Origin of the sequence: Methylobacterium sp. GXF4 (assembly GCF_000272495.1) — a bacterium.
GTDB classification, from domain to species: Bacteria; Pseudomonadota; Alphaproteobacteria; order Rhizobiales; family Beijerinckiaceae; genus Methylobacterium; species Methylobacterium brachiatum.
Window position 1 is genome coordinate 1 of the sequence record NZ_AKFK01000066.1, and the last position, 111,352, is coordinate 111,352.

Sequence of the window (111,352 nt, forward strand, 5' to 3'; positions counted from 1 at the left end):
TGCGGCGGCTGCCGTAGCCGTTCGAGACCAGGGTCCCTGCGATGCCGCGCAACAGGGCGGGATCGCGGATCAGGGTGTTCTGCCGGGCGAGGATCCCGGAGACGACCCCGCGCAGGGCCTCGCAGGCGGCGATCTCCAGCCCGTCGCCGGCCTGCAGCGCCCGGCCTTGCCAGGCCTCGAGGTGGTTCAGCGCCCGGGTCGCGGGATCCTGCCGGGGCGGCGGGCTCGGCGGTGGCGGGCGACGCCCGAGCAGCCGGTCGAGCCAGCCAGGCTCCGGGGCTGCCGGGGGCGGCGGGTCGTCGAGGATCGCGGCGATCTCGCGCTGGAGCACGGCGTCGGCCTCAGCGCGGAGCGCCGCCAGGGCCGCCTCGACCTCACCGAGCCGGGGCTCGATGCCCTCACGCAGGATGGCGGCGACGATCGACCGGAAATTGACGCCGAGATCCGCGTAGACCGCGCCCACCGGCACCGACAGGTCGGACATGAGCCGGATCAGCACCTCGTGGACGACCAAGCGCCAGGGCCGGATCCGGGTGAGCTGGCGGGCCGGCAGGCCGCACAGGTCGCTCATCTCGAGGGCGTCGCGCAGCGGCGTCTCGACGTGCTCGGGGCGATAGACGGTGATCAGCGGGGCGAAGGCGGCCGGCAGGTCGGACTGGACGCCGGGATTCCACGGCCCGGCGGCCGGCTCGACCGGGGGAACGGCGGCCGGTCCGCTCACGGATGCGCCCGGGCGGGGCGCACGAGCCTCGGGCATCGTCCTGAAGATCGGATCCAGGACGATGCCCTCAGGTTTTGATGGGGCATCGTCTGTTTTCGGGTGCCGGACAGTGTCTGTCCGGACGATGCCCTAAAAGACCTTCTGGAACCAGCCGTGCGAGTCCTGGGTCGTGCCGCGCTGGATATCGACCAGCATGCCGCGCAGCCGGCGGGCCACCGGGCCGGCGACCGCGTCGCTGATGGTGAAGTTGTCCTCGCGGCCCTTCACGGTGCCGATCGGCGTGATCACCGCGGCGGTGCCGCAGGCGAAGGCCTCGGTGAGCCGGCCGGCGCGGACGTCGGCCCGCCAGGCGTCGACCGTGTAGGGCTCCTCCTTGACGGTGAGCCCCGCCTCGCGGGCCAGGGTGATCACTGAGTCGCGAGTGATGCCGGGCAGGATGCTGTCGGAGAGCGGCGGCGTCTGGAGCGTGCCGTCGGCGAACACGAAGAACACGTTCATGCCGCCGAGCTCCTCGATGTAGCGGCGCTCGGCCGCGTCGAGGAACACCACCTGCTCGCAGCCCTGGCGCGCGGCCTCGGCCTGCGCGGCGAGGCTCGCGGCGTAGTTGCCGCCGCACTTGGCCGCCCCGGTGCCGCCCGGCGCGGCGCGGGTGAAATGCTCCGAGATCCAGACCGTGACCGTTCCGGTCGGGTCCTTGAAGTAGGAGCCCACCGCCGAGGCGATGGTGACGAACAGGTATTCCGAGGCCGGCTTCACCCCCAGGAACGCCTCGTTGGCGATCATGAACGGCCGCAGGTACAGGCTGCCGTCGGGCGTGTCGGGGATCCAGTCGCGGTCGATCTGCACCAGCTTGTGCATCGCCTCGACGAACGCATCCTCCGGGAACGGCGCCATCGCCATGCGCTCGGCCGATTGGCGGAAGCGGCGGGCATTGGCGTCGGCGCGGAACAGGGCGGCCCCGCCATCGGCGGTGCGGTAGGCCTTCAGCCCCTCGAAGATCTCCTGCGCGTAGTGCAGCACCGCGGCGGCCGGATCGAGCGGGATCGCCTCGCGCGCCTGGATCCGCGCATCGTGCCAGCCGCGACCGGCCGAGTACCGGGCTACGACCATGTGGTCGGTGAACACCTTGCCGAAGCCCGGATTCTCCATCAGGGCAGCCCGCTCGGCGCTGGTCCGGCGGGCGGGATGGGCGTGGGTCTCGAACGTCAGGTCGCTCACGGGTGGGGTCCTCATAGACTCAAGCCCTTATGCCGCGCTCCGGCGGACGAATCTACGGAGCGCGCGCATGACTCATGCGCCAGATTTGCCGTGCCGACGGCTCGATAGCAGGTCGGCTCAGGCAGCCGGCGCCGGCTCCGACAATTGCATCCGGTGCAGGCGGGCATAGGCGCCGCCGGCCGCGATCAGGTCGTCGTGACGGCCGGTCTCGATGACGCGGCCGGCTTCCATCACGGCGATCCGGTCGGCCTCCCGCACCGTCGAGAGGCGGTGGGCGATCACCAGGGTGGTACGGCCGCGCATCAGACGGGTCAGCGCCTCCTGGACCAGGCGCTCGGATTCCGAATCGAGCGCCGAGGTCGCCTCGTCGAGGAGCAGGATCGGCGCGTCCTTCAGGAAGGCCCGGGCCAGGGCGACACGTTGGCGCTCGCCGCCGGAAAGGCGGTTTCCGGCCGGGCCGACGCGGAACGCGTAGCCCTCCGGCAGGGCGGTCACGAAGTCGTGGGCGGCTGCGGCGCGGGCGGCCGCCTCGATCTCGCCCCGGCTCGCCCCGGGTCGCCCGAAGCCGATATTGGCCGCGATGGTGTCGTCGAACAGCACCACCTCCTGCGAGACCACCGCGACGGCGGCGCGCAGCGAGGCCAGGGTGACAGCGCGCACGTCCTGCCCGTCGATGGTCACCCGGCCGGCGGTGACGTCGTAGAGCCGCGGCACGAGGTTGAGCAGCGAGGATTTTCCGGAGCCCGAGCGCCCGACCAGCGCGGTGGCGGCGCCGGCCGGAACCGTGAGGTCGATCCCCTCCAGGGCCGGCGCGTCCGGCCGGTAGCGGAACTGCACGCCCTCGAACCGGATCTCCCCGGCGGTGACGACGAGCGGCGCCGCATCGGGCGCCTCGCGGATCTGGGGCGCCTCGTCCATCACGTCGAAATAGCGCCGCAACGCCGCCGCCGCCTCCTGCAGGATGGCGTTGAGGTTGCCCAAGGCCCGGGCGGGCTGCGCGGCGAGCAGCAGGGCCGCCACGTAGCCGGTGAAATCGCCCACCGTCCGCTCGCCGGCCAGCACCCGCTGCCCGACCAGCACCAGCACGCCCGCCACCGCGATGCCGCCGCCCACCTCCAGCAGGGGGTCGAGACGCCCGCGGGCGTTGGCGGCCTTCATCTTGAGGCGACGCACCTCGTCGAGCGCCTGCACCGCCCGGCCCTTGAGGTAGCCCTCCATGGCGTAGGTCTTGGCGACCCGGGCGCCCTGCAGGCTCTCGGAGATCAGGCTGGCGGTGGCGCCCATCTGCTCCTGGGTGGTGGTCGAGACCCGCCGGAGCTTCTTGCCGATCCGCCCGATCGGCCCGGCCACGAACGGCACCGTCAGGCCGGCGACCAGGGTCAAGACCGGATCCATCCAGATCAAGGCCGCGACCAGCCCGATCAGCATGGCGATGTCGCGCAGCAGCACCGTGGAGATGCGGGTCAGCGCCTCCTTGATGAAGGCGAAATCGGTGGTGAAGCGCTGGGTCAGCGCCGCCGGGCTCTCGCGGCCGAGCTGCGCCAAGTCGGATTCGATCAGGTGGCCGTAGAGCGCCGCCTGCATGTCGGCCTCGACCCGGGTGACGACCCGGTTGGTCAGCACCGTCTGGCCGAACAGTGAGAAGCCGCGCAAAGCCGTCACAACGATCACCACCAGCGGCCCGTAGGCGATGGCCGCTGCATCCTTGCGGTCGAAGGCGTCGAAGGCGGCCTTGATCAGCGCCGGGTACAGCCCGGTCGAGCCGCCCACCAGGGCGATCAGCACCAGCACCACGGCGAGCGTCGCGCGGTGGGGATAGAGCCAGGTGCGCCACAGGCGGACGAGGAGGGGGAAGGTGTCGCCGGGGAGGCGCGCCATGGAGCTTACCGGTTCGGTCCTGTCACCGGGCTCCCTGAGGCAAGATCCGCGGCGGCAGCGGTTTGCAGCCGCCGCCGCCGCGGATCAAGTTTTTTGCCGTCGGCCGCGTTCAGCGGTCGTCGCCGCCGGGGCCGCGCTCGTCGTCGCGATGGCGATGCCAGCCGCCGTGGCGATGGCCGCCCATCGGGCGGGCCAGGATCATGGCGCGCCGCTTCTGGCCCTCGTCGAGGCTCGCGTAGAGCGGCTGGGCGGCGTCGGCGAGCTTGCGCAGGGCCTCGCCCCGGGCGGAGGCGGCATCGGCCATCGCCCGCAGGGCGGCCGGCGCGTCGTCGGACATCTTCGGGCGGTCGCGCATCGCCGCGCGGCGCTGCTGGCGCAGCTTGACCATGTCGCGCAGCGCGGCCTCGACCGGCGGCCACAGCTTCTCCTGATCGGCATTGAGCTTCAGGCCGGCATGGAGCCCGGCGATGCGGGCATCCGCGAAGGCGGCCCGATCCTCCGGGGTCAGCGCGCTCCAACGCCCGTGGCCCCGAAAACCGTCGGAGCCACGGTCATGCGCCGCGGCCGCTCCGACGAGGGCCAGGCCGAGGGCACCGGTGACGAGAAGGGCGGCTCTCAAACGTCCGGACATGGCATGCTCCATCTCACGCTCGGTCGCCGCGGCGATGACCCGGCAGCGACCCACAACGCGCATCAGGCGCCGGCCGTGTATCCCGCTTGTGTATGTAACATTGTTTCATTACAGGCTCCGTGACCCCGGGTGGATTGGGAGGACAGGACGTGCGCGGGACGGTTCGGTTGGCGTGGCTGGTGGGGCTCATCCTGGGGCTCGGCTTCTCTCTTCCGAGCCGGGCGGCCCCGGACGCCGAGAAAATCCGCGCGGTGGCGAGCTTCTCGATCCTCGGCGATCTCGTGCGTGTCGTCGGCGGCCCGCACGTGGCGGTGACGAACCTGGTCGGCCCCGATTCCGACGCGCACGGCTTCAGCCCGTCCCCGGCCGACGCCAAGAAGCTTGCGACGGCCGACATCGTGTTCGTCAACGGGCTGGGGCTCGAAGGCTGGCTCGACCGGCTGATCCGGGCCTCGGGCACCCGCGCGCCGGTCGTCGTCGCCTCCACGGGGGTGAAGACCATCGCCGCCGTGCACGAGCACGCCCATGCCGACGGCGGTCACGACCACGACCACCACGCGGTCGATCCGCATGCCTGGCAGAGCGTCGCCAACGTGCGGATCTACGTCGCCAACATCCGCGACGGCTTGGCGAAGGTGGATCCGGCCCATGCGGAGGCCTACCGGGCCGCGGCCGAGGCCTACACGGGGCAGCTCGACGAGCTCGACCAGGCGGTGCGCCGGGCGGTGGAGAAGATTCCCCCGGAGAACCGCCGGATCATCACCACCCACGACGCGTTCGGCTACTTCGCCGACGCCTACGGGCTGCGCTTCATCGCGCCCCAGGGCGTGTCCACCGAGAGCGAGGCGAGCCCGCGGGATATCGCGGCGATCATCCGGCAGATCCGCCGGGAGAAGGTTCCGGCGGTTTTCCTCGAGAACATCAGTGACCCGCGCCAGATGGAGCAGATCGCCCGCGAGGGCGGCGCGCGGATCGGCGGCAGGGTCTATTCCGACGCCCTGTCCGGGCCGGACGGGCCGGCGGCGACCTATCTGGACATGATGCGCTCGAACCTGCGGGCGTTCGACGCGGCCCTGACCCCGGGCTGAGCGCCCGACCCCCGGTTTCCGGAGCCGAACCTACGGACGCGCTGCCGGAATGACACAACCGGAGCTTGCATGATCCCGCATTCTTTCCCGCCGCGGGAATGACATAGCGTAAACCGCCGGTTAAGAGGCCGCCTCTACCCTGAAACGAAACGGGTGCCAGCCGATCCTCGTATCCGAGGGCTCGGGCCCTTGGGGCCTGGTGAGATCGCTTGGCTCGGAGATCGCGTGGCTTGGGGGCCTGACCGCTGGCGCTTCTATCGGCTCGTGGCGCGCGAGACCGCGCGGACCCTTCGTGCTGTCGGCGCCAGCCTCACCGCCTCGCCCGACATCCTGGCGCGGATGCGCGTCACCGGGCTGGTGATCGCCCCGCAGGACCTGCGCACCTCCGACGCCACCTTCGCCGACGACATCTATGCCGGCATGTTCGTCTTCGCCGGCCGGTCGCTCGCGGCGAGCGGCGGCTCGCCCTTCGACTACGCGGCGCCCTCGCCGGAATGGGCCGATGAGCTCTACGGCTTCGGCTGGCTCCGCCACCTGCGGGCGGCCGACACCGCGCTCGCCCGCGCCAATGCCCGGGCCTTCGTGGCGGATTTCATCGCCGGCCGGGGCGACCCAGCCCTGGCCCGCCACACCCCGGTGGCGGCCCGGCGGCTGATCTCGTTCCTGTGCCAGTCGCCCCTCGTGCTCGAGGGGGCCGACCACACCTTCTACCAGAACTTCCTGAAGGCGATCGCCCGCAACGCCCAGCAGCTGGAGCGCGACCTCCGGCGGGGCGTGCCGCCGCAATGGCGCCTGAACGCCGCCGTGGCGCTCTGCTATGCCGGCCTGTGCTGCGACGGCATCCAGCCGATCCTGCGCCGGGCGACCCGGATCCTGTCGCGCGAGCTCGACCGCCAGATCCTCACGGATGGCGGCCACCGCTCCCGCGACCCGCGCTTCGCCATGGAGTTGCTGCTCGACCTGCTGCCCCTGCGCCAGAGCTATCTCAGCCGCAGCGTCGAGCCGCCGGCCGCCCTGCTGCGGGCGGTGGACCGGATGCTGCCGCTGCTGCGGCTGCTGCGCCACCCGGACGCGTCGCTCAGCCATTTCAACGGCATGGGCGCCACCGACGCGGACCATCTCGCCACGCTCCTGGTCTATGACGGCGCGCTCGCCCGGCCGATGATGCACGCGCCCAATTCCGGCTACGAGCGCCTGGAGGGCGGCCGGGTCATCGTGGTCGCCGATGTCGGCAAGAGCCCGCCGCTGCCCTACTCGCTCAATGCCGGGGCGGGCTGCCTCGCCTTCGAGATGTCGAGCGGGCCGCAGCGCATCGTGGTCAATTGCGGCCTGCCGGCCTCCGGGCCGGACCTGCGCCTGCTCGCCCGGTCCACGCCGGCCCATTCGACCGCCAGCGTCGCCGATTCCTCGTCCTGCCGGTTCCTCACCGCCACGGGCTGGTGGGGCGAGCGCGTGGTGGCCGAGTGGCTGATCCGCCGGCGCGGCGCCGTGGTCCTGCGCGGCCCTGCCGCGGTGGCGGCCGAGCGGGTCGAGGAGGCCGACAGCACCGTGCTGGCCGCAAGGCATGACGGCTACGCGCCGGAATTCGGCATCGTGCACGAGCGGCGCTGGCAGCTCTTCCCCGCCGAGGCCCGGCTCGAGGGCCGCGACGCCTTCCTGCGCCAGGGCAAGGGCCGGCTGCGCGGCCACGACGTGGCGATCCGCTTCCACCTGCATCCCGGCATCGCGGTGCGCGGGGTGCCCGAGGGGCTCGAACTGGCCTCGGCCCTCGGCGAGATCTGGGTGTTCCGGGCTTCGGGCGCCGAGATCGCCATCGAGGAGAGCGTGTATTTCTCCGGCCTCACCGGGCCGCGCCGCACCGACCAGATCGTGCTGCACCTGCGCGTGTCCGACGACGTCGAGGTGCGCTGGAGCTTCGAGCGGCTGGCCTCGGCGCCGATGCGGGGCGCGACCGCCCCCTGATCCCGGCTGGCCCCGCGCCCCGGTTCCATGCTACCGCGCGCCGAAATCTCAAGGTTCGGCAAGCTGCTATGGCGCACGATCAGGTGCGGGTCTCCCGCGCGCTCCTCTCGGTCTCGGACAAGACCGGCCTCGTCGAATTCGCCCGGGCGCTCGACGCCCGCGGCATCGCGCTGGTCTCCACCGGCGGCACCCATCGCGCCCTTCAGGAAGCCGGCCTGCCGGTCACCGAGGTCGCCGACCTGACCGGCTTTCCCGAGATGATGGACGGGCGGGTGAAGACCCTGCACCCGGCGGTGCATGGCGGCCTGCTCGCCATCCGCGACAACCCCGAGCACCAGGCCGCGCTCGCCGCCCACGGCATCGGGGCGATCGACCTCCTGGTGGTGAACCTGTACCCGTTCGAGGCGACCATCGCGGCCGACAAGCCGGAGGCCGATTGCATCGAGAATATCGATGTCGGCGGCCCGGCGATGATTCGTGCGGCCGCCAAGAACCACGCCGACGTCGCCGTCGTCACCGACGTCTCCGATTACCCCGCAATCCTCGCGGCCCTGGAGCAGAACGACGGCGCCGTGGGCGGCGACCTGCGCCGCCAGCTGGCCCAGAAGGCCTTCGCCCGCACCGCCGCCTACGATGCCGCCATCGCCAACTGGATGGCGGTGCAGTTCGGGACGGAGGCGCCCGGCCGGTTCCGCGCCTTCGGGGGCACGCTCGCCCAGAGCCTGCGCTACGGCGAGAACCCGCACCAGTCGGCCGCCTTCTACCGGGCGCCGGGCCTGGTCCGGGCCGGGGTCGCGACCGCCCGCCAGCTCCAGGGCAAGGAGTTGTCCTACAACAACTTCAACGACACCGACGCCGCCTATGAATGCGTCGCGGAGTTCGACCCGGCCCGGTCCGCCGCGGTGGCGATCATCAAGCACGCCAATCCCTGCGGCGTCGCCGAGGGCGCCAGCCTGATCGAGGCCTACGAGCGGGCGCTCGCCTGCGACCCGACCTCGGCCTTCGGCGGCATCGTCGCGCTGAACCGGACGCTGGACGCGGAGGCCGCCCGCAAGATCGTCGAGATCTTCACCGAGGTGATCATCGCCCCGGACGCGACGCCCGAGGCCATCGCCCTGGTGGCGGCCAAGAAGAACCTGCGCCTCCTGCTCGCCGGCAGCCTGCCCGACCCGCGGGCGCCGGGCGAGACCGTCCGCACCCTGTCCGGCGGCCTGCTGGTCCAGGGCCGGGACGCGGTCGTGGTCGACGACATGCCGCTCAAGGTCGTCACCAAGCGCGCCCCGACCGACGCCGAATCGGCCGATCTCCGGTTCGCCTACCGGGTCGCCAAGCACGTGAAGTCCAATGCCATCGTGTACGCCAAGGCAGGCGCCACGGTGGGGATCGGGGCCGGGCAGATGTCCCGGGTCGATTCCTCGCGCATCGCCGCCTGGAAGGCCGCGGAGGGCGCCAAGCGCCTGGGCGTCGCCGAGAGCCTGGCGGTCGGCTCCGTGGTCGCCTCGGACGCCTTCTTCCCCTTCGCGGACGGCCTGCTGGCCGCCGCCGAGGCCGGCGCGACGGCGGTGATCCAGCCGGGCGGCTCGATGCGCGACGCCGAGGTGATCGCGGCCGCCGACGAGGCCGGGCTGGCGATGGTCTTCACCGGGCACCGCCACTTCCGGCACTGAGGCGAGACGGTCCCGCGGCGCCCCGCACCGGGACCGGACGCGGTCCCGAGACGAAGGGGGCGATGGCCTCGTCGGCAAACCGTCCGGTTCACCCCCGGGGCGGGCGGCTGCGTTGTTTGCCCCACCGGTCGGGCGCGCGGTTGCGCGGGCCTCGGACTGCCGGCGCGTCAAGCGTCGGAGCCCTTGCGCGCCGCGTTTGCGGGGCGGGCGTCGTGTTAACGCTGTGCCCAGAAACGGATGCGCCCTGATGGCATTCGGCAGCCCCGAATCGCGCGGCCGGCAGTTCGACTATGGATCTATCGGCGACACGTTGCCCACCGATCGGGCAGTCTTGCAGCATCGATTTTGCAAAACCAAATATCGGGCCGCCGAAAACGCTGCATTTTATGCGAATTGAGCAGGATGTGTGCCAGGGCTTGATATTTCAGCGCCTGCGCGGCATGGGAAATCCGCGGTCCGGCGGAACTTTTGCGACGGATTGCGCGATCTGTTCGTGGATCGCGTGTGCGGCGCCCGTGACATAGGGCTTCGGAGCCCCATTTCGGGGATGTTGTTTTAGCGGCGTGCGCTGAACAACCTTGGGCCAGGTGACGCGATGTTACTCGCTGCAGTGCTATTTGTGGTCGGCGTGCTGATCGGCTGGTCCTATACCATGCTGGTCATGATCGCGACCTCGATCCTGATCATGGTCGGGGCACTGATCCTGTTCGCCTTCGGACCGGGGCTCGACCTTCTCCACGTGCTGATCGTGCTCGGCTATCTCACCGCCCACCAAGCCGGCTACCTGCTCGGCGCCTATTGCAGCGGTCTTTACGCAGACAAGCGGAACGGGCCGTCGCCGCTACCATAGCCAGATCGGACGTTCCGCCAGGTTACAGATCAGGGCCCACAGCACGATCGTCGTGACATTGGCGGCAAGGACCAGGGACAACGGCGGCTTGCTGCCGCTCTTTCGACGGAACTGTGTCAGAACGTCGTTCACGTTAGATATCCTGTCTTGCCATAAAGCGTGTCGAAGACGGCCGAATGCGGCTCTTGGTTCCGTCAAAACTGATTTTTGATGGGCAACAAGTGGTTGTCGCAATACAACTTGTATGTCTGTATCTCGCACTTGCGCGTGCCGCCCGTACCACTAGACGGGTGGCGATGATAGTCTCTTCGCTGCCGTGTCACGCGGGAATGTCAATCTTTCGCGGTATATTGCTTTGCGGCCACGCAGGGCGTCCGGAGGTCGCAGGATAGCCAGTACCGCGCCCGGCCGGGTCCATGCGTGATCAAGCGCACCTGCGACAATAGCCTGGGCGATCGGCGCCGCTGACAGGAGGCGCGATACCGATTCGGCCTGTTCGGGCCGTGTGACGCTGCTGCTTGCGCGACCGGACGCGACCCGGCGGCGCGGTGCGATCCGGGAGCCGGCTTTGAGTCCCCAAACGCAGAACACCCGGACCGCGCGGGCGGCCCGGGTGTCGTCAGGCGACCGGCGTGGCGGCGCTCAGGTATCGGCGAAGATATCGCGATCCTTGGTCTCGGGCACGAACAGCAGCCCGATGATCACCGTGGCGACCGCGATCACGATCGGGTACCAGAGCCCGTAATAGATGTCCCCGGTCTGGGCCACCATGGCGAAGGCGGTGGCCGGCAGCAGGCCGCCGAACCAGCCGTTGCCGATATGGTAGGGCAGGGACATCGAGGTGTAGCGGATCCGGGTCGGGAACAGCTCCACCAGCATGGCGGCGATCGGGCCGTAGACCATCGTGACGAACACCACGAGGATGAACAGCAGACCGATCACCTGGGCGACCTGCGGCCGGAAGATGTCGAACGGGTTCGCCATCTTGACGATGTCGGCATCGCCGGCCTTCGGGTAGCCCGCCGCCTGGAGCGCGGCGGTCACGGCCTTGTTGGCCTCGGGGGTGCCGCCCTGCGGATAGGCGATCTCGGTGTCGTTGACCCGGATCGTGGTCGGCTGGCCGGGCGCACCGGGCGCGGTGTCGTACTTCACCGAGGATTTCGACAGGAAGTCGCGGGCGAGGTCGCAGGGCGCCGTGAATACCCGTGTGCCGACCGGGTTGAACAGGGTCCCGCAGGCGGCCGGATCGGCCGTGACCGTGACCTTCACCCGCTCGATCGCGGCTTCGAGCTTCGGGTTGGCGGTGGCGGTGATGCCCTTGAAGATCGGGAAGAAGGTCGCCGCTGCGATGGCGCAGCCCGCCAGGATGATGACCTTGCGGCCGATCTTGTCCGACAGCCAGCCGAACACCACGAAGAAGCCGGTGCCGAGGAGCAGCGACCACGCGATCAGCAGGTTGGCCGTGTAGCCGTCGACCTTCAGGATCGATTGCAGGAAGAACAGCGCGTAGAACTGGCCCGTGTACCAGACCACGCCCTGGCCGGCGACGAGGCCGAACAGGGCGATCACCGCGAACTTGGCGTTCTTCCACTGTCCGAACGCTTCGGTGAGCGGCGCCTTCGAGGTCTTCCCCTCATCCTTCATCTTCTGGAAGGCCGGCGATTCCGAGAGCTGAAGGCGGATCCAGACGGAGATGCCGAGGAGCAGGACGGAGACCAGGAACGGGATCCGCCAGCCCCATTCGGCGAACGCCGCCTCGCCGGTGAAGGTCCGGGTCGCCAGGATGACCAGCAGCGACAGGAACAGGCCGAGCGTCGCGGTGGTCTGGATCCAGCTCGTGTAGAAGCCGCGCCGGCCGTTGGGGGCGTGCTCGGCCACGTAGGTCGCCGCGCCGCCATACTCGCCGCCGAGCGCCAGGCCCTGGGCCAGCCGCAGGACGATCAGGATGATCGGCGCCGCGATGCCGATCGTGGCGGCGTTGGGCAGGATGCCGACGATGAAGGTCGACAGGCCCATGATCAGGATCGTGACCAGGAAGGTGTATTTCCGCCCGACCAGGTCGCCGACGCGGCCGAAGACCAGGGCGCCGAACGGCCGGACGATGAAGCCCGCCGCGAAGGCCAGCAGCGCGAAGATGTCCCGCGTCGCCGGCGGATAGGCCGAGAAGAACTGGGCGCCGATGATCGCCGCCAGGGAGCCGTAGAGATAGAAATCGTACCATTCGAAGACGGTGCCCAGCGAAGAGGCGAAGATCACCCGCTTCTCCGCCGAACTCATCGGTCTCGTGGCATCCCCCGCCCGCGGGATCGCAGTTGCCCCAGCCATGACCCGGTACCTCCCAGACGACGCGCGCGGCCGATGGCGTCGGCCGCAGATGGCGGACTGCGCGCCCTGCACGGGGCGCAGATCACGTATGCGTGACGGTAAGGAACCTCTCGGTCAATCCGCAATGTGACGGTGGGAACCGTCATCAACATGGCGGCTTGCCGACGACGGCGGCTGGCCCGAACGACGAAGGGCGCGGCTCGCGCCGCGCCCCCCGGTTCTCGCCAGTGCGCCTCAGTCTCAGTGGGCGTGCGCGCCCACCGCACCGATGCCGGTCTCGGAGCGCACGAACTGCGCCTCGAAGGCGGCGCGCTCGCGCTGGGCCTTGCGGGACTTGTCGAGGCTCGACACGGCCCAGATCGTCACGAAGGCCAGCGGCATCGAGAACAGAGCCGGGTTGTCGTAGGGGAAGATCGGCGCGGCGTTGCCGAACGTCACCACCCAGACGGCCTTGGACAGCACCACCATCCCGACCGCCGAGATCAGCCCGACGAGGCCGCCCGCGAGCGCCCCCCAGGTGGTCGTGCCGCGCCACAGGATCGACATGGCGAGCACCGGGAAGTTGCAGCTCGCCGCCACCGCGAAGGCCAGACCGACCATGAAGGCGACGTTCTGGTTCTCGAAGACGTAGCCGAGATAGATCGCCACGATCCCGATCACCACGGCCGAGATCTTCGACAGGTTGACCTCGTGCTTCTCGGTGGTGCGCCCGCGGGCGATCACCTGGGCGTAGAGGTCGTGGCTGACCGCGGAGGCGCCGGCGAGGGTCAGGCCCGCCACCACCGCCAGGATGGTCGCGAAGGCCACCGCCGAGATGAAGCCCAGGAAGTACGGGCCGCCGACCGCGTTGGCGAGGTTGACGGCGACCATGTTGGTGCCGCCGATCATGTCCTTCAGCTTGTCGAAGGTGCCGGCCGCGCCGAGCTTGAAGTAGCTCGGATCCGACATCAGCAGGGCGATGCCGCCGAAGCCGATGATGAACGTCAGGATGTAGAAGTAGCCGATCAGGCCGGTGGCGTAGAACACCGACTTGCGCGCGGCCTGGGCGTCCGAGACCGTGAAGAACCGCATCAGGATATGCGGCAGGCCGGCGGTGCCGAACATCAGGCCGACGCCGAGCGAGATCGCCTCGATCGGGTTCGAGACCAGGCCGCCGGGCGCCATGATGGCGTCGCCCTTCGGGTGGACCTGAACCGAGCTCGCGAACAGCGCCTCGGGGTTGAAGCCGTATTTGAGCAGCACGGCGCCGGCCATGAAGGACGCGCCGCCGAGCAGCAGGCAGGCCTTGATCACCTGGACCCAGGTGGTCGCCTTCATGCCGCCGAAGGCGACGTAGACGATCATCAGCACGCCGACGATGATCACCGCGTAGAGGTAGGGCAGGCCGAACAGGAGCTGGATCAGCTTACCGGCGCCGACCATCTGGGCGATCAGGTAGAACGCCACCACCACCAGGGTGCCCACCGCCGAGATGATGCGGATCGCGGTCTGGTCGAGGCGGAAGCTCGCCACGTCGGCGAAGGTGAACTTGCCGAGGTTGCGCAGGCGCTCGGCGATCAGGAACAGCACGATCGGCCAGCCGACCAGGAAGCCGGTGGAGTAGATCAGCCCGTCGAAGCCCGAGGTGTAGACCAGGCCCGAGATGCCGAGGAACGAGGCGGCCGACATGTAGTCGCCGGCGATCGCCAGGGCGTTGGTCCCGGCCGAGATACCGCCGCCGGCGGCGTAGAAGTCGGCGGCCGACTTGGTGCCCTTGGCAGCCTTGTAGGTGATGCCCAGCGTCAGGACGACGAAGAACAGGAACATGCCGATGGCCGGCCAGTTCGTGGCCGCCTGGCTCACGGCGCCGAGATCGGGGCCGGCCGCATAGGCCGCGCAGGCCGTGATCGTGGCCAGCGTCAGGCCGAGAAGAATCCGGTTCATCGGCCCACGCTCCGCTTCAGGGCATCGCTCAGCGCGTCGAAGCGCGTGTTGGCCCGGGCCACGTAGATGCCGGTGAGGGCGAAGGCGAACAGAATCACGAACACGCCCATGAACAACCCGAGCGAGGCGGTGCCGCCGCCGACCTTCACGGCCATGAGCGACTTGTCGAAGGCGATCAGGCCGATGAAGCCGAAATAGACGACCAGCATCAGGATCGTCAGGATCCAGCCGAACCGGGTGCGCTCGGCGACGAGCTGCTTGAATTCCGGGGTCCGGACGATCCGGTCGATCTGCGGATCGACCGCCGCAGCGGCGTTGCGGGATGGTGGAGGCGCCGTGCCCCCGCGAAGGCCGAGTGTCGAGCCGCTCATGACGTTGTCCTCCCGCGAAGGCGCTTCGGCCTTCCGGTTCCTCTTGAGACCAAGATTCGTGGTTCTTGTTGGAGACGGGCGCCGGACCGGCACCCGTCTCGTCCGCGTCACGTGCCGGCGCGGCACGCCGCGATCAGGGCCGGTTCTGCCGGTTCTCGATCAGGTCCTCGACGACCGCCGGCTCGGCGAGCGTCGAGGTATCGCCGAGCGCGCCGAAATCGTCCTCGGCGATCTTGCGCAGGATCCGGCGCATGATCTTGCCGGAGCGCGTCTTCGGCAGGCCGGGGGCGAACTGGATCAGGTCCGGCGAGGCGATCGGGCCGATATCCTTGCGGACCCAGACCACCAGCTCCTTGCGCAGGGCGTCGTCGCCTTCCTCGCCGTCGTTGAGGGTGACGTAGGCGTAGATGCCCTGGCCCTTGACCGCGTGCGGGTAGCCGACGACCGCGGCCTCGGCCACCTTCGGGTGCGCGACGAGGGAGGATTCGACCTCCGCGGTGCCCATCCGGTGGCCCGAGACGTTGATCACGTCGTCGACCCGGCCGGTGATCCAGTAATAGCCGTCCGCGTCCCGGCGGGCGCCGTCGCCGGTGAAGTACTTGCCCGGATAGGTCGAGAAGTAGGTCTGCTCGAACCGCTCGTGGTCACCGTAGACCGTGCGCATCTGGCCGGGCCAGGAATCGGCGATGCAGAGGTTGCCCTCGCACGGGCCCTGCAGGACCTTGCCCTCGGCGTCCACCATCTCGGGCTTCACGCCGAAGAACGGCCGCGTCGCCGAGCCGGGCTTCAGGGCCGTGGCGCCCGGGAGCGGGGAGATCAGGATGCCGCCGGTCTCGGTCTGCCACCAGGTGTCGACGATCGGGCAGCGCTTGTCGCCGACGACGTTGTAGTACCACTCCCAGGCTTCCGGGTTGATCGGCTCGCCCACCGAGCCGAGCACCCGCAGCGAGGCCCGCGAGGTCTTCTTCACCGGCCCCTCGCCGCCGCCCATCAGCGAGCGGATCGCGGTCGGCGCGGTGTAGAAGATGTTGACCTTGTGCTTGTCGACCACCTCCCAGAACCGCGAGGTCGACGGGTAGGTCGGGATGCCCTCGAACATCAGCGTGATCGCGCCGTTGGCGAGCGGCCCGTACACGATGTAGCTGTGGCCCGTGACCCAGCCGACATCGGCCGTGCACCAGTACACGTCGCCCTCGCGATAATCGAAGACGTATTGGTGGGTCATCGCGGCGTAGACCAGGTAGCCGCCGGTCGTGTGCACAACGCCCTTCGGCTGGCCGGTCGAGCCCGAGGTGTAGAGGATGAACAGCGGGTGCTCCGCCTCCACCGGCTCGGCCGGGCAATGGTCGGTCACCTGCTCGGCGGCCTCGTCGTAATAGACGTCGCGGCCCGGCTCCATCTCGACGCTGCCGCCGGTGCGGCGCACGACGATCACGTGCTCGACCAGGTCGGTGCCGATCCGCTTGATCGCCGCGTCGACATTGGCCTTCAGCGGCACCTTGCGGCCGCCGCGCAGGCCCTCGTCGGCGGTGATCACCACCTTGGAGGTGCAGCCCTGGATGCGCGAGGCCAGCGAATCCGGCGAGAAGCCGCCGAACACGATGGCGTGGATCGCGCCGAGCCGCGCGCAGGCCAGCATCGCGTAGGCGGCCTCGGGAATCATCGGCATGTAGAGGGTGACGCGGTCGCCCTTGCTGACGCCGCGGTTGCGCAGGACGTTGGCCATCCGGCAGACCTGCGCGTGCAGCTCCCGGTAGGTGATGTGCTTGGACTCGTCCGGGTTGTCGCCTTCCCAGATGATCGCGGTCTGGTCGCCGCGGGTCTCGAGGTGCCGGTCGATGCAATTGTAGGCGACGTTGGTCTTGCCGTCCTCGAACCACTTGATCGAGACCCGGCCGGGCTCGAAGCTCGTGTTCTTGACCTTGGTGAACGGCGTCATCCAGTCGATGCGCTTGCCGTGCTCACCCCAGAAAGCGTCGGGATCCGAGACCGACGCCTCGTACAGTGCGCGATACTGGGCGTCGTCGACGTGAGCACCCTCACGCCACGCAGCCTGCACTTCGACGACCTTGCCTTCCATGGCATTCCATCCCTGTTTGGTGCCCGATCGTATCGCGGCGTGGGCCGCGCAGCCAGGACTTCCAAAGTAAAGTAGCCTACATCTTGCGGGGACGATATCGTCGCCGGCCCGCCTGAGCCGGATCCGAAGATCCGGAATTCAATTGGGCGCAATGTAAGGCTTGATTGAAGCCCGCCCGGTGCTCTGTCAAGCCGAGCTTGGCGGCCTGAACGTCAGCCGCGGGCTGGTGTTTCGCAGTCCTGCCCGCCCGTACGATCCCGGCCGGGCCCTCAGCCGTTCGCGGCCCGGCGCGTCGGCATGATGATCTCCACCAGGGTGCCGTCCTCCGGGCGCGCCGACAGCTGGAGCCGCCCGCCATTGGCCTCCACCAGGGCGCGGGGCAGGGCAAGGCCGTCCTCGACCTCGTCCGACGGCTCGGCCGCCGGCTGCGCCGTCCCGGCGCCGGTATCCCGCACCCGCAGCGCGACGCCCTCGCTCTCGGTCGAGCCGGTCGAGACGATGACCTGGCCGCCGGCCGCCGAGCGCCGGATCGCGTGCTCGATGACCAGGCTCGCGGCGCGGCTCACCGAGCGCTCGTCGGCCTCGAGGTCGGCGAGATCGGTGGAGAAGCTGGTGCGTACCACGATCCGGCCGCGGGCGGCCTCGGCCTGAAGCCGGGCGACGCAACTCGCCACCACGTCGTTGAGCGCGATCGGGCGCGGGTCGAGCCGCAGGGCGCCGGCCTCCACGGTGGCGAGGTCGAGGAGTTCGCTGACGCGCTCCAGCATCAGCCCGCCCGACGTCTTGATCTGGGTGAGGCACCCGCGATAGCGCGCGTCGCCCAGGGGGCCGAACGGCTCCCGCAGCATCGCGTCGGCGAGCTCGATCATCCCGGTGAGCGGCCCGCGGAAGGCCCGGTCCAGGCGTGCCAGGGCCGCGTCGAGGCCGACCCCCGAGGCGGCCGGATGCGGCGGCTCGGCGGTCGGCGCGATTTCGGCCTGCGCAGCGCTGAGCACGGCGACACGCCGCCCGTCCTCCCGGGCCGGCGAGACGCCGATCGTCAGCGCCCGGCCGCCCACCGAGACCGGGCAGGGGGCCTTGGCCGCGCCGCGCAGGGCATCGGCCACCGCGAGCACGCTCTGCCGGTCGAACAGGGCGACGAGGCTGGCGCCGACGATCTCCCGGGGATCGCAGCCGAACAGCTCGGCGGCCGCCCGGTTCAGCGCCACGATCCGCCCGGCGGCGTCGAGGGTCAGGACCCCGGCCTCCAGGGCATCGAGGGCCGCTTCGGCCGCGGCCGTCCGTTCGGCCTGCGCTTCGCGGGCCAGGCGCTCGGCATCGAGCGCGCCGGCCGGATCCGCTTCGTCGAGGGGGCGCAGGACGAGGCAGACCGCGGGCTGGCCCGCCCAGGTGCAGGCGCCGCCCAGGATTTCGACCGCGCGGGCGCTGCCGTCAGCGGTCTCGATCGCGGTGCGACGCGCGGCCGGATCGGGGGCGTCCGGCTGCGGGACGCCCCGGAACAACCGGTCGAGCCCGGCCTTGGTCAGGGCCGCGACATCGGCGAAGCCGGCCAGGTCGAGGAGCGCCCGATTCGCCGCCAGGATCGCGCCGTCGCGATGCACGAGTGTCGGCAGGGGCAGCCCGGCGAGGAGTTCGGCGTCCCGGGCGGCCGGGGCGTCGCGGGTCTCCGCGGCGCCGGGATTCGGGCCGGGGAACGGCATGACCGCGCCGCCCTCGCGCAGCACCGGTGTCTCGGCGGAGGCCTCGTCGCCGGCGTAGCGGGCGCCGAGCGCCCGGGCGATCTCCCGGAAGGCGGCGTGCTCGTCGGTCGACAGCGACGGCTGCTCGACGATGGCTGCGGGCGGCGCCGCGGCGGCAGGCGCGGGGGCTGCCGTGACAGGTGTCTCGGCCGGCAGGGACGGTCCGACCGGTTCCGGCTCGAGGATGACGGCGGCTGGCTCTGCCGAGACGGGGGCAGGCACCTCGGTCGAGGGGGCCGGCCGCGGCTCGGGCGGCGCCGAGGCGACCGGGTCGGGCATCGGCTCGGGCCCGGTCGGGACCGGCTCGCGCGCGGCCGTTGCCCGTGCGGCCGGCACGCTGCGGACCAGCCCGAACCCACCGAATCCGGAGAAGGCCGCATCCCCGCGCCCCAGGGGGGCGCCGGACAATTCCACCTGGAACGGGCCGTCGCCGAGATCCAGGCAGGCCGGCTCGCCCCGGAAGGTGCTGCGGTCGCGCAGGGCCGCGAACATCCCGTCGGCGCCGGTGATTCGGCCGGTCTCGGCCAACTCCTGCCAGCGCTGGCCGACGAGGGTGGCGAGCCCTTCGGATCCGGTGAGGGTCGTCAGCGCGCCGGCGGCATCGCTGCGCCACAGGAAGCGGTCGCCGGTGTTCAGGGCGGCTGTCGCGGCAGGCTCCGCCACCGGTACGGGATTGCGGGCCTGCGCTTCCACCTCGGGCGCCGCCGCCGGGGCGAGTTGCCGAGGGCGCGGCAAGCGCACCGGCGCCGTCGGGATCACCAGCACGACCGGTCGGCCGTCGTCGCGCGTCCCGCCGACCACCTGGCAGAGCGTCGGCGGGGTAATCCGGCGACCGTCGAGGGCGAGCCGGGCAAGACGTGGGGCACCGTCCCGGGGAATCGAACCGGCGACCTGCCGGGCCAGGATCGTCCTGTCGGCGCTCGCCAGCGCCGCGCCCAGGGCCTGCCCCGCCGGGGAGGCGAGCAGGATCCGCCCGTCCGCGGGATCGATCACGAGACAGACCGCCTCCGGGTCGGCCAGCGCGGCCGCGAGGCTGGGCAGACGTGCCCAGGCCGCGAACGCGGCGGCCAGCCCGGCCTCATCTGCTCCGGCGGTCGATGTCAGTGTCGTCTGCACAGCCCGCGACCTCGAACCCACGCCCGATCCCTCGTCCTCCGGCCCGCTTTGCCCGAGAAACACGCGCAACCGTACCCCTATTGTAAAGCCACCTGCGTTGCGACGCTGGACTCTTGCGCCCACCGTCACACGTTTACGTCATGTCAACCTTAATGAAGGCGGCGCGGGTGGCATATGGCGGCGAATCAGATATTGTGCAGTGCACAAGGCGCCATCAACAGCCGAATATGAGAGGAGACGACGATGAGCACCCCCCCGAACTACGAAGTTCCGACCGAGATGCGTGACTTCGCCGAGAAGAGCGTCGAGCAGGCCCGGAAGGCGTTCGACAGCTTCATCGGCGCCGCCCGCCGCACCGCCGACACCGTCCAGGGTTCGGCCGAGGTCGCCCGCACCAACGCGCAGGACGTCTCCTCCCGCGGATTCGAGTATGCGGAGCAGAACGTGAACGCCGCGTTCGACCTCGCGCAGAAGCTCGTCCGCTCGCGCGACATGCAGGAGGCCATGCAGCACCAGGCCGAGTTCGTGCGCAGCCAGTTCGCCGCCATCCAGGCCCAGGCGAAGGAGTTCAGCGGCATCGCCCAGAGCGCGATGCAGCAGGGCGCCGAGCGCGCGAAGACGGCCATGCAGCAGAGCGCCGAGGAGGCCCGCAAGGCCATGGAGCAGGGCCAGGACGCCGCCAAGCAGACGGCCCAGAACGCCCAGGACGCGGCCGAGCGCTCGACGCACTGACGCCTCGGCACAGCCGACCGCACCAGCGGCCCGCTTCCGGTTTCCGGGGGCGGGCCGTCTCGTTTTCGCCGGTATTGCCGTCGAAGCCGCCCGCGCCGGGTGATGAACCTGCGTCGCGCGAAAGGAACAGGAATGCGCCTCCACCTCAACGGCCGATCCGGGCTGAAGGCCCCGTTCCGGCTGACCCTCGCTGCCGTGGCGCTGGCCGTCGCCCTTCCGGGCTCGGCGGCGTTTGCGCAGTATGGCGGCGGCTACGGCGGTCCGCCCCCGGGCTACGACGACCCGGACGAGGGCGGCTATCGCCCGGTGCCGCGCCGCCGCGAGCGCCAGCCCGTCGGCTACAATTGCGATGCCGTGCAGCAGGGCCTGACCGGGCCGAAGCCGTTCGCCTGCCCGCTGCCGGGCCCGCGCCCGCTCGGCGTGCGCTGCTTCTGCGATCTCCCGATCGCCTCGTTCAGCCCGCCCCAGACGGCCGTCGGCCGCGTGGTGCCCTGACGGGCGCGGGATTTCGGCGGCGGCGGGTGTGTCGCTTGGTGCCTGTGGCGCCGCACATCATCCTAAAACGCGCCCCTCTCCCTCACGGGAGCGGCGCGTCGCGGCCTGAATACCCCGACGTACCAACATCATCGCGGGATCGGGTAAGCAGCCCTCCGGCCGCCCCAGAACTTCGTCGCCGGCAGAATCATAAGCCGGCTTCCTTATAGTCCCCACGCATATCCCACCTTGCGTAATCCGAAGCCCGCCACCTACAAGTTGGGCAAGGGAAGCGTCGCCGCAATCGGGTGACGACAGGACGGCGCGGGCCGCACGGCACCGCTCCGCAGGGAGAGAGACGCGTGACACTCGCTCGGTACGGCGCGGCCTTGGCGCTGCTCTGCGGATTCGGCCTCCTGTCGCCTGCGCAGGCCGCCGAATGCGCCAATCGCGGCCAGCTCGACGACGCCTATTGCGACGCGAACCAGGACCTCGTCGCCGACATCCCGGCCAAGACCCGCGACCCGAGCGTCATCGTGTTCGCCTACACGCCGGTCGAAGATCCCGCCGTCTACGAGAACGCGTTCAAGCCGTTCACCGCGCATCTGGCGCAATGCACCGGCAAGCGCGTCGTCTACTATCCGGTCCAGTCGAACTCCGCCGAGATCGAAGCGATGCGTTCGGGGCGGCTCACGGTGGCGGGCTTCTCCACCGGGCCGCTGGGCTTTGCCGTGAACATGGCCGGTGCGGTGCCGTTCGCCGCCAAGGGCACCGAGAAGGGGCCCGAGGGCTACAACCTGATCGTCGTCGTGAAGGCGAGCAGCCCGTACAAGACCCTGGCCGACCTCAAGGGCAAGCGCGTCGCCCACACCGCGCCCTCGTCGAATTCCGGAAACCTCGCCCCGAAGGCGCTGTTCCCCGAGCAGGGCTTGAAGCCTGGCGAGGATTACAAGGTCGTCTACTCGGGCGGCCACGACAAGTCGGCGCTCGGCGTCGGCACCGGCGATTACGACGCCGCCCCGGTGGCCTCCGACGTGTTCAACCGCATGGTCGCCCGCGGCACGATCAAGGGCGACGACTACCGGATCATCTACACGAGCGAGAAGTTCCCGAGCTCGGGCTTCGCCTACGCGCACGATCTCAAGCCGGAACTCGCCGAGAAGCTGAAGCAGTGCTTCTACGACTTCCGCTTCCCGCCCGACATGGTGAAGGATTTTGAGGGCGACGACCGGTTCGCGCCGATCACCTACCTCAAGGACTGGGCGATCGTGCGCAAGGTCGCGGAGGATTCGGGCACGCCCTACAACAAGGCTGCCTACGAGCGTGAGGCCGCCCGGGAGGCCGAGGCCGCGCGCAAGAAGGCCGAAGGCCAAGCCAAGCCGTGACGCGCGCCGTGACCGCGTCCGCCGCGCTGCGCGCGCCCGGTACCGAGGCGTCGGCGGAGGATCCGCGCGCTCTGGTGATCCGCGGCCTCGTCAAGGAATACCGCGCCGGCCAGCCGGTCCTGCGGGGCATCGACCTCGTGGTGCCGGGCACGGGCCTCACCGCGATCATCGGGCCGTCCGGCACCGGCAAGAGCACGCTGATCCGGTGCATCAACCGGCTGGTCCAGCCCACCGCCGGCGAGATCCTGTTCCGCGGCGAGGACCTCGCCAAGCTCTCCGGCCGGCCTCTGCGCCGGGCGCGGCGGCGGATCGGGATGGTGTTCCAGGAATACAACCTGGTCGAGCGGCTTTCCGTGATGGAGAACCTGCTCTGCGGGCGCCTCGGCTACGTGCCGGTCTGGCGGGCCTGGCTGCGCCGGTTCCCCGAGGCCGACATCCAGCGCGCCTTCGACCTGCTCGACGCGGTCGGCCTGTCGGGCTTCGCCACGCGCCGGGCCGACGCCCTGTCGGGCGGCCAGCGCCAGCGGGTCGGCATCGCCCGGGCGATCATGCAGGAGCCCGAGATCGTGCTGGCCGACGAGCCGACCTCGTCCCTCGACCCCAAGAGCTCGGTGGAGATCATGGAGATCCTGTCGCGGCTCGCGGCCGAGCGCGGGGTGCCAGTGGTGGTCAACATTCACAACGTGGCGCTGGCCCAGCGCTTCGCCACGCGGATCGTCGGCATGTCGGGCGGGCACGTGGTCTATGACGGCCCGCCGGATCGCCTGAGCGAGCGCGACCTGCGCGGCATCTACGGCGGCGAGAACTGGCTCGAATGAGCGCCGTCCCCCAGCCGGCCGACCGGAGCGCGGCCGCCCGCATCGCCTTCCGCCCCAACTGGACCGCCCGGGCCGGCTGGCTGTTGCTCGCGCTCTACGCGGTCTACGCCGCGAGCCAGCTCGGCTTCGCGCCCGAGCGCTTCGCCACCGGGCTCAGCCACGGCCGCCAGTTCCTGGCCCGGATGTTCCCGCCGAACTTCTCCCGGTGGGAGCTGATCCAGTCCGGCATCGTCGAGAGCGTGCAGATCGCCGTGATCGCCACGGTGATCGGGATCGTGATCGCCCTGCCGGTCGGCTTCCTGGCCGCCCGCAACCTGATGCCGGCCTGGGTGACCTGGCCAACCCGGGCGCTGATCGCCCTGTGCCGGTCGTTCCACCCGATCATCGTGGCGATCCTGTTCGTGAAGGCGATCGGCTTCGGGGCGCTGGCCGGCGTGATGGCGCTGATCGTCGCCTCGGTGGGCTTCATCGCCAAGCTGTTCGCCGAGGCGATCGAGGAGATCTCGCTGAAACAGGTCGAGGCGGTGCGGGCGACCGGCGCCGGCTTCCTGTCGACGCTGATCATGGGCGTGCAGCCGCAGGTACTGCCGCGCTTCATCGGGTTTGCCACCTACCAGCTCGATTCCAACCTGCGGAACTCGACCATGGTCGGGATCGTGGGCGGCGGCGGCATCGGGGCGACCCTGTTCACCGCCTACCAGCGCTTCGACTACGACGTGGTGCTGGCGATCCTGATCGTCATCGTCGCGCTGATCATGGTGGCCGAGATCGTCTCGGGCTGGGCCCGGAAGGTGTTCCAGTGAGCGCCGGAGCCGTCCTCGCCACGCCGCGCCGCTGGCAGCGCTTCTCGCCCTGGAAGCGGCTGGCGCGCCTCGCCTTCACGCTGTTCGCCGTGGCCGCCTTCGTGGCGAGCCTGCGCACGATCGAGGTGATCCCGGAATTCCTCTACGACGCCCCCGACCAGATGGCCGACCTGTTCGGCCGGATGTGGCCGATGGATGCCGGCTATATCGGGCCGACCCTGCGCGCCCTGGTCGAGACCCTGCACATCGCCACGCTCGGCACGCTGATCGCCATCGCGATCGCGGTGCCGATCGGGCTTCTCGCCGCCCGCAACATCACCCCCAGCCTGCCCCTGAACCTGTTCGCCAAGTTCGTATTCGTGACCTCCCGGTCGGTGAATTCCCTGGTCTGGGCGCTGCTGTTCGTGGCGGTGTTCGGCCCGGGGCCGCTCGCCGGCGCCCTGGCGATCGCGCTCCGTTCGGTCGGCTTCACCGGCAAGCTCCTGGCCGAGGCGCTCGAGGAATCGAACCGCGGCTCCATCGAGGCGCTGCAGGCCGCCGGCGCCGGCCGGCGCGCGACGCTGCTGCTCGGCTACTGGCCTCAGGTAAAGCCGGCCTTCTGGTCGATCGCGCTGTTCCGCTGGGACATCAACATCCGCGAATCCGCCGTGCTGGGTCTCGTCGGGGCCGGCGGCATCGGCGTCGCGCTCGATACCGCCCTGAACCTGCTCTACTGGGACCAGGTGGCGGTGGTGCTGGCCGCGATCTTCGGGGTGGTCATCCTGGCCGAGATCGTCGTCACCACGGTGCGCGCGAAGGTCCTGTAGGACCGCGCCCTCCCTTTCCATCGATCCTGCGACACGCAGCCTGCGCCCGAAGACGGGGCGCGGGGTGGCGGCTGCCTGCGACCGCACCCGGCTTTTAATCCGCTCCGGTGCGTGCGTGTCGGCACGTCACGGCGGGACAAGACTTCCCATCTTCGTCTCAAGCAAGAGGAAACGGGTCCGAACGATCGGACCGTACTTGTAAGAGCGTGAGTATTACCATGAAGACCCGTATCGCCGCTGTCGTCACCGCGCTTGTCCTTGGCGTTGCCCCGGTCTCGTCTGCCATGGCCGCCAACGGTGCCCGCTGGACCGGCTTCGCGCCCTACGATGTCGAGGCGACCCATTCCCTCGGACTCGGCGTCCACGACAACCCGAATTACGAGGGCTGCCCGATGAGCTCGGCGGCCGAGGGCAACGCCAACCAGCAGACCCGCCCCGTGAAGCAGTACGGCCAGACGGCCGGCGGCTATCGCTGCTGATCGCCCCCTCGAACGCTCGGCTGCCCAAGCGGCGCCGGCGTCTCGACCGGTTGCAGGCCCATGTCCTCGGCCGTGTGGAGCGCCGGCCCCCCTCCCGAGCGGGGGAGGGGGCACGTCGAGGCCTGGAGGAGCGGGGGCACCGCGCCGCGCGATAACCGGACATCACACCCCATGCCATGAGGAGACGCCACGCCATGACATGCACGACCCTGAAGCGAGCCGGACTGATCCTCGGCCTGATCGCGTCGCCGGCGTGCCTGAATGCGGCGCAGGCCGGCCCCTATACGGGCACGGGCGGCGGTCCCGAGACGACGGTGAACGCGCCCTATCGGTCCTCGGTGGGCCAGACGGTCCCGCCGGGACGCGCCGCGGCGCCGCTGCACGATCCGCACGAGCGGACGAAGCGGCAGAAGGATCTCGATCCCGTCCTCGGCAGCATCTGCGACGCCTGCTGAACCGGCCGCAGAGCCACCCTGACGTCCGATCGGCACCAACGGGATTGGTCATTTGGATTGTTCGTACGACGCCTGTGTTCTGAGCCAGGTCCGCTGCCATCTCGGTGAGGGGCCGAGCTACGATCCGCGCACGGACACGGCGTGGTGGGTCGATATCCTGGAGGCCCGCCTGTTCGAGAAGCCGGTCGCCGGATCCCGCAAGGCGCTGGTCCACGTCCTGCCGTTCCAGGTCAGCGACGTGGCCGCGATCGACGGCTTCCACCAGCTGCTCGCGGCCGAGGACGGCCTCTATGTCCGGGCGATCCGCGATGGCGACATCCGGGTGCTGTGCCCGCTCGAGGAGGAGCTGACGGGCAATCGCTCCAATGACGGCCGCGTCCATCCGAGCGGCGCCCTCTGGATCGGCACCATGGACCGGGACGCCGCCAAGGGGCGCGGCTCGATCTACCACGTCGCCGGCACCCGGGTGCGGCGCCTGTTCGGCGGCCTGACCGTCCCGAACGGGATCAGCTTCTCCCCGGACGGCGCCACCGGCTACTTCGTCGACACCGACGAGGGCGTGCTGCGCCGCGTCCCGCTCGATCCGAGGACCGGACTGCCGAACGGCCCGCCCGCGACCCATTTCGACCATCGCGGCGGCGAGGGCGGCATCGACGGTGCCGCGGTGGACGCCGAGGGCCTGATCTGGACCGCCCGGTTCGGTGCCGCCTGCCTCGATGCCTACAATCCCGACGGCGAGCGGGTCCGCACCGTACCGGTCCCGGTGCGGCAGCCGACCTGCCCGACCTTCGCGGGCCGCGATCTCGACCGGTTGTTGGTCACCTCCGCCTACGAGGGCATGGATGCGGTCGCGCGCGCCGCCGATCCCGAGCACGGGCGGACCTTCCTGGTCGATGTCGGCGCCCGTGGCCTTCTGGAGCCGGCCTTCCGGCTCGGCGCCTGAACACAGGAGAATCGATGTCAGATCCGGGTGAGCGCCCCTACCAGCCGATCGAAGCCTACGCCCTCATCGGCAATTGCGAGGGCTGTGCCCTGGTGGCCCGGGACGGGTCGATCGACTGGGCCTGCCTCGAGCGCTTCGATGCCGAGCCGACCTTCTCGCGGCTGCTCGACCGGCGGCGCGGCGGCCATTTCACCATCCGCCCGGCGGGGCGGTACGAGACGACGCGGCAATATCTGAGCCGCAGCAACATCCTGGAGACCACCTTCACCACCCGGGACGGCTTCGTCACCCTGCACGATTTCATGATCGGGCCGGAGGGCGGGCCGGACCGGCCGCGCCTGGTGCGGCGCGTCAGCGGCATGTCCGGCCAGGTCCCGATGGTGGTCGCGTACCGGCCGCTCGCGGGCTTCGCCGAGCGCTTCGCCCGGCCGGCGATCGACGGTGGCCGGGTCGTGACGCCGGGATGCCCGAGCCTGCTCGCCGACGTCGCCCTGGCCCCGGACGGGGACGGCGCCACCGTCCGCTTCACCCTGGCGGCCGGCCAGGAGCGCAGCTTCAGCCTCTACACCGACACGCTGCCGAAAGCGCCGCCGGACACCCGCACCCTGATGGAGCGGACCCGCAAGGCCTGGGTGCTGTGGACGCAGGATGCGGCCTATACCGGGCCGCTCGCCGACGAGCTGATCCGCTCGGCCCTGGTCCTGAAGGCGCTGACCTACGCGCCGACCGGGGCGATCGTCGCGGCCGCCACGACCTCGCTGCCGGAGGAGATCGGCGGCATCCGCAACTGGGATTACCGGTTCTGCTGGATCCGCGACGCCTGCCTGTCCTTCTACGTCCTGAAGAAGTTCGGGATGCTGCGCGAGGCCGAGGCGTTCTTCGGCTTCGTGACCGAGCTGTGCGAGCGGGCCGAGGGCCGGCTGCGGCCGCTCTACAGCGTCGCGGGGGAGGGCGACCTCACCGAGACCACCATCGCGCATTTCGAGGGCTGGCGCGGCAGCGCGCCGGTGCGGGCCGGCAACGAGGCCGCCGAGCAGCATCAGGCCGACGCCTACGGGCAGGTTCTCGACCTGCTCTACCTCTACACGCGGCTCGGCGGCACGCTGCCGGAGGCGATGCAGGGCCATGGCGCCCGGCTCGCCGACATCTCGGCCGCGCATTGGCACAAGCCGGATGCCGGCCTGTGGGAGCCGCGCAGGCCCGAGCAGCGCTACCTGCACGCCGCGATCATGAACTGGGTCGCCCTCGATAGGGCGATCCGCCTGTTCGGCCCGCGGGAGAACTGGTGCCGGGAGCGCGACCGGATCGTCGCCTGCGTGAACCGCGAGGGCATCCACCGGGACGGCTACTACCCGCAATATCTCGGCGGCGACGACGTGGACGCCGCCCTGCTGATGGCCCCGATGGTCGGCTTCCCCGTGGACGAGGCCGCCTTCGCCCGCACCGTGGATGTCGTGATCGAGCGCCTCGGCCGCGGCCACCTCGTCTACCGCTACCGGAACGACGACGGCCTGCCCGGCCACGAGGGCACGTTCCTGCTCTGCGCCTTCTGGCTGGTCGACGCCCTGCTCTGGCTCGGCCGCGAGGAGGAGGCACGGACCCGCTTCAACGCCCTGCGAGCCCTGCAGAACGATGTCGGGCTCTACGCCGAGGAGGCGGCCGATGACGGCACCTTCCTGGGCAATTTCCCGCAGGCCTTCAGCCATCTCGGCTTCATCCACAGCGCCCTTATGCTCGACCTGTTCGAGCATGGCGGCCGCGCCGCGGTGCAGGGCACCTACGCCGACCGCTCCCTGCGCGAGACGGCGCTGCGCCGGGTCCCGGAACTCGCCGCCGATTGACCGTTTCCCGTTTCCAACCCCAGCCCCGGAGTGCCCATGTCCATCTCGAGCCGCCAGGAAGCCCGCCTGCTCAGCGCCGACGAGGCCGACCTCGTCGCCCGCTCCCATCACCCGAGGTTGCGCGAGACCGATGATACCGGCCTGGCCGAGCTGATTACCCGGCTGCGCGAGCGCCGGGACCGCGCCCGGGACGTCTCCCGTCGTCAGCGCCGGGAGCTGCGCGGCAAGGCGGCGCCCTCCGGCACGCGCCCGGCGACCGACAATACCGGCACCCGCCAGAAGGCGGCCCTGCTCGCGGCCGCGGTGAAGCGCGCCAGCAAGGAGAGCGAGCGGCGCCGGAACGCGCAGGCCCGCGGGAGCCTGGTCGCGACCTCCCGCCGGGCCCTGGCCCTGAAGCAGGCGGCCGGCGACCGGACCGTCGGGCGCCCGGCCTCGCGCACCGCCAATGCCGGGATGACCCCAATCCCGAACGAGAACCTCGCCCCGTCCGGCGCGCTCGACAGCCAGGGCCAGGAGGTCGCGATGCGGCGAGGCGGCGGGCCGCGGTAGGCGCAGTCCGACGCCGAGGCTCTATGGGCTTTCACGCCGATGATGTAGTCCCGTGGTGACGGAGGGCTTCATGGCCGACGCTGCCCACCAGCCTCATCCTCTGACGATCGCCGATTACGACCGGTTCGTGGAGGCGCAGCACGACGACCGCGAATGGGAACTCGTGGACGGTGAGCTCGTGATGATGAGCAATCCGACCGAGAACCATGAGCAGATCGCCGGAAACGTCGGCGCGCCGCTCAAACTCGCAATGGATGCCGCCGGATGCCGGAGCTATCAGGGCGGCATGCGCGTCCAGCGTTCAAGCGACAGCCGGGGCAAGGACAAGACAAAACCCGATATCGTCGTCCGCTGCGGTCCGCGGCAGAACCAGACTTACGTGACCGATCCGCTCGTCGTAATCGAAGTGCTGTCGCCCTCGACGATGGACTTTGACAGGGGCGGCAAGCTCAAGTTCTACAAGTCCCTGCCGACGCTGCGCCACATCGCTCTGATCTACCAGGACCAGATGCGCGTCGAACACTACGAGCGGACCGACGAGGGGTGGCGCCTCGATGTTTTGACCGCGCCAGACGATGTCCTGAGGTTCGACGCGGTCGATTTCGAGATCGACCTCGACCGGACCTATTTCGACGTTCCCGTGCGCCGACCGATCCTGGACGCCGGCTAGCTCCGTTGATCCCCGCTCCGTCCACCGCCCTCGACGACCGAAGTCGGGAGATCGCGGCGGGCTAAGGTCGGACGCCAAAGATGCCGTTTCGATTTCTAATGGCGTCGCCGGTCCGCTGCCTTGTCGTTATGCGAGCGTCCGCCCGAACCGCCACCCCGTCATTCCGGGCTCGCCTCCGGCGCCCCGGAATGACGGGGTGATTGCTTGGGCGTACCCGCAGACCTCTACGGTGCTCAGTAACAAAGAAGCCAGCAGGTCATCTTCGTGACCGGCCGGCTTCTTGCTCGAAAACATTAAGCGCTTGGCTCCACCACGCTCAACCTGAGCGTGGAAAGAGCCGCTGAGGTCCCAATGTGTCGTCGGCTCAGTTCAGCACGACGACCTTGGCGCCGACCTTCACGCGCTCGTACAGATCGGTGACGTCGTCGTTGGTCATGCGGATGCAGCCCGAGGAGACCGCCTGGCCGATCGTGTCCGGCTCGTTGGAGCCGTGGATGCGGTACTCGGTGTTGCCGATATACATGGCGCGGGCGCCGAGCGGGTTCTCGATGCCGCCGGCCATGTAGCGCGGCAGGTCGGGGCGGCGGGCGATCATGGCCTTCGGAGGCGTCCAGGACGGCCACTCGCGCTTGGCGGTGATCTTGTTGCTGCCGCTCCAGCTGAAGCCCGGGCGGCCGACGCCGACGCCGTAGCGGATCGCCTCGCCGTTACCGAGCACGAAGTACAGGCGGCGCTCGGCGGTGGAGACCACGATCGTGCCCGGCGCGTAGGGGCCGTTGAACGCAACGATCTCGCGCGGGATCGGCTGGACCTGCGCCTGCGGCGCGTCCTGCACGCCCTGGCCGTAACCCGGGGTGCCCTGATAGCCGTACTGGCCCGGATCCGCGTAATATTCCTCGGCGCCATTCTCGCCGAACGGGTCGTAGGCGGGTGCTGCCAGTGCCGGCGCGGCGGCAAGAACAGTTGCGGCGAGGAGCGCCGCGAGCGCGGTGGCCGAGGTCTTCATGGTGAGCCTGCCTGTGCAATAACCTTTGCTATTACAAGCGTGAGCATAGGTTGGCAGTTCCACGCCGCGAAGAAGATTTTGGCTGGCGCTGGAATACGTAAGCGGGTTTGCGCGTGCCCGGCGCCGGACCCCCGGTGTTGCATCGATCCGGTGCGAATGCTGGTAACCATCCTGCGCGATCCAATCCACGCCGTCAGGCGACTTCGTCGGTATGGACATCGAAGCGCGCCAGGTGGGCGTAGCCGAAATTCGTCGAGATCGCGCAATCGGTGGCGTCACGGCCGCGGGCCATGACGATCCGGCCGATCCGCTGGCGGTTGTGCCGGGCGTCGAACGTGTACCAGCGCGGGCCGTCCGGACCCTCCAGGTAGACCTCGAACCAGGCCGAGAAATCCATCGGCGCCGGGTCCTTCGGCACGCCGATATCGCCGAGATAGCCGGTGGCGTAGCGCGCCGGGATGTTCATGCACCGGCAGAACGCCACCGCGAGATGCGCGAAGTCCCGGCAGACGCCCTCGCGCTGCATGAAGCCGTCATGGGCCGTGCGGGTGGCGTCGGCGCGCTGGTAGTCGAACCGGATGCGCTCGTGCGTGTAGGCGACGATCGCCTGGACCCGCGCCCAGCCTTCCGGCGTGCCGCCGAACAGGGACCAGGCGGTCTGCGAGAGCTTGTCGGTGTCGCAGTAGCGGGAGCCCAGCAGGTAGACCATCACGTCGTCAGGCAGGTCCTGCACGGGAATCTGCCGGGCGTCGGGGGCATATTCGTCGAGCAGGCCGGAATCCTGGATCGTGAAGTCGGCCGAGATCGTCAGCAGGCCCGGCGGCGCGACGATGCGGTGGCAGACATTGTCGTAGACGTCCCGGTACGCGTGCACCGGGATCCACGGGTCGAAGTTGATGACCTGCGGGGTCAGCAGGTCGGCCATCCGCGACGGGTGGACGCTCAGCATCAGGATCATCGGCGTCGGCTGAGTCAGGCTGAAGGCGATGTCGTATCCGGTCCTGATCTTCATCGCGGCCACCTGTATCCTCTCGCCCCGGCGGGTCGCCCCGCAGCTCAGTCCGGTTTTCAGGTCTCAACGCGCCACTATTGGCGGATGAGCCTCAATTTCGCGTGTTTTTGCCCGCTCGTCAGGCAGCTCGACGACATCGACGTCCACCCGCATGCCGAGGTCGTCGCTGGCCAGGCCGAAGAAGGAGCCGTGCAGGGGCACCGCCTGGGCCGGATCCCGGGCCACCGCCACGCGGATCAGGTCGCGGTTGCCGACGATCCCGTTGGTCGGGTCGAACTCGATCCAGCCAGCGCCCGGCAGGTAGACCTGCAGCCAGGCATGGGTCGAGCCGCCGCCGACATGGCGGGCCCGGTCGTTGCGCGGGTTGTACAAGTATCCGGAGACGAACCGGGCGGCCATGCCGAGCGCCCGCACCGCCTCCATCATCAGCACCGCGAAGTCGCGGCACGAGCCGCGCTTGCTGCGCAGCGTCGTCAGCGGCTCCTGCACGCCTTTCTCGGAGCGGGCGAGGTAGGTGAAGTTCGCCCGCACGCTGCGGGTCATGTCGGCGAGCAGCTCCTGGGTCGGGATCCGGCCCTCGCGCGGGATGAAGCTGCGCGTCCAGGCATCGACCTCGTGACGCGGGTCGGGCCATTGCCGCTCGATCGACCGGGACAGGTCGGGCATGTCCTCGGCCCCGTAGCCGAACGGGTAATGCGTGGCGTGCGGCGCCAGCGGGAAGACCGGCGCGTGTTCGGGCGTGTGGTCGAGGGTGATGCCGCACGCGAAGGTCAGCGTCTCGGCCCGGACCGCGAAGGTCGCCACCGCGACGCAATTGCCGAACACGTCGAACATCCATCGCAAGGCGGCGGGCTCGGGCGTGATCTCCAGCGAGGCCTCGATCAGCCGCTGGTCGTAGCTGTCCCGGGGCCGGAACATGATCCGGTGCTCGCCGAAGGCGACCGGACGTCGGTACCGGTAGACCGTGCGGTGACGGACGGACAGGATCGGCAAACTCAGGGGCTCCGGGCTCGCGCCGATGTCCCGACCGTCAATGCAAGGGCCGGGCCCGACGGCGCGGCTGCGGCATCAGGTGACGGGCGGCGCCGGATCGGTGGTCGCCCGCTCGGCCTCGACCAGCACGTCGAAGGGCCGCCAGGGCTTGGCGATGAACACAGCCTCGCTCGGCAGGTCCGGGCGGCGGATCCCGTGGCCGGAGGTGACCACCAGCCGCGCCCGAGGCCACAGGGTCGCCACCGCCCGGGCGAGCTGGAGACCGTCCATCTCGCCGGCGAGCCGCACATCGGCGAAGACGAGGGCCACGTCGCCGCCGCGCGCCTGCAGAACGGCGAGCGCCGCCTCGGCGCTGTCGCAGCCGACCACGTCGAGCTCGGTCTCCTCAAGCAGGGTCTCGGCCAGCGCGCGGATCTGCGGATCGTCCTCGACCACCAGGGCGAGGCGCTGCGGCACGGCCTCGGTCGCCGCGGGCTGGGCCGGGTGCGGTGCGGCGGGCTCGGCCTCGCTCTGCCGGACCCGGCGCACCAGGGCGGCGAGATGCTCCGGCACGCCTTCGGAGACGAGATCGTCGTAGATCGAGGCAAGCGTCTGGCCGATCTGGTCGAGCGGGATGCTCGGCGAGAGCGTTTCGGTGAGCGGCGTGCCTGCGCTCGACAGAGGCTTTCTCAAGAACGTCCCCCGAAATCTCCGTATCAGGCCACGCGGACGCGGCGCTTGTGGACGAACGTCGGCAGGTCGCGGGGGGTTGCGCGCGGAGCCGCGAATTGGCGGCCCGCTCGCTCAGGCGTTACTGCGTGGCGACGCCGCTCTCGGCATCCGCGTAGGCCATGATGCCGGACACCGCCCGGACGTTCTGGTAGCGGGTGCCGCGGGTGCTCATCATCGCCTCGAACTTCTCGTGGACCTGGGCCACCGAGAGGCTCGCCGGCTTGCGGTGCCGGCCGCGGCCGACGAAGCGCCCGGCCGCGAAGAAGATCGAGCGGTTGGCCCGGGCCGGGCCGGGCAGCAGCGCGGCCGCGGCGGCGGCCGGCTTGTTCACGACGTTGGCCAGGAACTCGCCGGCATCGTCCACGCCCAGGAAGTGCGCGAGGTAGACTTCGCCGAGGGTGAGGTCGCGGCCGATGCGCTGGGCGATGCGCCCGGCATCGCGCTTCAGCATCTCGCCGGCCATCAGGGCCGAGAGATAGGGGTCGCGGCGCAGCTCGAGCACCCGGGTGCGCTCGGCGGCATCGGTGATCACCGGCCGGTCGTTGGCATCCGAGGAGACCAGGGCAGCCTCCTTCTCAAGCCCGTATTTCGGGCCGAAGTCGCGCACCACGCCAAGCCAGGTGCGCTCGATGAACTGGTAGAGGCCGGTGGCCGAGGAGGTCTTGGCCTGGACCGCGGTGACGAAGCTCGATTCCTTGTCGGCCACTGCCATCAGCAGGACCGGGTCGGTCTGGACCGCCTGGGCGGCGCGCACGATCGTCTGCACCAAGTGGCGCCGGATCTTCATCGGGCCGAATTCGAGGATGTCGTTCGGGTCGCCGCCGGCGCTCTCCGAGAGCAGGAAATCGTAGGAGACGCGGTCGACGCCGTTCGAGCCGACCGCGGTGTCGAGGTCGTGGACGGCGGCGAAGCTCGCCGAGGCGCGCAGCGGCGTACGCTCGATCTCTTCGCTCAGCGCCACGGTATGGATCCGCGGGCGCGGCATCGGCAATTCGGTGGCGGCCTGCGCCGAGGAGACGGCCTGGTTCAGCCCGACCTTGCCGAGATCGACGCCCGACCCGATCAGGGCGGCGCTGAGGCCTCCGGCGATCAGCGAGACGGTGAGCAGCGAGCGGGCCAGCGCCGGGACGCTCCCGTGGGCGCGGCCGACCATCGGCTGTGCGGTGATGGCATCGGCGCGGCCGGACCCGAACCGGCCCTGCTGACCCGTGACGTTCCTCGGCGATCCGACCGTGCGGCCCTGCATCGTGTACCCGATTCCTCACGCGCCCTTGATGGCGCCACGGACTCACCATCGCTTGACAGATGTGGCGACAACACGGCCGTGCTTGTGGCGACCGTGGGGCGGGCCGGGGAGATTTCGCGGCAGACGTGTCGGTACCCCGGGCTGGATCGCCTTCTGCGAGCGTACGCCGCGGATCCGGAGCGCGTCTCATCCAAGGCCTTGCAAGGCCTTGCCGCCCTTCGCGATTGCTACGCGATCGGGAACGGCTCTAAGAGGGCGGCATGCGGGCCCCGCCTGAAACGGGTGACGGCCCAGTCCCTTGAGCCCTGCTTAGAGTTCTGCCCCGATGAGCGGCGTCAACGAGATCCGGTCGACCTTCCTCGACTACTTCGCGCGTGCGGGACACGAGGCCGTGCCCTCCTCGAGCCTCGTTCCGAAGAACGATCCCACGCTGATGTTCACGAACGCCGGCATGGTGCAGTTCAAGAACGTCTTCACCGGTGTCGAGAAGCGCGCCTACGATCGGGCGACCACAGCGCAGAAATGCGTGCGCGCCGGCGGCAAGCACAACGACCTCGACAATGTCGGCTACACCGCGCGCCACCACACGTTCTTCGAGATGCTCGGCAACTTCTCGTTTGGCGACTATTTCAAGGACCGCGCGATCGAGCTGGCCTGGACGCTGATCACCAAGGAATTCGGCCTCAAGCCCGACCGGCTGCTCGTCACCGTCTATGCCGACGACGACGAGGCCGCGAACCTGTGGAAAAAGATCGCCGGCTTCTCCGACGACAAGATCATCCGGATCGGGACCTCCGACAATTTCTGGCAGATGGGCGATACCGGCCCCTGCGGCCCGTGCTCGGAGATCTTCATCGACCAGGGCCCGGCGCTCCAGGGCGGCCCGCCCGGTTCCCCGGACGAGGATGGCGACCGCTTCCTCGAGTTCTGGAACCTCGTGTTCATGCAATACGAGCAGCTGGAGCCCGGTATGCGCAACCCGCTGCCGCGGCCCTCGATCGATACCGGCATGGGCCTGGAGCGCATGGCCGCGATCCTCCAGGGCGTCCATTCCAACTACGACACCGACCTGTTCAAGGCGCTGATCGACGCCGTGGCCCACGCCGTCTCGCGGGCGCCCGAGCCCGCCACCATGGCCTCCTACCGGGTGATCGCCGACCACCTGCGCGCCTCGTCCTTCCTGGTCGCCGACGGCGTGCTGCCGGGCAACGAGGGCCGCGGCTACGTGCTGCGCCGGATCATGCGCCGGGCCATGCGGCATGCCGAGATCCTCGGCGCCCGCGAGCCGACCATGTACCGCCTGGTCCCGACCCTGGTGCGCGAGATGGGCCAGGCCTATCCCGAGCTGATGCGCGCCGAGGCGCTGATCGGCGAAACCCTGAAGCTGGAGGAGACCCGCTTCCGCCGCACCCTGGAGCGGGGCCTGTCGATCCTCGATTCGGAGAGCCGCGACCTCAAGTCGGGCGACAAGCTCTCGGGCGAGACCGCCTTCACCCTCTACGACACCTACGGCTTCCCCCTCGACCTGACACAGGACGCTCTCAAGGCCCGGGGCATCGGGGTCGACACGGAGGCGTTCACCGCCGCGATGCAGCGCCAGAAGCAGGCGGCGCGCGAGGCCTGGAAGGGCTCCGGCGAGGCCGCCACCGAGACGGTCTGGTTCGGCATTCGCGAGCGCGTCGGCGCCACCGAGTTCCTGGGCTACGAGACCGAGGCCGCCGAGGGTATCGTCACCGCGCTGCTGCGCGACGGCGCCGAGGTGAAGAGCCTGGAGGCCGGCCAGACCGGCCTCGTCCTGGTCAACCAGACGCCGTTCTACGCGGAATCCGGCGGCCAGGTCGGCGATACCGGCCTGATCCTGAGCGCCGGCCTGCGCGCCCGCGTCACCGACACCGAGAAGAAGCTCGGCGACCTGTTCGTCCACCATGTCAGCGTGGAGGAGGGGATTCTCAGCCTCGACCAGCCGGTGGAGCTGAAGGTCGACCATGCCCGCCGCAAGGCGATCCGGGCCAACCACTCGGCCACCCACCTCCTGCACGAGGCCCTGCGGCAGGTGCTCGGCGACCACGTCGCCCAGAAGGGCTCGCTGGTGAGCCCCGACCGGCTGCGCTTCGATATCAGCCACCCCAAGCCGATCGAGGCGGACGAGCTCGCCCGCGTCGAGGACATCGCCAACGCGGTGCTGCTCCAGAACGCCCCGGTGGTGACCAAGCTGATGGCCGTGGACGACGCCATCGCCTCCGGAGCCCGGGCTTTGTTCGGCGAGAAATACGGCGACGAGGTCCGGGTCGTCTCCATGGGCCTGCCGGTCGATGCGAACGGCGCCGAGACCGATCGGGGCCGGCTGAAGAACTTCTCCATTGAGCTCTGCGGCGGCACCCATGCGGCGCGCACCGGCGATATCGGGACGATCAGCATCGTCGGCGAGAGCGCGGTCGGGGCCGGCGTGCGCCGGATCGAGGCGCTCACCGCCGACGCGGCGCGTCACCACCGGGCCGAGGAGGCCCACACCCTGGCAGCATTGGCCGGGATCCTGAAGGCCCCGGTCTCGGAGGCGCCCGACCGCCTCACGGCCCTGATGGAGGAGAAGCGCCGGCTCGAGCGGGAGCTCGCCGACACCCGCCGCAAGCTCGCCATGGGCGGCGAGACCGGATCGGGTTCGAACGCCCGCCAGAGCGAGGTCGGCGGCGTGGCGTTCCGGCGCTCGGTGGTCGAGGGGCTCGACATGCGCGACCTCAAGCCGATCATCGACGAGGAGAAGAAGCGGCTCGGCTCCGGCATCGTGGCGATCGTCGGGGTCTCGGCCGACGGCAAGGCCGGCCTGGTGGTCGGCGTCACCGAGGACCTGACCGGCCGCTACGACGCGGTCGGGCTGGTCCGCGCGGGGGCCGGCGCGCTCGGCGGCAAGGGCGGCGGCGGCCGCCGCGACATGGCCCAGGCCGGCGGCCCCAACGGCGCCGGCGCCGAGGCGGCGCTCGATGCGATCGAGCAGGCGCTGACCGCGGCGACCTGACGCGTTCACGGGTGGGCCGCGGCGTTACCGACGCGGCCCTTCGGATCCGCCCGGCGGGATGCAACAAGCTGCCCCGCCCTGACCCTCCTCGCGCGCGGATCTGCATCGATCCGGTCGAAGCGCGGGTGCCTTCTCTCGTGCGGGCCAGCGGATTCACGGATCGCGATCCGGATGGTTCTCGGCCGCAAGAGGAGTCTCTCGGAGGCCAACACGCGCTTTCCCGCCCCCGCAGAGGGGGGAGCGAGGCGCGCTTGGGGTTGGCCTAGGTTCTCGCCGCGGGGCGCGTCGCCACGCGCTTGATCAGTTCACCCGGGTCCAGGTCTGGCGCTTGCAGAACACGCTCATCACGCAGCCCGAGACCTCGAGCGCGTTCGGGCCGGTCAGCCGCAGCGAGCCGGAATAGGTCTTCCCGTCGTTCGGGTTGTAGAGCGAGCCGGTGTAGCTCGACCCGTCCGCCTGCTGGGCGTTGAGGATCTGCACGCCTACGACGCTGCGGTTGCGCAGGGCCGGGTCCGGGTTCTTGGCGTCGAGCGCCTTGCCGGGGGCGCTGACGATGGTGCCGCAATAGCCGCCGCCGCAGGGGGTGATCTTCACCCGGGAGCTGCCGGTCTCGGTCAGCCAGAGTCCGGCCGGGTCGGCCGCGAGGGCCGGGCCGCCGAACGGCACCGTCACCAGCACAGCCAAGACCGTCCGACGCAGCGTCGATCTCATCCGCAATCCTCTCAAGACCAATCCTCGCCGCTCTCTTACCGCGAAGCTTCCGGCAGCGCACCGCCCAGATAGGTCTCGGCGACCTCGCAGAACGGCTGGCCGGCCCCGGTGGAGAGCACTGCGTCGATCTCGAACAGCTTGTCGTCGGGGCCGGGCGCCGCCGGCCGCGGGAACGGGCGGACCTCGATCGTCCGCCGGGTCGGCTCCAGCGGTCGCACGACCCGCCCGAACGGGGTGCGGGTGCCGTCCAGGGTGGCGTTCATCTCAGGCGTCAGGCGCGCCGGGACGTACCAATTGTCGGCCTCCGACAGGACCCGGTCGCCGCAGGCCAGGCGGACCCGGCGGTAGCGCACCGGCTCGTCCGGGCCGATCGCCAGGCGGGCCCGCTGCGCGGCGCTGAGCGGCTTGTCGGCCACGTCCATGCGGCGGGCGACGAGATGCGGGTCGCCGGCGAGCTTGTGGTCGGCGCACCAGCTTTCCAGGGCGAGGGTCGCGCTGTGGGCCGCCAGCACGCGGCTCTGCAGGGAGGCGATCAGGGCGCCCTGCGGCTGGGCGGCGGCCGGCGCCTCGGCCGCGACGGCCGACGGCCTCATCGGGATCCCCGCCAGCGCTGCCGCGAGGCCGAGATGGAGTGCCCAGTCGCGCCGGACCAGGAAGGCGACGCAGCGTTTGACCGCCCGCGGATCAAGCGCCGTGAAGGTGAGCTTTGGCATCGGAACGTCCCGGAACGGATAATTCGGCACACCGCATCGTCTCGGCCCGAATCCCCCCGGGGTGGAGGCGTCCTGTTCTTCTGAAGACGGCCCGGCGCAGCCGAGCCGTCCCCGGCCTCACGCCGGACGGTTTATCCAAACCGCGTCGCGGGGTCGAGGGCGTCACGCGTGCCGGGCCCGACTCGAGCGCGTGATCCGACGCGCCCGCTCGCGCCGAACCGGCATACCCTTCAGCGCCGGACGGGCGGCAGGTCGGTGCAGAGGCCGAGCGCGGCCTCGGCGGCGAGCCCGATGGTCTCGCCGAGCGTCGGGTGCGGGTGGATCGTGCGGCCGATATCGGTGGCGTCGGCGCCCATCTCGATGGCGAGCACGATCTCGCCGAGCATGTCGCCCGCGCTCGGGCCGACGATGGCGCCGCCAACGATGCGCTTGGTCTCCGCATCGAACAGCAGCTTGGTCAGTCCGTAATCGGCTCCGTTGGCGATGGCCCGGCCCGAGGCCGCCCAGGGGAAGCGCGCCACCTCGACCGCCCGCCCGGCCGCCTTGGCGGCGGTCTCGGTGAGGCCGGCCCAGGCGATCTCGGGATCGGTATAGGCCACCGACGGAATCACCGCCGCGTCGAACCCCGCTCTGTGGCCGGCGGCCACCTCGGCGGCGACGTGGCCCTGGTGCACCGCCTTGTGGGCGAGCATCGGCTGCCCGACGAGGTCGCCCACCGCCAGGATGTGGGGCACATTGGTCCGCATCTGCGCGTCCACCGGCACGAAGCCGCGCTCCACCGCGACACCGGCCGCGTTGAGGCCCAGCGCGTCGCCGTTCGGGCGCCGGCCCGCCGCCTGGAGCACGAGGTCGTAGACCTGCGGCTCCGCCTCGCCCGCGAGCGTCACGGCGATGCCCTCCGGGGTGGCGGTTGCCGAGACGATCTCGGCACCGGTGCGGATCCGGTCGAACCGGTGGCCGTTGCGCTTGGTCCAGACCGCCACGAGGTCCCGGTCCACCCCCTCCAGGAGGTTCGGCAGGCGCTCGACCACGTCGACCCGGGCGCCGAGCGCGCTGTAGACCGTCGCCATCTCCAGGCCGATGATGCCGCCGCCGATCACGAGCAGGCGCCGGGGCACGAAGGGCAGCTCCAGCGCCCCCGTGGAATTCACGATCCGCGGATCCTCGGGCAGCATCGGCAGGCTGACCGGCGACGAGCCCGCCGCCACGATGGCGCTTCGGAACCCGACGGCGCGGCGTCCGCCCGCCTGCAACGCCACCGAGACCGCGTTCGCGCCGGTGAAGCGCGCGGTGCCGCGCAGGACCTCGACCTTGCGCTGACGGGCCATCTGGGTGAGCCCGTCGGTCAGGCGCCGCACGGTGCCGGCCTTGAACGCCCGCAGCTTGTCGAGGTCGATCGTGGGCGCGCCGAAGCTGATCCCGTGGGCGGCGAGCCGTCCGGCCTCCTCCGTCACGGCGGCGACGTGCAGCAGCGCCTTCGAGGGGATGCAGCCGACATTCAGGCAGACGCCGCCCAGCGTCGCTTCGCGCTCCACCAGGATCACGCGCTGCCCGAGATCGGCGGCCCGGAAGGCCGCCGCGTAGCCGCCGGGGCCGCCGCCGATCACCAGCACGTCGCAGGATTCCTCCGTCGGCGCGTCGGCGGGGGCCGCGACGGGGGCCGCCGTCTCCGTCTCCACGGTGACCCGGGCGATCAGCGTCCCGGCCGAGACGGTGTCGCCGAGGCCGACCAGCATCTCCACCAGCCGGCCGGCGACGGGCGAGGGGATGTCGAGGGTCGCCTTGTCGGATTCGACGACGAGCAGGGTCTGGTCGCGGGCGACGGCGTCCCCTGGCGCCACCGGGATCTCGATCACCGGCACGCCGGAAAAGTCCCCGATATCGGGGACGCGGATCTCGCGGGTCTCGGGCATGGCGGCGGCGATCACAGTCGAGGGGGATGGGCGGCAGGCATCGAGGTTGGCAGGGCTTTCACGCCCCGACAGAGGACGAGGTCGTGCGCCCACGTCTCTCCGGAGGCGCGACGCGCCCCCTCTCCCGCACGGGAGAGGGGACCCGCGCTAGGTCCGACGATGTGGCGATGCGCGAGCCCGCACAGGAAGGCGCGTCGCGCATCCGCCATCGCCGTCACAGCAGCGCTCGGCGCAGGTCCGACAGGACCGATGCGATGTGGCCGAGGAAGCGGGCGGCGGCGACGCCGTCCACGACCCGGTGGTCCCAGGAGAGGCTGAGCGGCAGGATCAGCCGCGGCTGGAACGCCTGGCCGTCCCAGACCGCCTCCGTCCGCGAGCGCGCCGCCCCCAGGATCGCGACCTCGGGGGCGTTGATGATCGGGGTGAAGCCGTCGCCGCCGATGCCGCCGAGCGACGACACCGAGAAGCACCCGCCCTGCATGTCCGCGCCCGAGAGGCTGCCCGCCCGCGCCTTGCCGGCGAGCGAAGCCATCTCGGTGGCGATCTCGATCAGGCCCTTGCGGTCGCAATCGCGCACCACCGGCACCATCAAGCCCTTCGGGGTGTCCACGGCGAAACCGATATGGACGTAGTCCTTCAGGACGAGGTCGGCGCCCTCCAGGGAGGTGTTGAAGCGCGGATAGGCCTTCAGGGCCAGGGCGGCGGCCTTGATCAGGAAGGCCACCATGGTGACCCGCGCCGGCGGCGTGCGCGTCTCCGTGTTGAGCCCGACCCGGAACGCCTCGATCTCGGTGACGTCGGCCCGGTCGAAATTGGTCACGTGCGGGATCGTCAGCCAGTTGCGGCTGAGATTGGCCCCGGAGATGGTCTGGATCCGTGACAGCGGCTCCCGCCGCACCGGGCCGAATTTTTCGTAGTCCACCTGCGGCCAGGGCGGCAGGCCGGCGCCGATGCCGGACGACGCGGCCGGTGCCTGGGCCGGGGCCTGGAGCGCGGCCTTGACGAAGGCGTGCAGGTCCTCCCGCAGGATCCGCCCCTTGGGGCCGGTGGCGGGCACCCGGTCGAGGGTGATCCCGAGCTCGCGGGCGAGCTGGCGCACGGACGGGCTGGCATGGACATCGCCCGACGTGACGGGCTGCTGATCGTCGTTCGACGGCTGGGCCGGTGCGCGACGGTCCCCCTCTCCCGTGCGGGAGAGGGTTGGGGTGAGGGATGCGCCGTTTCCGGAGAGGGCCGGTCCCTCACCCTGTCCCTCTCCCGCACGGGAGAGGGAACCCGCGCCCTGTCCGGCAGCCGCTTCCGGTGGCGGTGCGGCTGGCGGCGCTTCCGGCGCCGGTGTGGGCTCGCCGGCCTCCGCGGGCTCGACCGTGAGGATCGGCGTGCCCTCCGAGACCTTCGAGCCCACCGCGACCAGCAATTCCCGCACGGTGCCGGCCACCGGGGAGGGGACCTCCATGGTCGCCTTGTCGGATTCGATGCTGAGGATCAGGTCGTCGACGGCGAGGCGGTCACCCGGCTTCACCAGGAGTTCGATCACCGGCACGTCCCGGTAGTCGCCGATATCCGGGAGGGCGATCTGCAGCGCGGCGCTCATGCGGGCGGGTTTCCGTGGCTTGTCTCGGACGGACGGGTTTTTTCGGGGTCGAGGTCCGGGATCGGGCCTCGCGCAGGTGGTTCGCTATCCGGCTCGTTCCCACCCACACCCCTCATCCTGAGGTGCTGCGCAGCAGCCTCGAAGGAGGGCTCCAGGGATCGCGCGGCTGGCTGGAGGCCTCCTTCGAGGGCTCCGCTTCGCTGCGCCACATCAGGATGAGGGTGCGGGCTGGATGTCTCAGATCGTCCAGGGCGCCGGCGTGTCGGCATCGATCCCGTAGCGCCGGATCGCCTCGGCGACCGTGGCGCGGGGCACCGTGCCGGCCTCGGCGAGCGCGTGCAGGGCGGCGACCACCACGTGCTGGCGGTCCACCTCGAAGAAGCGGCGGAGCGCGTTGCGGGTGTCGCTGCGGCCGAACCCGTCGGTGCCCAGCGTCACGAACCGCGCCCCGACATAGGAGGCGATCAGCTGCGGATAGGCCCGGACGTAGTCGGTGGCCGCCACGACCGGCGCCGTGCCCGGCAGCAGGGCGGCCACGTGGCTCACCGGCGCCTCGGCTTCCGGGTGGAGCATCGCGCTGCGCTCGGCCTCGCGGGCGTCGCGGGCCAGCTCGCTGAAGCTGGTGACGCTGAACAGCTCGGCCGCGATCCCCCAATCCTGCGCCAGCAGGCCGGCGGCCGCGATCACCTCGGGCAGGATCGCGCCGGAACCCAGCAGCCGCACCGCCGCGGGAGCCGCATCCGGCCCCGACAGGCGGTACATCCCCTTGAGGATGCCGGCCTCGGACCCCTCCGGCATGGAGGGCTGGGCGTAATTCTCGTTCATGGCGGTGAGGTAGTAGAAGGCGTCCTCGCCCTCTTCCATCATCGCCCGGGCGCCGCGATCGACGATCACCGCCATCTCGTAGGCGAAGGCCGGATCGTAGGCCCGGCAGTTCGGGATCCCGGCGGCGGCGAGGTGGCTCGAGCCGTCCTGGTGCTGCAGGCCCTCGCCACCGAGCGTCGTGCGGCCCGCCGTGGCGCCGATCAGGAAGCCGCGGGCCCGCTGGTCGGCCGCCGCCCAGATCAGGTCGCCGACCCGCTGGAAGCCGAACATCGAGTAGTAGATGTAGAATGGGAGCATCGACAGGCCGTGGACGCTGTAGGACGTGGCCGCCGCCGTCCAGGACGAGATCGCCCCGGCCTCGGTGATGCCTTCTTCCAGCAGCTGCCCGTCCCGGGCCTCGCGGTAATAGAGCATCGAGCCGGCATCCTCCGGCTCGTAGAGCTGCCCCTCGGGGGCGTAGATCCCGACCTGCCGGAACAGGTTGGCCATGCCGAAGGTGCGCGCCTCGTCGGCGACGATCGGGACGACCCGCGGCCCGAGATCCTTGTGCTTGAGCAGGTTGCCGAACAGCCGGACCACCGCGGTGGTGGTCGACATCTCCTTGCCGGCCGCCTCCAGGGCGAAGCCCGCATAGGTCGAGAGCGGCGGCACCGTCACGCTCGGCGCGGTGCGGCGGCGGGCGGGCAGCACGCCGCCGAGCGTCTCGCGGCGCTCGCGCAGGTAGCGCATCTCGGCGCCGTCCTCGGCCGGCTTGTAGAAGGCCAGCCCCTCCACCTGCGCGTCGGAGAGCGGCAGGGCGAAGCGGTCGCGGAAGGCGCGGAGCGCATCCACGTCGAGTTTTTTCGCCTGGTGGGCGGTCATGCGGGACTCGCCCGCGCCGCCCATGCCGTAGCCCTTCTTGGTCTTGGCCAGGATCACGGTCGGCCGGCCCTTGGTGGCCTTGGCGGCGGCGAAGGCAGCGTAGAGCTTGCGGAAATCGTGGCCGCCGCGCTTCAGCCGGTCCACGTCGGCATCCGACATGTGGGCGACCAGCTCGCGGACCTCCTCGTCCTCGCCGAAGAAGTGCGCGAGGTTGTAGGCGCCGTCCTTGGCGCCGAGCGTCTGGTACTTGCCGTCCACCGTGTCGGCGAAGCGGCGCAGCAGGGCGTGGTTGGTGTCGCGGGCGAAGATCCCGTCCCACTCGGAGCCCCACAGAACCTTGATGACGTTCCAGCCCGCGCCGCGGAACAGACTCTCCAGCTCCTGGATGATCTGGCCGTTGCCGCGCACCGGGCCGTCCAGGCGCTGCAGGTTGCAGTTGATCACGAAGGTGAGATTGTCGAGCTTCTCCCGGGCGGCGAGCGCCAGGCCGCCGATCGATTCCGGCTCGTCCATCTCGCCGTCGCCGAACACGCCCCAGACGTGTCGGGCCGAGGTGTTGGCCAACCCACGATGGCCCAGGTAGCGCATGAACCGCGCCTGGTAGACCGCATGGATCGGGCCGATGCCCATCGAGCCGGTGGGGACCTGCCAGAAATCGGGCATCAGCCAGGGATGGGGATAAGAGCAGAGGCCGTCGCCGGCGATCTCCTGGCGGTAATGCTTCAGCTGCTCCTCGGAGAGGCGCCCTTCGAGGAAGGCGCGGGCGTAGACGCCCGGCGCCGAATGCGGCTGGAAGTAGACGAGGTCGCCGTCCGGGCCGCCCTTGAAGAAGTGGTTGAACCCGACCTCGAACAGCTCCGCCGCCGAGGCGTAGCTCGCCACGTGCCCGCCGAGCTCGCCGTAGGCCATGTTGGCGCGCACCACCATGGCGAGCGCGTTCCAGCGCATGATCGAGGTGAGCCGCTCCTCGATGTCGAGGTCGCCCGGGTAGCGTGGCTGCTTCTCCAGGGGAACCGTGTTCCGATAGGGCGAGTAGGGCAGGGCCTCGTCGAGGATGCCGATCTCCTTCGAGCGCCGTTCCAGCCGGTCGAGGATGAACCGCGCCCGGGCCGCGCCCTCATTGCGGAACAGCGATTCGAGCGCCGCCAGCCAATCCTGGGTCTCGGCCGGATCGTGATCGACCTCGGCGGACCGCGCGATCGTCGTCCTCGGCGGTATGGCGTTCATCGGCGCGGCTCCCAGCTTTTGATCGGAGCATACGGTTTGCCGCGCGGGGCGACATGCCGAACTTTTGTTATTCCCGCGCGAAAATTGGCATATTTTGCCGGGTTGTCGCAGGAATGCGGTCGATCATACCGTTGCTTGTGACGTCGCCTCCTCCTGACTTCGATGGGTCGTCCGGTTAGTCCGTCCCTCACCGTCATTGCGAGCGCAGCGAAGCAACTTAGGGAGCCGCCACGGTTGGAGACCGCGCGCTGTTCTGGGTTGCTTCGCTGCGCTCGCAATGACGATGGGCGCATGGCGAAAAGAGGCGCCAGCATCGATCGGCGCCAAAACTTTCCTGTCATCCCGCGATTGGCGGCATGCTATGCCGATGGCAAACCGGAGTGCGAAACAATGGTCTCCCGACCGGCTCATCTCGACGCCGCCTCCTTGCGCATCCTCGAACGCCTGCAGCAGGACAGCGAGATCAGCATCGCCGACCTCGCCGAGCAGGTCGGGCTGTCCACCTCGCCGTGCTGGCGCCGGGTCAACGACCTGAAGGAGGCCGGGATCATCCGGGGCTGCGTCGCGGTGGTTGATCCGATGAGCCTCGGGCTCGCGGTGAACGTCTTCGTCCACGTCTCCCTGGAGAAGCAGACCCAGGCCGCCCTCCAGGCCTTCGACGAGGCGGTGCGCAGCCGCCCGGAGGTGATGGAATGCTACCTGATGAGCGGCGAGGCCGACTACATGCTGCGGGTCGTGGTGGAGGATCTCGGCCAGTACCAGCGGCTGGTGCTCGACCACCTCACCCGCATCCCGGGGGTGGCCAATATCCGCTCCAGCTTCGCGCTCGGCCAGGTGAAGTACACGACGGCGCTGCCGCTCGGGCACCTGACCCGGTGACCGGGTCGTTCGCTGGATAGGAGTTTTTAGATTTTCCCAGCGGAGCCGGACTGGACCGGCCGCATCACGCTGAAGGAAGAATGGTGGAGCCTAACGGGGGCTCACCCAGGGATGGTTTAAGCCTTTGATCCACAAGGAAACCTCGACCCTTCAATGGGTTGTGTGTACGCAAGTGGGGTACGAAACGGGGTACGCAGAGCCACCATATGCCGCGTTCATCATCCTCTGATCGTCGCTTCCTCGAACAGCATCGCGGGAAGTGGCGTGTCACCCTCGCAGTCCCTCGCGACCTCCACAGCAAGCTCGGTACGCGCCTCAAGCGGCAGCTCCAGACGGACAGCCTGACCATCGCCAACCAGCTCAAGTGGCAGGTGGTGACGGAGATGAAGGCCGAGATCGAGGAGGCGAGGGGAGGGCCAAGCCGACCCGTATCCCGCAGCGATCTGCTGACCCGTGAAGCCCTCGTCATCGCCGCTCAACGGACCCAAGCCCAGACCCATGAGGAGATTGAGGCCCTAGACGCTGCGATAGAGGGTCGGACTGACACGATCATCGGGCGGCCCATCGGGGAGACACGGGAGCACGGCGGTGATGCTGAGCCGGTGTACGACCCTCGCCGCGAGGTTGAAGCAGCCCGCTACCGTTCACTTGCGATGGGGGAGGCGACCCCTGTCGACCTCCACCATGCTCAGTTCGTCGCCAACGCTGGCACCAAGGCCAGGACCCAGGGGGACGATCACCGTGCCGTCCGCTTCCTGCTGACGTGGTGCGAGCGCAACCGGGTCGCTTCCACCGTGGAAGCCATCAACAAGAAGGTCGTGGTCCGCTTCGTTGACGACCTACCCGAGATTGCCGGCGTCGAGAGCCCGACCACGCTCAAGAAGTACCTCAACCGCCTGTCGCTGTACTGGCGCTACCTTGAGGCGCGGGAGATCGCCGCTTCCGATCCGTGGCATAGGAGCCACAAGCTCCTGCCGACAGTCGTGAAGGGGCCGGAGGAGCGGTCGTTCACTGATGCAGAGGTGGGGAAGCTCCTGGCCGGCACCACCAGCCCGCAGATGCACGACCTGATGCGTCTGGGTGCCCTGACGGGTGCCCGCCTGGACGCGATTGTGGACCTGAAGGTGAAGGACTGCGCGGACGGCCTGTTCACGTTCAAGCCGCAGAAGAAGGAAACCAAGCCCCGCGCTGTCCCCATTCACCCGACGTTGGCCGAGATCGTGGCCCGGAGGACAGCGGGTAGGGCACCCGATGACGACCTATTCCCCGAGTGGCCGGCACCAGCTGCCAACTCGCAGCGGGAGAGGTCATTCAAAGCGTCCAACTCCTTCACGACCTACCGGCGAGCCGTAGGCGTAGACGAAGTGATCGCCGGAAAGCGCCGCTCCCTGGTCAATTTCCACAGCTTCAGGCGGTGGTTCATCACCAAGGCCGAGCAAGCGGGCCAACCGGAGCATATCATTGCGTCAGTAGTCGGACATAAGCGCACCGGAATGACGCTTGGGCGGTACTCAGCCGGGCCGCTCATCTCGCAAGCCAGAGCGTGTGTAGAGGCCGTGAAGCTGCCGCTGGCAGCGGAGGTAAAAGGTCTGCCAAGCCACACGTAAAGGCTACAGGGCGCGACCTGTTACGTAAATGCCACAATGCGCCCTGTTTGATGGACAAAAAACGGCGTAGATTTTCGGGGATGCACATCATCGCGTCGAGTGAAGTGCTAAGTTATGGACCAAACATATCGAAATTGATCTACCGGCACATTCCATCCCTGAAAAGAAGTACACCCGTGGAACCGTTGACGGTCCGCCCAGTCGAGCCGATAATTCGTCTTGTTGGTAGCGAGTGAAAGCAACTGAGACGGCTATGATCCAGCTTTTCGGAATGACGGTCGACTGGCGGTGTGGATTGTTCGCCGCCCTGGGTTCGATAGGCGAGTTGTGGGTTGAGAGAGGGGCTACACTCCGCGGTCGGCGTTGGGCTGACTACACGGTCGAGCGCGGTAGTCTGCTCCTGCACTTGGGCAGCACGTACATCGTGGTCAGCCGGTATCACCAGTCCAGCATAGTGATGTGAAAGGCTCCTAGGAGACGCTGGACAACAGTTAGATGACAACGGGTTCAGGACGCCTTAGCTCGGAGCGCCCTGAACCCATAAGACCACTGCCGGCTTGGCCTTAGGCAACGCCAAACATTGCTACCTGATACGGAAAGACTTCTCCAATTTCGGTATCAAGATCCAAACCATTAAACGTGCGACGTGCGTCACTGGTGCCGGGCGTGATCGGTTCCATGGTATAGAGAAGTTCGAAGCCATGTTGATGGGCGAAGCCCACCGAGGTTGAACCGCCAACGGTTCGGTCCACATTCTCGGCGACCATCTTGTCGATAACACTTCGAGGGACCCGAGAAGTGATCGGGCTCCCAGATGACACGAAAGCATCGAAGGTGGCCTGGAATGTGGCTGCCGCCCCTCCGAGAACAAGCCAAGGCTCACCATCGACCTGCGGCTTGCTCGGGTAATATATCTGAACCCGAGGGCCGCCAGCATCTTCGCTCGCTTCGATGTGAGCAACCTTGTAATCTTCTGCGTGCGGGCACCAACCAAAGAAAGCCGCCGAGAAACTACCGTCGCCGTCAAAACGACGCCTCTCAATGATAAACCGCTTGGCGAGACGATGGACAAGCTCGGCCATGCGTTCGAACTCAGGCGGGCTGGTTCGACCACCCCTGCTACCTAGCTTGGATAGAAGGGTAGACGCAGTGGCAGCCGTCAGAACTGCAGGCAGCGCGGAGCCCGCATAAACGAAGCCGTATTCAGTCGAATAATGCGGCGCACGGGTACCTGCACCGGGTATGATTGCAGACGTTGAGACCGAGATCGAGAATATCTTCGATCCTATCTCTGTTACCGGATCGTCCTCTTTGCCGGCGACAAGGCGTGTATCTGCGGCGCACCATTGGTGGCCATCTTCAAGCCAGATTACAGCTATCGTCACCGAAACGCTCCTGATGATAGGCGCCGTGCGCTTCGTATACATGTAGGCTGGGCGGTGCGACAGGCTCATGGCTTTCTTGCCTTTAGCCGGCGGTGGGCATCACCAGCGGCAGCCAAACTGTTCCCGCACCTGACTCGCCTGCCAAGCACGGACGGGCTTCCTGGTGCGCACCGCCGTGCTTGGCGGGGCGTTCCCTCGCAGGACTAAGCGGATTTCCATTATCTCTGATTGGCAAAGCAACACGCTGCCAAGCGTTGGCAGCCTAGGCCCACCCTGGACAAACGTTTGATGATTCCTAACTGCCCAGCTCATGCTTACGCTTGCCCGGCACCTTCTGGGCTGGAGCAACGGTCCTCATGCGCCTCCGTTACCTTGAACGAGTTGCTATCTCCGAGTATGTCGCCCAGGTGCTGGAGGAGGCATTAGAGCTGCATATCAAGCGGCTCAAGCAGGCAATGAATGACGAGCGTGATCGGGCTGACCGTATTGCGTGGTCTCGTGCCCGTTACCGCTGTGATGCGCTTCGTGACGTATGCTCGAACATCGCTCGCGAGCGATTGGTGATGGGTCCGATTGCGCCGGAGACGCTGGCGGACATTGCCCACCACATCGAACTGCGCTCCTATGAGATGCCTCGGTCCGCCGCTAATGCTGAGAGCCTGAAGGCTCAGAGAGCAGCAAGGAGAGTGGCTGAGGAGGCAAGGAAAGCAGCTCTCAAGGAGGAACGAGAGCGGCGCCGTGGGGCCTAGAGGAGCCCCTGGGAGACCACCATGACCACTGCCGTTACCGTGTTCGCCCGTGAGGGCCATGCCTACACCGACAGCCGCAACGTGGCTGACGTGTTCGAGAAGGCTCACAGCGTGGTGATCCGCGCTGTCGATGAGCTTCAGAGGGGTCTCAACAAAAATGTTGGCACCCCCTGGTTCGTGGAGAAGCACGAGCGCAACCCCCAGAACGGGCAGCTCTACCGCTACTACGAGATGACGCGGGACGGAGCTTCCCTGCTCGTCATGGGCTTCACTGGCCGAAAGGCGCTGGCGTTCAAGGTGGCCTACATCGAGCGGTTCAATGAGATAAAGCACCCGAGGAAACGGGTCCAGTTTGTCCTCTGATGGGAGGAGAAGTCAGGATTGGTTAAATCACTGACGAGGCTCATGAAATCGGGAAAGTGACCGATTACCACCACCACTAGGGATAGAAGGCGGTGTGAGGGGCAAGGGAATAGGACGACCACTCAGGCTTGGGGAACCTGATGATGGATGGGGGAAGGGGGTAATTAAGGTAGTACTAGAGGTGTTATAAGGTTGATACTTATGGTGGTTATACCATTGGTACTATGTCTAGTACCATGTTTAGTATCAACCTTAAAGCACCTTAAGTTGACTAAAATTATTGCTAAGGGGCACCTTATGTATCCTGATGGTCCACCACCATCACCAGGTCCCCTACCCATGCGTCTGGTCATCATCGTCCTCACCCTCATCGGCCTTGCCGTCCTGTCTACCGCCTTCACTGATCGTCACCCCAACCTCTGGGGCACCAGCACGACAGGGTTCAGGTGATCGAGAAGGGGCACTTAAAGGTGTGCTTGAGGTGGTGGAGGGGGTTCATCCGCTACCAGAGAAAAATGTGAGCCCCCATCGACAAACTCGAAGCGGGCAGTGTCCCCCATGGGGTGCCTCGAAGTGCACGGTAACGCGCACGGTAACGCGCTGAGTTTGGCGGGCGCACGCGCGGGAAAGGCACGGGCGCACGGTTGCTCGAACGACGGCCTCAGAGTTGGGGTGGTCTCACACCATCAGGTGGTGTCTCCAGGTTTTGGGGAGACCTACTGAGCTGAGGAACCAGCCGAGTTCTCGGCCAGTCTCGGGCCCTTGCAAATCCGCCAAACGTCCGTATGGTGGTTATGCACACGAGCGTGAGCACGGCCCATGAACCGCATCGCAGTCGCCTACTACAGGGTCTCCACCAAGGCTCAGGGGCGTTCAGGTCTCGGCCTGGAGGCCCAGCGGGAGGCCGTTGAGCGGTTCGCTGAGATGCACGGCTACACCCTCATCAACGCCTTCTCTGAGACCGAGACAGGCAAGGGCTCCGATGCGCTGGAGACACGTCCACAGCTCGCCGCTGCTCTCAGGGATGCCAAGCTGCGAGGTTGCCCGGTGTTGGTCGCCAAGCTGGACCGCCTCTCCCGTGATGTTCACTTCATCTCGGGTCTCATGAAGCACCGCGTGCGCTTCATCGTCACCGAGCTTGGCCCTGAGGTGGACCCCTTCATGCTCCACATCTACGCCGCTGTAGCGGAGCAGGAGCGCAACCTCATCTCTGATCGCACCCGCAAGGCTCTGGCAGCGGCCAAGGCCCGTGGGACCAAGCTAGGCAATCCGAACGGTGCCGCGCACCTCAAAGGCATCGGAAACAGCAGCGCCATCGAGGCCGTGAAGGCTGACGCTCAGGAGCGCGCTGAGGGGCTGGCGGGAATTATCACCACCATTAGGGGAGAGGGCATTACCTCGGCCAACGGCATCGCCAAGGCCCTGAACGCCCGCCACATCGCGACCCCAAGGGGTGGTCAGTGGACCGCCCGGAGCGTCCTCAACGTGTTGGAACGCCTCGCGGCGTGAATGGTGCGCGTCCGTCTCAGGCGGGGCGTATCTATGCCTAAACATATGACCTTGGGAGGCCGATCCAGATTTGGATTGGTCCACCACTGAACACCTTCGCGACCCTGGTAATGCACCAAGGGGGTCGCGTTCCCTTTTTCATATGACCTAGGAGGCGGGCCTGCTGGATTGCGTACGCGCAAGCAGTGGCCGCCACTCCTCAACGTCTTCACGGCCATGCTTCCCTGCGCCGGTACGCCCCAGGAAGCCCGTGAACGCCTCCGGGCAACACACCCACCCGGAAACACCGAACGCCCACCTACGGCTCAACGTCCGTAGCTGAAGGGCTTCTTCACGTCCGCCTAGCGGGCCCCCTCAAAATCACAGACGAGACCATGAACATCACCGTCAGCCCAGCTGGCAAGGGACGCTATTACGCGCGCCTTGGCGACCGCCTACTCACGACTTCGTACACCCCGTTCTTCTCGGCAGCCCGCGTGCTGAAAGCAGAAGGCGTCCGATGGGATGAGCCTCTGACCATGACGCATGAAGGGTCTGAAACGATCTGCCTTCGGTCGACCATCGGTGAAGCCTCGATGCTCACCGTGGAGGATAACGACAGAGGTTTGAACCTTCGCCCCTATCGTCCGAATCCCTTCGGTCGCCCTGAGTAGCCAATTCCCTGCGCCGGTACGCACAAGGAAGCCCGCCAGCCCTGATTGGCTGCCCAACTACCTCAATCCCTCAACGCCCATTCCTGACGCCCACCGCCACCCTCGCAAGCCGCGAGCGGTGTGCCTTTGCGTGGGCTCATCATCGCGAGATCACCAACATGAAACCCCACGATCTGACCCACGCTACCGACCCTAATGGGCGGGAGGTGGTGGGCGTACGCCTGTCCAACGTTCCCGAACGTGCGTGGCTCTACCGCACCGATTACGAGCGCATCATCGCACAGTTCGGCACGCCTTCCTGGGTTCTTATCGGCAACGGTAAGGGTGCCTTCTACGTCCGCTTCACTCAGCCCGGTGGCATCGACCGAAAGGCCACTGTTGCCCGCTTGGTGGCCGGTGACTTCCAGCGGACGGGCGTCCGTTACGTCGACAAGAACCCCCTGAACCTCCGCAACGCCAACCTCCGCCACACCAAAGGACGCGGTGGTCGTCTCAACCGGCGTAGCCCGGCCATGTTCTCCACCCTGAAAATTCCGGTTGGAAAGGCGTTGGACCGTGCCTGAGCCTGCCAGCGAGGCGAGGCATCCCCACCCCCCTGAGACTTACCAGAGCCGTACCGTCACCCGCCTCGTAGAACCCCAGCACAATCGACTGGGAATGAACGTGGCCAACTTCCTTGGCGACCTAGAAGCCATGCTCATCGACGGGCAGTTCTACAGCCTAAGCCCCAGGGACCTTCGCGCTCTGGGCCATTTCCACCGCACAGCCATTCGTCCCGCCGACAACGCTGAAGGTGCCGTGGTGTCCCTCTCCGGGCGCCAATGGGGCTCCTTCGTAGGCATCCGGCGAACCTATCAGGTCGCCAGACGCGACCCCACCAACCTCATCGCTTTCCTGCGCGCCACCCGCGCCACCACCCAGACCACAGACGAGACCAACTCATGAGCTACGCCAGCTACCAAGTCGCCACCGATGGCGCCCCGACCGACACCTCGAACCTCATCCCAAAGGGCCCTGCTAAGACCACCTATAACGATCAGCCGGGCGTCATCACCGTGAACGCGGACGGCAGCACGTCCGTCCAGCGCCCTCGCGGAATGAACACCGCCAACTTCGGCGCTGAGGCAGGTCAGGGCGTCCTCAGCACTGCCCGAACCCGCATGGGCTCACCGCCGATCAACGGGATCACCCCCAACGACATCGTTACCGTGCAGGGGATCGAAGTGTCGGTAGCGACCGCCGAGCAGATGGGCATCCTCATGCGAGATGTGAGCGGACGCTATGTCGAGGTGTCTGGTGGCACAGATCGCGCCCAGTCGGCGGCTGACGCCGAGAACCGCGGCACCGGGATGGAGGATACCGCCGAGGCGTTCAGCGACCCGCAGGCCGAACAGGCTCTCACCGAGGTGTGCTCCGGGGTCTCGGCCGGGCTTCAGGTAGCGGCCCTTCAGGAGATCATCGAGAGCGGACGGGCTGACACTCAGACCATCAACCGGGCCGCGAGCGAGGCCGGGATAGAGCCGTTTGAGATGGGGGCACGGCTCTCCGCCGTCATGCAGCACTTCGAGGATCAGGCCATGAAGGCGGTGACAGGCTACGGCTCAGAAGATCCGGCTGGGTTCTTTGAGTGGGCTGAGGAGCATCAGCCTCGCGGTCTTAAAGCCGCAAAGCAGTCCCACGGTATGGAGCGCACCACCAAGGGCTACGAGCCGATGTACCGTGAGTACGTCGCCTCCATGGCCGAGCATGATCCGCAGGCGGTGCTGAACGCCGAGTTCGGTAGCGGCATCACGGCCAAGCAGGTGCAAGGTCAGGTGGTCCTTAACATCCCCGGTAAGGGACAGATGACGTACCGAGGCGCCCTTAAAGCTGGCCTCATCAAGGTCAGTGGAGCGTAATTTCACCGACAACGAGGGCTGCTGATGTTTCAGCAGTCTCCTCCACGACCATGCCAGCGGCCTTCCTCACGGATGGCCGTTTTTTATTCGTCTCAGGAGGCAACAATGACGACTGATCTACAAGACGCAATCATTCGCGACATTCTGAGCGCCAAGATGCCAGACGGCACCGAGATAAGCGCCTCTGTGAAGACCGACACGATCCTTTCGCAGCTCGGGCTCAGTCAGTGTGCCAGCCAACTTCGGCGTCTGGTCAAGCTGGGGATCATGCGCCAGCACAGCCGGAATAGAGCCCGCCTTAGATACGGGGCTCAGGATGCCTAGATGGACCCTCACCCACGACACGATCACTGAAGGGGACGCTGTTGGCGTGCTCCTGTCGAACCGCCCAGAGCGTGCTTGGTTGAACCGTGGGGACTACGAGCGCATCGTAAGGGCGCACGGCCTCAAGGGATGGTGCTGGATCGACCGTGAACGGGCCGTCTGCCTCAAGCCGTCCGCTGGAAAACGCGTCTCCGTGGCTCGCTTGGTGCTGGAGTGCGACGGTAGTGGCTACGTTCACTACCGTGGTGATGGCGACCGCCTGAACCTTCGCCGGGACGCTCTCTCCATCGAGCCCTTTCGAGGGCCAAACGGGAAGCAGATGGACCCCAAGGCCGGCTTGAGGCGTCCCTATCAGCCCCGGCGGCCTGCCCCTGATGTCCGACCGGTCATTCCTCCACCCCAGCTACACGAACGACCCAAGAGCTTGCCGTCAGTCAACGCACTACGACCGCGAACAACGGTGACTGTGGTCCAGACGATCAAGCGCAACCGCATCTAGTCAGACTCTACAGGCCTTGGTTTTAGCCTCGCTTGCGCGGCAAGCACTACAACCTCTCAGCGACGACGCAATAGCGCTTCGCGCTTCAGACGCGCGCACCCTCAACACTGCGAGAACACCATGATCGTTCTCGGCCCTCCCAAGGTCGAGTGCGAACCCGCGCTCGCGTCTAGCCACCTTACACACCCGCGACTCCGAACCCTTTACGTCGCCGGTCTCGGTTTCTGAGGCCACTCAGGGTCCGTTTCAGGCCCGCGCCGATCCCACAGCGGTGGCGCCCCAACCACTCACAGCACAGTCAGGAACACCCATGACCAATATCGTTGGCCTAGGCCCAGTCCAAGACCCCATCAACACCACAGGAACCCAGCGTCTCCGTGACAGCGCGAAGCTCGCTGACGGCCTCGATGTGGTGCGTCCTGTGGAGCTTCGGCCGGTGGCCTCGCCCGTGGAGACCTACGCGCACCCGGCCCAGGCCCCCATCAACCACGACCTGGAGAACCTCATCAGCGGTCTCTCCAGCCTCAACCAGGGCCTGAACCACTTCTCTGCGGTGCAGGCTAGGGACGCTCGACGCGGCGCTAAGGAGGTCGATAAGGACCAGATCGCGGTCGCCTTCGCGGGCAAGTCCCCGGAGGAAGTGAACCAGATCATCCAGACCAACCCGCTGTTCCAGAAGGCGGTCAACGCCCAGTACGGTGGTCAGCTCCAGGCTCGATCTCAGGGTGACGCTGACGCTGCGTGGTGGACCAACCACCTCAACACCGGCTTCGACTTCCAGAACGGGGACTTCAACAAGGAGTACGACGAGTACGTAGCCAAGCGGACGCTCCAGTTCGGTGCGAACAAGGGCTACGCCTCCAGCTACATGGAGCAAATGGCTGGTGCCAAGTCCAGCTTGATGCAGTCCGTCCTGAAGAAGCAGGCCGAGATCGCCCAGTACGGGCAGCAGCAGACCACTCAGGACGGGATGGCCTCGATCATCCGGCAGTCGGTGAACACCGGGCAGAGCCAAGAGGGCCTTGTCAACGATGTCTCCAACTTCATCAGGAACAACAAAGACATCTCTCGGCTGCCCTACAAGGAGCAGCAGCAGTACATCCTGAACGGCCTCACCCCGCTGATGCAGGATATGGATCAGCGTCCCGAGATGCGGGACAAGATCTATGATGCCGTGAACACCGTACTGACCGCCCCGCGTAAGGGTGAGGATGGTGTTGAGCGCCGCCTGATCGATGCCCCTCAGGGTATGGGAGAGGCGTATCAGGGTAAGCTGGCCGAGTTCTCTAAGAAGCGCGGCGAGCTGAACGACCGATACCTCACGGAGGAAAAGACCAAATGGGATTTCAACGCCGAGCACGATCCTGCTTCCTTTACGGACCAGCAGCTCGATCAGTGGAACGCACAGCACGCCTTTACGATGAGTCCAGGCCAAGTGGAAGGCTTGAAGCTGAAGCGGGCCAACAGCCTTCGGAAGCTGGCGCTGAAGCAACAGGCTGATCTGGCTCAGGAGAAGGCAGACGGCTTCAAGGCCAACGTCACACAGCAAAACCTTCAGAGCCTAGAGAACGGTGACTTCCTCATGCCGGGCGAACGTGAGGTGCCCACAGCTAGGTTCTTCACAGAGAACGACGAACGAGCCACGGAGAAGTTCACCGCTGATGCCCAACGCGAAGCGGTGATGACCGCGTACGGCAAGAAGCTGGACTTCGCAGAGAACCAGTTGGTCAACGCCAAGAAGATGACTCCTGAGCAGGCCAAGCAGTGGCGCATGGGTCAGGAGCTGGCAACCTACTCGCTGAACAGCATGGTCCCCAAAGAGTGGAAGCAGGAAATCGCAAACGGAGCAAACCAGCTCACCAGCGCAGCTCAGGTGGCCAGCAAGGAGATGCCGCAAGGCGCCCTACAGGCGTTCGAGCGTTACAAGCTCATCGCCAACAAGGCCCCCAACCTTCTCACTTTGGTGGCCGATGAGCGTGCTCGATCCATCTTCGAGACCGCTATGATTGCGGATGGATCACCGACAGAGCAGCTTCGCGGCGCTCTTCAGTACTACGCTAACCGCGATGACAAGCGGGACGCTGTAGCTTTCAAGAAGGTGTCTGAAGCTGTCGAGAAGATGGCTGGTCCAGGTTGGATTGACACCTTCAAGAGCTGGTTCGGCGGGGAAATCCCGGAGAACATCGGCGCCCTCAACGGCGAAGTAGAGAAGCGGGCGAGTTATCTGGTCCAGGCTTACCACCTGACGCCGGACAATGCGGTGAAGCGATCAGTCGAAAGCCTTCGCTCTCACTACGCCATCATCAACGGATGGGCAGTCAACACCAACGATAAGAGGTTGCCCGCTGATTTCGACAGGCTGGCCGAGCGATACATCTCCGATCTGGTCACGAAGTACGGGCCAGCGAAGTTCGATGCTCAGTCAGCCAGCGATCTGACGCTGATGGGCATGCCTGACGGTACGTTCCAGCTGTTTAACAAGCGGCATCTGTACCCTGCGCTTGAGCCTACCCCCATCGAATGGAAGGATGGCTCTAACAGGGATGGCCGGTTCCTAACGGCCGATATGCTCCGAGACCTTGCTGCTCAGGAGAGAACGAAGACCGAGCTGCGGGCCGTTCGTCAGAGTGAGAACCGCTTGAAGCCGCTCTTTGTCGTGCCGGGTACGTCGGTCGGCATCGGACCGGTGAGAGGTGGCGCCTACACGCCCCAGGAGGTGGAAACCATCAACCGGAACATCGAGGAGCAGGGGCGGCCCAGCGTCGAGAAGACAAAGCAGAACGCCGATTGGGTGCGGCAGGTGGACGAACATGCCGCCTCTCAGCAGACGCCGGTTCCGCCACGGACGCCGATGCCCAGCCCATTCAAACCCTCGATCATCCTCAGGGACAGCAAGCGCTAAGCGATTCGAAAGGTCAGCTACTGCACGGGTGGCGCCCCATTCCAGGGTGCCACCCTTCATACTTCACGAGAGGAGCGCGCATCATGTCAGGCGAGGCCGACCACATCCGCTTCGATAAACGATCACGACCCAGCTTCTGGTGCTGCCCGACCTTATGCTGCGCCCCATACACATAAGTCATCTAAGAGCAGTCTATCGCTTCGATTGGTGCCACCCAAAGAGATTTATCACTTCGCCTTCAGAACTTTGGGTAGTCCGCCGCTGAAGAGGAAAACTCACGACATCTCCATCACTTCGAAGCCACCCACGAGGAAGACTTGTAAGTGTTTCGATATCGCTAGCAGGGATGATAAACTCGTTCTCCATGAGTTCCATCTTACTGCGTTCGCCACTTTCAACCAAATCCTTGATTGCGCGAGCCAAAAGTTTGGGCGGATCTTCGGGAAACTCACGATCTAGCGGCTCCCCACGGTTCCATCCTTTGGCGCTGTAATGCTTGTATAACTGCGTTGACGTCACATCGGTGATAATCCCGAGATCAGTGCAACGCTTAATCATCGCCTTGACTGAGACACGCCACCTTTCTTTCATGGTGAGCAGGCCGTTGAGAGTCGGGTAACGCGCCTCTAAGGAAAACGTCCTGCCTGGCATCAGAAAAGCACTAGCTAAACGAAAGGCTTGCGTCTCGATGAGGTCGAAATCTCGCTCGAACGCAGCCTGATCTACTCCACGATGTAAAATTGCATGGCCCATCTCATGAGCCGCATCCATTTGCGACCGAAAGAAAGACTGCTTGTCAGTTGCTAAGAGAATGTATGGACGCTCGTCAACTTCCGACCAATGACATAGGCCATCGAGTCGACCAGATCCGACCTCATCTCTAGCTACAACAAAGCCATGAGCTTCCAGCACACCAACCATGCTGGAGATTGGCCCCTCTCCTAAATGCCAATGCGCCCGAAGCGTCACAGCGATCTCTTCGATATCCTCATCTCGCAGAGATTTGTATGATATCGATCTCAACGATTCCGGTACATCATAATGAGGGAAATCAAAATAATGCTGGAGCACAAGTGATATATCTGTCGTCCACTTAAGACGCGCCCGGACAGCACTTTGCACGCCCTTCTCGACACTCTTACGCGCGCGGGCGAAGAAGGCACCGTGCCCAGTCGCTTGGACAGGACGCAAGAAGTAGCTTCGCCTTACATTTAGCTGAGCTGCAAGAGCGTCAAGGGTTTCCGGCTCAGGGGTCGCCTCGCCGGTTTCCCAGCGAGACACAGTGCTGCGAGGCTTCCCGATGAGATTAGCCAGCGCCAATTGGGTGGCTATTCCTCGGGCCTCTCTAGCTTCTACAAGGCGTTCGGGCACAAAGCCCGGCGTCCCGGCTCGCATCGTTTTCTCCACGGCACCGTTCAGCTTGCAGGTACCTTATCTTCGTGCGCGGAGTAGCTTGCCTCACGCACCCTGACCACCCGATTTTTTGTCGCTTCTATCCGGCGCATCTTCCGGCGCACGATACGGCTCGGCCTTCTTACGCCTGAGCTGGATCGGCTCGCTGACGGGAACTGCGGCCGGGGCGTAACGCGCCTTGTAGGCCTCAAGCGATTCATAGAAGCGAAATTCTTGATGCCGGCTATCTACCAACGCGATAGCTATTTCCCCGATCCCATCTTCTTGCTGTCGGTTTGGGCAGACCAAGAGGAACACGGCCAGCGGCTGACTGGTTAGCTTCTCAGCAGCGGTCGGATCGAACAAATCGACTGTAGAATCAATGTGTCGATTGAGCTTCTCCAGCAGCCGCTTTCTCGACTTATTCGTGGAGGGAAGCGTCCCTGACTCAGCAATGGAGGCCCTCACAACCACGGCGGTGCCAATGCGAGCATGAGCCTGATGGAGGTACGCGTCCGTGCCCTCAACCGAACCAACTTCGCTCGCCGCATAACCGTTTTGGTGTGCCACCTCCACCAGCGCATGCTCGATAATGCCGGTCCGCAACTGACCAACGATACGGGGGCGGCTGCGTGAACCGAGCCTAGCTTCCCGCGTCCGATCCTTCGCCTCGCTACCGGCTGCCCTAATCCGCTCCTCCAGATCGAGAATGAACCCTAAAGGAATCACACGTACCAGTTCAGCTCCGAGGTCCATAACGAGGCCTTTCGCCGGAATTCCGTTATATGGGATTCTTACTCGATTTTGTCCCGGAAAGCAAGCCGCTGGGCTGGCCATCCCTAAACAGGCGGCCGGTCGCTTAGACCACCGGCTGAGTTGCATGTGACGGGCCTTGTATCAGGGAGGTCCTGAACAGCTTGGGAACTTCGTTTTTCCTCGCCAACCGCTACAAAGGACGCTACAAAGGCCGATCGAGGCGTCCGGAAAACATCAACGATTACAACGGTCAGGACTGGTATGGAGGGTCTCCCGCCGTCCGCGCCAACTACGCGGTGATGCTCGCCATGCATCCTGGCATCAAGGCTCGTCGGCTTGCTCGTGGGCACATGCCTCAAGGCTCATCGGATTGCCGTCTGCGGCTGCAATGACTTCGATCTACGGCTCCTCGCTTCTAGTACGGCGAACAGCCCTAAGACCGTAGCGAATCAACCGTCGTCATGCGGCGGCCGGCGTCCAAGCGCGGGATGCAAATCGCCTCAGCTACCCTTTGGCTCGTCCTTCGCACGCTGCATCTCGGCCGCCTTTGTGAGCAGGCGTTCAACCTCATCCGCCGTACGAGCCTCGGCCTCGACATCGCCGACCTTAAGCCGGACCTTCCGACCTGCCCGACCCTGCAACCAAGCGACGAGGATCACACCAAGGGTCGGTCCAACGGCTTGGGCGAGGGGAATGATGTACTCGGGGAGCGCGAACCCCATGGCATCGGCGCTATCGAACGCCATGCCCCGTTGCGAATACCGCACACCTGAGCGGTGAAGTTCTCGACTGATCCCGGCTATGGCGTCCTGGACCTCACGCCCGTCCATCGGCCCATCGTCGGCCGCACGGAGGAGAGTAAGGTCGAGCGTCGAACCGCCCGTGGCTGCCGTCATGGCCGTTCCCCCGTCGATCCAAGCGGATCGTTCGGGACCACATAACCACTTGGTCGTGGGGTACTCAATCGGGGTATTTGGTGGGGTACGCGGCGACCTATTTAGTGCCGCTAAGTCACTGTCCCCGAACATTTATCGAGGTACTGAAGGAAGAATGGTGGAGCCTAACGGGATCGAACCGATGACCTCTTCCATGCCATGGAAGCGCTCTCCCAGCTGAGCTAAGGCCCCACTTGTCCGCCGCGGTTTGGGTCCCGCGGGGTCTCGCCGTCCGGGTTGCGTCCGGCGACGCCGGTTCTATAGGCGGCTCGTGACGCGGACTCAACCCCTTTTTTTCGGGATTCTTCGCCGGGACGCCGGCCCCTCTCCGACTCTGCGCAGGGTCTTCGAAGGGACGGCGCAGACGGGATTCAGCTCTCTTCGTCGGTTTCGATATCGCCGTCGATCAGGTCGGAGACGTCGTCGCCGGAATCCTCCTCCTCGAGGAAGGTGTCGTCCTCGGCGGATTCGCCGTCCTCGTCGCCGGCCTCGTCCTCGGGCGTGGGATCCGCCTCGTCCTCGGCGGCCTCGACCTCGTCGAGCGAGACCAGCTCCGGACCCTTCTCGTCCGTCTCATCCTCGTCGTCGGCCTCAGGCCCCCGCGCCAAGGCGGGCGCCGCCACGCGGCTCGCCGCCGCCTGGTAGGCCGCGCCGCATTTCGGGCAGGTGGCGGGATCGCGGGCGAGGTCGTAGAACTTCGCGCCGCAACTCATGCATTGGCGCTTCATGCCAAGTTCGGGTCGGGCCACGGGCGGACACCTCGTCGTCTCTGCTGTCTTCGGAAGACGGGCCCGTTAGTCGCGGCCCCAGCCCCTGTCAATCGAGCCGCAGGATCCCGTTTTCGAAGCGGCGCCGGGCGAGTGCGATGGATGACGCGGGCCGATGCGCGTGTTAACCGCGCCGCCAGTTCACGGTCCGATTGTAGCCCCGCGGCGCCCCCGCGCGAGGCGCCGGATCCCGGCCCACCTGAGATTCCCGAACGGACGCCCCGTGTCGCACGATTCGCCTCCTCAGCCCCTCACCGCCGCCCCCGGCGCGCCGCTCACCGGGCGCCTGCGTCCGCCGGGCGACAAGTCGATCTCGCACCGGGCCATGATCCTGGGGCTGCTGAGCCAGGGCGAGACCCGGGTCGAGGGGCTGCTGGAGGGCGACGACGTGCTGCGCACCGCCGCCGCCGCGAAGGCGCTGGGTGCCGGGGTCGAGCGCCTCGGCGAGGGACGCTGGGTGGTGCGCGGGGTGGGCATCGGCGGCCTCACCGACCCGACCGAGGTGCTGGATTTCGGCAATGCCGGAACCGGCTCCCGGCTGATGATGGGCGTGGTCGGCGGCCAGCCGGTGACCGCGACCTTCGACGGCGACGCGTCGCTGCGCTCGCGCCCGATGCGCCGGATCCTCGACCCGCTCACCCGCATGGGCGCGCAGGTCCTGTCCGAGGCCGAGGGCGGGCGCGTGCCCCTGACCCTGCGCGGTCTGAACGAGGCGATCCCGATCACCTACGAGACGCCGGCGGCCTCGGCGCAGATCAAGTCCGCGGTGCTGCTCGCGGGCCTCAACGCGCCCGGCACCACCACCGTGATCGAGGCGGCCGCCACCCGCGACCACACCGAGCGGATGCTGCGCCTGTTCGGCGCCGAGGTCCGGGTCGAGCCGCACGGGCCCGGCGGCCACGGCCGCAAGATCTTGCTCACCGGGCAGCCGACCCTGCGCGGGACCGACGTGGTGGTTCCGGCCGATCCGTCCTCGGCGGCCTTCCCCCTGGTGGCGGCGCTGATCGTGCCCGGATCCGACGTGGTGATCGAGGGCGTGATGATGAACCCCCTGCGGACCGGGCTGATCACCACCCTTCTGGAGATGGGCGCGCAGATCGAGCGCGTGGCCGAGCGGGAGGAGGGCGGTGAGACCGTCGCCGACCTGCGGGTCCGCGCCAGCCGCCTCACCGGCGTCGACGTCCCGCCCGAGCGGGCGCCCGCGATGATCGACGAGTACCCGGTGCTCGCGGTTGCCGCGAGCTTCGCCCAGGGCCGGACCCGGATGAACGGCCTGCACGAGCTGCGGGTCAAGGAATCTGACCGCCTCGCGGCCGTGGCGGCGGGCCTTGCCGCCAACGGCGTTCGCCACAGCGTGGAGGGCGACGACCTCGTGATCGAGGGTGACGGCACGGCGGCGCCCGGCGGCGGCACGGTGGCGACCCATCTCGATCACCGGATCGCCATGGCGTTCCTGGTGATGGGGCTCGCCACGAAGGCGCCGGTCACGGTGGACGATGGCGCGATGATTGCCACGAGCTTCCCCAGCTTCCTGCCGTCCATGCAGGCCCTCGGCGGCCGGATCGGGGCTTGACCATCATGCCGCTCGTCATCGCGATCGACGGCCCGGCCGCCTCGGGCAAGGGTACGCTGGCCAAGCGCCTGGCTGACCATTACCGGCTGCCGCATCTCGACACGGGCCTCCTCTACCGCGCGGTGGCGCTGGCCCTGATCGATGCCGGCCTGTCCCTGGACGATCCGGAGGCCGCGTCCCGGGCCGCCCACGCCCTCGACGCCGACAGGCTGGACGATCCGCGCCTGCGCGACCGCGCCATGGGCGAGGCGGCCTCGCGGATCTCGGCGGTCCCCGAGGTCCGCGCCGCGCTGCTGGCCTGGCAGCGGCGCTTCGCGGCCGATCCCCAGGGCGCCGTGCTGGACGGGCGCGACATCGGCACGGTGGTGTGTCCGGACGCCGACGTGAAGCTGTTCATCACGGCCTCCTCCGAGGAGCGGGCGCGCCGTCGTCACCGGGAGCTCTCCGGGCGCGGCGAGGCCGCGACCTTCGCGGCGATCCTCTCCGACATCGAGGCCCGCGACGCCCGCGACGCCTCGCGCGCCGCCGCGCCGCTGCGCATGGCCGACGACGCGGTCCGTCTCGACACGACGGCCCTCGACCCGGACGCCGCCTTCGACGAGGCCCGGGGCATCGTCGAGCGCGCCCGCGGCGACGGGGACTAGGCGCCACCCACAACCCCGTGTTGACCCCCCGGCCCCGCTCACCTATTGCGAACGCGCCGTCCCCGCGCGGCCGCCCCAGGGCGGTTCCCGGACGCGAGCGCGTAGCTCAGCTGGTAGAGCAACGGACTTTTAATCTGTAGGTCCTGGGTTCGAGTCCCAGCGCGCTCACCACTTTTACCAGCAAACACAGCGACTTAATTGGATAAGACGCTGTGACCACGCTCGGTCTGTGTCCAAGGACCGGGGTGCTGTGTCCAAACCCCCTCAGGCAGCGCCGGGCCCGAACAGGTTGGCCCGGGTCTCTTTCCAGCACTCCTCGAGCTTTCGCATGCCGTTGATCGCGAGCCGGCGCTTGTTCACGTCGCGGCTGTAGTGGCGCACCATCTGCTCGGACATCTCGACGATGGCCGAGACCTCGGCCTCGGTGTTGCCGGCCTCTAGGAGCATGTTCACCGCGTTCTTGCGCAGGCCGTGGAACACGAAGGCGCCATCGCGCAGGGTCTTCATCGCGGTCGCCTTGGCCGCGCTGACCTGGGCCGGGCCGCCCTTGCTGGTCTTGGATGTGATCTCGCGCTGCCAGGCCGTGCGGTAGGCTGCCAGCGTCCACGGCGCGCCATCCTCGCGCAGGTGCAGGGCCGGATGCTCGATGTGCGTCCGGGTCAAGATCTCGCGGTATTCCGAGTGGATCGGGACGAACACCTCGGCGCCGGTCTTCCGGGCGATCAGCTCGATCGCGTTGGCGCCGGGCGCGGGCCGCAGCATCGTCACGACATCTACCGAGCGCTGGCCGGTGTAGAGGGCCGAGTAGACCGGCAGGTGCAGGCCCGGGCGGGCGTGCTCAAAGAACGCCTCGAACGCCTTGTCGGACCACGGCTTGTGCGGCTCGACCTCGTGCTCGACCTTCTCGGTGATGCGGGCGACGTTGCTGGTGCAGTAGCCGCGGGCACCGCCGAACGAGAGCAGCTTCGACAGGACGGCCCGGAAATACCGGGCGCCTGACGGCGTGCCGGACCGCAGGTCGATCGCCTCCTGGGCGGCCACCGATGTCAGTGCGGCCACGGGCTCGGAGCCCCAGGCGTCCGCAATCGCCTTCAGGTGGCGATCGTAGTCGCGCTTGGTGAGGTCGGCGAGCTTCTCGTAGGCCGGGTGCGCTCTGTAGGCGCTGATCAGGGCATCGAAGGTCTTGCGCTCCTTGCCGTCGTCCTGGCGGTCGCGGGTCTCGGTGGCATCGATCGCGGCCCAGAACGCTGCCGGTCCCTCGGCGCCGCGCGGCTGCGGCAGCGGGTAGGAGCGGCCCGACTCAGCCAGCCATGACCAGGCCCAGCCATCGCCGGTTCGCTCGGCATTCAGGGACTCGCACTGCTTGGCGCGCCGCCAGAAGGCATCGTCCTGCGGCGAGTCGAGGATCGGCACCACCGGCCAAGCGCGCTCCGTCCCGCGGAACTTCTCGAAGCTGAAATACATCCGGCCGGACGGGTTCGGCCGACCGCGCACGTGGCGCGGCAGGTCAACCATTCCGGCGCCGCTCCGGGGCCTGCCGCCTGTAGGCTTCACGAGCCATCGCTCCCAGATCCTTCTCAGGAGCGACACCAGACACCGCCAGATCGGCCGGCGTCAATTCGGGGAACAAGCTCGGGTGCCGGCGCTGCCGCCAGCGATCGACCGCCTCCAGGCAGTACATGCCGGTGTCCGGATCGGGGCGCGGGAAGCCCCGGGTGAACAGCCGGATCTTGCACGCCTCGAACTGCGTGATGGTCAGGTGCAGCCGCCGCGCCACCTTCTCGGCGGGAATATCGGCAGGATCGACGGTGAACCGCACAGCTGGTGCACGGGGTACGCTACGCGGCACTGCTTCCTCCCCGCTCGTTTGGTTTCCACAGCACCGGCCGGGCGTGATCCGGAATTCGCGACCGGCCCCGTGCCATCGGGTGCATCGGCGCACCGTCAGCGGTCAGGCCGAAGCAGTGCACGGCTGGCCACGGCGCCTCGCCGGTGGTGATCTCCTCGAGCACGTGGTCGACGAACTCAGGATCCCATGCGCCGGCGCCCCAGCAGGCCACGACCAGCGCGGCCGCCTTCGCCTCGCGCACGAGCTGCGGCAGGTTGCTGAAGTGGATCACGTCGCGAGCGTGCCAGTCCGGGCCGTTGTCCATGAACTGCGCCCAGGCGCGGCACTTGGCCGGCGACGGGGTGCGCAGCGGGTAGAGGTTGACCGCGGTGAACCCGCCGTAGCCCCAGGAACGGGCAAAGTGGATCCAGCGGCGCACGGTCGGGTCGTCCTGCCGGTGGTCGGCCGTGCTCGGGTTGAGGCCGATGAAGCAGACGTGGCCGCCCTCACTCGACCAGGTGCGAGTCAGCGTGAAGCGATAGGCGCCGCAGCGGGACAGGTTGGCCGAGCGGGCGATGGTGTCGGCGAAGGGCACGCCGAACAGGTCGCGGGTGGCGAGGGCTTCGACAGCCATCAGAAAATGGGCTCCTGACGTGTCGCCCCGCATTTCGGGCAGCGATAGCGTTGCTCCGCGGTCTCCGGGCGTCTGCCGGGTCGCACGATCAGATTGCCTTCGGGGCGCCAGTCGTGCCGGCACCAGCTCTGACGGAGGGCGCGGGCGGCTCCGTCGATCGTCTCGATCAGCTTCGATAGAGATTTCACGCTGCCCTCCCGTTCGTCGCCTCGGCCGGCCGCACGCCATGCTCGGCCAGCGCTTCAAGGTCCGGGATCATCTCCGGCACGATCTCGGATCGGGCATAGGTCCAGCCTGGCAGCAGGGTATGCCAGTAGTGGCCGCGGGGCCCGTTCACGCGGACGAGTCCCGGCAGGTTCGACCACGTCTCCCACCACTCACCACGGCGCGGACGGGCGAGGTCGACGTGCACGACGCTCTTGGCGCCCACGAGGTTCGGGTTGGCGATTGCGGCCCGCATCGCGCGGGCGGCCTCGCCAGCCTGGCGCCGCTCGTCGTTGGTCGGCGCCAGCAGGGGCTTCGGGGCGCGGCTCATCGCGCCCTCCAGCCCAGACGTGCGGCGGAAGCTACCGCCGGTTCGCCCATCTGTAGAGGAGAACCGAAAGGAAGGTGGTCACCAAGCCGATTGCGCTGACGCCGCCCATCAATACCAGCGCCTTCAGCACGCCATCCCAATCGAGCACTGCGGACCTCGAACCTATGCTGATGATGGTGGTGCTTATAGCACCCTCTGCCCGCACTCATTCCGCGGCCTCGGCGATCGGCGCGAGCTGGTCGATGTTGCGCTGGTGGACGGTGAAGCTGATCGCCACGACCCACGGGTTCGCGAGCCAGGCGCCCTCGCCGTTGATGAAGTCCCAGAGCAGCCAGAAGGCACGGACCGGGTGCTGCGCGTTGACCAGACCAAAGATGCCGAAGTCGGTGTGCTCGGGCGTGCGCAGGTCCTGGATGCCCTCGGCGATCGCGTCGGCGGCTGACATGGCGTTCAGCCGCTCAATCCGGACCTCAGTCACCAGGAGCGTGAGACGCGAGGCCCAGCGCGGCATGTGGATCGACGGTCGCCAGCGGGTGATCTCGCCGCCTACGTTGCTCTCGTCGGCCTTGTAGAAACCGCGGTCAGCCAGAGCCTGGACGCCGGGGTCGTTGTGGGTGAGAGCGTCAAGCGGCGCCCAAGCCTCGCGGACGTACAGGCGATCACCGACCGCATACGGGAGCTCCTGCCGCGTAACGACACGACCGAGCGTCACACGCGGGCGCCGGTCACCCTCTACATGCAGGCATCCAACTTCACAGAGCGTGCCCTGGTCGTCGACCGCAAAGGGGATCGGCTGAAGTTTCAGGATCCGCCGGGTCTGCGTCTTCCGGCCAGCGAGCAGCGCCCGGATCATGGGCGCCGAGAAGATGATGGGACGGTCAGCCACAGGCGCCTCCTGCCGCAATCATCAACTTTCGCGACAACGTCGGCGAGGATGCAACCTCTTGGCGAAAATCAAAGGCCACATTCCATCTCTGCATTGTATTTTGATCAAATTCTGTCGAATATTGCGCAGTATTAACGGACGCGTACCGTGCGAAAATAGGGGCATACGTGCGCTGGAAAAACTTTAGGAGCGCGCACTGATGATCGATGACCGCCCGGACGACCTTGCAAGCTCTGGTGAGGCACCTTCTGCTGCAGCGCAGGAGGCCAATGGCGTGGCGTTTCTCCTTGCCAGCGCCGCCTACCTGACGCTCGCAGGCGCCCACCTGCGTCGTGAAGGATTGGACGGTCTGGCCTTGATGGACGAAATCGAAGACCAAATCACGGAAGCGCTGGACAGCTTCGCCGCTGAGCATTCTAGCGACGTTGCCCAGCCCGAAATCGTTCGGCATGCGATGCGCAAAGTTCGCGCTTTGCTCGACGCCGGACGTTCGATGGCCCCTGAGGGACGCCTCCTTCAGTGAAGCGGTCTGACCACAGGCAACTGTTAGCGCCTGGGCTATCTCATGCGTGATGGTGCTGGACTCGGCCATGGGGCTACTCCGCGGCTTCGGTGGCGATGCGCGAAGCCCTGCTCGCTGCTACGCTCTCGACTTGGGATCGAGAGGGCCGTGCGTGTTCAAGGGCTTCGTGCGCGAAGGTGAGTTGCGGCGCTGGGCGCCGTGGGGCGGAGCGACGCTCCTGATACTCGCGGCGGTTGCTCTTCAGATCAGCATGGAGAGCGTCTGCTGGGACGAGACAACATTCAAAGCGGCGAAGATTAATGAAGCGGTTGGGTGCTTCGAGTTTTGGTTCAATCGCTATCAAACCTTGATTGGTGCGATCGCAGCGCTCGCTGGAGCTGGAATTGCCTGGATTGGCGTCCGCAAGCAAATTGACAAGGCAGATGAGCAAATATCTGTCGCAAGCCGTCAAAGTTCTATCGCAATATTGCCTGTTCTGGACCAACGGACGGAAAGCGCCATCAAAGCGTTCAGGTCTGCTGTCGCGCTCGAGGCATTTCATTTTGATATGTATAGGGTTTCTGGAATTGCGTTTGCCAGAACTAAAGACGCTCACAAGCGGTATCACTCCAGCGAACGATGGCCGCAGTTGATAGGCGTCATCAGGGAAAGTTTTGTAGAATATAAATCTCGCGTCGACGCATTTGATGGCTGCCTGGGGGAAATGACAAAAGAGTTGGCTCGCGGCCTTGGTGGACCATCGTTTCGACAGGCTGGACAAGATCTTTGGATATGCGCGATCAACATTCTTAACACGCATCGGGCGGCCCTCACTATGCTCGCTCCTTTTGCTGCCGATAAGATTATGACCAAAGAGGAATTGTTCCGGCATCTTGCTGAAGCGGCGAGCTTCGACGATGCTAATTTTGGCGTGTTGGACGGTATTTACGCAAAATCTTTGGAGGAAATATCCAAGGAGGTCATGATTATGCAGACTGAGCGGGATCGCATTTTCGATCAGAGCCGATCTTGAAGATGGCTTAGCGAAATGATCGTCTGCACATCCTGCGATAATCATCGGCGAGGTCATATCCGCGCCTCCACCACCGGCAGCCCGGCGGCGCGCGCCTTGCGCACCATGTCGGCCGTGCCCGCTCCGCCTGGGAATGCGATCACCGCGTCTGGTCGGCCCTCGGCCAGCATCCGCGTATTGCGGAGCGGGCCCGCCTGCCGGCCGTAGCGGTCCCAGTCAGCCGGGAAGCACGACTGCGGGATCTCGCTGGAGCGCGCCCAGGCGGACGCCCCGGAATCGGCGCCCGTCGCGCCACCCTGAATCACGTGCGTGATCAGCACATGCTGGGCGCGGCCGAGCGCGTCGGCGCACTCCTCGGTCGCGTGCGCCTCGAGCCAGTTCCACACCAACTCCGGGTCGAGGTCGCGGCCTCCGCAGATGAGCACGCGCATCACGCGACCACCTCGGCCGCCGGGATGCCGTCGCTGGCCGGCGTATCGCCCGGGAAGCCGTCGTCCGCCGCGTCAGCGTTGCAAGCCAGCCGGTCGAGCTCGGCGGCGATCGCGTCGAGGGCACGGACGTTGTTCGGCGGCAAATCGGCCTTGAAGGCCTCCAGCGCCGCCATGCCCTTGCGAGCGGCGTCGCGCGCATCGTTGAAGAGCTTGTCCCGGCCGCCGCGGGTCGGCTGCTGAAGCGAGCTCTTCGGAGCCGCTGCCGGTGAGGGCTGGTCTTTCGGGGCGGCCGCCGGTGCGGTCTCCCCCCGCGCCCAGGCCGCGAGCGCGGCGCCATGCTCTTCGCTCAGCCGATCGCCGTGCTTGAAGATCTCCTGGTGCGCGCCCTCCATCTTCCACGACTTCGGGTCGGACAGGTCGATGTAGCCCTTGCGGTCGGCTTCCAGCCGGAACGAGACCGTGACCTCGTAGGGGAACTGCGAGTTGCAGACCGACTTCAGGATCCGGGTCGGCTTCTCGCCGGGGTTCTCGCCCGGCTTCACCGTCTCCTCACCGCGGATCGAGAAGATGATCGGGATACGCCGCTGCAGGAGCGCGTAGACCATCGCCTTGTGCGCGCTCTTCGGCTTGATCCAGGAGGCCATCTTCATGCGCTCCTGCTTGCGGTAGTCGTCGCCGGCCATGCGCTGGAGCTCCTGCGACTGCCAGTCGAGCACACCGCCCAGACCCACCCATTCCATCGAGAAGCTGTCGATCAGGAGAGCGTCGAACTCTTCGCGCTCAGCCGCCAGGGCCGCCTCAGCGAAGCGGTTGGGCCGGAACGGCGGGTCCATGACGACCGCCTTGAAGCCGAAGCTGTCTTCAGCCACGCGCTTCGTCCGGCCGCCCTCGGTGTCGAGGACCGCAACCCGGCCATTCGGGCCGGCGATGCCCCGGGCGAGTCGGCAGGCGGACCAGGTCTTCCCGGAGTTGGTGCCGCCGGTCAGCGAGACGAACAGGCCGACCCGCTCGCGGGCTGCGTCGGCACCAATGAAGCTGAAGCTCACGCTGCGCTCTCCATATCGAGGGGGCGGAACGGGCTCTGCGCGATGTCGTACGAGACGCCGGAGAGCTGCGGGTCGAGCTCCTCGCGTTCGGACCAGCGGCGGGCGGCCCATTCGGGGTAGTCGAACCGGACGATCTGGGCGGGGTAGCCCGGCCACTCGCCGCTGGCTCGGCAGCGATTCCAGACATGGATCGCGGCGGCCATTTTCCGGGCGCCGATCTCCATGCCGGCGCCGTCGGCCTCGGCGACGCTGAGCGCGTGCGGGAACTCGTTCTCGACGAAGATCCAGCGGAAGCGGATGCGTCCGGCGAGATGCGGCAGCAGGATCGCGAGGACGTGCACGTAGAAGGCGGCCTGGACCTCCATCTGCATGCTCTCGACGCGACGGCCGAGCAGTTGCGGAGCGGCGGACTGATCGCCGGTCTTCACGTCCCAGATGGTGGCGTGGGTCGGGTGGATCTCGACCCGGTCCATCATGATCCGGAGCCAGGCGCCGGACCGGTCCTGGGCGACCGCGACCACCTCGGCCGGCGCTTTGTTGAAGCCCTCACAGCCTGGGATGAGCGCGAGCTTCTCAGCGACCTGGTCGGCGAGCGCGTCGGCCTTCTCGCCATCGGGCCGCAGGATCGGACAGTGGCCGTTCGCGTAGGCCAGCGCGCGCTGCGCTTTCGCTGCGGCGGAGCGATAGTCGTCGGCGTCGATCAGCACGACGTCCGCCCCCTGCCCGAGGATCAGCTTATGGGCGACGGTGCCGATCTCCTTTGGCCGGCTCGGGTCGCGCTCCGCCTTGATCTGGCAGCCCAGGCGCGGGTGCGCGATCCAGGCGTGCTGCGGGCTCGACTCCAAGAGCGTGCGTGCGATCGATGAGGACAGCGACGGCTCGGGCGCGCAGTCGGCGTGGTAGACGTCAGCCGGCATCTGATAGAGGCCCGGGCCGCCGACGTAGCCGGCGAGGTGTGGCTTGATCTTCATGGCCATCACTCCGCCGCTTCGGATTTCAGGCCGCGCCCCATCTGCCGGGCACAGCGATCGGATTCCGCTTGGGCCGCGACCTGGTGCTCGGGATCGAAGGGCGCGGCGATCGCCTCGGCGCAGAGGCGCTGCAGGTGGTAGCGAACCGCCTGCATGGCGGCGCCGCTGTTCAGCGCGTCGCCGAACCGGACGTCCCGCCCGAACGAGCGCACGATGGCGACGCTAAGCTGCCGGTCCGAGCCGCTCGCCATCAGGGCGCGATGGCCCTTCGCGTAGAGCGCCTGCGCGGCGCGCTCCGGCGTCATCTGCTCCGGGCGGGGCAGATGGTCCGCCGGCATGACGGCGCGGGTCATGACGACCTCCGGGGCTGAGAAGGGCGGGAAGATCACAGGCGTCCCTCCGGGTTGCGGATGAGGAGGAGGAGCAGGACGGCGAGGCCCGAGAGGAGCAGCGCGCTCGGGGCGAGGTCGGTGATGGTGACCGCGGGCGCCGGCTCGCAGATCACGCCGGTGGCGCAGAGCGTGATGCTCGCCGTCATGGCCGCACCAGTTCGAGCAGCGCGCGGCGCTCGTCCTCGCGCAGGTGCCGGAAGGCAGCGAGCAAAGCCGCCTCGTCATCGTCCTGGGCGGCCAGCGACGGCCGCTCGAAGGCCTGCGGCTCCAGACCGAGCAGTTCGGCGATCACCGGGATCCGGGCGCGCGGCATGCGGCTGCGGCCGCTCTCGACATGATGGATCATCACCGACGAGGTGCCGATGTGATCGCCGACCGCGCCCATGGAGAGCCTGCGAGCAACCCGGGCGGCGCGGACCATGGCACCGACGGCGCGGCGGTGCTCGAGCGGCGGTGAGGGCTCGCGCCGGGAGGGGGCGGCGGCGCTCACAGCGTGCCCCCGCTGATCGCGGCCATGCTGCGCCGGGCCCGCACCTCGTCGAGGTCCGCGACCCCGGCCGGCAGCGGCTCGGCGTCCATGTTGATCGCGTGCGCCCCGCTGTGGCGCATGAGCGCCTCGACCACGATGAGCGCGCCAGCCGTGTCCTTGCGGCTCAGGGCCATGCGGATGACCGCCAACTCCTGGACGGCCGCGGCATGCGCCAGCGCGAGGCGCTGGATCTCCAGGCGATGGATGCGATCCGACCGCACCGCGCGCTCGGCGAAGGTATGCAGCTGATCGAGCTCGTGCTGAGTCACGATGATGGCGGGCTGCGAGATCACCGATGTGCTCCGTTGGCGAAAGGGCTGAGGTCGCGGGCGATGGCCCGGCATTCGGCAGCGTCCGCCGTCGTGCGGTGGACGTGGATCTCGGTGCAGCCGGAGTGGCGCATGCGGAGCAGCCAGGATTCTGCGCTGGCACGATCGAGCCCGGACGCGACGCCGCGCCGGTGCGCGTTGCCGCCCTCGTCCCGGGCGATGCCGATCACGACGATGCGCGTAGCCTCGTCGGCTTCGAGCTCATGCGGCTTGTGGATGCGGGCGACGTAGCGCCGGCCCGAAGCGCCGCGCCACGCCGTCATCGGGATCGCGGGTGTGCTGCTCCGTCCAGCCTCGGACAGCATCAGTTCCTCGCGGGGCAGGAGGTCGATGACGGCCATCAGCGCGCTTCCTCAGCGGAGAGGCAGCGGCCGGTCCGGGCGAAGTGCTCGCCGGCCATCAGGTGAGCTGCGACAGCCTGCTCGGCTGTCATCGGCCGGGCGGTGTCGGCACGCGGGAAGAGGTCGGGCCGCAGGTCATTGCGAGACACGCCGGTGACGGCGGCGACCGTGTCCACATGGCCGGTCGGACAGAAGACCCAGCCTGTCACGGTCGAGACGTGCAGGCCGAGCTGTTGCGCTAGACGAGCGGCACCACCGGCCGCGTTGACGGCCCGGCGCATGGCGGCCGAGGCGCGCATGGCCTGGGCCGTGGTGGCGAAGCGCGGGCGGGCGGCCATCACGCCACCTGCCGGATGATGGCGCCGAGCCGGCACCGGGCCGCGTGGCCCATGCGCTGCGGAAAGCGGCAGGCCGGGCAACCCAACTCCGTGGCGCCGCCGTTGCAGTTGATCTGCGCCGACCACTCCAGGGCGACGATCTCAGCGCGGCCGCGGGCAACCTCGTGGCTGAGCAGGGCCTGGAAGAACTTGCGCTCGACGGCGCGGGCGGCTGAGCCGGCCATCAGCGGGCGGCCCGGTACGCAGCCACGTGATCGGCGATGACGCCAGGCACGAACGGGCCGAGGCCGATCGTCAGCATGGCGAGACTGACGTAGGTCATCACCTCGGGGAGCGGGGCGGTCGAGAGGTAGAGGTCGAGGGCGGTGAGCATCGGGGGCTCCATCGGCTCAGTGAGCGGCGATGGTCCGATACTACGCATCGTGCGTAATGAATGTCAACGCATATTGCGTAGCGAAGCGGAATTGCCGGTTTGGGGCTTCACCGGATGCGTTGTCCACACCCGCGCACAGCCCAACCCGCGGTAAATCCATGCGATTTCGAATTACTCACGAAACCAATAGAGATGTTCGTATTGCGTTCTAAATTCGGGCCCCAGTTCTGACCGTCAGAACGCGAACAAGGTCTAGCGATGGCACATACGCAGTATCACGCAGTGCAACCATTTGTCCGCGGCGGTCGTGGAGGAATAGCTGCGGCTGCTGTCAGGCAGTGTCCTAGCGCTGAAGCTGCGAAGCGGCTGGCCGAGCGTCTTGTCGGTGATAAAAAGGCCGTCGGCGCGCTAGCCTATTCACGTCCTGGGTCCAGCAGCGCAGATGAATACGCGGAGCCAACGTTCTTGGCGCGCATCGGCGAGGTGCCGGAAACGGACGAATATTAGCGCGGTTTGATCCAGGCGACCTTGGCGGACCACACAATCCCATCCACCTCAATCGGCGGCAAACCGCCGGTTGAGACGAGAAAATAAGGGCCGTTGCCCCGCCCACGGAAGACTTTCTTCACGTAGATCTCGTCCTCCGAGATCCACACAACGCATAGCTGTCCAATCCACTCATCGGGCAAGCCGCGAACACGATCGTCATAGTAGATTAGCCAGTCATCCTCGGCGAGGCCGGGCATGGAGTCGCCTCGGACGCGAGCAGCCACCGTATTCGGCGATGATCCTGGTGGCCTTGCTGCGCGGTCATAGCCACCCTGCGGCTCACCGTTGAAGACTATGCGAGCGCCCGCGCCGACATCGCCAACGATCGGCACCGTGTCATCCTTCGGCGCCTCCAATCGCGGGCCGCCCTCAAGGATCCACTCCCAACGCTCCTTGTAAGCCGCGCCATAGCGCTTGGCGGTGTCGCGGCTCGGGTTTCTGTCGCCGTTCTCGTGGCCGAGATAGGTCGGCACCTTCCAGCCAAACGCACGTGCTGCGTCGGTCGCCGTTTCGAAGCCGGCCTTTTTGCGGAGATACTGGAGGCGCTCAGCGATCGTATCCATAGCTCGCGCTTCGCACAAAGCGTTACGCAATGTGCGTTGACAGCCGCTACGCATCAGGCGTAGCGTTCCCGTCGCCATGGAATCCGTCGCCGAAATCATCGCTGCACTCGGGGGGCCCACTGCCTTCGGCGTGATCTGCGGGTTCTCAAAGAACCCCGGCGCACGCGGCAGCGACATGCGCCAGCGCGGGTCAATTCCGGTCATCTACTGGCCTCTGATCGTCGACGCGGCCCGCGCGAGGGGATTGGCGATCGACAACGACGTCCTTGTGCACGTGCATCTGCCGAATGACCGGCGAGCGCAGCTGACGTCAGTCGAAGAAGCGGCTGCCTGATGTCGGCCGCCGGAGCGCTCCTAGCGGCCCCGTTCATCGTATCCGCCGCCGTTCTAGGCGGCGCGCTCCTCTGGTGCCGCGGCCTGTTCCCGTTGGTGGTCACCACGCTCGGCGCCGGCCTCGTCTGGGTGCTCGTCGTATGAGCGCCTCATTCCCTTCGCGCTTCGGCGCGTCCGACCTCGACCAGGGCCTCCGCAGGACTGCCCTGTGCGGACCCCGTACGCCGGGCATGGGCCGAGAAAGCCCCGGCAACTCTTCATCGCGTGCCATCGCCGTCGCCAGTGTCGGGGCTGCGGCCTCGGTGGCGGTCTCCAGCGTGGAGCCCACCGTGATCGATGCTCGCTCTCTCCTGACGCTCGGCTCAGCGTGCCGCCGGGCCGCGATGGCGTTCGCCGTTCAGTCCGCCGCTCTGGGCCGGGCCGCGCGCTCTGCCGGTCGTATCGAGCCGCAGGAGGCCATCGAGGCCGCGCAGCACGCCTTCGATATGGAGCGCGCGGCCCAGCACCTTCAGGCCGAGGCGCAGGACGCCGAGCTGCTGTCCTGGCTTGCCCATCGTGCGGCCGGTGGCTCGGTGATCCTGGTCGCTGCGCGGCCAGTCGTCGTTGCGCGGGATGAGCGTGCCCCGGAAGCGGTGACGCTCGTTCAGCGCCTGGGCCGTGTGGTCCAGCGCCTGCCCGTATTCCGGCGGGCTGCCTGATATGACGATCTGCGCGCCCATGATCTCACCGGTCGGGCCTCGTGCCCGCGCGCAGGATACCGCCCGGATCGTCGCGCCGTCATGGCGCCTACGGGCCCGGTCAACCATTCGTTTTTCCCCTCGCTCTGTTGCGTTCCTCGCCGGAGCTGAGGCGCCCCGCGGCCTGCTATTGAGACTCGGACCCGCCGCGGGGTCCGCCCTTTCCGCACCTCTGCCGTCGTGCCTGCCAGCTGCTGGCCGGGGTGCTCTTCGTGTGTCTGCACAGGTTCTCCACACCCTGGGAGATCGCTGATGTCGGCCGCCTCCTGCATCCCTGGCCCGTCCTCATCCCCGATGTTCACAGCATCGGGGAATGACATGCGGAAGTCTGGGTCCAGCGATACCCAAGGATGGGTGATTGAGCCCCAAAGATGGGTGGCGCAGTGGCGCCAGATCCATCCGGTGAAGGCGGCGCAGTGCGTCGCCGAGGCGATCAACGCGCCCGCGCGGACGGTCGAGAAGTGGTTCAGCGGAGAGGCCAAGCCCTCGCTGGATTACGTCGGGCCGATCCTGAACCGCTACGGCTTGGCCTTCGTCGTCGGCGCCATGGCGAACCCGGTGCCCTGGCTCGACGACCTCGCCCGCGAAGAGCGGAAGCTGAAGCTCCTGGCTGAGCGGCGGGCCATCGACGAGATGCTGGCCGAGGACTTCCGGAGGGCGTCGCGATGAGGCCGATCCGCTTTCATGTCCTGCGCCTGCTCGAGTGGGTCGCCCAGCTGGACGAGGCCCGGGCCAACGCCCGCATCCGCTCGATCGTCGCTTTCCGGAATCGCCGCGCGGACGACGCCAAGCGCTACGGCACCGCCGCGGACGCGATCTGCCCGCCGGCCGAATGGAATCCACGCCTCTGGGATCGCGACCAGGATCCTCGCACCGACACCCGGGAGCGCCGGCCGTGAACACGCCGCTCCGCACCATCGCGACTGACGGGCTGCTGGTCCCGACGCATGTGATCAATCGGGCAGTCACCGCCTGGCGCATCGCTGCGACCGACGAGATCGCTACCGAAAACCGGGTCACTGTCATCGCCGATGGCGAATGCGCCTACGTCACGGTGCCCAACGACTTCTGCCGGGCCGCTACGCCCGTGACCGGCGACTGGCTGCTCATCGGCCGAGACGGCTCGGTCTCGCATCGCCGCGCCGATGTCTTCGAGGCCGAGAGCCTGCCGGTCCCGCGCGCCAATGCCGGATGCCTCGCCGGCCTGCCCCCGCGCGTCCCCCGCTTCCCCGGCTGAAAGGCCCGCCCACGCGGGGCGTCCCCGCGCGACTGGAGCACACGATGTCCGAACAGCAGCCCGAAACCGGTATCGCCGTCGACTTCACGGTGCAGATCGTCGCCAGCTACGTCCGCGGCAACCACGTCGCGGCATCCGAGCTGCCGGCGCTGATCGCGTCCGTGCACGCGGCGATCACCGGCCTCGGCCAGACCGCGATACCGGCTGAGGCCGATGCGACCCGGCCCAGCCAGTCCGAGATCCGCAAGTCGATCCGGCCCGACGGCCTGGTCAGCTTCATCGACGGCCGGTCCTACAAGACCCTGAAGCGGCACCTCACCCGGCACGGGCTCGACCCGCACGCCTACCGCCAGCGCTTCGGCCTGCCCGCCGACTACCCGACGGTCTGCGCCAGCTACAGCGCCCAGCGCTCCGTGCTCGCCAAGAACCTCGGCCTCGGTGTCGTCGGCGGCCAGGCCGCCCGGAAGCCGCTCGCCGCGGTCGCCTGATCCACCCCTGATCGAACCACCAGGCGGGCCAGTCCCGCGAGGAGAGAGTCATGGCCGAGAAGCTGAAAGCGAAGAAGGACACCGGCATCGCGCCGAGCGTGCTGAAGAGCCTGATCGACGTGTGCAACTCGCACAAGGGCGACATGGACGAGGCGCGCGGCGAGCTCGGCGCCGCCGTGAAGAAGGCCGAGGACGTGCACGGCGTCCACCGGAAGGCCTTCAACGACTGCCGCAAGCTCACCCGCATGGAGGACTCGGCTCGGGCCGACTACCTCCGCGCCTTCGACGACTACCGGGCGAAGCTCGATCTCAACCCCGCCCCGGATCTGTTCGACGAGGGCAAGGACGGCGATGAGGCCGCGCGCCGCGCGACCCAGGACGCCGCCGCGTCGGAGCAGGACCAGGTGGCCGAGAACAAGGCGCGCCTGAAGGGCATCAAGCAGCTCGAGCCGGCGGTGCACTGAGCCATGGCGCTGCCGAAGATCCTCGCCCTCGACCTGGCCACCCGCTTGGGGTGGGCCTGCGGCTCTCCCGATGGGGAGCCGACCTATGGCTCGAAGCTCCTGCCTTCGACCGGGTCGGACATCGGGCGCTTCGGCGACGCCTACGACCAATGGATCCTCGACATGATCACGCTGGAAAGCCCGGCGCTGGTCGTGTTCGAGGCGCCGTTCGTCGGCGGCACCGGCAACGCGAACACGGCTCGCAAGCTGATGGGCCTGTGCTGGCAGACCGAGATCGCCTGCTACCGGCGGCAGATCCGCTGCATGGAGCACGGCAACACCAGCGTGAAGAAGATGTTCGCCGGCAACGGCCGCGCGGAGAAGCACGAGATGATCGCCGCGGCGCAGCGCCATGGCTGGAATCCGAAGGACGATCACGCGGCCGACGCCCTCGGCCTTTGGGCCTGCGCGGTGCACGAGAGGGCGCCCAAGTATTCGCGCCTGAAGCTCGGCGCCCTCGGCGCGGGGCGGGCCGCATGACCTGGCCATTCGGCACGCTGCAGCCCTTCGGCTTCGACATGCTGATGATCGACCCGCCGTGGGCCTTCGCGCTCCGCTCTGAAAAGGGCGAGGCGAAGAGTCCGCAGGCGCAGTACGCCTGCATGCCCCTCGACGCGATCAAGGCCCTGCCGGTGGCGCAGCTGGCCCGCGGCGACGCCTTCCTCTGGCTCTGGGCCACCAACCCGATGCTGCCGCAGGCGCTCGAGGTGATGGCCGCATGGGGCTTCACGTTCACCACCGCCGGCACGTGGGTGACGACCACCTCCGGCGGCAAGCTCGCGTTCGGCACCGGCTACGTGCTGCGCAGCGCCTCCGAGCCCTTCCTGATCGGCAAGTTCGGCCGGCCGCGCGCTGGGCGATCCGTGCGCAGCGTGATCATGGCGCCGGCTCGCGAGCACAGCCGCAAGCCGGATGAGGCCTACGCCGCGGCCGAGGCACTGCTGCCGGACGCACTGCGCCGGGCCGACCTTTTCTCGCGCGAGGCCCGTCCGGGCTGGGAGGCCTGGGGCCACGAGGTCGGCAAGTTCGACCGGCCCGGGTCCGTCCCCATGGCAGCGGAGTGACGCCCATGCGCTGGGTTCTCGCCCGATCCGGAACGGTCCTCTACCGCGGCAGCCGCGAAGACGTGCTGACCGCCGCCGAGCGCTACGGCCTCGTGTGTCACGTCGTGCCGGAGGTGCGGGCCCCGAAGCCCGGCCGCGGCTTCTACGACGACGGCGCCGGGATCCCGCCGCGCCTGATGCAGAACGCCGTGATCTTGCCGGAGGAGATGCTGCCGGCCCGGCTCCGGAGGCGCGCAGCATGAGCCGAGACCCCGACAACGTCGTGGCGTTCCGCACGCCTGCCGACCAGGCCGCGCCGCCACACAACACCGAGGTGGAGCAAGCGCTGCTCGGCCTGGCGATGATGCGGCCCGAGGTGGTGCCGGCGATCGCGCAGATCGTGCGTCCGGAGCATTTCTTCTTCGCCGACCACCAGGAGGTGTTCGCCTGCATCGAGTCGCTGGTGGCCGCCGGCTGCCCGCCCACGCCGATCGCGGTGAAGGGTTACCTGCAGCGGCCGCAGATCGGCGACCGCCCGGCCCTAGCCTACCTCGCCGCCTGTGCCGGCGACACGATGGGCCTCGACGCTACCGGCTACGCCGCGATCGTCCGGGACCTGGCCTCGAAGCGCTCGCTGCTCGGGGTGGCCGAGAAGCTGACCGAGATGGTGCGCACGTCGCCCCCCGGCACGGCCGCCCAGGCGATCATCGATGAGACCGAGCAGGCGCTGCTCGATGTCCGCGCCATCGTCCCGCAGGCGCACCTCGCAGGCCAGTCCGCGCCGGAGGCCAGCCGCTGGATGCTCGATCGCATCAACCAGCTGAGGACCGGCCAAATGGAATCCACCGCGATCTCGACGGGGCTGTCCGAGCTCGACCGGGTCACGAATGGCGGCTTCCAGCGCGGGCAGCTCTGGCTGCTCGCGGGCCGGCCGGGCATGGGCAAGACGGTCGCAATGACGACACTGTCCCGGCTCGCCGCGCGCGAGGCTGGCGTGCTCGTCTACCAGTGCGAAGTGACCCGGGATCAGCAGATCGCCCGGTATCTGTCCGATCTCTCGTACGTCCACAACCGGCCGCTCACGTTCGGCAAGATCATGGCCGGCGTCGAGATCGACGACGAGGAGGCCTGGAGGATCGAGCAGGCTGCGGCCAGCTTCGACAAGCTCCACCTGCGCCTGGAATGCGAGCCTGGCGTCACGGTCGCGCAGATCGCGTTCGGGGTGAAAGCGGAGAAGCGGCGGCTGGCCAAGATCGGCGTGCGCCTCGGCGTCGTGTTCGTCGACTACCTGAAATTCATCAAGGTCTCGGACCGCTACCAGGGCCAGCGCGTGCTGGAGATCGGCGAGATCTCGGGCGCCCTGAAGCAGCTGGCGAAGGCCGAGGACATCTGCGTCGTCCTGCTCGCTCAGCTGAACCGCGGGGTCGAGAAGCAGGAGCGCGAGGATCGTCGGCCCACCCCGGCCGACCTCCGGGATTCGGGCGAGCTGGAGCAGGACGCCGACGCGGTCCTGCTGCTCTTCCGCGAGGCCGTCTACGTCGAGCGCAAGATGAAGGCGTCGCCCACGCCGGAGCTCGCTGATCGCATGATGCAGGTCCAGCACAAGCTCGAACTGATCCTCGGCAAGAACCGATCCGGGCCGCCCGTCACGCTGCCCCTTTGGTGCGACGTCGCCCATTCCGCCATCGCTCAGACATCGAGAGGGGGCTTCTGATGGCCCGAATCCGCACGATCAAACCCGAGTTCTGGACCGACGAGAAGATCGTCCAGCTGCCGTTCTCGGCCAGGTTGGTGTTCATCGGCCTCTGGAACTTCGCCGACGACGATGGGCGGATCCGCGATGAGCCGGATCGACTGCGTATGCAGATCATGCCGGGCGATCCCGTCGACATGGAACTGGCTCTCGACGTGTTGGTGGCCGCCGAACTGATCGAGCGCTGGTACGGCGACGATGGGTCGGTGGTGCTGGTGATTCCCGGCTTCGGCCGGCACCAACTCATCTCGCACAAGTCGAAGTCGAAGCTCCCGCTGGATGCCTATCGCAAGGCGGTGATCCCAGTCGCGGCGCGGCGTCAGGTGGCGCAGAAATACGGGTGCACGCCCGGCAACGAAAACCATCCGGCGGAATGCTACTTCTGCGGCGCGCCAGGCTCGATCTTCTGGCCGAAACGGTCCGACGGAAAGCCCAGCTACTGGGTCGCGTTCTCCGGGCTCGAACTTGACCACTTTACTCCGGAGCACTCCGGAGGAGTGACGGACGGTAAAAACCTCGTTCTTTCATGTAGATCGTGCAATCGCTCACGCGGCCACGGCAACCCTCACGACTTTTTCCCGGGCAACTCCGGAGGCCTCCGGAATCCTCCCTCTGGAAGGGAAGGGAATGGAAAGGAGGGGAATAGAAAAGATCCTAAGCCCGCCGCCGCAGAACCTCACCCCACGCGACAGCAGGTCGAAACGTCGGCTGCTCAGCCCGCCTCGAAGGTCGAGCCGGCGGCGGGGCCGAGCCTGGCCGAGGGCTGGAACACCCGGGCCAACTTCGACCGGGTCGAGGCCCGGGTGCGCTCAGCCCTCGACGGCGGCCCCCAGGATCTCCGGATCGGCCCGATCGCCAAGCTGGAGGCCGACGGGCTCGACCTAGAGGCCGAGATCGTGCCGGCCCTGCTGGACATCGCCGCCTCGTCCCGAATCCCGATTCGGACCTGGACGGTCTACGCCGACCGGGTCGCCGAGCGGGTAGCGGCGCAGCGGCAGAGCCGTGTCGCCCAGGGTCTGGCCGCAGTGCCGGCAGCCCCAACGCCCGCCGAGGACCTCGTCGACCTCGGCGTCTCGGGACAGTGGCCCGAGCCGACCCTGCGGAAGTGGATCGAGCGGTTTCGCCAAGACGCCGGCAGCTGGTCGGAGGCCGTGTTCGGCCCGCCCCCGGGCCAGCCTGGATGCCGGATTCCGTCTCGGCTGCTGCTTGAGGCGGCGTGATGGTCCGCCACCGGCGCATCTCCGGCTCCGCCCTGCGCTGGGAGCGCATGCACCGGGATGCCGCGAAGGCGCTGGCCGCACAGGCGGCGGAGGCCATGGCGGCAGGCCGCGCGACACCCCCCTCTCCTGCGGCGGGAGAGGGGTCGAGGCCGGACGCGCAAGCCGCGCGAACGGGGTCGGGTTCGACTGGAGCGTAGCGTGGGTCGCCAACGGAACCAGAGGCAACGCCTGAAGAGAAAGCTCGAAGCCGAGCGTGCGCACAAAGTGTTCATGCGCCGTGGAGAGATCTTGGAAGAAGAGCGCGCTCAGCGCGACGAGGCCGATGCGGCGAAGACTGAAGAAGCCAAGGCCGAGCCCACCGAAAGCCCGCAGGAGCGGCACGATCGGGAGCGGCGGCAGCGTGAGGAGGAACGCATCGCCGCCCGGCGGGCCGAGCACGACCTGCCACCCGGCAAGCAGTGGGCCATGGTGCAGGCCTGCGTCGGCCATACCGGCGAGCTGTGCGAGAAGCTCCGGAACGCCGGCATTCCGTTCTTCCGGCCCCGGGACGAGATCGAGCAGCGCCTCGCCTCGGGCCGGATCCGCCGCATCCGCATGCCGCTGTTCGACCACACGGTGTTCGTGGGGCTGGAGCAGCGTGGCCAGCTGGAGCGCCTGGCCGTCGAGCATCCCTGGCTGATGGAGCGCCGGGTCTACGGCACCATGCCGGGACTGCGCCACGATCGCGCGTTCGCTTGGGACGTCGAGCGGATCGCGTACTGCGAGTCGATCCTGGATGAGAACGGCGAGCCACGGCCTGCCCCCGTCATCGTCCCGGTGACCGTGCCGGACGAGGAGATGCGCAGGTTCGCGGACGTCCTGATCGGGTCGGCCCCGACGATCGACGACCTCGACCGTATCGAGATCGGCGAGGCGGTGCGGGTGGTCGACGGCCCGTTCGCCAGCTTCGACGGCCTGATCGAGGAGGCCGACGTGGCGCGCGATCGCTACAAGGTCGCAGTCAGCATCTTCGGCCGGGCCACGCCTGTCGAGCTGGAGCGGCAGCAGTTCGAGCGGGTGTAAGCTTAGGGATTGGGTTGACCGACAAGTTATGGCAGATGAAAGCTATCTAGCCGTCCTGGGATGCTGAGAATTTCAGACCTGGACAGGTAGATTGTTCACGCTGAGAATGGTGCGGCATGGCTGATAAAACGAAGCGCGATCTGGATGATTTGGAATGGCTTGTTGAACAGAGGGCAAGGAACCAGAATTCTTCTTTAAGTCTCTACAAGCTATATATTGAATATCAAACCGAACTGAGTGACGATGTCGTTTGTGGCAGGTTGTTTCGCGCATTGATCGGCGTAAATTTTTCTTTGTGGCGCTCTGTTTTTCTCAGCGATGTAGACAAAACAGCTGGTCTGCTTGAGCGAGACGCAGAAATATTCCTAGTCAATCTCATCGAGAATAATGCCGTAGGTTACTCACAGGACAGGGCATCTAACTATTGGACGTTTAGATATTACGTATCCGCAGCCAGAGATATTTTGCGACGCAAGCGGAAAGAAACAAAGGATTTAGAAATTATACCTAAGCTGCCCAAAGAAAATCCATCAGGCAGTGCGCATGATTGGTGGGAATTGCACCAAACCGTATTGGATACGACAATCGCTAACTTCACGAGGCACCTTAGCGCTGCTCGCACCAGTGCGAGTGACGACGGCTAAAGCAATGCAACCGCTGCCGTTCGAATTGCCGCTTGACTCGATAAGCTGCTTCTGAATCTATGCGTCCCGCATCGCACGCGGTGCCGGACGACCGCCCCCTTCTTGTACTCCCCGGTGAGCTGGGTTGACGGACAAGAGGCTGGGTGACCCGGAGGGCGGTTTCTGACCCCCTCTTTGCTACGACTCTGCCCGCGCCAAACGTGACCGCACCAGTTCGGTCGCCGCGCCGGCAGTCCCATTGCCCTTGAGGAAGACGGACGGGCGGACGTCCACCTGGCTGTAACCCAGGCGCCTTTGGCATGGCGGGTTCGAGCCCTGCCTTCCTCACCACCAGCGCACGGACCTCGCATGCTCGACTGGATCGGCCGAGGCCGCCGCATTGAGCGCAAGCTCGACGCTCTGCTGAGGTTGAGCATCACTCACGACCGGGAGACAGCCATGGCCCAGCAGACGTTGCAGGATCTCATCGACCAGGTGCACGCCAACACCGCCGTGGAGGCCGCCGCCGCCGCCGCGATCACCGGGCTGATCGGCCGTCTCGAGCAGGCCAACTCCATCGGCGACGGCGCGCAGTTCGCCTCGATCATCGCCGAGATGAAGGCCGCGGCCTCGACCCTCGCTGCCGCGATCCCGGCCAACACCGCCGTCGCGCAGGATCCGGCGCCGGCTGAGACCGAGCAGCAGACCGGCGACCAGGGCGCGCAGCAGTAATCCAGATCAGCGCGAGCGTCGGGCCGGCGCGCCTGGGAAGCGTCCGATCCGCCAGCGCTGAATGATCAGAGGCCGCCATGTGCCCTCGGCCGGTAGAGAGCAATCACCCGGCGGGGTGAGCGCTGGGCTGGAACGCCTGGCACCCAAATGCAGAGGCTGCCATGAACACCAGTGCATTCATCCGCCACCTGTCGGACGACATCCGCACCCGCTTCCCGGACAAGTCCGTGTTTTAGGTAGTCGGTGACGTCGAGAAGCTGATCGAGCGCCTAGTGCAGGCGGCCGGCACCGCGCCGCAGGCTGAAGCCACAGCGCGGACATCCGCTTCAGAGTGATCGTCTGTCGATCGCACCTAAGGCAAGGCTGGCGCAGCGTTTAATTGCTTAATTGCCTATTATTTGTATTTTTGCGCCAATTCGTTGTATTTCATCGACACGAGAAGTTTATCCTCGTCAATACTGATGTTCGACGCTGCCCGAACGCCAATTGCGCCCGGCATCTTGATTAGACCGCAGCTTAAGTCGCTCGGGTCCAGATCTGTCACGATTACTCGGGAAGAACATAAACCACCCACGGTCGCGATATTATATGTGCGGCTTATATATGCTTCTACCATGAATTGGCTGTCGTCTGGCGTCGGGTCGGATGAGTAACCCGCTGCCCGAGCTTTTGCGGCGGACTGAGCCCCTGCATCGTTCGCCAGAATCAGCGACGTAAACCTAGAAGCATCGCAAGTCCCACCTCCGGATTTCCCGCACTCGCGGATCAGTTGAATCAACCGCATATTCTCGGGATTGAGGTCCGCATCTTTAGCGGCTTTCTGCAATTTCACGAGCTCAACGGTCTCGGCGTTGATCAGCTTCCGATTCCGCAGGGCTTCCAAATTCTGAGAGACCGCAGCTTCGAGGTTAGAGAATAACGCCGATGACAAAGCGTCTTTTGTCACAATCGCCCTGTTGAGTGTCTTTTCAAAACTATATCCAACGTCGCTTTCGATTGCGAATTTGTAGGTATTGACAATATTTTCTGCTGCAGTGCTGTCAGCAGATCCTGCTGTCCGAGCCCGCTTTTCGAAAGCGTTGAAGAATTTTTCCACCGTGACCTGGTCGAGGGGCATCGCCTTGTCCTCGGCGCCCCACCACGCGATTGAGGTTACGGCGAGTGCGCATAAAGTTTTGGCTATCGAAAGCGACATAAAAGACTCCAATACTGACTGCGCTTATCATTCGACTGGGTAGAAACTTTGCTATAAGAGACAGAAGCTTTCCAAACAGACAGAGCCAGTTCTGCTGGCGCACTATTCGAACCTCCACCTAGAATGCTTAATCAATGCAAACCCCTGCGCTCCTATTCGCAGCTTAACTTGATGATGCAACTTGAGCGTCGCAGCAATCACCGAAAGTGACCTCTGATCACGCGACCGTGAGGTGTGGCGTCGCTGCAACCACTGGGCGAAGCCGCCCAAGAGGGGGGGCGACCCTCCTTCTCGGCCCTTCGACTTCCACCCTCCCGCCCTGCGCGGGTGAACACACCCCCACCGCACGAGGTGCCCATGTCGATCCTGATGTCCTCGGACAACCCGACCGGCGCGAAGCTGGAAGAGCACCTGGCCCAGCTGATCGCCGAGATCGAGGCCAAGTGCCGGAAGATCGAGGGGGACCAGCGGTCTGAGGCGCAGACGGTGCTGCACAACAACCGTGAGATCATCGGCCATCTGAAGCTGGCGCTCCGTCATCAGGAGCACAGCCAGGCCGTGCTGGCAGCCATGGCCCCGGATCAGGGCCCCACAGGCAAGCCCCGCATTGGCGTAGGCTCCTGAGCCCGGGGCACGCCCCATGCCCACCCACGGCCCCCGTAAGCGATCCTGCGCGGTGATCAGATTGAACCGACCAGCCAGCAAGGGGTGGGGGGTGTCGATTAATCGATCCGGGCTTTCGGTTCAGGGGCGGATGCCAAACCGATTCTCGCGGACCAAAATCGAAAAAATCTGATGCCGCAGATCTTCCGAGCTCGGAATGGCGGGCGTCAGCCGACGCGACAGCGGGGCGCTCCGAGGACGCCGTATCGCGAGCGTGGGTACGATGCGCGGTGGGATCGGCGATCGAAGGCCTTTCGGCGCGAGCAGCCGTTCTGCCAGCGCTGCGAGGAGATCGGCCGGACGGTCCTCGGCACGGTAGTCGACCACAAGATGCCGGTGGCGGATGGCGGCGCGGTGCATTGCCCGGATGCCGGGCTGTGGACGCTCTGCCAGGCCTGCCACGGCTGGAAGGGTGAATTGGAGGCGGTGGCGCGGCGGACCGACCAGATGCACCTGATCGTGCGCTGGTGCGATGATCCGAGCGCCCGGCCGGTCATTCGCGGCGAGGTTCGGTATGGGGGCGGCTCGGAAGGCTGATGCCGGGCCCGCGCAGGTCGGCGGTGGTGATCCCCGCGTGGTTGCGCATCCGGCGTTCCGCGAGATCCCGCGGTCCCTGTTCCCGCTGACCAGCGCAGAGGCGCAGGCGGAATACGATGCACTCGCCCGGCTGCTGTTCGATGCGGGGCGGTTCACCGCCAACGCGCATCGCAGCCTGTCCAGCTACGCGATGCAGTTCGACACGATCACGCGGGCGGCCGCGAGCGGCAAGCAGGTGCGGGGCTCTTGGTTCGCGCAGCTGGACAAGGCCCGGAAGGAATTGGGGCTCGATGACCTCGACAGGCCGATCGCGGCCCCTCAAGGGGCGCGGGTCAACCGGTACGCGCGAACGGGTTTCGCGAACCGCCGCTGACCAGCGCTTCAAGCCGGTCGAGATCGAGATCGACGGCGCGATGCAGGCCTTCCCGGACTACGTCGGGATGGCCGTCTGGTATTGCGAGGAGGTGGCGGCAGGGCGCGTGCCGGCATGCGATGAGGAGCGGCAGGGCTGCCAGCGCTTCCTCGATATGCGCGCCCAGGCGCTGACCGGCCGGGCCGATTACGTCTGGTCGGACGCCCACGTGATCGACGTGTGCGACTTCGTCGGTAAGCTCCCGCACGTGAAGGCCTTCACCGGCCCGATCGTCCTTGAGCCGGTGCAGTGCTGGTATCTCGCCGGCATCTTCGGGTTCCGGGAGAAGGCCACGGGGCTGCGGTGGACTCGCACCGTGCGGGTGTGGATCCCGCGCAAGAACGCGAAGACGACGCTCTCGGCTGGGGTGGTGCTGTACTGCGCCAACTTCGAGGGCGAGGCCGGAGCCGACGTGGTGGTCTCGGCCGCCTCGGAGGACCAGGCCCGGATCCCCTACGACGTCATCCGCAAGATGCTCGGCAAGGACGAGGATCTGCGGGAGATGACCGGGGCCGTCGACATCAAGGACGGGTGCGAGTTCACGGTCTCGGGCGGCACGATCAAGCTGGCGCACGCCCGGGCGAAGAACCTCGACGGCTTCAACCCGCACGTCCTTCTGCAGGAGGAGCTGCACGCCCAGGACCAGGGCGTCATCGGCGTGCTGAAGACGGCGCAGGGGTCCCGCCAGGCGCCGCTCGATCTCGGCATCTCTACGGCGGGCCGCGATGTGAACGCGCCGGCCTACGACGATTGGAAGGTGTGCCGGCAGGTGCTCGCCGGTCGGCTCAGCGCGCCGCGCATGTTCATCGCGATGTACGCGGGCTCGGAGGTGGACCGGGATCGGTGCTTCGACCCCGCCACCGTCGAGAAGCTCAACCCGATGTGGGGCGTCTCGCTGAACCCCACCTCGATCGAGGAAGAGGCGTTCGAGGGCCGCAAGTCGGAATCGAAGCGGCAGGAGTATCTGAGGACCCGGATCAACTTCTGGTCCCGGGCGGCCGGCAACCTCGTCTCGCTGGAGGCGTGGGAGCGCTGCGCGGATCCGAAGCTGAAGCTCGACGTGTTGAAGGGCTTCCCGCTCTACGTCGGAATCGACCTCGCGAGCCGCTCGGATCTGAACGCGGCGGCCTACATGGTGAAGGCCGGGGACCGGGTCTATTCGACCGCCGATTACTGGCTGCCCGCGAAGTGCGATCGCCTGAAGGATGACCGCTTCGCCGATGCGTTCTTGGCCTGGCATCGCCAGGGATGGCTGCAGCTGACGCCCGGGTCGTTCATCGATTACCGGGTGATCCTGAAGCAGATCCTTGCGACGCTGGACGGGCACAATGTCGTCGGGGTCGGCCTCGACGACTACCAGGCCAACCTGATGGCCTCGGAGATCGAGGCGGCCGGCTACCGGGTCTTCATCATCCAGAAGAACGCCCGGAACCTGACAGCGGCCACCGACGACCTCGTGGCCCGGACCGCGGATCCAGAACTGTTCCAGCACGATGGCAACCCGGTCACCGCGTGGTGCGCCGGCAACGTGGTCGGCCATTACGACCAGAACGCCAACGTGCTGCCGAAGAAAGAGAAGCCCTGGTCGAAGGCCAACATCGACGGCTTCGACGCCCTGGTGGAGGCCAACGCGCTGCGCGTCGATCACGAGGCCGGCCAGCTCGGCTCAACCGCCAAGCGCGCCCCTGATGCGAACCCGTACCTGACGCGCGGCCTCGCCGGAGCATCTGCCTGATGAGCCAGACCGAAGCCGAGAAGTCCGAGACCCTGGCCAAGGCCGCGGGCGATGTGCCGGGCCCGCTCACCACCACGGATTCGGCCGGCTGGGATCAGTTCGAGTTCGGCTGGAACGACATCAGCGACTTCGTTGGGCTGGGCAGCCGGACGGCGCGCGGCGGCTTCCTGGGGCGCGATGCCGTCGGCATGGGGCTGGCTATCCAGTGCGCGGACCGGAAGGCGCAGGACATCGCCAAGGCCGAGATGCTGCTGTGGAAGCGCAAGGGCCGCGGCTGGACGATGGTCGAGCACAACCAGCATCCGGTCGCCCGGCTGCTGATGACCCGGCCGAACGAGCAGCACACCTGGACCGAGTTCTGGCGCATGATGATCATGCACTACGAGCTCGCCCAGAATGCCTACGCGCTGAAGCGCATCGCCACCGACGGCACGGTGCTCGAGCTGATCCCGATCTTGCCTGCGCGGTGCCGGGCGCGGATCGCCTACCCCAGCGGCAAGCTGTTCTACGAGATCTTCGCCGGCACGGAATACGAGCGGTCCGTCCTCGGCGACACGTACATGATCGTGCCGGCCGATCGCATGATCCACCTGCGCGGGCGGCTCTGGGATGGGCTCTACGGTCTGTCGAGCCTCGCCCTGGGCTCGCCCATCTTCGACCTAGTCTCGGCGATCTCCGAGTATCAGACCAACATCTTCGGCAACGACGGCAAGCAGCCGATCGTCTTCGAGACCGCCAAGGACTTCGGCGATGGCGCGCTGGCGGATGCCGCCTTCCGCCGGCTGAAGCAGCAGCTCACGGACCGGACCCGGAAGGCCAGCGCCAACGGTGACCCGATCCTGCTGGAAGCCGGACTGCAGGCCAAGGTGATCGCGCTGAACGCCCGCGACGGCCAGACCACGGAGAGTTTCAACCAGCAGGTCATGCGGATCTGCGGCCTGATGAACATGCCGCCGCATAAGATCTTCGCGCTGGAGGCGGTCGCCTACAACAACATGGCGGCGATGAACCGCCAGTATTACAGCGACTGCCTGCATCCGACGGCGCACGGCATCCAGGAGAAGTTCCGGAACGCGCTGTTCCCGATGGACGACTGGCCGATCTTCGGCCCGCAGTTCGACCAGGTCGCGCTCATGGCGACCGATCTGGATGCGCTCTCGAAGCTCGTCGACACGGCCATGAAGGACGGCCTGATGACTTTCGACGAGGCGCGCGAGGTCCTGCCGTTCCGGCTGAACCCGCTCGCCGGTGGCGGCGACCAGCGCATGGTCCCGGTGACCATGAGCCTGATCGGCCCGGACGGCGCGGTGATCCAGGCCGGCACCGGCCAGAACGCCACCCAGCCGGGCGCTGGCCAGAACGAGAGCCCCGACAACAACGCGGGCAAGGGCGCCGGTCTGCGCCTCGCCTACGACGCAGCAGGAGCAGCCTGATGGCCTCGGAGCGTGTCTCGATCGACGAATACCTCGGCTCGCGCGGCTACGGCGGCGTGGAGCGCAAGCACTTCGCCCGGGATTCTGGCGTGATCATCAAGGCGGCCCGCGTCCTCGAGAAGGCCCCGAAGTTCGACAAGGACGCGGGGACGATGCGCTTCGTCATGTCGGCGGAGATCGAGGATCGTGACCGCGACATCGTCGTGCAGGCCGGCCTGAACACCACCGAGTTCGAGAAGAACCCGGTCGCGCCTTGGTCGCACCGCGCCGGCGACCCACCGGTGGGCACGTGGTCGGACCTAGAGAAGACCCTCACCGGGCGGCCGAAGCGCACCGAGGGCACGCTCACCCTGGTGAAGGGCGAGCCTATGGCCGATCGCCTGGCCGTGCACTTCGAGGCCGGCAGCGTGCGCGCCTGCTCCATCGGCTTCATGCCCACCTCGATCGAGCGCCGTGAGGTGCCGGAGGATCAGCAGGGCAGCTACTTCTATCCGGGCTACATGATCCACGAGGCCGAGCTCTACGAATGCTCGCCGTGCACCGTCCCGGCCAACCCCGCCGCGCTGGCCAAGGCCGCGGCCGCGGGCGACGTCATGGCCCGGGAGATGATCGAGGAGGTGCTCGACACCTGGTCGATCGAGAAGGGCCTGATCGTGCCGCGCAAGGCGTTCGAGGACGCGCGCCGCGGCGCCGGGCCGACCAAGAGCACCATCGTGTTCGACGGCAAGACGTTCGAGGTGAAGGCCGGCGAGGACGGCGCGCCCGTGCTCGAGCCGGTGAAGCCGTCGAAGGCCGAGCGCGTGGTCGAGGCGATCGAGAAGGACGAGAGCCTCCTCGGTCGGGTCGCCAAAGCCCTCGGCTTGAAGGGCAAGACCGAGGCGGCGGATCCGAAGCCGGAAGAGGACGGCGAGAAGCCCGCGCCCGAGCCGACCCCTGAGCAGAAGGCGGCCGCCGGCATGGCAGCTGACCTGCCGGCGCTGATCGCCAAGCACGAGATCATCGAGGCCGACGCCCGCATGGCCGTCCTCGACACCGAGATGGGGCAGCACGTCCCCGCGTAATCCGCCCGCAGATAGCCGAGGCGGCAACCCGGTGGCGACCTGCGGGCGCGGCCACCTTTCCCAGGAGAGTGACGATGACCCTCGCTGAACTTCGCGAGAAGCTGAAGGCTGCCCGCGAGGCGGCCACCGCCGCCCGTGCGAAGGCCGTTGCCGACAACGCCACCGATGCCGACCGTACCGCCTACAAGGACGCGCTGACCGCAGCCGAGAAGGCGCTGGACATGGTCAAGGATGCCGAGCGGCAGGAGGCTCTCGACGCCTCCACCACCCGCTCAGCATCCGCCGCCGCTGGCACCGAGGTGCTGGAGCGGACCGCCGCCAACGATGGCCGCTTCGCCTTCGCCCAGCCGGCCGAGAAGATGAGCGTCCTTGACGAGGCCACGCTCATGGCCGCCGCCTCCGCCAAGAGCCGCGCCTTTCTCCAGGCCGGCATCGCCAAGTCGCCGATCGAGATCCTCGGCGAGGAGGGCTACGAGCGCTTCGTGAAGGACCTGAAGGACCGGGCCTCGGCGAACGCCGCCCGCCGGCGCGAGAAGACCAACACCACCCTGACCTCGCAGGACGGCGGCATCCTGCTGCCGACCCCGAACGCCAACACCATCATCGAGCTGCTGCGCGGCGAGAACACGTTCCTGGCGGCGAACCCGCGGCGCGTGCCTCTCATCGGCGGCCAGTTCAACCAGCCGCGCGGCGCGACCTCGTCCACCGCCGGCTACGTCGGCGAGGGCATGAAGAAGCCGGTCGGGTCGCCGACCTTCAACGGCATCTCCATGCGGTCGAAGAAGATCGCCGGCATCGTCATGGTGACGATGGAAGCGCTCAAGTGGTCGCTGCCCGACCTGCAGGCCTACATCCGTGACGACCTGCGCCGCACCCTGGCGCAGAACATGGACCTCGCCTGCTACTTCGGGGCCGGCTCGAACTACACCCCGCTCGGCATCCTCAATCGGCCGAACGTCAACGCCTTCGACGCCTCGGCCACCGGCGCGGCCGCGCTGTTCGCCAACCCGAAGGCGCCGACGGTGGCCGAGCTCGACCGGGTCGCCACCCGGATGATCCTGGCGATCACCGACGCCAACATCCCGGCGACCAATCGCTTCGCCTGGACGATGAACTACCACCTGATGCGCTACCTGGCGGACGCCCGGGGCGCCAACGGGCAGTACATCTACCCGGAGCTGAACAGCGACACCCCGACCTGGAAGGGCTTCCGGGTGCTGGTAACCACGCAGTTCCCCTCGAACGGCGGCGCCACCACCGACGAGTCCACCCTGGCGCTCGTCGACTGGAGCAACGTGCTCTACGGCGACGAGGAGGACATCACCGTCCGCACCTCGATAGAAGCCACCATCGACCCCGGCACCGGCTCGCTCGTCCACCTGTTCCAGCAGAACATGATGGCCGTGCTGATGGAGGCCCAGCACGACATCGCCCTGAACTACGACCAGGCGGTATCCGTCCTCCGTCACGCCCGCTGGGGCTCGCTGTCCGCCACCTGATCGGGGCGATGATCATGGGCCGCCGGAATGAGCCGGCGGCCCGCTGAGGTTCAGGATCAAGGACAGCGGACATGCTGGCGAACAACACGAAGCTCGACCTGCGCCACTACGAGGAGATGGCGCGCAAGAACCACCGCGGCCTCGTGCCGATGGTCTTCGCCGAGACCACCCTGCCGTATGCCCTCGGCGAAATCGCGGGCTTCAAGCCGGCAGCGGCGAAGAAACTGCACGATGATGGCACCGCGGTCCCGCACGAGAGCGTCTACCGGTCCGGCTCGCTGCCGGAGAAGGAGGCGGGCGCCGGGCTGGTGAACGAGACTGAGGACGAGACGCGCCGCAGCGCCGTCGAGATCCCGGCGGACGTGCTGGAGGCCCACGGTCTGAAGCGCATGGCCCTGGCCAAGAAGATCTCCGGGCGGGACCCCGCAACCTGGGACGAGGCCGACGAGATCATCAAGGCCGAGCAGCAGCGCCGGGATGCCCTGGTCGATGGCACCCGTGGCGCCGTGACCAGCGAGTTCGGCCTGCAGGCGCCGGTCGCGTGAGCGGCGACGAGAAGGGCGCGCAGCAGGATCGCAGGCCGGCGGACGTCCGCACCGGTCCTGCGGCCGCTGACGCGCTCCGCGATCGCGGGCCGAAGACGGCCCGGCGGCTGCCCAACAAGATGCTGAACGGCGATGCGCGCCGCGGCTACGAGACCAAGTAGGCGCCCATGGACCTGCAACGCATCTCCACGCCGCTCACGCAGGCGCAGAAGCTCGCGGTCGTCTCCATTGACGCGCTGAAGCTGCACCAGCGTGTCGAGGAGAGCGACGGCGATGCCTTGATCGGTGACCTGATCGAGGCCGCCTACGATTACCTCTCCGGTCCCGAAGGCTGGCTGAACGGCTACTGCATCCTGGAGGAGAGCTTCGAGCTGTTCGTCGACACCCTCGGCGAACGCCTCGAACTGCCGATCCGCCGCTTCGTGGATGGCGACCTCGTCAGTGTCGAGCGCGTCGACCTCACCACCGGCCAGTACGAGGACCTCAACGCCGGCCTCTACACCGTGGTGCGCGAGGACGACTACGGCGTGATCGTCGGCCTGTCAGGGCTGGCCCTGGGCGAGCGCGAGCGGTTCTGGCGTGGCATGGATTGGAACGCCTGGGCGGCCCGCTGGACCTCCCCGCCGGCCCGCAAGCCGCGCCTCTACCGGATCAGGTTCGCGGCCGGCGCCAAGTCCGCCGCTCTCGTGCCGAGCCCGCTGAAACAGGCGATCAAGCTGATCGCGGGCTACTGGTACGAGAAGCGGGAATCCATCGAGAGCGACCCGCGCACGCAGGCGCTGCCCGAGAACCTGACCATCGGCATCGGCCGGCTGGCCGGGCGCTACCGCGTCGCCGCCGACCACAGCTGAGCATCGACATGGCGGCTGGCCCCCTCGACCAGCGCGCGCAGTTCCTGCGCCGCGCGATCATCAAGGATGCGGATGGCCAGGTGGTCAGCCGTGGCGACTACGAGCCGACCTTCGTCCGCTGGGCGAACTTCAGGGCGCTGTCCGCGCGGGAAGCCGCACAGGGTGGTGCGGCTCAGAACGTGGCCAGCGGCGTGCTGACGGTCCGGGACGGACCCCAGGCCCGCACCATCGTCAACGGGGATCGGGTGCAGCTGCTCGGCCGCGACTTCAACATCGATGGCGTCGCCCTGCCGGATCGCTCCACCGGCACGATCGCGCTGAACATCTCCTCGACGCTCGGGGGCGAATGATGCCCGATCTCGGCGCCACCTTCGGCTACCTCGGCCAGGGGCAAGCTGCTCTCGACCTGACCGGTGCGGCCCGCGGGTTCGATCAGCGCCCCGGCGTGCTGTCCGGTCTGCGCCTCGTCGACACCGTTTCCGGCATCATCGGGATCGACCGCATCTCCGGGCAGCTGGCGAAATACGCCGTGAAGCTGGCGCTGAAGAGCGACCAGGCCAGCCTGCATGCCGCCCAAGAGATGGTCGAGCTGATGCGCTCCCGGGTGCCGCAGGATTCCGGCCTGCTGCTGAACGGGATCGGCTACCGGCGCGAAGGCAGCTTCTACCTCGTCGAGGCCACTGCGGACCGCGGCGGCTACGATTACGCGCTGGCGGTCGAGGCCGGTCACCATGCCGGCGGCACGCACGCGGACGCCGACTTCTTCGCCGACACGACAGGCAAGGGCGGACGGCGGGTGCGCGAGTCTCACGAGACCGACGTGCCGGGGCAGCCCTTCTTCTACGGCTCGGTGCGCGAGGCGCTCTCCGATTGGAGCAAGGAGCTCGGGTCGAGCATCGGGTCCTCCGCGCGCGAGGAAGGTCTCTGATGGCTGCTGCGCCGTCCACCCCCGAGCTCGCCCTGCGCGACGCCATCCGGACGCTGCTGAAGGCCGATACGGGCTTCGTAGCGATCGCCGGCAAGCAGATCTTTGACGAGGTGCCGTCATCGCTGGGCGAGGCCGCACCGAAGGTGAAGCCGCCCTACGCCTATTTCGGCCCCATGCGGCGGACCGGGTACGAGATCATTTGCAGCGAGTCCTGGACGATCCAGGCGCGGCTCTACGCCGTGTCCACCGCCTTCAACCGTGATCAGGGCTGGCTGCTCATCGACGCGATGGTGCGCGCCCTCAACCAGCTTGAGCAGCCCGACTTGCCGCTCGCCGATCCCTACAGCCTGCGCACGCCCCTCGTGGTCGGCCAGGCCGGGGACGTGATCGCCCCGCTCCAGGCGAAGTCGGTCTTCTTCGACCTCACCACCAGCATCGCCCGGCCTCTGCCGGGACAGGAGGACTGACCATGGCAGAGCCCGCACTGCTTCCCGGCAACCGATTCCGCGCCTATCGCGGAGCGGGCGCCGCCGCCAAGTTCGTGTGCTTGGCGACCGCGATCACTCTTACGCAGACGAATGCGTTCGAGGATGCCACCGTCGCGGACTGCGATAACCCGCTGGCGATCCCGGACCGGAAGAGCATCAAGACCTCCAAATCCTGGGGCGGCCGTTTCGCCGGGTCCATGGCGGCGGATCACCTCGCTGAGTTCCAGGCGGACGCCGACAGCGACGACCCGGTGCCATACGAATTCCGCGTTGACCCGAAGGATGCGACCGGCGCTGGCAAATGGGTCGGCGACGTCTTCGTCGAGAGCTTCGAGGTCACGAAGACCAACAACGGCATCGTGAGCTTCACCGTGCAGTTCCGCGGTGATGGCCCGCTGGCCTGGGTTGCGGGTGCCAGCACGTGAGCGAGGCGGACACCTCCCGCACGCTCGTTACGGCGCCGTTCGCCGGGCGCGAGTGCCGGTTCCAGCTTCGGCTCGGGGAGATGGCCGAACTGGAGCGGCTGTGCGGCGCCGGCATCGGCGCGATCTTCATGCGGCTCGGCACGCACCAGTTCTCGCATCGAGACGTGTGGGACACCATCCGCCTCAGCCTCGAAGGCGGCGGCATGAGCGGGATCGCGGCTTCGGCGCTGGTGGTTCGCTACCAGAACGAGCCGCTGATGGATTACCTGCCGCTCGCCGGCCAGATCGTGGCGGCGGCAGTGAACGGTGTCCCCAAGGGAAAAGCCGAGACCGAGGGGGAGAGCCCAGCCGACCCGGCGACCTCTCGGTCTTCATCGGAGCCGGGGCGGTCGCGGGCTTCTCGCCGGAAGAGGTGAAGCGGATGACGCTGGCCGAATGGCACGTCGTCATCGAGGCCTTCATCGCCGCCAACAGCCCCCCGGAAGAGGGCACCAGCGAGGACGAGTTCCTCGCGGTGCTGGCCGAAGAGATGGCGGCAGGCCGCGCCTGACCGCCCGTCGATAGCAGGAACGCCGACTTGGCCGAACCGCTCGTCATATCGTTTGCCGCGGACACGTCGCGCGCTCAGAGCGCGATGGCGTCGCTGGCTTCGCAGATCGTGGGCAACATGACCTCGATCGGCGTAGCCATGTCCGGCGGCGCGGCGAACGCGAACTCGTTCAGCGGCAGCCTGTCCGGCCTGGCGAGCAACATCCAGCGCGCGGCCTCGGCCGTGGGCCAGGACGTCCGGAACATATCGACGGCCACGGCCAACGCCGCGACAGCCGATAAGGCGACTCTCGAGGGCGTCGTCCGAGCCTTCACAGGCGCGGCGGCAGCCTCGACCACGGCCGGCACGGCGGTGCGTTCCGGCCTCACGGCCACCACCAGCACGATCACGGGCGTCGCGGCACAGATCCCCTCGCTGAACACGCTCCTGGCGGTGTTCCTCGGGTTCGAGGCCGCGAAGCTCGTCTTCGACAGCGTGTCCGCTTCGATCGAGGCCGCGCGCAAGCACATCGCCGAGTACGTCCAGATCGGCAAGGACGCGGAGAAGGTCGGCGTCGGGACAGATTTCTTCCAGCGCGCCACGCTCGGCGCGGACAAGTTCGGCCTGAAGGTCGAGCAGGTGGTCGCCGCGCTTCAGCACGCGCGCGACGCCAGCGAGATCAAGATCGGCGAAGGCAAGGACGGCACGAACACGTCGGCGATCGACGGGCGCCTGCAGCAGAACGTGCGGGCCGGCAACCTCTCGGCCGGAGACAAGGCCGCCTTCGACAACGCGAACGGCCAAGAGGCCAAGATCCGGGTCATGCTCGACCTGATCGAGAAGCTCCGGGCCAGCTCGCGCGACGTCGCGGCGTTCGACCTCGCCGGCAAGTTCTTCGGGCCCGACTACGAGCGCCAGCTTCGCAGTGGCGTCGACCTCACCAACCAGCTGCGCGACACGCTTAACAGCACCTCGACCACGGTGGCGGGGGTGCGCATCGTCGGCGTCGACGAGGTCGAGCGCGCCAATCAGCTCGACGCCAAGGCGAAGGATATCGCTGACACCTTTGCGAATGCCCTGGCGCCGATCCAGCGCGACATCTCGAACGCGGTGCTGGATACCTACAGCGCCTTTCTGAGCGTCGAGGCGGTGATCGCCCGCGTGGTGCAGATCGCGGTCAACCTGTACCAGACCATCAGCGGTGTCGTCGGTCAGGTGCGCGACCTGGTCGGCTCCATCCCGGGCATCGGCAAGATCATCACCGCCGGTAACCCGATCACCTTCCTCCAAGAGGTCGGCCGCGCCACCGGCGCCATCGACCCCGAGGTGCAGGGGCCGCCGGCGCCGCTGAACGTGAAGGTGCGGCCGAAGGGGCCGGATCGCTCTGCCGTTCTACCGTCGCTGCACACGCCGAAGGGGCGAGGCGGCGGGTCCGAGAGCGAGAGCCTCGATGCAATCGAGACGCTGATCAATCAGCTGGAGAAGGCTCGGGACACCGCGAAGGCCGAGCTCGACAACGTCGGCAAGACCAACGTCGAGCGCGAGAAGGCGATCGCATTGGCCAAGGCCGAGGCCGCCGCCCGGGAAGAGGTCAAGAAGGGCAACCGCACCGACCCGGCCCTGGACGATGACGAGCGCACCCGGGTGCTCGCCGCTGCCGAGGCGATGCAGAAGTACAAGGATGCCACCGACAATGCGCAGCAGGCCTTGCGCCAGAGCGTCGAGGCGGCCCGCTTCTTCGCGCAGTCGGCTTCCGACGGACTGGCCGACGCCATCATCAACGGCAAGTCGTTCGGCTCGGTGCTGACCGACATCACCAAGCAGCTGGAGCGCTCGGTTCTCACGGGCCTACTGACCGGCACCGGGCCGCTTGCCGGGCTGCTGGGGACTGCGCCGGCCGCCAGCCTCGGTAGCAACGCCACGGGCGGGCTCCTGGGCAACCTATTCGGCGGCCTGACCAAGAGCGGCGGCGCGTCCGCCGGATCTCCGCTCCCTGGTGCGCAGGGCCCGAGCCTGCCGACGGGCGGCCTGTTCGACATCTTCGGCAGCCTATTCCGGGCGAATGGCGGCCCAGTTTCGGCGGGCCAGCCGGTAACGGTCGGCGAGATGGGCCGCGAGCTGTTCGTGCCGAACGCAGACGGCAAGGTCATGCCGATCATGGGCGGGGCCGCAGGAGCCGGACCGCAGTCGGTCGATCAGAGCCGCACCTACTCGATCGACGCGCGGGGAGCACAGGTGGGCGTTGCGGACCAGATCACGGCGGCGCTCGGTGCATACGATCGCGGCCTGAACCGCACGCTCGCGTCGCGCACCGCTGTCGCCAACCGGCGCTACAGCACCGGTCGTTGATCCGTGGGCATCTTCGACGCTGCTGGCGCTGCGGTTCTCCGGGGCGACACGATCACCGCGGAGATCCTGGCGTACTTCGACTTCGCATCCGCGCCCCAGCGCGTGCATGCTGGCTTCGGACCGCTCTCGGCCGGCGGCCACATCTGGCAGGGTATGGGCGGCCTCGGATCGGTCTCGGACATCGAGAGCGCGGTCGGGGGCATCGCTCCGCTGGTGTCCTTCACGCTCTCCGGCGTTGGACCGGAGATCGCCAACGACGTCGTGAACGCCAAGGCCGAGGTGAAGGGCCGGGGCTGCTTCGTCTACCTGCAGCTCTACGACTCGGACCTGACGCCGCTCGGCGGCCTCTACACCATGTATCGCGGCGTGATGGACCGGTTGATCCACACCGCCACCAGCGCGGACGCCTGGACCGCACAGTTGACTGCCGAGACCCGGTTCTCTCGCCGCGGCCTTCCGCCATTCGGAAATCTCACCGACCGGGATCAGCAAGCCCGCTACCCGGGCGACGCTGGCCTGTTCGACATCTCTGCCATGATCAATCGGAGGCGTCCGTGGAATCCCGAGATCCCGGAGGACAAGACTTGAGCACGTTCCTGCGGGCGATGGGCCGTGCGACCTTCGTATGGGGTGAGTGCGACTGCTCACTCGTCATGGCGGATTGGTGCCGGAAGATGCGCGGTGTCGATCCGGCAGCGAGCCTGCGCGGCCGCTACAGAACGGCACGTGGCGCGATCCGGCATGTGCGGCGCCTCGGCGGCTTCGAGGCGATGGCGCGCTCGCTCATGGCCGGTTGCGGCTTCGCGACGACGCAAGCGCCGCGGCCTGGCGATGTGGGCCTGGTCGAGCACCCCGCTGTCGGCCCTGTGTTCGCGATCCGTTGCGCGCTCGGTTGGGCGGTGAAGAGTCCCGAGGGTGTGGCGGTCGACGATTATGCGACCGTCGTGGCCTGGAGCGTCTAATGCCAGCTGCGATCGGCGCTGCCGTCATCGGGGAACTGGCCCTTGGCGCGACCGCTGAACTGGTCGTTGGCTACGCCGTCCTCGGTGTGGGCTTCATCGGCGTCAACTACGCCGCCCAGGCGCTATTCGGGGGCGAAAAGCGCGCCGATGCTCAGGTCACGGTCCGGCAGGCCATAGCACCGCGCCGCCGCGTGCTCGGGCAGGCAATAATTGGCGGCGTGATCTTCGTGCTTGAGACTACGGAGTACGATAATCCTGACGACGACAAAGCTAAGATCCTCTATCGCGGCGCGATCCACTGCGTCGGTCCGGTCACCATCCTTCAGTATTACCTCGGCGATGTGAAAACGGGGTTGGCTTCCGGGTACGGCGGCATCGTTCCGGATAGCGTCTATCAGGGTAAGGTCGTAATCGAAGGGCACCTGGGAGCCGACAATCAGCCAGCGTCGGCCGCTCTGCTGAAACTGCCGTACTGGGGGGCTGATAAGCAGCTCAACGGGCTCTGCTACAGCGTCGTTGTTGCCACTCCGCTGAAGAAGGGCAGCCAGATCTTCCCCGAGGGCGCCCCGGACGTCCGACTGCTCGTGACCGGCGATTTCTCCTATGACCCGCGCACCGGTGGCTATGCCTACACCGACAATGCCGCGATCCTGTTGCTCGACTACCTAATGCATGAGAGCGGCTACAGCCTCGCCCTGTCCGAGATCAATCTGCAGAGCTTCGCGGACCTCGCCGACGTCTGCGACGAGCAGGTGCCGCTCATCGTGCCGGATCCGAACGGGGCGACGTCAGAACTGCGCTACCGGTCCTGGGGCAGCTACGACTATTCCGAGCAGCGCGCCGATGTGCTCGGTCGGATGCTCGCTGCTTGTGACGGCGAGCTCTACCAAGACGGCGACGGACTCGTGGCCGTGCGCGGAGGACGCTGGCAGGCGCCGACGTTCACCATCGACGAGAGCATGATCCAGGGCTGGGATCAGCTCGAGGAAGGTGACGAGGCGTACAATACCTTCACGCGGGTCAAGCACACCTACACCTCGCCCTGGCACGACTATCAGCCGACCGAGGGCGACCCATGGGACGATTTTGCCGCCCAAGCGCTTCAAGGCGTCATCGAGACCGAGAAGAGCTTCATCCGGGCTCCCTCGCACAGCCAGTCCCGGCGGTTGGCCAAGATCGCGATGGCCAAGGGCAACCCGCGGTTCCGGCTCACCGGCCTGCGGCTCTCGCTTGCGGGTCTACCGGCCTACGGCGAGCCGACCGTGCGCCTCGTGCTTCGATCCTTCGGCATCGACACGACGTTCGCGATCATGCGTGGCACACTTGCGATGGCCGGTAGTGCACTGACCAACGTGAAGCTCGACCTGATCAGCCTCGACGCCTCCGCCTACGCCTGGGATCCGGCGCAAGAGGGCGACCGGCCGCCGTTGCCCGACACGTACAACTGAGGCCGGCATGGCAGATCCGCTACCCTGGCCGAGCGTGCTGGTGCCGTCCTCGGAGGACTGGTCCCTGCGCGGCGGCACGCGCTCGGGCGGCCAGACCTTCCAAGGTCACGAACAGATCGTCGCCTCGCCGACCGCGCGCTGGAGGGCCACGCTGACGATCCCATGCATGCAGCGCGAGCAGGTTATGGCCATGCGCCGCCTTGTAGCTCTGGGGCGCACGCAGGCCTGGGCAGTTGGGCCGATCGAGACAGCACGCGCCCCCTGGAACGTCGACATGATCGGCGGGAAGATCACCTACGGTCGCGGAAGGAAAGACGCGGCTGTGAATCTCGCCTTCGAGACCGGGCCGGACACATCGTCGAGCCTGGATTTCCGGCTCGCGATAGACGCCAGCATGAACGGCACCACCCTGACCATCCAGCGCAATAAGGGCGGCGTGCTGGAGGTCGGCATGCTGTTTTCCATCGGCGGTCGGCTGCACATCCTCACCGATCTTCCGGCCGGGGATCCGGGCACGCTTGGCTTGCAAGGGCCCGCCGGGACAATCGGCATCGGCTTCCGCCCCTGGTTGCGGGCTGACTACACCGCCGACACGCCCATGGAATTCGGCGCGCCTGTCGGCCTGATGCGGCTCGCCTCCGACGACACGGGGTCTGCCGAGCTGCAGCTCTCCCGGCACGGCACCGTGACGCTCGATCTCATCGAAGCGTTCTGACGCGGCCCAAGCTTTCATCAGAGGTCAGCATGGCGATCCCGAGGCCCGTCGCGGGCAACCCTGTTGCGACCTATGCCAGCATTCAAGCCCTGTGCTCTGCAGTCGATGCTATTTTAGCGGCGCTGGGACCCGTCCAGTCGTCGTTGAGCACTCTCGGCGCTGAGATACAGCAGACCGGATCCGATCTCAGCAGGCAGATCTCAAATTCGGTTGCCGCAGAGACGGCGGCGCGGCTCGATCAGTTCAAGACCGCGGTCGATAGCTTCACCGACATCCGCTCCGCGTTGGCTGATGTTCAAGCCGCCGCCGATGCTCGCTTCGACGATGCGGATGCGACGATCGCGGACGTCACGTCACGGCTTACCGCAGTCACGGGGCAGGTGACGACTTTTGCCGCGTCGCTTCTCGCGCAGAGGCTGGAGCTGTCGGCTCGCGAGGATCGGCCCGGCTGCGCCCCCACACGCTTCACAGTCGTTGCAGTGCCGTCGCAACTCTCTGGTCCGCGCTCAGGCATGACACCCGTGCCGGCCGCTCTAATCGCGGTTGGCGACGTTGGCCCCGTCGTCCGCATCGTAGGGTCTGGAATTGTCGCGCCGGTTCAGCCGGTCCCGCTAGAGGATGGTCGCCTCTACCGTTTCCGGTTCGCCGTTCAGCGCCGCATTAACCCGATCGATCCGAGCGGGGACGCCGTGGTCTGCGGGGTTGCGTACCTCGACCAGTCCTATCGGCTGCTCGGGTATGATGTGGTGGCCCTTCAGACGTACCCCGAGCTGACGAAGGCCAACGGGCGGCGCACCTGCGAGGCCCTGGTATCGCGCACTGCGGGGCTCGGCGCTTCCTTCGCCCCGCCCGATTCTGGAGCTCGCTTCGCCGTGCCGGTGGTCCGAACCTATGGGCCCGACGCGCTGACCGACGTCGAGGTGATCGGCGCCGACGATGTGACCGGCCAGTTCGTGCTCAGCCCCGCTGTGGCGGACTTCGAGGCACGCATGGCGGCCATGGAGAGCCTGCTCGCCGGCCAGCGCCTCGACAAGATCGAGAGCCAGGTCGGCACACCGAGCAAGCTCACCTTCGCCAGCGAGGGCGATGCCGCTTACGCGACGATCCCCGCGAATGTGCAGGTCGTCGAACTCCTCGGACGCAGCTACGTCGGCGACGGCGGTCAGGGTCTCTACCTGAGAGCTCCAGGCACGCCCCCCGACGGGGCAGACACGATCACGTCCAACGGTGCTGTGTTCCAGCGCGTCGTGCCTGTCGCTGACGTGGTCGCGGGGATGCTGGCAAGCGGCTTCACCGCCTGGGTTGCGAGCCTGCCGACGTCGGCGCCGAGCGCCTCCGGTGTGGCTTGGAATAACGGTGGCGCGATCGAGGTCACTCCGTGAAGCCAGCATATTTCGACTTCCGCACCCCGGTGGGCGGCACGCCGCGGATGAGCGTCGTGCTTCACGGGCGCGATCCCCGCACCAAGGCTGTCGCGCGCTTGCCACTGCCCGGCACCACGATCGAGTGGCTGGTGGAATGGCCCGATGGCGCGGCAGCGCTCGACCAGACGTCCGGGCTCTTGGTCGACGGCCGGACCGGTGCGTTCACTTATCCGATGACGGATGAGCGCGTGGCGGCGATCGAGGGGGCGCCAGGACCCATCCCATACCGGGTGCGCGTGAAGCTGTCTGACGGAAGCGCCTACCCATTCCTGACCGGCACCGTCGGCCTCGGCGACCCCGCCCCGATGAGGCAAACCCCGATCTTTGCGGAGGATCTGTCCGTGGCCGCCTTCGACCCATCCTCCGGTATCGAGCCCTATCTCGTGGGCATCATCTTGCCCTATCCGCTCGGAGCGGCTGACCAGGTCGCTGCCGCGGCCATCGAGATGGTCAGCCACTTGCTCGCCCAGCCCAACGTCGGGGCTGCGCTCGCTACCTCGCCCGATCTGAACGACGATAGTCCGCGGGTGGCGACCTCCGCGATGGTGCAGGCCGTCAAGCGGCAGATCCTGGCCGAAGTCCAGCAGATGATCGCGGCCGGCTGAAGCCACCGCAGCGGCTCTCGGCGCCGACCGACTCACGCCGGCTGTCGACCCTCCCCCCCCCACAATCGGATCTGATCGATGCGCCTCTTCGTTCGCGCCCTGATCTGCTGCGCGCTGTCGCTCGCGGCATCGCCTGTGTTCGCGCAGGGCTCGGCACCTCGACTCTCCAGCCCGCAGTACAAGGCTGTGAAGTCCGGTTCTCTTCAGGCCGGGCAGCTCAACGTCCTGCCGGACGACGCCGATTTGGTCAGCCAGCAGGTCTACACCGAGGGGGCGGAGACGCGCTTCCGGGGACGGCAGTGGACGACCCGGATCGCTCCGAATGGGCCGCGATCGAACTACGCCTTTATCGGCGACAACATGGTGCTGATCGACCCGGGATCTCAGCGCAACGGCCCCAACACTGCGGGCTACGCCAAGAACATCTCGGTGCTGAAGAAGGGCTTTCCCTCGCAGAGCGCCACCTCGGGCGAGATCGACGGCATCCTGCTCAACTTACGTCAGGCCGGCCCGACCCCGAAGACCGACGCCGATGCCTCGGACGCCAACGCGATCCAAGGCAACGCGCAGGTCGCCGGTGATCCGGGCTTCCTGTCGTTCGGTGAGATGCAGATCTCGCGCATCGAGCCAACAGCGCCCTACACGACCACGCATTCCATTCGCCTGCAGCTCGGTGCGATCGACCCGTTCGGCAAGAACCTCGAGCTTGGGGCGACCGACCGGTACTACAACGGCGTGCACCGCCTAACCTTTGGCTACGGCGCCATCTCAGATGTCGGCGCCAACGACCGCGCTTTCTACGCCGTCGATAACACGAGCCCCTGGTCGACCTACTTTTACGCTGGCCATCCAGGCAATCCGGCTGTGCGGCTGATGGGCAATTCAGGCGCCATCCGCTGGGGACCGGACGATTCGTCCTGGACCATCCAGAGAGGCGGTGGCGGCAGCCTGAATTTCTACAGCGCCGGCGACATCCTCCAAGGGCAGATCAACGCGGACGGAACGACCTACTGGCCGGCAATCACCACAAACACAGTCGTCGTAGCCGGATCGCCGATGCTCACCCCTCGAAAGACAGTGATCTATCCTCCACTGACCTCGTTTCCGGCCTCTCCTGTTGAGGGCGAGACGATCTACAGCCAGCAAAACCGCAAAGTCTACACATGGGACGGCACCAACTGGCAGGCCCACTGGTGATCGATCGCGCCTGAGCAGCCCGCGCCAGAACAAGAGGCCACCATGCAACCTTTGTTTCTTCCGCTTTCCCTCGTCGCCGGAGACAGCTTCGACATTGCAATTCGGCTCTTTGTCGACCAATCCGGCAACAGAGTGCCGCCTCAGATTGCAGACGGCGAAGCGTTTGTCCTGACGATTGACTACGGCTCGGGACGCATCGTCGCCACCACCTCCAGCATCCGCGATGATCGGCTGATCCTGTTGACGGTCGGCGGGCAAGTGAGCCTGGCGCGCCAGCTAACGCCCGGCGAAACGGCGCGCCTCCTCGGCAAGTCTGTCACGTGGTCTCTTGCGAGGATCCCCGCCCCAAAGGTTCGGCGTACCTACCTTGCCGGTCCTGTCGGGGTTATCGGCCCGGGAGTGGGCGGCCGGGGCGACGCGCTCTTCGATCTCATCATCGACGACAAGGACATCGTCGTCGAGATCGGGTTGCCGGACGTCAACTCCTACATCGATGGCCGCGAGGCCGTCATTCGCTCCGACATCACGCTAGAGATAGCATCTGATATCGCCGCGGCGCACACCGCCATATCCCAGGAGATCGCGGACAAAATCGCCGTGCGCGAGGCTGCAATTCACGCGGCCGTTACGCAAGAGATCTCCAGCAAACTGGATGCCCGAGATCAGGCGATCCGGTCCGACGTCGCGGGCGCCATCGCGACCAAACTCGACGGTGCTTTCGCCGTCTTCAACGACACGCCCGCCGCGCTCGCTGGTATCCCCAACGGCTGGTCACGAACCGCGCGGGTGGGCGGCAAGCTGTCTGTCTACGCCAACGTCTCGGGCTCGTTGGTCGATCTCCTGAAACCCGCCGAATACTGAGGGCCCCATGTTTCGTCTCCGCTCTCTCGCGCTCGTCGCGGCCTTGGCGCTTGCCCCTCCGGCCTTCGCGCTCGACGCCATCCAGTCCACGACAGTACCCGGCCGTGCGCCGACGGCCTTGTGCACCAGCAGCCCGGCCGGCATCGCAATCAACCGCGCTGATGGCACCCTGTCGTTCTGTGATCCTTCCGCGGGCGTTCAGACCGCGCCGCTCCCGCAGATCGACACCAGCGGGAACGTAAGGCTCCGTGGCGGACCGCGCTTCGGCTCCTACCAGAACGGCAAGTTCACGTCCCAGCCCGACGCCGTGGAAACCGGCAGCGTGCTCTCATCCGGCGTAAGCTCCCTCGACACCACCTTTGCCGGTACGGTCAACCCGAACGCACTCATGCTTCGGCCGGGCAATTCAGTCTCGTTCTGCCCGCTGCTGTCGTGTATTCAGGGGCCCACAGGAGGAGCGTCCAACAGCGCTTTCTGGGACCACCAGCGCGCCACGTTGCTGATCTCTGCCCAAACGCGCGATGACGCGCACTCCGAGGAACAGACGCTCGCGACCATCACGACGGTCGGCACCAAGCAGATCAAGCCCTACGCTTCGTCCACCGCCTACGCGCTCGGCGACAACATCGCGATTGGAAACGCAGTCTATCGCGCGACTGCGGCTGGCACGACTGGGACCGCTTCTGCTCCGCCCGGTACGCGGCCCGCAAGCGCCCCCTTCACGGCCACCGACGGCAGCGTGACGTGGACTTGGATCAACGATGCCTCGATCTCCGGCAGTCTGGGCCATTACAATGAGGTGACGGCGATCCCTGGTGCCGGCTCGGTCTGGGCTGGTGTCGATAACCTTCAGCTTCAACCCGGCGTGATCCCGAGCTTCAACGTTGGGCGCGAGATCGACCTGACGAACAACAGCGGCAGTGATTGCGCGATTGGGGTCGCCAACTGCAAGGGGCTCTACGTCGCGATCAATGGGACGAATAAATCGACAACCGGTATCGCGGTCTCTTCGAGCAACACTGCGAATTTTGCCAGTCTCTGGGGCATACAGGTCGCCGGCAACAAGCTGGCATCGGAAGCCGACATCGACGTCGAAGGCGGCGCTAAGGTCGGGCTCGGTTTCAACACGGCCGGCATCGGTGCAGGCGCGCACAGCGAGGCAACGATACGGGATCGTTCGACCAGTCCGACGAGCATCGATATCGGCGGATCGCACACAGCGGCGATCACGACGAACAATGCCGCCACAGGCTACGCGCTTGTTGCTGGTTCTGGGCAGAAGGTGTGCCTGAACGCCCTAGACGATTGCTGGGCATATAGCGGGACCGCTGGCGCCGCTCAGTTTCTAAAGGGCGGCAATCCGGTTTTCAGTGTTACCGATGCGGGCGACATCTCGCAGAAGGGGCATGTCGGATCCACTGGCGCAACGGTCACGGTCTCCTCGTGCGGCACCTCTCCGACGGTTAAGGCGGGATCGAATGACAATTATGGCACCATCGTTGAGGGCACTTCCGCGACGGGGTGCAACATCAATTTTGCCGTAGCCCGGGCGACCGCGCCGCACTGCATTGTATCGCCGAACAACGGCACAGGGACGACACTGGTCGTTACCAGCACGACTGCTCTCTCCTGGACCAATACTTCGGCGAGCAATCTTGGCTTCACTTATGCCTGCTATGGGACCTGATAGACTTTCAATCGGGACCGAGGCCGGCTGACCGGTTTCACCACCCCTGACATCGTGAGGACGACATGACCGACACCGCGAGCGCGGTGGCGCTCCGCCGGCTGCGCGAGAGCGCCTTCAAGGGCGCCGCCAAGCGGCTGGCCGACGAGGATCTGCCGCGTCTGGGCCACGGTATCGGCTGCGGCGAGGACGAGCTGCACGCCTTTCTCGATGTGGAGACGTCCGGTGGCGGCTTCGACAGCAAGGGCCGGCCGAAGGCTCTCTACGAGCCGCACCGGGCCTACGCGCTGTCCCAGGGCGCCGTGCGCGCCGAACTGGTAAAGCTCGGGATCGCCTATCCGAAATGGGGGACGAAGCCGTACCCTTCGGACAGCTACCCCCGCATCGTCCAGGCGCTGGCGATCGACCCGCGGGTGGCGCTCGAGGCGACGTCCTGGGGTCTGGGCCAGATCATGGGATCGAACCACGTAGAGGCCGGTTACGAGAGCGCGGCCGAGATGGTGGCGGCCTTCCTCGACAGCGAGGAGTCACAGCTCGCCGCGGCGGTCGCCTTCATCCGAGCCAACCACCTCGATGATGAGCTGCGGGGGCACAACTGGGCCGCCTTCAGCCGCGGCTACAACGGGCCGGCCTACGCCTCGCATGGCTACCACACCAAGCTGGCAGCCCGGTTCGCCTTCTGGCGCAAGATTCCGGACACGCCCTGGAAGCCGCCGGCGCCCGCCATCGCGGCCGTGCTCGCCGCTCCGGTGGTCGACGAGAAGAAGGCTGTCGCCGTGCTGAAGCGGACGACCTCAGTGAAGCCGAGACCCGCACCGAAGCGCGCGGCCCGCCGGCGCGCCTGACCCAACTCCCTCGGATTCCGAGGCAGTTCGACCCGAGCCGGCCGGGCCTGCAGCTCACTCCAACGTGTCGGCGATCCTGATCAGTTCGGCGCTTTCCTCCGCCGTGATCGTCTCGTCCCCGTCGGTCGCCTGGGGCAGCTTCTCGATGAAGGTCGTCCCTTCGCAGTCGAGCACATGCTGCATGTAGCGCTTAAGAAGCGCGGCGTAGTCGACGGCCATTCATGGTCTCCCTTGAGCGAGGCCTACCGATTACCGAGCCGGCGGTTCCCGGCGCTTTCCTGAAACGAGAGTCCCGACATGACCCGCGCACTCCCCGCGGCGCTGGCGCTCGCTTGCGTCTGCTCTCCCGCCATGGCCGCGCCCTTGGCCTTCGATCCCTTAGGCGCGGCAATGGATGCCGTGGCCGTCTTCATCGGCGGCATGCTGGCGCTGGTGCTGCTCTACGCGGCGATCCGCCCGCTCGGCCGGGCGATCGTCGACCTGTTCTCGCGCTTCGGGGTCGGCGCGGCCGCGATCACCGCGGTGGTGCTGCTCGGCTTCGCTGCGCACCCGGCGCTCGCCCAGGAGGCGGCGGCCCGGCCCGGCGTGACGCTGCCCTATGGAGACTGGATCGCGAGCTACGGGCCCGAGCTTTTCATGCTGCTGGTCACCTGGCTTGCGGGCGTGGTGTCTTGGGCCATCGGCAAGTTCGCGCCCTGGGCCGCCTCGGTGCTGACCCAGAAGCGGATCGAGATGGCCGCCGTCGCGCTCGCGCAGTACGGCGCCAAGGCGGTGGCCGACGCCACGAAGGGCGGGAAGGTGACGGCGGACGCCGGGCCGGCCGTCATCGCGGCGGCCGTCCAGCGCGGCGTGAACGTCCTGCCGGCCCGGGTCGTGAAAGCCATGGAGCAGGGCGGCGGCATGGCCTCGATCGTCTTCCGGGTGCTCGACCTCGAGGACGACGCGAACGAGCACAACGTCCTGCAGCCGGCCATCGCGTCGCTGAAGGCCTCCGCTGATCCGAAGATCGCGAAGGCGGCATGATCACGCTTCCGTTTTGGGCGACCGCGCTCATCAGCTTCGGCGTGAAGCTGGTGACGCAGTGGCTCGCGAACCTGCGCGCCGAGGCCGCCCTGCGCGATCTCGGCGCTGCCACGCAGGCCAATGTCTCGACAGCGGCCGCCGAGGCTGCTGAGGCCCGGGCGCGCGCGGCGGCGGACGCCTCTGCGGACGGCGAAGACGATCCTCGCGACCTGCTCCCGGAGGCACGCCCGTGATCCTCGACCCGCTCCTGTGGATGCTAATCGGACACGCTGTGGCGGACTATCCGCTTCAGGGCGACTGGCTGAGCAAGGCGAAGAACCAGGCGCTCAATCTCGTCCCTGGCGAGGCGATCTGGCCCGGAGCTCTCCTATCCCACGCGGCGATCCACGCCGGAGCCATCCGCCTCGCCACCGGATCATGGGCGCTCGCCGCCTGTGAGTTCGTTGCCCACGCCCTGATCGACTACGCAAAGTGCGCGGGCCGCCTCTCTTACAACGTCGACCAGGTGCTGCACGTCGTGTGCAAGCTGCTCTGGTTCGGCGCCCTCATCATGCTGGGGCCGCTTCCATGACCTGCATCGGCTTCGCCCTTGGGCTGACGATCCTGCACTGCGACCCGGGACCCGCGCCGGCGACCTCTGCAGCCCGGTTCTGCCAAGTCATGTCCTCGCCCGTGCAGTACGCGCGCACGGACGATGCGCGAACCCGGCGGCGGCTGCGCTCGCTCAATGCGGCCTGGCG

General features: G+C 67.5%; 120 protein-coding genes, 3 tRNA genes and 2 pseudogenes. 79 read left to right on the forward strand and 46 right to left on the reverse strand.

The features are described from left to right. From WYO_RS17345 to WYO_RS17360, 4 genes and pseudogenes are all read right to left on the reverse strand, one after another. Positions 1-721, reverse strand: a pseudogene (locus WYO_RS17345) (hypothetical protein); the annotation flags it as partial. Positions 722-850: 129 nt separating this feature from the next. Then, entirely contained in the window at positions 851-1,939 is a 1,089-nt protein-coding gene (locus WYO_RS17350; RefSeq protein ID WP_085985805.1) for a branched-chain amino acid aminotransferase, read from the reverse strand. Positions 1,940-2,056: 117 nt separating this feature from the next. Further along, positions 2,057-3,817 carry an ABC transporter ATP-binding protein gene (locus tag WYO_RS17355; protein ID WP_007564825.1) on the reverse strand — a complete coding sequence of 587 codons (1,761 nt, stop codon included), beginning with the start codon at positions 3,815-3,817 and terminating at the stop codon, positions 2,057-2,059. 109 nt (positions 3,818-3,926) lie between these two features. Next, complete coding sequence (locus WYO_RS17360; protein WP_007564827.1) at positions 3,927-4,448, reverse strand: Spy/CpxP family protein refolding chaperone; 522 nt, start codon at positions 4,446-4,448, stop codon at positions 3,927-3,929. 188 nt (positions 4,449-4,636) lie between these two features. Here WYO_RS17360 and WYO_RS17365 point away from each other — a divergent pair, with 188 nt between their 5' ends. The 5 genes from WYO_RS17365 (at position 4,637) to WYO_RS17380 (ending at position 10,015) form a co-directional block, all read left to right on the forward strand. Beyond that, positions 4,637-5,536: a metal ABC transporter substrate-binding protein gene (locus WYO_RS17365; RefSeq protein WP_244424221.1), complete on the forward strand. Its 900-nt coding sequence runs from the start codon at positions 4,637-4,639 to the stop codon at positions 5,534-5,536. 225 nt (positions 5,537-5,761) lie between these two features. After that, on the forward strand, positions 5,762-7,498 hold the full coding sequence (locus WYO_RS17370; protein ID WP_007564834.1) for a heparinase II/III family protein: 1,737 nt from the start codon (positions 5,762-5,764) through the stop codon (positions 7,496-7,498). Between the two features lie 68 nt (positions 7,499-7,566). After that, positions 7,567-9,165, forward strand: a complete 1,599-nt coding sequence (gene purH / locus WYO_RS17375; protein WP_007564836.1) for a bifunctional phosphoribosylaminoimidazolecarboxamide formyltransferase/IMP cyclohydrolase — start codon at positions 7,567-7,569, stop codon at positions 9,163-9,165. A gap of 247 nt (positions 9,166-9,412) precedes the next feature. Then, positions 9,413-9,562 (forward strand): hypothetical protein, encoded by a 150-nt coding sequence (locus tag WYO_RS31635; RefSeq protein ID WP_165486564.1) that lies wholly within the window; start codon positions 9,413-9,415, stop codon positions 9,560-9,562. A gap of 198 nt (positions 9,563-9,760) precedes the next feature. After that, the gene (locus WYO_RS17380; RefSeq protein ID WP_007564837.1) at positions 9,761-10,015 is read left to right on the forward strand and encodes a hypothetical protein; all 255 of its coding nucleotides are present in this window, start codon (positions 9,761-9,763) and stop codon (positions 10,013-10,015) included. Here the strand turns inward: WYO_RS17380 and WYO_RS31640 are convergent. From WYO_RS31640 to WYO_RS17405, 6 genes are all read right to left on the reverse strand, one after another. Then, complete coding sequence (locus WYO_RS31640; RefSeq protein WP_007564839.1) at positions 10,007-10,147, reverse strand: hypothetical protein; 141 nt, start codon at positions 10,145-10,147, stop codon at positions 10,007-10,009. The two genes, WYO_RS17380 and WYO_RS31640, sit on opposite strands and share 9 nt — an antisense overlap. Positions 10,148-10,657: 510 nt before the next feature. Further along, positions 10,658-12,292, reverse strand: coding sequence for an MFS transporter (locus WYO_RS17385; RefSeq protein ID WP_052311430.1), 1,635 nt, complete (start codon positions 12,290-12,292; stop codon positions 10,658-10,660). A 288-nt stretch (positions 12,293-12,580) separates the two neighbouring features. Continuing rightward, a complete protein-coding gene (locus WYO_RS17390; protein WP_007564843.1) occupies positions 12,581-14,263 on the reverse strand; it encodes a cation acetate symporter in 1,683 nt (560 codons plus the stop codon). Then, on the reverse strand, positions 14,260-14,634 hold the full coding sequence (locus WYO_RS17395; protein ID WP_007564845.1) for a DUF485 domain-containing protein: 375 nt from the start codon (positions 14,632-14,634) through the stop codon (positions 14,260-14,262). Before WYO_RS17395 ends, WYO_RS17390 begins: the two co-directional genes overlap by 4 nt. Positions 14,635-14,767: 133 nt before the next feature. Continuing rightward, on the reverse strand, positions 14,768-16,714 hold the full coding sequence (gene acs / locus WYO_RS17400; RefSeq protein WP_007564847.1) for an acetate--CoA ligase: 1,947 nt from the start codon (positions 16,712-16,714) through the stop codon (positions 14,768-14,770). 269 nt (positions 16,715-16,983) lie between these two features. Then, positions 16,984-19,569 carry a PAS domain-containing protein gene (locus tag WYO_RS17405; RefSeq protein WP_007564849.1) on the reverse strand — a complete coding sequence of 862 codons (2,586 nt, stop codon included), beginning with the start codon at positions 19,567-19,569 and terminating at the stop codon, positions 16,984-16,986. Between the two features lie 243 nt (positions 19,570-19,812). Between WYO_RS17405 and WYO_RS17410 the strand changes: the two genes are divergently transcribed. The 12 genes from WYO_RS17410 (at position 19,813) to WYO_RS17465 (ending at position 29,524) form a co-directional block, all read left to right on the forward strand. Further along, the gene (locus WYO_RS17410) at positions 19,813-20,301 is read left to right on the forward strand and encodes a phasin (RefSeq protein ID WP_007564850.1); all 489 of its coding nucleotides are present in this window, start codon (positions 19,813-19,815) and stop codon (positions 20,299-20,301) included. A 132-nt stretch (positions 20,302-20,433) separates the two neighbouring features. Further along, positions 20,434-20,796 carry a hypothetical protein gene (locus tag WYO_RS17415; protein WP_007564852.1) on the forward strand — a complete coding sequence of 121 codons (363 nt, stop codon included), beginning with the start codon at positions 20,434-20,436 and terminating at the stop codon, positions 20,794-20,796. Positions 20,797-21,137: 341 nt separating this feature from the next. Continuing rightward, entirely contained in the window at positions 21,138-22,160 is a 1,023-nt protein-coding gene (gene phnD, locus WYO_RS17420) for a phosphate/phosphite/phosphonate ABC transporter substrate-binding protein (protein WP_007564854.1), read from the forward strand. An 8-nt stretch (positions 22,161-22,168) separates the two neighbouring features. After that, positions 22,169-22,978, forward strand: coding sequence for a phosphonate ABC transporter ATP-binding protein (gene phnC, locus WYO_RS17425; RefSeq protein WP_039903263.1), 810 nt, complete (start codon positions 22,169-22,171; stop codon positions 22,976-22,978). Further along, positions 22,975-23,781 (forward strand): phosphonate ABC transporter, permease protein PhnE, encoded by an 807-nt coding sequence (phnE, locus tag WYO_RS17430; protein ID WP_007564858.1) that lies wholly within the window; start codon positions 22,975-22,977, stop codon positions 23,779-23,781. The genes phnC and phnE (WYO_RS17430) overlap by 4 nt, the downstream gene beginning before the upstream one ends. Continuing rightward, positions 23,778-24,587 carry a phosphonate ABC transporter, permease protein PhnE gene (gene phnE, locus WYO_RS17435; protein ID WP_007564860.1) on the forward strand — a complete coding sequence of 270 codons (810 nt, stop codon included), beginning with the start codon at positions 23,778-23,780 and terminating at the stop codon, positions 24,585-24,587. Before phnE (WYO_RS17430) ends, phnE (WYO_RS17435) begins: the two co-directional genes overlap by 4 nt. Before the next feature lie 218 nt (positions 24,588-24,805). Further along, positions 24,806-25,066 (forward strand): hypothetical protein, encoded by a 261-nt coding sequence (locus WYO_RS17440; RefSeq protein WP_007564861.1) that lies wholly within the window; start codon positions 24,806-24,808, stop codon positions 25,064-25,066. A gap of 194 nt (positions 25,067-25,260) precedes the next feature. Continuing rightward, positions 25,261-25,521 (forward strand): hypothetical protein, encoded by a 261-nt coding sequence (locus WYO_RS17445; protein ID WP_007564863.1) that lies wholly within the window; start codon positions 25,261-25,263, stop codon positions 25,519-25,521. 52 nt (positions 25,522-25,573) lie between these two features. Further along, positions 25,574-26,464, forward strand: a complete 891-nt coding sequence (locus WYO_RS17450) for an SMP-30/gluconolactonase/LRE family protein (RefSeq protein ID WP_007564865.1) — start codon at positions 25,574-25,576, stop codon at positions 26,462-26,464. A gap of 14 nt (positions 26,465-26,478) precedes the next feature. Then, entirely contained in the window at positions 26,479-28,305 is a 1,827-nt protein-coding gene (locus WYO_RS17455) for a glycoside hydrolase family 15 protein (protein WP_007564867.1), read from the forward strand. Between the two features lie 36 nt (positions 28,306-28,341). Continuing rightward, positions 28,342-28,854 carry a hypothetical protein gene (locus tag WYO_RS17460; RefSeq protein WP_007564869.1) on the forward strand — a complete coding sequence of 171 codons (513 nt, stop codon included), beginning with the start codon at positions 28,342-28,344 and terminating at the stop codon, positions 28,852-28,854. Positions 28,855-28,924: 70 nt separating this feature from the next. Beyond that, a complete protein-coding gene (locus tag WYO_RS17465) occupies positions 28,925-29,524 on the forward strand; it encodes a Uma2 family endonuclease (RefSeq protein WP_007564871.1) in 600 nt (199 codons plus the stop codon). Between the two features lie 364 nt (positions 29,525-29,888). On the opposite strand, the gene WYO_RS17470 is transcribed toward WYO_RS17465, so the two are convergent. From WYO_RS17470 to WYO_RS17490, 5 genes are all read right to left on the reverse strand, one after another. Then, complete coding sequence (locus WYO_RS17470; RefSeq protein ID WP_007564874.1) at positions 29,889-30,530, reverse strand: L,D-transpeptidase; 642 nt, start codon at positions 30,528-30,530, stop codon at positions 29,889-29,891. Positions 30,531-30,723: 193 nt separating this feature from the next. Beyond that, positions 30,724-31,542, reverse strand: a complete 819-nt coding sequence (locus tag WYO_RS17475) for a transglutaminase family protein (protein WP_007564876.1) — start codon at positions 31,540-31,542, stop codon at positions 30,724-30,726. Between the two features lie 63 nt (positions 31,543-31,605). Next, a complete protein-coding gene (locus WYO_RS17480; RefSeq protein WP_007564878.1) occupies positions 31,606-32,535 on the reverse strand; it encodes a transglutaminase family protein in 930 nt (309 codons plus the stop codon). Between the two features lie 75 nt (positions 32,536-32,610). Then, positions 32,611-33,207 carry a response regulator gene (locus WYO_RS17485; RefSeq protein WP_007564880.1) on the reverse strand — a complete coding sequence of 199 codons (597 nt, stop codon included), beginning with the start codon at positions 33,205-33,207 and terminating at the stop codon, positions 32,611-32,613. Positions 33,208-33,325: 118 nt separating this feature from the next. Further along, positions 33,326-34,492 carry a transglycosylase SLT domain-containing protein gene (locus tag WYO_RS17490; protein WP_007564882.1) on the reverse strand — a complete coding sequence of 389 codons (1,167 nt, stop codon included), beginning with the start codon at positions 34,490-34,492 and terminating at the stop codon, positions 33,326-33,328. Positions 34,493-34,817: 325 nt separating this feature from the next. Here WYO_RS17490 and alaS point away from each other — a divergent pair, with 325 nt between their 5' ends. Continuing rightward, positions 34,818-37,505 (forward strand): alanine--tRNA ligase, encoded by a 2,688-nt coding sequence (gene alaS, locus WYO_RS17495; RefSeq protein WP_007564884.1) that lies wholly within the window; start codon positions 34,818-34,820, stop codon positions 37,503-37,505. Between the two features lie 300 nt (positions 37,506-37,805). On the opposite strand, the gene WYO_RS17500 is transcribed toward alaS, so the two are convergent. The 5 genes from WYO_RS17500 to mdeB all read right to left on the reverse strand — a co-directional run bounded on the left by WYO_RS17500 (position 37,806) and on the right by mdeB (position 45,349). After that, positions 37,806-38,216 carry a DUF2147 domain-containing protein gene (locus tag WYO_RS17500; RefSeq protein WP_007564886.1) on the reverse strand — a complete coding sequence of 137 codons (411 nt, stop codon included), beginning with the start codon at positions 38,214-38,216 and terminating at the stop codon, positions 37,806-37,808. A gap of 35 nt (positions 38,217-38,251) precedes the next feature. Continuing rightward, the gene (locus WYO_RS17505; RefSeq protein WP_244424223.1) at positions 38,252-38,809 is read right to left on the reverse strand and encodes a hypothetical protein; all 558 of its coding nucleotides are present in this window, start codon (positions 38,807-38,809) and stop codon (positions 38,252-38,254) included. A gap of 350 nt (positions 38,810-39,159) precedes the next feature. Further along, complete coding sequence (gene lpdA / locus WYO_RS17510) at positions 39,160-40,842, reverse strand: dihydrolipoyl dehydrogenase (RefSeq protein WP_007564890.1); 1,683 nt, start codon at positions 40,840-40,842, stop codon at positions 39,160-39,162. A 214-nt stretch (positions 40,843-41,056) separates the two neighbouring features. After that, positions 41,057-42,436 (reverse strand): 2-oxo acid dehydrogenase subunit E2, encoded by a 1,380-nt coding sequence (locus tag WYO_RS17515; protein WP_007564892.1) that lies wholly within the window; start codon positions 42,434-42,436, stop codon positions 41,057-41,059. A 237-nt stretch (positions 42,437-42,673) separates the two neighbouring features. Beyond that, positions 42,674-45,349 carry an alpha-ketoglutarate dehydrogenase gene (gene mdeB / locus WYO_RS17520; protein ID WP_007564894.1) on the reverse strand — a complete coding sequence of 892 codons (2,676 nt, stop codon included), beginning with the start codon at positions 45,347-45,349 and terminating at the stop codon, positions 42,674-42,676. Positions 45,350-45,739: 390 nt separating this feature from the next. Here mdeB and WYO_RS17525 point away from each other — a divergent pair, with 390 nt between their 5' ends. Then, complete coding sequence (locus tag WYO_RS17525) at positions 45,740-46,228, forward strand: Lrp/AsnC family transcriptional regulator (protein ID WP_007564896.1); 489 nt, start codon at positions 45,740-45,742, stop codon at positions 46,226-46,228. A gap of 206 nt (positions 46,229-46,434) precedes the next feature. Continuing rightward, the gene (locus tag WYO_RS17530) at positions 46,435-47,835 is read left to right on the forward strand and encodes a tyrosine-type recombinase/integrase (protein ID WP_007564898.1); all 1,401 of its coding nucleotides are present in this window, start codon (positions 46,435-46,437) and stop codon (positions 47,833-47,835) included. 563 nt (positions 47,836-48,398) lie between these two features. On the opposite strand, the gene WYO_RS30010 is transcribed toward WYO_RS17530, so the two are convergent. Continuing rightward, a complete protein-coding gene (locus tag WYO_RS30010) occupies positions 48,399-49,289 on the reverse strand; it encodes a hypothetical protein (RefSeq protein ID WP_007564900.1) in 891 nt (296 codons plus the stop codon). 287 nt (positions 49,290-49,576) lie between these two features. On the opposite strand from WYO_RS30010, the gene WYO_RS30995 reads away from it, so the two are divergent. From WYO_RS30995 to WYO_RS17565, 8 genes are all read left to right on the forward strand, one after another. After that, complete coding sequence (locus tag WYO_RS30995) at positions 49,577-49,969, forward strand: hypothetical protein (protein ID WP_128755034.1); 393 nt, start codon at positions 49,577-49,579, stop codon at positions 49,967-49,969. A gap of 21 nt (positions 49,970-49,990) precedes the next feature. After that, positions 49,991-50,332, forward strand: coding sequence for a Rha family transcriptional regulator (locus WYO_RS17540; protein ID WP_007564902.1), 342 nt, complete (start codon positions 49,991-49,993; stop codon positions 50,330-50,332). An 819-nt stretch (positions 50,333-51,151) separates the two neighbouring features. Further along, complete coding sequence (locus WYO_RS17545; RefSeq protein ID WP_007564904.1) at positions 51,152-51,841, forward strand: recombinase family protein; 690 nt, start codon at positions 51,152-51,154, stop codon at positions 51,839-51,841. 374 nt (positions 51,842-52,215) lie between these two features. Beyond that, positions 52,216-52,494, forward strand: a complete 279-nt coding sequence (locus tag WYO_RS31000; RefSeq protein ID WP_128755035.1) for a hypothetical protein — start codon at positions 52,216-52,218, stop codon at positions 52,492-52,494. Between the two features lie 158 nt (positions 52,495-52,652). Further along, positions 52,653-53,057: a hypothetical protein gene (locus WYO_RS31005; protein WP_007564905.1), complete on the forward strand. Its 405-nt coding sequence runs from the start codon at positions 52,653-52,655 to the stop codon at positions 53,055-53,057. Positions 53,058-53,157: 100 nt separating this feature from the next. After that, complete coding sequence (locus WYO_RS17550; RefSeq protein ID WP_128755036.1) at positions 53,158-53,439, forward strand: hypothetical protein; 282 nt, start codon at positions 53,158-53,160, stop codon at positions 53,437-53,439. Beyond that, entirely contained in the window at positions 53,436-54,392 is a 957-nt protein-coding gene (locus WYO_RS17555; protein WP_007564907.1) for a hypothetical protein, read from the forward strand. The genes WYO_RS17550 and WYO_RS17555 overlap by 4 nt, the downstream gene beginning before the upstream one ends. A gap of 1,133 nt (positions 54,393-55,525) precedes the next feature. Beyond that, positions 55,526-58,117 carry a hypothetical protein gene (locus tag WYO_RS17565; protein ID WP_007564909.1) on the forward strand — a complete coding sequence of 864 codons (2,592 nt, stop codon included), beginning with the start codon at positions 55,526-55,528 and terminating at the stop codon, positions 58,115-58,117. 192 nt (positions 58,118-58,309) lie between these two features. Here WYO_RS17565 and WYO_RS30015 read toward each other — a convergent pair whose 3' ends face one another. The 5 genes from WYO_RS30015 to WYO_RS17585 all read right to left on the reverse strand — a co-directional run bounded on the left by WYO_RS30015 (position 58,310) and on the right by WYO_RS17585 (position 61,949). Then, on the reverse strand, positions 58,310-59,488 hold the full coding sequence (locus WYO_RS30015) for an XRE family transcriptional regulator (RefSeq protein WP_165486565.1): 1,179 nt from the start codon (positions 59,486-59,488) through the stop codon (positions 58,310-58,312). Positions 59,489-59,575: 87 nt separating this feature from the next. Beyond that, positions 59,576-60,265 (reverse strand): hypothetical protein, encoded by a 690-nt coding sequence (locus tag WYO_RS31010; protein ID WP_128755037.1) that lies wholly within the window; start codon positions 60,263-60,265, stop codon positions 59,576-59,578. Between the two features lie 500 nt (positions 60,266-60,765). Next, the gene (locus tag WYO_RS29380) at positions 60,766-61,161 is read right to left on the reverse strand and encodes a hypothetical protein (RefSeq protein ID WP_052311431.1); all 396 of its coding nucleotides are present in this window, start codon (positions 61,159-61,161) and stop codon (positions 60,766-60,768) included. Positions 61,162-61,316: 155 nt separating this feature from the next. After that, positions 61,317-61,392 (reverse strand) — tRNA-Ala (locus WYO_RS17580). A gap of 179 nt (positions 61,393-61,571) precedes the next feature. Beyond that, positions 61,572-61,949 (reverse strand): TIGR02300 family protein, encoded by a 378-nt coding sequence (locus tag WYO_RS17585; RefSeq protein ID WP_007564915.1) that lies wholly within the window; start codon positions 61,947-61,949, stop codon positions 61,572-61,574. Between the two features lie 241 nt (positions 61,950-62,190). On the opposite strand from WYO_RS17585, the gene aroA reads away from it, so the two are divergent. The 3 genes from aroA (at position 62,191) to WYO_RS17600 (ending at position 64,355) form a co-directional block, all read left to right on the forward strand. Beyond that, positions 62,191-63,540, forward strand: coding sequence for a 3-phosphoshikimate 1-carboxyvinyltransferase (aroA, locus tag WYO_RS17590; RefSeq protein ID WP_007564916.1), 1,350 nt, complete (start codon positions 62,191-62,193; stop codon positions 63,538-63,540). 5 nt (positions 63,541-63,545) lie between these two features. After that, the gene (cmk, locus tag WYO_RS17595; RefSeq protein ID WP_007564918.1) at positions 63,546-64,184 is read left to right on the forward strand and encodes a (d)CMP kinase; all 639 of its coding nucleotides are present in this window, start codon (positions 63,546-63,548) and stop codon (positions 64,182-64,184) included. Between the two features lie 95 nt (positions 64,185-64,279). Further along, positions 64,280-64,355, forward strand: a tRNA-Lys gene (locus tag WYO_RS17600). A gap of 93 nt (positions 64,356-64,448) precedes the next feature. Here WYO_RS17600 and WYO_RS17605 read toward each other — a convergent pair. The 5 genes from WYO_RS17605 to WYO_RS17625 all read right to left on the reverse strand — a co-directional run bounded on the left by WYO_RS17605 (position 64,449) and on the right by WYO_RS17625 (position 68,067). After that, complete coding sequence (locus tag WYO_RS17605) at positions 64,449-65,699, reverse strand: hypothetical protein (RefSeq protein WP_007564920.1); 1,251 nt, start codon at positions 65,697-65,699, stop codon at positions 64,449-64,451. Further along, positions 65,692-66,003, reverse strand: coding sequence for a hypothetical protein (locus tag WYO_RS17610; protein ID WP_244424210.1), 312 nt, complete (start codon positions 66,001-66,003; stop codon positions 65,692-65,694). Before WYO_RS17610 ends, WYO_RS17605 begins: the two co-directional genes overlap by 8 nt. A gap of 19 nt (positions 66,004-66,022) precedes the next feature. Next, positions 66,023-66,646 (reverse strand): DUF1643 domain-containing protein, encoded by a 624-nt coding sequence (locus WYO_RS17615; RefSeq protein ID WP_007564923.1) that lies wholly within the window; start codon positions 66,644-66,646, stop codon positions 66,023-66,025. A gap of 184 nt (positions 66,647-66,830) precedes the next feature. Next, positions 66,831-67,181, reverse strand: a complete 351-nt coding sequence (locus WYO_RS17620) for a hypothetical protein (RefSeq protein WP_007564924.1) — start codon at positions 67,179-67,181, stop codon at positions 66,831-66,833. A gap of 205 nt (positions 67,182-67,386) precedes the next feature. Further along, positions 67,387-68,067 carry a hypothetical protein gene (locus WYO_RS17625; protein ID WP_007564925.1) on the reverse strand — a complete coding sequence of 227 codons (681 nt, stop codon included), beginning with the start codon at positions 68,065-68,067 and terminating at the stop codon, positions 67,387-67,389. Positions 68,068-68,266: 199 nt separating this feature from the next. On the opposite strand from WYO_RS17625, the gene WYO_RS17630 reads away from it, so the two are divergent. Then, positions 68,267-68,590, forward strand: coding sequence for a hypothetical protein (locus WYO_RS17630; protein ID WP_007564926.1), 324 nt, complete (start codon positions 68,267-68,269; stop codon positions 68,588-68,590). A 151-nt stretch (positions 68,591-68,741) separates the two neighbouring features. Then, on the forward strand, positions 68,742-69,602 hold the full coding sequence (locus WYO_RS31015) for a hypothetical protein (RefSeq protein WP_128755038.1): 861 nt from the start codon (positions 68,742-68,744) through the stop codon (positions 69,600-69,602). 53 nt (positions 69,603-69,655) lie between these two features. Here the strand turns inward: WYO_RS31015 and WYO_RS17635 are convergent, their stop codons facing one another. From WYO_RS17635 to WYO_RS17680, 12 genes are all read right to left on the reverse strand, one after another. After that, positions 69,656-70,033, reverse strand: a complete 378-nt coding sequence (locus WYO_RS17635; RefSeq protein WP_007564928.1) for an SLOG family protein — start codon at positions 70,031-70,033, stop codon at positions 69,656-69,658. Then, on the reverse strand, positions 70,033-71,079 hold the full coding sequence (locus WYO_RS17640) for a hypothetical protein (RefSeq protein ID WP_007564929.1): 1,047 nt from the start codon (positions 71,077-71,079) through the stop codon (positions 70,033-70,035). The genes WYO_RS17635 and WYO_RS17640 overlap by 1 nt, the downstream gene beginning before the upstream one ends. Beyond that, entirely contained in the window at positions 71,076-72,050 is a 975-nt protein-coding gene (locus WYO_RS17645) for a PD-(D/E)XK nuclease family protein (protein ID WP_007564930.1), read from the reverse strand. Before WYO_RS17645 ends, WYO_RS17640 begins: the two co-directional genes overlap by 4 nt. 5 nt (positions 72,051-72,055) lie before the next feature. Beyond that, positions 72,056-72,403, reverse strand: coding sequence for a hypothetical protein (locus tag WYO_RS17650; protein ID WP_244424213.1), 348 nt, complete (start codon positions 72,401-72,403; stop codon positions 72,056-72,058). 32 nt (positions 72,404-72,435) lie between these two features. Continuing rightward, on the reverse strand, positions 72,436-72,588 hold the full coding sequence (locus tag WYO_RS31645; protein WP_007564933.1) for a hypothetical protein: 153 nt from the start codon (positions 72,586-72,588) through the stop codon (positions 72,436-72,438). Beyond that, complete coding sequence (locus WYO_RS17655) at positions 72,585-72,932, reverse strand: helix-turn-helix transcriptional regulator (protein WP_039903232.1); 348 nt, start codon at positions 72,930-72,932, stop codon at positions 72,585-72,587. The genes WYO_RS31645 and WYO_RS17655 overlap by 4 nt, the downstream gene beginning before the upstream one ends. Beyond that, positions 72,929-73,264, reverse strand: a complete 336-nt coding sequence (locus WYO_RS17660) for a hypothetical protein (RefSeq protein WP_007564937.1) — start codon at positions 73,262-73,264, stop codon at positions 72,929-72,931. Before WYO_RS17660 ends, WYO_RS17655 begins: the two co-directional genes overlap by 4 nt. Beyond that, entirely contained in the window at positions 73,261-73,641 is a 381-nt protein-coding gene (locus tag WYO_RS29075) for a hypothetical protein (protein WP_007564938.1), read from the reverse strand. Before WYO_RS29075 ends, WYO_RS17660 begins: the two co-directional genes overlap by 4 nt. Next, positions 73,641-73,979, reverse strand: coding sequence for a YdaS family helix-turn-helix protein (locus tag WYO_RS17670; protein WP_007564940.1), 339 nt, complete (start codon positions 73,977-73,979; stop codon positions 73,641-73,643). The genes WYO_RS29075 and WYO_RS17670 overlap by 1 nt, the downstream gene beginning before the upstream one ends. Then, a complete protein-coding gene (locus WYO_RS17675; protein ID WP_007564942.1) occupies positions 73,979-74,203 on the reverse strand; it encodes a hypothetical protein in 225 nt (74 codons plus the stop codon). The genes WYO_RS17670 and WYO_RS17675 overlap by 1 nt, the downstream gene beginning before the upstream one ends. Next, complete coding sequence (locus tag WYO_RS31650) at positions 74,203-74,352, reverse strand: hypothetical protein (RefSeq protein WP_007564945.1); 150 nt, start codon at positions 74,350-74,352, stop codon at positions 74,203-74,205. Before WYO_RS31650 ends, WYO_RS17675 begins: the two co-directional genes overlap by 1 nt. Positions 74,353-74,855: 503 nt before the next feature. Next, a complete protein-coding gene (locus WYO_RS17680) occupies positions 74,856-75,464 on the reverse strand; it encodes a S24 family peptidase (RefSeq protein WP_007564947.1) in 609 nt (202 codons plus the stop codon). A gap of 76 nt (positions 75,465-75,540) precedes the next feature. On the opposite strand from WYO_RS17680, the gene WYO_RS17685 reads away from it, so the two are divergent. After that, a complete protein-coding gene (locus tag WYO_RS17685) occupies positions 75,541-75,798 on the forward strand; it encodes a hypothetical protein (RefSeq protein WP_007564949.1) in 258 nt (85 codons plus the stop codon). Next, positions 75,798-75,941, forward strand: coding sequence for a hypothetical protein (locus tag WYO_RS31655; protein WP_007564952.1), 144 nt, complete (start codon positions 75,798-75,800; stop codon positions 75,939-75,941). Before WYO_RS17685 ends, WYO_RS31655 begins: the two co-directional genes overlap by 1 nt. A 218-nt stretch (positions 75,942-76,159) precedes the next feature. On the opposite strand, the gene WYO_RS17690 is transcribed toward WYO_RS31655, so the two are convergent. Next, a complete protein-coding gene (locus WYO_RS17690) occupies positions 76,160-76,516 on the reverse strand; it encodes a hypothetical protein (protein ID WP_039903236.1) in 357 nt (118 codons plus the stop codon). A gap of 372 nt (positions 76,517-76,888) precedes the next feature. Between WYO_RS17690 and WYO_RS17695 the strand changes: the two genes are divergently transcribed. The 14 genes and pseudogenes from WYO_RS17695 to WYO_RS17750 all read left to right on the forward strand — a co-directional run bounded on the left by WYO_RS17695 (position 76,889) and on the right by WYO_RS17750 (position 85,195). Beyond that, positions 76,889-77,203: a hypothetical protein gene (locus WYO_RS17695; RefSeq protein ID WP_244424215.1), complete on the forward strand. Its 315-nt coding sequence runs from the start codon at positions 76,889-76,891 to the stop codon at positions 77,201-77,203. After that, positions 77,200-77,433: a hypothetical protein gene (locus tag WYO_RS17700; protein ID WP_007564959.1), complete on the forward strand. Its 234-nt coding sequence runs from the start codon at positions 77,200-77,202 to the stop codon at positions 77,431-77,433. The genes WYO_RS17695 and WYO_RS17700 overlap by 4 nt, the downstream gene beginning before the upstream one ends. After that, complete coding sequence (locus tag WYO_RS17705; RefSeq protein ID WP_007564961.1) at positions 77,430-77,771, forward strand: hypothetical protein; 342 nt, start codon at positions 77,430-77,432, stop codon at positions 77,769-77,771. The genes WYO_RS17700 and WYO_RS17705 overlap by 4 nt, the downstream gene beginning before the upstream one ends. 44 nt (positions 77,772-77,815) lie before the next feature. After that, on the forward strand, positions 77,816-78,259 hold the full coding sequence (locus WYO_RS17710) for a MucR family transcriptional regulator (RefSeq protein WP_007564962.1): 444 nt from the start codon (positions 77,816-77,818) through the stop codon (positions 78,257-78,259). Positions 78,260-78,309: 50 nt separating this feature from the next. Beyond that, complete coding sequence (locus WYO_RS17715) at positions 78,310-78,723, forward strand: hypothetical protein (protein WP_007564964.1); 414 nt, start codon at positions 78,310-78,312, stop codon at positions 78,721-78,723. 3 nt (positions 78,724-78,726) lie between these two features. Then, positions 78,727-79,242, forward strand: coding sequence for a hypothetical protein (locus tag WYO_RS17720; RefSeq protein ID WP_007564966.1), 516 nt, complete (start codon positions 78,727-78,729; stop codon positions 79,240-79,242). Then, positions 79,239-79,826, forward strand: a complete 588-nt coding sequence (locus WYO_RS17725; RefSeq protein WP_007564968.1) for an MT-A70 family methyltransferase — start codon at positions 79,239-79,241, stop codon at positions 79,824-79,826. The genes WYO_RS17720 and WYO_RS17725 overlap by 4 nt, the downstream gene beginning before the upstream one ends. A gap of 5 nt (positions 79,827-79,831) precedes the next feature. Continuing rightward, positions 79,832-80,068, forward strand: coding sequence for a hypothetical protein (locus tag WYO_RS17730; RefSeq protein ID WP_007564970.1), 237 nt, complete (start codon positions 79,832-79,834; stop codon positions 80,066-80,068). After that, entirely contained in the window at positions 80,065-81,519 is a 1,455-nt protein-coding gene (locus tag WYO_RS17735) for a DnaB-like helicase C-terminal domain-containing protein (protein WP_007564972.1), read from the forward strand. Before WYO_RS17730 ends, WYO_RS17735 begins: the two co-directional genes overlap by 4 nt. After that, on the forward strand, positions 81,519-82,778 hold the full coding sequence (locus WYO_RS29385; protein ID WP_007564975.1) for an HNH endonuclease signature motif containing protein: 1,260 nt from the start codon (positions 81,519-81,521) through the stop codon (positions 82,776-82,778). Before WYO_RS17735 ends, WYO_RS29385 begins: the two co-directional genes overlap by 1 nt. 900 nt (positions 82,779-83,678) lie before the next feature. Then, a pseudogene (locus WYO_RS32470) lies at positions 83,679-83,840 on the forward strand (transcription termination/antitermination protein NusG); the annotation flags it as partial. Between the two features lie 116 nt (positions 83,841-83,956). Further along, entirely contained in the window at positions 83,957-84,484 is a 528-nt protein-coding gene (locus WYO_RS31020) for a hypothetical protein (RefSeq protein WP_128755039.1), read from the forward strand. Positions 84,485-84,730: 246 nt separating this feature from the next. Further along, a tRNA-Tyr gene (locus WYO_RS31660) sits at positions 84,731-84,814 on the forward strand. A 108-nt stretch (positions 84,815-84,922) separates the two neighbouring features. Then, a complete protein-coding gene (locus WYO_RS17750; RefSeq protein ID WP_128755040.1) occupies positions 84,923-85,195 on the forward strand; it encodes a hypothetical protein in 273 nt (90 codons plus the stop codon). Positions 85,196-85,589: 394 nt separating this feature from the next. Here the strand turns inward: WYO_RS17750 and WYO_RS31025 are convergent, their stop codons facing one another. Further along, positions 85,590-86,312: a hypothetical protein gene (locus tag WYO_RS31025; protein WP_128755041.1), complete on the reverse strand. Its 723-nt coding sequence runs from the start codon at positions 86,310-86,312 to the stop codon at positions 85,590-85,592. A gap of 435 nt (positions 86,313-86,747) precedes the next feature. Here WYO_RS31025 and WYO_RS17755 point away from each other — a divergent pair, with 435 nt between their 5' ends. From WYO_RS17755 to WYO_RS17870, 27 genes are all read left to right on the forward strand, one after another. Beyond that, a complete protein-coding gene (locus tag WYO_RS17755; RefSeq protein WP_007564983.1) occupies positions 86,748-87,014 on the forward strand; it encodes a hypothetical protein in 267 nt (88 codons plus the stop codon). 369 nt (positions 87,015-87,383) lie between these two features. Then, on the forward strand, positions 87,384-87,590 hold the full coding sequence (locus WYO_RS31030; protein WP_128755042.1) for a hypothetical protein: 207 nt from the start codon (positions 87,384-87,386) through the stop codon (positions 87,588-87,590). A 37-nt stretch (positions 87,591-87,627) separates the two neighbouring features. Then, complete coding sequence (locus WYO_RS31665; RefSeq protein WP_039903242.1) at positions 87,628-87,963, forward strand: hypothetical protein; 336 nt, start codon at positions 87,628-87,630, stop codon at positions 87,961-87,963. A 40-nt stretch (positions 87,964-88,003) separates the two neighbouring features. Further along, positions 88,004-89,737 carry a terminase TerL endonuclease subunit gene (locus WYO_RS17770; protein ID WP_007564990.1) on the forward strand — a complete coding sequence of 578 codons (1,734 nt, stop codon included), beginning with the start codon at positions 88,004-88,006 and terminating at the stop codon, positions 89,735-89,737. Continuing rightward, on the forward strand, positions 89,737-91,170 hold the full coding sequence (locus WYO_RS17775; RefSeq protein ID WP_007564992.1) for a phage portal protein: 1,434 nt from the start codon (positions 89,737-89,739) through the stop codon (positions 91,168-91,170). Before WYO_RS17770 ends, WYO_RS17775 begins: the two co-directional genes overlap by 1 nt. Then, a complete protein-coding gene (locus WYO_RS17780; protein WP_007564994.1) occupies positions 91,170-92,231 on the forward strand; it encodes an HK97 family phage prohead protease in 1,062 nt (353 codons plus the stop codon). Before WYO_RS17775 ends, WYO_RS17780 begins: the two co-directional genes overlap by 1 nt. Before the next feature lie 74 nt (positions 92,232-92,305). Beyond that, a complete protein-coding gene (locus WYO_RS17785; protein ID WP_007564996.1) occupies positions 92,306-93,730 on the forward strand; it encodes a phage major capsid protein in 1,425 nt (474 codons plus the stop codon). A gap of 71 nt (positions 93,731-93,801) precedes the next feature. After that, positions 93,802-94,275, forward strand: coding sequence for a hypothetical protein (locus WYO_RS17790; protein ID WP_007564997.1), 474 nt, complete (start codon positions 93,802-93,804; stop codon positions 94,273-94,275). Continuing rightward, positions 94,272-94,436, forward strand: coding sequence for a hypothetical protein (locus tag WYO_RS31670; RefSeq protein ID WP_007564999.1), 165 nt, complete (start codon positions 94,272-94,274; stop codon positions 94,434-94,436). The genes WYO_RS17790 and WYO_RS31670 overlap by 4 nt, the downstream gene beginning before the upstream one ends. 6 nt (positions 94,437-94,442) lie before the next feature. Continuing rightward, positions 94,443-95,126, forward strand: coding sequence for a phage head-tail connector protein (locus tag WYO_RS17795; protein ID WP_007565001.1), 684 nt, complete (start codon positions 94,443-94,445; stop codon positions 95,124-95,126). Between the two features lie 8 nt (positions 95,127-95,134). Further along, positions 95,135-95,476 (forward strand): head-tail adaptor protein, encoded by a 342-nt coding sequence (locus tag WYO_RS17800; protein ID WP_007565003.1) that lies wholly within the window; start codon positions 95,135-95,137, stop codon positions 95,474-95,476. Then, the gene (locus tag WYO_RS17805) at positions 95,476-96,054 is read left to right on the forward strand and encodes an HK97 gp10 family phage protein (RefSeq protein WP_128755043.1); all 579 of its coding nucleotides are present in this window, start codon (positions 95,476-95,478) and stop codon (positions 96,052-96,054) included. The genes WYO_RS17800 and WYO_RS17805 overlap by 1 nt, the downstream gene beginning before the upstream one ends. Continuing rightward, a complete protein-coding gene (locus WYO_RS17810; protein WP_007565008.1) occupies positions 96,054-96,521 on the forward strand; it encodes a DUF3168 domain-containing protein in 468 nt (155 codons plus the stop codon). Before WYO_RS17805 ends, WYO_RS17810 begins: the two co-directional genes overlap by 1 nt. Before the next feature lie 2 nt (positions 96,522-96,523). Further along, a complete protein-coding gene (locus WYO_RS17815) occupies positions 96,524-96,967 on the forward strand; it encodes a phage tail tube protein (RefSeq protein ID WP_007565011.1) in 444 nt (147 codons plus the stop codon). Further along, positions 96,964-97,383, forward strand: coding sequence for a gene transfer agent family protein (locus tag WYO_RS17820; RefSeq protein WP_007565012.1), 420 nt, complete (start codon positions 96,964-96,966; stop codon positions 97,381-97,383). The genes WYO_RS17815 and WYO_RS17820 overlap by 4 nt, the downstream gene beginning before the upstream one ends. A gap of 5 nt (positions 97,384-97,388) precedes the next feature. Next, positions 97,389-97,517, forward strand: coding sequence for a hypothetical protein (locus tag WYO_RS32405; protein ID WP_007565014.1), 129 nt, complete (start codon positions 97,389-97,391; stop codon positions 97,515-97,517). Positions 97,518-97,601: 84 nt separating this feature from the next. After that, positions 97,602-99,845, forward strand: coding sequence for a hypothetical protein (locus WYO_RS31675; protein WP_165486566.1), 2,244 nt, complete (start codon positions 97,602-97,604; stop codon positions 99,843-99,845). Between the two features lie 3 nt (positions 99,846-99,848). Next, positions 99,849-100,433, forward strand: a complete 585-nt coding sequence (locus WYO_RS17830; protein WP_007565018.1) for a hypothetical protein — start codon at positions 99,849-99,851, stop codon at positions 100,431-100,433. Then, on the forward strand, positions 100,430-100,807 hold the full coding sequence (locus WYO_RS17835) for a hypothetical protein (protein WP_007565020.1): 378 nt from the start codon (positions 100,430-100,432) through the stop codon (positions 100,805-100,807). Before WYO_RS17830 ends, WYO_RS17835 begins: the two co-directional genes overlap by 4 nt. Further along, positions 100,807-102,255, forward strand: coding sequence for a hypothetical protein (locus WYO_RS17840; RefSeq protein ID WP_007565022.1), 1,449 nt, complete (start codon positions 100,807-100,809; stop codon positions 102,253-102,255). Before WYO_RS17835 ends, WYO_RS17840 begins: the two co-directional genes overlap by 1 nt. 7 nt (positions 102,256-102,262) lie before the next feature. After that, the gene (locus WYO_RS17845; protein WP_007565024.1) at positions 102,263-102,970 is read left to right on the forward strand and encodes a hypothetical protein; all 708 of its coding nucleotides are present in this window, start codon (positions 102,263-102,265) and stop codon (positions 102,968-102,970) included. Positions 102,971-102,999: 29 nt separating this feature from the next. Next, positions 103,000-104,352 (forward strand): hypothetical protein, encoded by a 1,353-nt coding sequence (locus WYO_RS17850; RefSeq protein WP_007565026.1) that lies wholly within the window; start codon positions 103,000-103,002, stop codon positions 104,350-104,352. Further along, on the forward strand, positions 104,349-104,999 hold the full coding sequence (locus tag WYO_RS17855; protein WP_007565028.1) for a hypothetical protein: 651 nt from the start codon (positions 104,349-104,351) through the stop codon (positions 104,997-104,999). The genes WYO_RS17850 and WYO_RS17855 overlap by 4 nt, the downstream gene beginning before the upstream one ends. A gap of 78 nt (positions 105,000-105,077) precedes the next feature. Continuing rightward, positions 105,078-106,196: a hypothetical protein gene (locus WYO_RS17860; protein ID WP_007565030.1), complete on the forward strand. Its 1,119-nt coding sequence runs from the start codon at positions 105,078-105,080 to the stop codon at positions 106,194-106,196. A 42-nt stretch (positions 106,197-106,238) separates the two neighbouring features. Next, positions 106,239-107,057: a hypothetical protein gene (locus WYO_RS17865; RefSeq protein WP_007565032.1), complete on the forward strand. Its 819-nt coding sequence runs from the start codon at positions 106,239-106,241 to the stop codon at positions 107,055-107,057. A 7-nt stretch (positions 107,058-107,064) separates the two neighbouring features. Continuing rightward, positions 107,065-108,744: a hypothetical protein gene (locus WYO_RS31040; RefSeq protein ID WP_007565034.1), complete on the forward strand. Its 1,680-nt coding sequence runs from the start codon at positions 107,065-107,067 to the stop codon at positions 108,742-108,744. 65 nt (positions 108,745-108,809) lie between these two features. Beyond that, entirely contained in the window at positions 108,810-109,589 is a 780-nt protein-coding gene (locus WYO_RS17870) for an N-acetylmuramidase family protein (RefSeq protein ID WP_007565036.1), read from the forward strand. Between the two features lie 54 nt (positions 109,590-109,643). Here WYO_RS17870 and WYO_RS31680 read toward each other — a convergent pair whose 3' ends face one another. Beyond that, complete coding sequence (locus tag WYO_RS31680; RefSeq protein WP_007565038.1) at positions 109,644-109,808, reverse strand: hypothetical protein; 165 nt, start codon at positions 109,806-109,808, stop codon at positions 109,644-109,646. A gap of 78 nt (positions 109,809-109,886) precedes the next feature. Between WYO_RS31680 and WYO_RS17875 the strand changes: the two genes are divergently transcribed. Genes WYO_RS17875 through WYO_RS17885 form a run of 3 tightly spaced genes read left to right on the forward strand, consistent with a single transcriptional unit; the run spans position 109,887 to position 111,183 of the window. After that, positions 109,887-110,612, forward strand: a complete 726-nt coding sequence (locus tag WYO_RS17875; RefSeq protein WP_007565039.1) for a hypothetical protein — start codon at positions 109,887-109,889, stop codon at positions 110,610-110,612. Beyond that, positions 110,609-110,845, forward strand: a complete 237-nt coding sequence (locus WYO_RS17880) for a hypothetical protein (RefSeq protein ID WP_007565041.1) — start codon at positions 110,609-110,611, stop codon at positions 110,843-110,845. The genes WYO_RS17875 and WYO_RS17880 overlap by 4 nt, the downstream gene beginning before the upstream one ends. Further along, positions 110,842-111,183, forward strand: a complete 342-nt coding sequence (locus WYO_RS17885; RefSeq protein WP_007565043.1) for a DUF3307 domain-containing protein — start codon at positions 110,842-110,844, stop codon at positions 111,181-111,183. Before WYO_RS17880 ends, WYO_RS17885 begins: the two co-directional genes overlap by 4 nt. The last annotated feature ends 169 nt before the right edge of the window (positions 111,184-111,352 follow it).

Bases quoted from the DNA above. Each gene is read 5' to 3' on its own strand.
- WYO_RS17410 (WP_007564850.1), top strand. From the start codon at position 19,813: ATGAGCACCCCCCCGAACTACGAAGTTCCGACCGAGATGCGTGACTTC.
- WYO_RS17465 (WP_007564871.1), top strand. From the start codon at position 28,925: ATGGCCGACGCTGCCCACCAGCCTCATCCTCTGACGATCGCCGATTAC.
- WYO_RS17475 (WP_007564876.1), bottom strand. From the start codon at position 31,542: ATGAAGATCAGGACCGGATACGACATCGCCTTCAGCCTGACTCAGCCG.
- WYO_RS17380 (WP_007564837.1), top strand. From the start codon at position 9,761: ATGTTACTCGCTGCAGTGCTATTTGTGGTCGGCGTGCTGATCGGCTGG.
- WYO_RS31025 (WP_128755041.1), bottom strand. From the start codon at position 86,312: ATGCCCCTCGACCAGGTCACGGTGGAAAAATTCTTCAACGCTTTCGAA.
- mdeB (WP_007564894.1), bottom strand. From the start codon at position 45,349: ATGAACGCCATACCGCCGAGGACGACGATCGCGCGGTCCGCCGAGGTC.
- WYO_RS32405 (WP_007565014.1), top strand. From the start codon at position 97,389: ATGACGCTGGCCGAATGGCACGTCGTCATCGAGGCCTTCATCGCCGCC.
- WYO_RS17685 (WP_007564949.1), top strand. From the start codon at position 75,541: ATGGAATCCGTCGCCGAAATCATCGCTGCACTCGGGGGGCCCACTGCC.
- WYO_RS17355 (WP_007564825.1), bottom strand. From the start codon at position 3,817: ATGGCGCGCCTCCCCGGCGACACCTTCCCCCTCCTCGTCCGCCTGTGG.
- WYO_RS17755 (WP_007564983.1), top strand. From the start codon at position 86,748: ATGTCGATCCTGATGTCCTCGGACAACCCGACCGGCGCGAAGCTGGAA.
- WYO_RS17470 (WP_007564874.1), bottom strand. From the start codon at position 30,530: ATGAAGACCTCGGCCACCGCGCTCGCGGCGCTCCTCGCCGCAACTGTT.
- WYO_RS17730 (WP_007564970.1), top strand. From the start codon at position 79,832: ATGCGCTGGGTTCTCGCCCGATCCGGAACGGTCCTCTACCGCGGCAGC.
- WYO_RS31005 (WP_007564905.1), top strand. From the start codon at position 52,653: ATGAAACCCCACGATCTGACCCACGCTACCGACCCTAATGGGCGGGAG.
- WYO_RS17775 (WP_007564992.1), top strand. From the start codon at position 89,737: ATGAGCCAGACCGAAGCCGAGAAGTCCGAGACCCTGGCCAAGGCCGCG.
- WYO_RS31635 (WP_165486564.1), top strand. From the start codon at position 9,413: ATGGCATTCGGCAGCCCCGAATCGCGCGGCCGGCAGTTCGACTATGGA.
- cmk (WP_007564918.1), top strand. From the start codon at position 63,546: ATGCCGCTCGTCATCGCGATCGACGGCCCGGCCGCCTCGGGCAAGGGT.
- WYO_RS31650 (WP_007564945.1), bottom strand. From the start codon at position 74,352: ATGCTCACCGCCCTCGACCTCTACCTCTCGACCGCCCCGCTCCCCGAG.
- WYO_RS17525 (WP_007564896.1), top strand. From the start codon at position 45,740: ATGGTCTCCCGACCGGCTCATCTCGACGCCGCCTCCTTGCGCATCCTC.
- WYO_RS17615 (WP_007564923.1), bottom strand. From the start codon at position 66,646: ATGGCTGTCGAAGCCCTCGCCACCCGCGACCTGTTCGGCGTGCCCTTC.
- WYO_RS17805 (WP_128755043.1), top strand. From the start codon at position 95,476: ATGCCCGATCTCGGCGCCACCTTCGGCTACCTCGGCCAGGGGCAAGCT.
- purH (WP_007564836.1), top strand. From the start codon at position 7,567: ATGGCGCACGATCAGGTGCGGGTCTCCCGCGCGCTCCTCTCGGTCTCG.
- WYO_RS29380 (WP_052311431.1), bottom strand. From the start codon at position 61,161: ATGACGGCAGCCACGGGCGGTTCGACGCTCGACCTTACTCTCCTCCGT.
- WYO_RS17645 (WP_007564930.1), bottom strand. From the start codon at position 72,050: ATGAAGATCAAGCCACACCTCGCCGGCTACGTCGGCGGCCCGGGCCTC.
- WYO_RS17715 (WP_007564964.1), top strand. From the start codon at position 78,310: ATGGCCGAGAAGCTGAAAGCGAAGAAGGACACCGGCATCGCGCCGAGC.
- WYO_RS17725 (WP_007564968.1), top strand. From the start codon at position 79,239: ATGACCTGGCCATTCGGCACGCTGCAGCCCTTCGGCTTCGACATGCTG.
- WYO_RS17795 (WP_007565001.1), top strand. From the start codon at position 94,443: ATGGACCTGCAACGCATCTCCACGCCGCTCACGCAGGCGCAGAAGCTC.
- WYO_RS17440 (WP_007564861.1), top strand. From the start codon at position 24,806: ATGAAGACCCGTATCGCCGCTGTCGTCACCGCGCTTGTCCTTGGCGTT.
- WYO_RS17810 (WP_007565008.1), top strand. From the start codon at position 96,054: ATGGCTGCTGCGCCGTCCACCCCCGAGCTCGCCCTGCGCGACGCCATC.
- WYO_RS17860 (WP_007565030.1), top strand. From the start codon at position 105,078: ATGCGCCTCTTCGTTCGCGCCCTGATCTGCTGCGCGCTGTCGCTCGCG.
- WYO_RS17460 (WP_007564869.1), top strand. From the start codon at position 28,342: ATGTCCATCTCGAGCCGCCAGGAAGCCCGCCTGCTCAGCGCCGACGAG.
- WYO_RS17735 (WP_007564972.1), top strand. From the start codon at position 80,065: ATGAGCCGAGACCCCGACAACGTCGTGGCGTTCCGCACGCCTGCCGAC.
- WYO_RS17865 (WP_007565032.1), top strand. From the start codon at position 106,239: ATGCAACCTTTGTTTCTTCCGCTTTCCCTCGTCGCCGGAGACAGCTTC.
- WYO_RS17540 (WP_007564902.1), top strand. From the start codon at position 49,991: ATGACCACTGCCGTTACCGTGTTCGCCCGTGAGGGCCATGCCTACACC.
- WYO_RS17780 (WP_007564994.1), top strand. From the start codon at position 91,170: ATGGCCTCGGAGCGTGTCTCGATCGACGAATACCTCGGCTCGCGCGGC.
- WYO_RS17445 (WP_007564863.1), top strand. From the start codon at position 25,261: ATGACATGCACGACCCTGAAGCGAGCCGGACTGATCCTCGGCCTGATC.
- WYO_RS17675 (WP_007564942.1), bottom strand. From the start codon at position 74,203: ATGGCCGGCTCAGCCGCCCGCGCCGTCGAGCGCAAGTTCTTCCAGGCC.
- WYO_RS17415 (WP_007564852.1), top strand. From the start codon at position 20,434: ATGCGCCTCCACCTCAACGGCCGATCCGGGCTGAAGGCCCCGTTCCGG.
- WYO_RS17880 (WP_007565041.1), top strand. From the start codon at position 110,609: ATGATCACGCTTCCGTTTTGGGCGACCGCGCTCATCAGCTTCGGCGTG.
- WYO_RS17700 (WP_007564959.1), top strand. From the start codon at position 77,200: ATGAGGCCGATCCGCTTTCATGTCCTGCGCCTGCTCGAGTGGGTCGCC.
- WYO_RS17680 (WP_007564947.1), bottom strand. From the start codon at position 75,464: ATGGATACGATCGCTGAGCGCCTCCAGTATCTCCGCAAAAAGGCCGGC.
- WYO_RS17455 (WP_007564867.1), top strand. From the start codon at position 26,479: ATGTCAGATCCGGGTGAGCGCCCCTACCAGCCGATCGAAGCCTACGCC.
- WYO_RS31010 (WP_128755037.1), bottom strand. From the start codon at position 60,265: ATGGACCTCGGAGCTGAACTGGTACGTGTGATTCCTTTAGGGTTCATT.
- WYO_RS17605 (WP_007564920.1), bottom strand. From the start codon at position 65,699: ATGGTTGACCTGCCGCGCCACGTGCGCGGTCGGCCGAACCCGTCCGGC.
- WYO_RS17555 (WP_007564907.1), top strand. From the start codon at position 53,436: ATGAGCTACGCCAGCTACCAAGTCGCCACCGATGGCGCCCCGACCGAC.
- WYO_RS17750 (WP_128755040.1), top strand. From the start codon at position 84,923: ATGGCCCAGCAGACGTTGCAGGATCTCATCGACCAGGTGCACGCCAAC.
- WYO_RS17620 (WP_007564924.1), bottom strand. From the start codon at position 67,181: ATGAGCCGCGCCCCGAAGCCCCTGCTGGCGCCGACCAACGACGAGCGG.
- WYO_RS17635 (WP_007564928.1), bottom strand. From the start codon at position 70,033: ATGCGCGTGCTCATCTGCGGAGGCCGCGACCTCGACCCGGAGTTGGTG.
- WYO_RS30010 (WP_007564900.1), bottom strand. From the start codon at position 49,289: ATGAGCCTGTCGCACCGCCCAGCCTACATGTATACGAAGCGCACGGCG.
- WYO_RS17790 (WP_007564997.1), top strand. From the start codon at position 93,802: ATGCTGGCGAACAACACGAAGCTCGACCTGCGCCACTACGAGGAGATG.
- WYO_RS17670 (WP_007564940.1), bottom strand. From the start codon at position 73,979: ATGGCCGCCCGCCCGCGCTTCGCCACCACGGCCCAGGCCATGCGCGCC.
- WYO_RS17720 (WP_007564966.1), top strand. From the start codon at position 78,727: ATGGCGCTGCCGAAGATCCTCGCCCTCGACCTGGCCACCCGCTTGGGG.
- WYO_RS17515 (WP_007564892.1), bottom strand. From the start codon at position 42,436: ATGAGCGCCGCGCTGCAGATCGCCCTCCCGGATATCGGCGACTACCGG.
- WYO_RS17840 (WP_007565022.1), top strand. From the start codon at position 100,807: ATGCCAGCTGCGATCGGCGCTGCCGTCATCGGGGAACTGGCCCTTGGC.
- WYO_RS17500 (WP_007564886.1), bottom strand. From the start codon at position 38,216: ATGAGATCGACGCTGCGTCGGACGGTCTTGGCTGTGCTGGTGACGGTG.
- acs (WP_007564847.1), bottom strand. From the start codon at position 16,714: ATGGAAGGCAAGGTCGTCGAAGTGCAGGCTGCGTGGCGTGAGGGTGCT.
- WYO_RS17385 (WP_052311430.1), bottom strand. From the start codon at position 12,292: ATGAGTTCGGCGGAGAAGCGGGTGATCTTCGCCTCTTCGCTGGGCACC.
- alaS (WP_007564884.1), top strand. From the start codon at position 34,818: ATGAGCGGCGTCAACGAGATCCGGTCGACCTTCCTCGACTACTTCGCG.
- lpdA (WP_007564890.1), bottom strand. From the start codon at position 40,842: ATGCCCGAGACCCGCGAGATCCGCGTCCCCGATATCGGGGACTTTTCC.
- WYO_RS31030 (WP_128755042.1), top strand. From the start codon at position 87,384: ATGCCGGTGGCGGATGGCGGCGCGGTGCATTGCCCGGATGCCGGGCTG.
- WYO_RS17870 (WP_007565036.1), top strand. From the start codon at position 108,810: ATGACCGACACCGCGAGCGCGGTGGCGCTCCGCCGGCTGCGCGAGAGC.
- WYO_RS29385 (WP_007564975.1), top strand. From the start codon at position 81,519: ATGGCCCGAATCCGCACGATCAAACCCGAGTTCTGGACCGACGAGAAG.
- WYO_RS17505 (WP_244424223.1), bottom strand. From the start codon at position 38,809: ATGAGGCCGTCGGCCGTCGCGGCCGAGGCGCCGGCCGCCGCCCAGCCG.
- WYO_RS31000 (WP_128755035.1), top strand. From the start codon at position 52,216: ATGAACATCACCGTCAGCCCAGCTGGCAAGGGACGCTATTACGCGCGC.
- WYO_RS31675 (WP_165486566.1), top strand. From the start codon at position 97,602: ATGGCGTCGCTGGCTTCGCAGATCGTGGGCAACATGACCTCGATCGGC.
- phnE (WP_007564858.1), top strand. From the start codon at position 22,975: ATGAGCGCCGTCCCCCAGCCGGCCGACCGGAGCGCGGCCGCCCGCATC.
- WYO_RS17815 (WP_007565011.1), top strand. From the start codon at position 96,524: ATGGCAGAGCCCGCACTGCTTCCCGGCAACCGATTCCGCGCCTATCGC.
- WYO_RS31655 (WP_007564952.1), top strand. From the start codon at position 75,798: ATGTCGGCCGCCGGAGCGCTCCTAGCGGCCCCGTTCATCGTATCCGCC.
- WYO_RS29075 (WP_007564938.1), bottom strand. From the start codon at position 73,641: ATGGCCGTCATCGACCTCCTGCCCCGCGAGGAACTGATGCTGTCCGAG.
- WYO_RS17850 (WP_007565026.1), top strand. From the start codon at position 103,000: ATGGCGATCCCGAGGCCCGTCGCGGGCAACCCTGTTGCGACCTATGCC.
- WYO_RS17690 (WP_039903236.1), bottom strand. From the start codon at position 76,516: ATGGGCGCGCAGATCGTCATATCAGGCAGCCCGCCGGAATACGGGCAG.
- WYO_RS17630 (WP_007564926.1), top strand. From the start codon at position 68,267: ATGATCGATGACCGCCCGGACGACCTTGCAAGCTCTGGTGAGGCACCT.
- WYO_RS17490 (WP_007564882.1), bottom strand. From the start codon at position 34,492: ATGCAGGGCCGCACGGTCGGATCGCCGAGGAACGTCACGGGTCAGCAG.
- WYO_RS31680 (WP_007565038.1), bottom strand. From the start codon at position 109,808: ATGGCCGTCGACTACGCCGCGCTTCTTAAGCGCTACATGCAGCATGTG.
- WYO_RS17565 (WP_007564909.1), top strand. From the start codon at position 55,526: ATGACCAATATCGTTGGCCTAGGCCCAGTCCAAGACCCCATCAACACC.
- WYO_RS17845 (WP_007565024.1), top strand. From the start codon at position 102,263: ATGGCAGATCCGCTACCCTGGCCGAGCGTGCTGGTGCCGTCCTCGGAG.
- WYO_RS17395 (WP_007564845.1), bottom strand. From the start codon at position 14,634: ATGAGCGGCTCGACACTCGGCCTTCGCGGGGGCACGGCGCCTCCACCA.
- WYO_RS17875 (WP_007565039.1), top strand. From the start codon at position 109,887: ATGACCCGCGCACTCCCCGCGGCGCTGGCGCTCGCTTGCGTCTGCTCT.
- WYO_RS17360 (WP_007564827.1), bottom strand. From the start codon at position 4,448: ATGTCCGGACGTTTGAGAGCCGCCCTTCTCGTCACCGGTGCCCTCGGC.
- WYO_RS17710 (WP_007564962.1), top strand. From the start codon at position 77,816: ATGTCCGAACAGCAGCCCGAAACCGGTATCGCCGTCGACTTCACGGTG.
- WYO_RS17785 (WP_007564996.1), top strand. From the start codon at position 92,306: ATGACCCTCGCTGAACTTCGCGAGAAGCTGAAGGCTGCCCGCGAGGCG.
- WYO_RS17770 (WP_007564990.1), top strand. From the start codon at position 88,004: ATGCAGGCCTTCCCGGACTACGTCGGGATGGCCGTCTGGTATTGCGAG.
- WYO_RS30995 (WP_128755034.1), top strand. From the start codon at position 49,577: ATGCGCCTCCGTTACCTTGAACGAGTTGCTATCTCCGAGTATGTCGCC.
- WYO_RS17530 (WP_007564898.1), top strand. From the start codon at position 46,435: ATGCCGCGTTCATCATCCTCTGATCGTCGCTTCCTCGAACAGCATCGC.
- WYO_RS17650 (WP_244424213.1), bottom strand. From the start codon at position 72,403: ATGACCCGCGCCGTCATGCCGGCGGACCATCTGCCCCGCCCGGAGCAG.
- WYO_RS17545 (WP_007564904.1), top strand. From the start codon at position 51,152: ATGAACCGCATCGCAGTCGCCTACTACAGGGTCTCCACCAAGGCTCAG.
- WYO_RS17800 (WP_007565003.1), top strand. From the start codon at position 95,135: ATGGCGGCTGGCCCCCTCGACCAGCGCGCGCAGTTCCTGCGCCGCGCG.
- WYO_RS31040 (WP_007565034.1), top strand. From the start codon at position 107,065: ATGTTTCGTCTCCGCTCTCTCGCGCTCGTCGCGGCCTTGGCGCTTGCC.
- WYO_RS31645 (WP_007564933.1), bottom strand. From the start codon at position 72,588: ATGACGGCGAGCATCACGCTCTGCGCCACCGGCGTGATCTGCGAGCCG.
- WYO_RS17390 (WP_007564843.1), bottom strand. From the start codon at position 14,263: ATGAACCGGATTCTTCTCGGCCTGACGCTGGCCACGATCACGGCCTGC.
- WYO_RS31020 (WP_128755039.1), top strand. From the start codon at position 83,957: ATGGCTGATAAAACGAAGCGCGATCTGGATGATTTGGAATGGCTTGTT.